This window comes from Planotetraspora mira (assembly GCF_016863275.1).
In the GTDB taxonomy this organism is placed as follows: domain Bacteria; phylum Actinomycetota; class Actinomycetes; order Streptosporangiales; family Streptosporangiaceae; genus Planotetraspora; species Planotetraspora mira.
This window is the reverse complement of the sequence record NZ_BOOO01000002.1, coordinates 1-111,997: the sequence shown is the minus strand read 5'-3', so window position 1 is coordinate 111,997 and position 111,997 is coordinate 1. Positions and strand designations below refer to the sequence as shown.

Sequence of the window (111,997 nt, the reverse complement as noted above, 5' to 3'; positions counted from 1 at the left end):
GACGGGCCGAGCAGCCACGTCTGGTCGCGCAACTGGCGGGCGGTGACGTCGGCCTTGGCGAGGGGATGGTCGGGGCTGGACACGACGATCACCTGGTAGTTGAGGAACGGCCGCCGGACCAGCGAGTCGTCGACGTTCCCGATGTGAGGGCCGATGGCCACGTCCACGGCCCGCGAGCTCAGCAGGGTGCCGAAGGTCCGCGGATCGTGCACGCTCAGCTCGACGTCGAGGTCGGCCGCCCGGCCGGCGAACAGCCCGATCAGCCCGGGCGCCGCGTGCTCGGCGAACAGGCTCGACGCGCCGATGCGCAGCAGTCGCCGGCCGCGTGCCGCCTGGCCGACCTCGATGATCGTGCGTTCCTGGAGGCTGAGCATCTCGGCGGCGCGGCTCGCGAGCCGCAGGCCGCCGGGGGTGAAGGCCAGCCCGGACGCCGTCCGCGTGAAGAGCTGGTCGCCCAGCTCCTTGCGTAACTGGCTGACGTGCAGGGAGACGGCGGCCTCCGACACCTCGAGCTCCGCCGCCGCGTGCTTGACCGATCCGAGTCTGACCACGGCGGCGAATGCGCGGAGCTGGGTGGGCGTCATGGGGGAAACGCTACGCGTGCGGAGGTGCGCTCTCCACTGGCTGATCGTTTCGAGCGCTTCCGCGGGAACTCAGGCGAGCTCGGCTCGGGCGGCGTCGAGGAAGGCGATCTTGGGGCCCCTCAGGTGATCCCCCATGGAGACGCCGGCGGACTCCCCCCACAGGACGTCGTCGATCGCGACGACGTAGGCGCGGGCGCGCTCGTGCATGACGGTGCCGAACAGGACGTGGATCAGGCGTTCGCAGACCCACAGTTCGTCCATGACGTCCCTGGCGGTCGTGAGCCATTCGGGCGTCGCGCGTCGTTCCTCCGCTCAAGGATCACGACGCCATGCCAGACCGGGACGGCGGATGTGCCGTCCGCCGTGCGCCGCCGTACGGCCATGCGGCCGTGCGTGCACGACCCTGATGCGGGTCAGGAGGCGGTGCGCCTGGCGAGTCCCCAGGCCGCCACGGCCACGGCCGCCGGCACGGCCACGTTGAGGAGGAAGACGGGGATCTCCTCGGCCACCGTGTAACCCGCGGCCAGCACCCCGATCGTCAGGTTGACGAGGCACAGCAGCACCCATAGCGGGACGAGGACGGCCGCCGCGGTCGCCGCGCTCCGCGCCGGGGACGGCTTGCGCGTCAGGAGCCCGGCGATGAGAAGAATGGCGCCCCACAGTGCCAGTCCCGCGGCGAACAGGGCCGGGGCCCGTCCGGTCTGGATGACCGGCCCGCCGTCCCAGAGTGTGGAGGACGCGAGCCAGCCGAGACCGGCGAGGACGGCGGGGACGCCGAACACGGGCAGCAGGACCAGTGCCTCCTCCGCCGGGCGGTAGCCCGCCGACACGACTCCGAGCCGGGCGTTGACCACCGAGATGACGCACCAGACAGGAAGGAAGACCGCGGCGGCCGTCACGCCCACCCCGTGAAAGGGGGGCTGGGCGAACAGTGAGGTCAGCAGGAAGACCGCGGCGAGCAGCAGGACTCCGGCCAGGAGGAATCGCGGGAGGCGCACGCCGGGTTCCGCTACGCCCGGATCGTCATGCGGGACACGCGGTCGCCCGCGACGCGGAAGGTGAAGTGACTCGGGCCGTTGAAGCCGTCGCCGCCGACCTGTGCGGCGACCACGGTGTCGTCGCCGAACCGCTTGACCCCCTCCACGGCCAGGGTGACCCGCTTGCCGATGAACTCGGCGTCGCTCCACGCCGTGATCCGGCTCGCGCCGCGGAACTCGCGGCCCCAGTCGTCGACGACGCCGTCGTCGGTGAACCCCGCGAGGAACGCGGCGAGGTCACCCGCGTTCGCGGCGTCCAGCAATGCCTGGACCGCCGGGTCGATCTCGTACGTCATGTCGGTTCCCCGTCTCTGTCGGATTGCCTGTCGGCGGCCGGCCTGGCCCCGTCCGGGCGCCCCGCCTCTCCGGCGATCACCGGCCAGCGCCGCCAGATCGCCACATGGAGGATGACTCCCGAGCCGATGGCGTTCAGCGCCGTGAACGTCACCCATTCGTCGGGCGTCGCGTGCAGCCAGACGACGCTCCGCGCGTAGGCGGACAGCGTCCAGTACAGCAGAGCCGCGACGGCCCCCATGAGAACCAGGGCGCAGGTGCGGCCGGGCACGGGCCGCAGCCGGGTCGCCGGCCACGCCTCGAAGAGCATCCCCACAATCAGGACAGCGGTGATCACCGTACCGCAGACCGCTGTTATCCGGTCGGTCTCCCAGCCGAGCGCGTGACGCAGGACCGCGTAGGTCGCCCAGCCGAGGACGATCACCGCCATGTTGCCGGCGGCCAGCCGATGCCCGCGCCGCCGGATGCCGGAGAACGGCCGGCCGCGCAGGGCGACGAAGAACACCATCTGCCAGACGCCGAGCGCCGCCAGCCAGGCGCCGTAGACCCCTGCGGGGAACGGCCCGCCGGGGTCGTGAAGGTGCGTCCCCGCCGCCGTGGCGTCGTCCACGTCGACGAGGAGCAGGTATCCGGCCGCGCCGGCCGCGTAGGAGAGCGCCACAGCCGCCAGCCCGGACCGGAAACGGCCGAGACCGCGAAGCGGCCAGCCCTCGGACACCAGGGTCAGCTGCAGGATCGCCGTGAACGCGCCGACGGCCAGCGGCATCGTGCTCGGGAACGTCGGGACGTGCCCGGTGCCCGGCTGGGCGTCGACGAGAGCCCGCAGATCGATCCGGCTCACGACGGCCTGGCCGGTGACGGCGAGCGCCACCCCGGCCGCCGCCACGATGAGCGTGTCGGTGAGCCCCGACCAGCCGGCGCGCAGCGCGCTGCCCGGCCAGTCCTCCCACCAGAACGCGATCATGGCGACGGCCGGCAGCGCGAACGTGGTCAGCGGCCCGAGCACACGCAGCGACGCCTCCGCTCCGCCCGCGCCGAAGGCGACAAGGAAGGCGAGCGGGATCACGAACGTCAGCCCCGCCAGGCCGAGCACCGGCTGGGCGCGGTCCGCCCCGGCCGCGCGGGCGGAACCCGTCTCCGGCGCACTCAGCGCTGGGTGCGCGGGCAGCGGAGCGGTGCCGCGGTATGCGGTGCGAGAAGGCACAACAGCAGGATGTCCGGTCGTGCCGGTCCGCTTCTTTCCGGAAGTTGCGCAACGAGCCCGGAAAATTGCCCTCTGCCGCCGGCGGGAGACGGTGATCTCGGCAGGACCCTCAAAGCAGGGAGACGCCCGGACCGTCCGCCTTCTGCCTGCCCGCCATTCCGGCGATCGATTTGGCGATGGTCGCGGATATGGCGTGCGCCGTTTTCCTGACCATCCCCGCGACCTCCGGCGTGACCGAGTTCGCCGAGGGGCCGGCCACGCCCACCGCCATGCAGATCCTGCCGTCGGGCCCGAAAACGGGGGCGGCGGCGCAGGCCACTCCTTCGGCGAACTCCTCCCGCGAATAGGCGAGGCCGTTGCGCCGGACCATCTGGAGCTCACGGTCGAGGGCGGCCGGCCCGGCGAGCGTCCTGCGGGTCATCTTCTGCATGGCGCCGGTCTCGCGGAAGCTCGCGTTGAGCTCGTTGTTGAACGCGAGGAGCACCTTGCCCGTGGCGGTGCAGTGGAGAGGCGCGCGGTCGACGTCGTCCGAGGGCGAGTTCACGCGGGTGTGGCCGTAGACGCGCTCGATGTAGGTCACCTCCAGTCCTCGGGAGACGGCTAAGTTGACCGTCTGACGTGTCAGCTCGTATAAGCGGATCATGTACGGCAAGACGATGCGCCGGGTGCCGGGAATGGTCCTCGGCCCGGGACCGGCCAGGCTGATCAGCTGGTCACCGATGGCGTAGTCGATGCCGATCCGCCTGGCGAACCCCTTCCTGCACAGCACGCCGAGCAGGCGATGAGCGGTCGTCTTCGGCAACCCGGTCCTCCTCGACAACTCCGCCAGGCTCATCGGCTGGAGGGCCGTGCTCAGTGAAGTGATGATCGTTATGGCCTTCTCCAGACTGCTCGGCTGGTCAGGCGTCAGATGTCGTGACAGTGGTGATTCCTCGTCGACTATGCTCCGCGGTCTTCGCTCGGCACCCATCCGGTGATGAGAAGTCATGCTCCCGGTGCGGATCAGTCCCATGGATCAGCAAAGCAAAGCATGACTACCCCCGGCAACGTAACACCACTCTCGGTAGTGGCGGGACGCCATGACACGTTCCGTTCTTCGGAATGGAACCTTCAACTTTCCGTAGCCAGTCAATAGCTTGCTGTGTGCATCGGATCTTCTTCGAGGGGGACGTGCCATGACGGTGGGTACCGAGCAGGCGTCGATCGTGCAGACCGCCGAGCGGGTGAGGGCGCTGGTCGACCACCACCTGGAGGGCTTCCTCGACGAGCATGCCGCCCCGGTCGCCGATCCGGAGGTGGCCCGGGCCTATCGGCTCCTGCGTCACTTCATCCTGGGCGGCGGCAAGAGGATCCGGCCTCTCCTGTGCTACTGGGGATGGCGGGGAGCCGGCGGGGAGGAGTGCGACGAGATCATCTCGGCGGCCTCCGCGCTGGAGTTGTGCCACGCGGGCCTGCTCATCCACGACGACATCATGGACGGCAGCGAGTTGCGCCGCGGCAGCCCCACGATGCACCGCAGCCTGGCGGGCATGCACGAGGGGCCGGGGGTCGCGTCGTTCGGGCGGGCGGCGGCCATCTTGATGGGCGTCCTCACGCTGGCGTGGTCCGACGAACTGCTGTCCGCCGGCGATGTCGAACCGGCTCGCCTGCGGACCGCCCGCGGGCTGTTCGACCGGCTGCGCACGGAGGTGATCACGGGGCAGTACCTCGACATCCTCGCCCAGGTCCGCGACCTGTCCACGGTCGAGCAGGCGCTGACGGTGATCCGCTACAAGACGGCCAAGTACACCGTGGAGCGCCCGCTGCAGATCGGCGGGGCGCTGGCCGGCGCGCGGCCGGATCTTCTCGAGACGTACTCCCAGATCGGCCTCCCGCTGGGCGAGGCCTTCCAGCTCCGCGACGACGTGCTCGGCATGTTCGGCGACCCGGCGGTGACCGGCAAGTCGGTCCTCGACGACCTGAGAGAGGGCAAGCACACGATTCTCATCGCCCATGCCTTCCAGCACGCGTCGCCGGGCGAGGCGGACCACCTCCGGGCCTGGCACGGCAACACCGAGTTGACCGAGCAACGGGCTGCGGAACTGCGGGAGATCGTGGTGACCACCGGAGCCCTGGCGCGGGTCGAGGCGATGATCGGCGAACGTGCCCGCGACGCCCTCGGCGTCCTCCACGCCGCGCCGATCGGCCCCGAGGCCAGAGGCGGGCTGGCGGTCCTGGCGGACGGTCTGATCAACCGCACCCGATGACCTTGAGAAGCGGAGATCCGTAAGACCGGTTAGCCCAGGTAAGCCCGATAAACCGGATAAAGGGGAAACCAGTTCATGGGGCGTGTACTGCTGGCCGCCCCGCGTGGATACTGCGCGGGCGTCGAACGAGCCATCGTCACCGTGGAGGAGGCCTTACGGCGGTACGGCCCGCCGGTCTACGTGCGACGGCAGATCGTGCACAACACCTTCGTCGTGGGCGACCTGACCCGTCGGGGCGCCGTGTTCGTCGAGGAACTCGGCGAGGTGCCCGACGGCGGGCTGGTCATCTTCTCCGCGCACGGCGTCTCCCCGGCCGTCAGGCAGGACGCCGAACGGCGAGGGCTGCGGGCCGTCGACGCCACCTGCCCGCTCGTCACCAAGGTGCACAAGGAGGCCGTCCGGTTCGCGGAGGCGGGCCATCGGATCCTGCTCATCGGCCACGCGGAGCACGAAGAGGTGGAGGGGACCCTCGGCGAGGCCCCCGGCCGCATCCACGTCGTCGATCCCGCGCGGCCCGACGACGTCCGCCTGCCCGAGGGCGTGCCGGTGAGCTGGTTGTCCCAGACGACCCTGTCGGTCGACGAGACGATGGGCGCGGTCGCCCGCCTGCGTGAACGGTTCCCCGGCCTGATAGACCCGCCCAGCGACGACATCTGTTACGCGAGCCAGAACCGGCAGGAGGCGGTGGCCGCCATCGCTCCCCGATGCGAGCTCGTCATCGTGGTCGGCTCGGCGAACTCCTCCAACTCCCAGCGGCTGGTCGACGTCGCCCTCGGCGCGGGCGCCGGCGCCGCCCACCTCGTCGACCGGGTCGGCGACGCCGACGAGCGCTGGCTCGACGGTGTGGAGACCGTCGGCGTCAGCTCCGGCGCCTCGGTCCCCGAGCACCTCGTCGGCGAGCTGCTCGACTGGCTCGCCGGCCACGGATACGCCGACACCACCCCGGTCACCCTCGCCGAGGAAACCCTGACGTTCTCCCTTCCCCCTGGGCTCCGCGACCGGAGCCGGTAGTTCACGCCGGGGCCACGCTCAGGCCCCCGGTAGTTCCAACCACGACAGAAAAGGTGATTTCGTCATGACCGAAACAGCTCCCACGAACGAGCAGTCGCAGCTGAGCCTGGGCACGGCCGCCGCGCGGAACCTGGCGACGACGACCAAGTCGGCGCCGCAGATGCAGGAGATCACCTCACGGCATCTGCTGCGCGTACTCCCCTGGGTGCAGGTGGTCGGCGGGGCGTACCGGGTGAACCGTCGGCTCAGCTACGACGTGGGGGACGGGCGGATCACGTTCGTCTCCACGGGTGCGGAGGTCAGGGTCATCCCGGCCGAGCTCTGCGAGTTGCCGGCCCTGCGGCGTTTCGACGACACCGACGCGCTGTCGGCGCTGGCCCGCCGGTTCGTCCAGCGGGAGATCGAGCCGGACGAGGTGATCGTCTCCGCCGGCGGCCCGGTGGACCAGGTCGTCCTGATCGCGCACGGGAAGGTGAACAAGCTGGGGGCGGGTGCGTACGGGCACGAGACGACCCTGGCGGTCCTGGCGGACGGCGACCACTTCGGCGAGCAACTCCTGACCGAGGAAGCGGAGGTCTGGGACTTCACCGCGAAGGCCATCACCCCGTGCACGGTGCTGATCATGACGCGTGAGGCGTTCCAGGACGTCGCCGCCCAGTCGCCCGAGCTGCGCGCCCATCTCGCGGATCTCCGTTCGGGCACGCACCGGGCCGCGAACGCCCACGGCGAGGCGGAGATCGAGTTGGCGGCGGGTCATGTGGGGGAGGTGACGTTGCCGGGGACGTTCGTGGATTACGAGGTGTCGCCTCGGGAGTATGAGCTGAGTGTGGCTCAGACGATTTTGCGGGTGCATTCGCGGGTGGCTGATCTGTACAACGAGCCGATGAATCAGACCGAGCAGCAGTTGCGGTTGACGATTGAGGCGTTGCGGGAGCGGCAGGAGCACGAGTTGGTGAACAACCGTGAGTTCGGTCTGTTGCACAACGCGGATCTGGGGCAGCGGATCCACACCCGGACCGGCCCGCCCACCCCCGACGACATGGACGGCCTGCTCGCCAAGGTCTGGAAGGAACCGGCCTTCATCCTCGCCCACCCCAAGGCGATCGCCGCCTTCGCACGGGAGTGCAACAGCAGGGGCCTGTACCCGCAGAGCACCGAGCTGCACGGGAACAGGGTCCCGGCCTGGCGGGGCGTGCCGATCCTGCCGTGCAACAAGATCCCCGTCAGCGACCGCGGGCTGAGCTCGATCATGGCGATGCGCGTGGGCGAGGCCGAGCAGGGCGTCATCGGCCTGCACCGCACGGGCCTGCCCGACGAGTACCAGCCCGGGTTGTCGGTCCGCTTCATGGGCATCAGCGACAAGGCGATCATCTCCTACCTGGTCACCACGTACTACTCGGCCGCGGTCCTGGTGCCGGACGCTCTCGGCATCCTCGAGAGCGTCGAGATCGGCTAGCGGATGCAACCCTTCACGCTTCCCGACTTCTACGTGCCGTATCCGGCCAGGCTGAATCCTCACCTGGAGACGGCTCGCGCGCACACGAAGCGATGGGCCGACGGCATGGGCATGCTCGACGCCGAGCTCGGCGTCTGGACGGAGGAGCAGCTCGACGCCATGGACTACGGGCTGATGTGCGCCTACACCCATCCGGACGCCCCGGCCTCCGAACTCGACCTCATCACCGACTGGTACGTGTGGGTGTTCTTCTTCGACGACCACTTCCTGGAGCTGTTCAAGCGCAGCGGGGACACCGACGGTGCGAAGGAGTACCTGGACAGGCTCCCGGCCTTCATGCCCGCCGACCCGGGGACGGACATGCCCGAGACGGTGAACCCCGTGGAGCGCGGCCTCGCCGATCTGTGGACCAGGACGGTCCCCGGCATGTCCGCGGACTGGCGGCTGCGGTTCGTCGAGAGCACGAAGAACCTGCTGGACGAGTCCCTGTGGGAGTTGTCCAACATCAACGCGGGGCGGGTCGCCAACCCGATGGAGTACATCGAGATGCGGCGGCGGGTCGGCGGGGCGCCCTGGTCGGCGAACCTCGTCGAGCACGCCGTCGGTGCCCAGATCCCGGCCCGCGTCGCGCGGACCCGGCCGCTGTGCGTGCTCAGAGACGCCTTCTCCGACGCGGTGCACCTGCGCAACGACCTGTTCTCCTACCAGCGGGAGGTCGAGGAGGAGGGTGAGCTGAGCAACGGCGTCCTGGTGTTCGAGCGGTTCCTCGGGCTCGACACGCAGCAGGCCGCCGACGCCGTCAACGACCTGCTCACCTCGCGACTGCACCAGTTCGAGAACACGACCCTCACCGAGCTGTCCCCGCTCTTCGACGAGCACGCGCTCGATCCCGCCGAGCGCATGGCCGTGCTCGCCTATGTCAAGGGACTGCAGGACTGGCAGTCCGGCGGCCACGAGTGGCACCTGCGCTCCAGCCGCTACATGAACGGCGCCGCGGAAGACGCCTCGGGGCCCGTGCTCGGCGGGCCCACAGGGCTGGGGACCTCGGCGGCCCGGATCAGCCTGGCGGCGGGCGTGACCGGAGCCGGCGGTCCCCGGAACCACACCCACGTCCCCTACCAGGACGTGGGTCCGTTGCCGCTGCCCGAGATCGTCATGCCGTACGGCGTCAGGCTGAACCCGCACCTGAACGCGGCGCGGCGTGAGAGCTGGGAGTGGGCGGGGCGGATGGGTTTCTACAATCCCGTGCCTGAGCTCCCGGGCGCCGGACTGTGGACCATCGGAAAGAACGAGGGGTTCGACTTCGCCCTGTGCGCCGCCGGGATAGATCCGGACGCGCCCGGTGAGGAGCTGACCCTGTCGGCCGAATGGCTCACCTGGGGGACCTACTCCGACGACTACTTCCCCGCGGTCTTCGGATCGTCCAGGGACATGGCGGGCGCGCGGGTGTTCAACGGACGGCTGTCGCTGTTCATGCCGCTGGACCTCGGCGTCACCCCCGAGCCGGTGAACCCCGTGGAGCGTGCCCTCGCGGACCTGTGGGGCCGCACCGCCTCGCCCATGACGTCCGAGGCGCGGAGCATGTTCCGCATCGCGATCGAGCGGATGACCGGGAGTTGGCTGTGGGAACTGGCCAACCACATCCAGAACAGGATCCCCGATCCGATCGACTACGTGGAGATGCGGCGCAGGACCTTCGGGTCGGACCTCACCAGGGCGCTGGCGCGCCTGGCGCACGGCCGGCACGTCCCCCGGGAGATCTACGAGACCCGCACGATCCTCGGGCTCGAGAACGCGACCGCCGACTACGCCTGCCTGCTGAACGACCTGTTCTCCTACCAGAAGGAGATCCAGTTCGAAGGTGAGCTGCACAACTGCGTCCTGGTCGTGCAGAGCTTCTTCGGCTGCGACGCGGGACGGGCGGCCGACATCGTGGCCGACCTGATGACGTCGCGGATACGGCAGTTCGAGCACCTCGTCACGGCCGAGTTGCCCGTCCTGTACGACGACTACGACCTGGACGGCGAGGCGAGACAGGTCATCACGGCGTACGCGGAGGAGTTGAAGGACTGGATGGCCGCGATCCTCCTGTGGCATCAGAAGACCAGCCGATACGTCGAGTCGGAGTTGGCGTACGGACCGGCGGCGCCGCGGCCGGTCGGGGTCCCGAGCGGGCTCGGGACGGCGACGGCGCGGCTGGCCTCCCTCATCGGCGCCGCGCGTTCCGTGGCCGGATCGGTGGTGTGCACATGAGCGTGCCCGACACGGAGAGTCCCGAGGCGAGCCCCGCCTTGAGTCTCGGCACCGCCGCCGCGCGCAATCTGGCCTCGACGGCCAAGTCGGCGCCGCAGATGCAGGAGATCACCTCACGGCATCTGCTGCGCGCGCTGCCCTGGGTGGAGGTGAGCGGCGGCGCCTACCGGGTCAACCGCCGGCTGACCCATCGGCCCGGATCCGGGCGTGTGGCGTTCTTCTCCACCGGGTCGCGGATCGACGTCGTCCCCGCGTCGCTGGGGGAGTTGCCCGCGCTGCGGGGGTTCCCCGACGACGGCGTCCTGGGCGATCTCGCGGAGCGGTTCGTCCAGCACGAGTTCCAGCCCGGCGAGCGGATCGTCTCCGCGGACACCCCGGTGGACGGGGTGGTCCTCCTCGCGCACGGCAGGGCCGACGCGACGGCGGCGGGGGAGTACGGGCGGAGCAGGGACCTGCGGGTCCTGGCCGACGGCGACCACCTCGGGCAGCAGGCGCTGACCGGGCCGGCCATGAGGTGGGGATTCACCGCGACGGCCATCACCCCCTGCACCGTCCTGATCCTCTCGCTGGGGGAGTTCCAGGAGGTGCGCGAACGGTCGGAGGCACTTCAGGCCCATCTCCGGCGGGCCGCGGCCGGCGCTCATGCACCCCAGAACAAGCACGGCGAGGCCGGGATCGAGTTGGCGGCGGGTCATGTGGGGGAGGTGACGTTGCCGGGGACGTTCGTGGATTACGAGGTGTCGCCTCGGGAGTATGAGCTGAGTGTGGCTCAGACGATTTTGCGGGTGCATTCGCGGGTGGCTGATCTGTACAACGAGCCGATGAATCAGACCGAGCAGCAGTTGCGGTTGACGATTGAGGCGTTGCGGGAGCGGCAGGAGCACGAGTTGGTGAACAACCGTGAGTTCGGTCTGTTGCACAACGCGGATCTGGGGCAGCGGATCCACACCCGGACCGGCCCGCCCACCCCCGACGACCTCGACGAGTTGCTCTGCCGGCGGAGAAAGTCGCAGTTCTTCGTGGCGCATCCGGCGGCCATCGCCGCCTTCGCCCGGCAGTGCAACTGCCGGGGCGTCTATCCCGACACCGTGGACTTCGGGGGCTCCAGGGTGATGGGCTGGCGCGGGGTGCCGATCCTGCCGTGCGACAAGATCCCGGTCAGCCGTGAGGGGCTCAGCTCGATCATGGTCATGCGCACGGGGGAGGACGACCAGGGCGTCGTCGGGCTGCGCCGCACGGGCCTGCCCGACGAGTACCAGCCGGGAGTCTCCGTCCGTTTCATGGGCATCGACGAGCGGGCGATCTCGGCCTACCTGGTCACCACGTACTACTCGGCCGCGGTCCTGGTGCCGGACGCCCTCGGCGTCCTCGAGAGCGTCGAGGTCGCCTAACCGGGGGACCGGAGACGCGGACCGGCGGCCCGCACGCCGCCGGTCCGTCGGTCGGCACTGAACCCTGCGATATTGATCGAATCGCTTCGCCGACCACCGCTACGATCGTCGCCATGTTGGACGATAAGTCGGCGAAGTCCCACTCGTTCCAGGTTGACCTGCGAGGTCTCGTCGATCTCCTTTCGCATCATCTGTACTCCAGCCCCCGGGTCTACGTGCGAGAGCTGCTGCAGAACGCGGTCGACGCGGTCACAGCGCGCCGGCGGATCGACCCCTCCGCGCCGACGGCCATCCGGATCGCCGTGGACCAGGCGGGACTGCGCATCGACGATCCGGGAATCGGCCTGACCGAGGCCGACGTGCACCGGTTCCTCGCGACCATCGGCCGCTCGTCCAAGCGCGACGACCTCGAGGGGGCCCGCAGGGAGTTCCTCGGGCAGTTCGGCATCGGCCTGCTCGCCTGCTTCACCGTCGCCGAGCGGATCCAGGTCCTGACGCGTTCGGCCACGGATCCGGAGGAGCCGGGCGTCGAATGGCTGGCCGCCTCCGACGGGACGTACTCGGTCCGCCGTCTCGAACCCGGCGAGCGTGCGGAGCCGGGGACGACGGTGCGCCTGACGCCGAGGGCCGGGGCGGGGCGCTGGTTCGCGCCCGACCTCGTGGCCGGCCTCGCCCGTGATTTCGGCTCGTTGCTGCCCTACGAGGTGACGGTGGAGGCGGACGGGCGGACCACCAGGACGACCGACAGCCCTTCGGTGTGGGACCGCACGTATTCCTCCGCCGGCGCCCGCAGGTCCGCGCTGATGGAGTACGGCGAGCGGGTGCTCGGCTTCACCGCGCTCGACGTCATCGAGTTCGACGTCGAGCTGGCGGGGGTTCGCGGCGCCGCCTACGTGCTCCCGCAGGCCGCCAATCCGGCGGGCAGCGGCCGCCATCGCGTGTACCTCAAGGGCATGCTGCTCAGCGACGTGACGACCGGCCTGCTGCCGGACTGGGCGTTCTTCGTCCGCTGTGTGATCGACACGGACACGCTCCGTCCGACCGCCTCACGCGAGGGACTGTACGAGGACGAGACGCTGGCGGCGGTCCGCGAGGCCCTCGGCGTCCGGGTGCGCGACTGGCTCACCGGGCTGGCCGCACAGGAGCCGGGACGCCTGGCCGCGTTCCTGTCCGTGCACAGTCTCGGGGTCAAGGCGCTGGCCAGGCACGACAGGGACCTGTTCCGGATCATGTTGCCGTATCTCGCGTTCGAGACGACCGACGGGCGGGTCACACTCGCGGAGTTCGCCAGGAAACACCCCGTCGTGCGGGTCACCTCCACCGTCGAGGAGTTCCGCCAGATCGCGACGATCGCGTCCGCCCAGGGCATCGGGGTCGTCAACGGCGGCTACACCTACGAGAGCGAGCTGGTCGCCCTTCTCCCGGAGGTCGTGCCCGGGGTGACCGTGGAGGAGCTCGGCACCGACGTGGTCACCGCCGCGCTCGACCCCGTTGAGGGTGCGGACGAGCTCGCGATGGCCGGATTCCTCGCCACGGCCCGCTCCACGCTCGACCCGCTGGGGTGCGACGTGATCCTGCGCGCCTTCTTCCCCGCGTCGGTGTCCGCCCTGCACCTGGACACCCGCGAGGCGCGCAACGAACGCACCCGGGAGGAGACGGCGGCGGAAGCGGACGACCTGTGGGCGGAGATCCTCGGCGCCCTCAAGTCCGCGGAGCCGCGCGCGCAGCTCGTGCTCAACCACCGCAGTCCGGTCGTCCGCCGGCTCGCCGCCATCGGTGACCAGGCGCTGCTCGTCTCCGCCGTCGAGGCCCTGTACGGCCAGGCCCTGCTGATGACCCACCGTCCGCTGCGGCCGGTCGACACCGCGCTGCTCAACCGGGCCTTCGACGAGCTGCTCGGCTGGGCCTCCCAGAACGTGACCGAACTCGCCGAAGAGGATGGCCAGGCATGAACGCCGCAGAGATCCGCGCCGGGCTCCACGAAAGCCACACGATCCCCAATGGACGGCTGAAAGCCGAACGCCTCGAGACGCTCGCCGCGGCGGCCAAGGCGGCCGAGGACCGGGGCCTCGAAGGCGAGGTGCTGCTCACCTTGATCGAGGCCTACGCCTACGGCGGCGAGCGGGACCGCATGCCGGTCGCCTTCGGACGGCTGCTGCGCATCTTCGACGACCACCCGGCGGAGCTGGGAAGGTTGTCGCAGTCCATCCACTGGGAGCTCAAGTGGATGACCCACAACCTGGTGAACAATCCCTCCGTGCCGCTGGCGACGACGTACCGCTGGCTCGACGAGCTCCACAGCCGCTACCGGCAACGGGGCTACAGCGCCCGCCCGGTGCTCGCGCTGCGCGCGGAGCTGGCGCACTTCGTCGGTGACGACGAGGCGGCCGCCGCCGCGATGGAGTCGTCCATCGCCGCTCCCCGTGACGAGATGGCCGACTGCGACGCCTGCGAGCGCAACACCTGGGGCTGGTGGCGGGAGACGGCCGGCGACGACGAGGGGGCGCTCGAGTTCTGGACGCCGCTGATCGGCGGCGAACTGGTCTGCGCGGAGGAGCCGCATCGGGCGTTGTCCCAGGCCCTGCTTCCCCTTGTGCGGACCGGGCGCCTCGAGGAGGCCCGCAGCGCCTTCCTCAAGGGGTATCAACTGGTCCGCCACAACGTGAGCCTGCGCGCGTCGGTCGGCAACCACATCGAGTTCTGCGCCCTGACCGGCAACGAGGCACGTGGGCTCGAGATTCTCACCGAGCACGCGTCATGGGTGGCCGAGCAGCCGCACGACCTGTCGCAGCGGGCCGATTTCCTGAGCGGGGTCATCGTCCTGCTGCGCCGCCTGAACGCGCTCGGTCATGGTGACCTGCCGGTCGGCGCCGGGACGGTCGAGACGACGCTCGCCGCGCTGGAACTGGAGGTCGGGGACCTGTGCGCCCGGTACGACGCCCGGCACGGCACCACCGCCTACAGCGAGCGCGTCGCCCGGCGGCTCGCCCGTGAACCGTTGCTCGATCGGCTGCCGCTCGGCGTGCCGGTGACGTTGCCGGCGGCGCCGCGGCCGTCGGACGTGCCCGCGCCCGCACGGCGAACCGGCGCGACGCTGGATGAGCTGATCGCCGAGGCGCGGCGGCTGACCACGGCCCGGCACCCTCTCGCGGAAGAGGCCTGGGCCCGGGTCGCGGAAAGCGGCGAGGCACTGCCGGAGTTCGTGGCCGCCGAGGTCGAGCGCAGCAGGGCGACCACACTGATGGACTCCGATCCCGGCCGGGCCCACGACCTGTTGTCGGCGACCGCGGAGCGGTTCGCGGAGCTCGGTGCGCCGGCCAAGGCGCTGGAGGCGCGGGCGGCCGCGACCGTGGCCCTGCTCCTGGCGAAGGGGCGGGCGGCCGTGGAGGCGCCACTGGCTGCCCTGCTCGCGGAGGCGGACCGCGAGTACGCGGGCGGCACGCTCACACCCGCCGAATATCTGGCCGTGCGCAAGGGCGCGCCGTTCTGCGCGATGAACGGTCTCGCACGGCAGGAGGACCCGCCCGCCGCCGAGGTCACGGCGGCGCGCGCGCTGCTGGAGACCGAGCTCGCCCTGGCCGGGGAACTCGGGGTCGTCGACCGCGCCGGCCAGTACCACGACATGCTCGTCCAGCTCTGTTTTCAGCTGGAGGACGTGAACGCCGCCCGCGCCCACCTGTCGTCCGCGCTGACGAATTACGTCGACGCCGGGCAGCCTTGGTACGCCGTGAACCCGGCGGCCATGCTGGCGCAGTTCGCCCTTGAGGACGGGGACGCGAAGGCGGCCGAGGACCTCGCCTCCCGGGCGCTCGAGTACGGCGGCGGCCTCATCGAGCGCGAGCGGGCGGCGCACCTCAGCTCCCTGCTCGTCGAGACCATCTCACGTCAGGAGGGCCGCGAACTCGGCCTCGTCACCGCGGCGCTCACCGCGGCCACCCGCTGGGACGGCCTGTCCGAGCCCGACACCCTCCACAACACCTTCGTGGCGGCGCGCGCCTACCACTTCCTCGACCGGCATGCCGAGGCCGCGGCGCTGTTCGAGGAGGCCATGCCGCGGGTGGAGATCCCCTACGACCCGCACGGCATCGCGATGACGCGTAAGCAGTACGGCGACTCGCTGGCGGAGATCGGACGGCCGAGGGAGGCCGCCGAGCAGTACCTCGAGGCCGCACGGCTGCTTCAGGACGACCCGGACAACCGGGTCCCGCATGCCCGGCTGGCCTGGGCGGCGGCGGAGGCGCTCAGGGACGCCGGGCAGAGCGACGAGGCCCTGGCGGCCTACCAGAAGGCGGCCCTGCTCTGGGGCGAGCTCGGCGAGGTGACGCCGCGCGTGCGCTGCCTGCGCTCCGCCGCGTGGTTGTTGCTGAACGCGATGGACGACGCGGACCCGGAAGACGCCGGAGCGACCTCGGACGCGGCGGAGTGGCCCGCGGTGGTCGCGATGCGCGCGGTGCTGACCGAACTGGAGTCGCTCGCGGAGGGCGGTCCGTCGGAGGAGGTCATGGCTGAACTCGCGGAGACCCGGAGGCAGCTCGACAGCATGCTCGGCGAGCCCGGCGAAGGCGAACACGTCGACGAGTGAAGGGGGATCGGCGACCTGGTCAGGAGCGTCGATCGGCGCTCCGGCCAGGTGATATGGCGCTCAACGTCTCCCGAAGATCCCCAGCGGCCTGTGATGCCGGACGGCATCAGAACGGAGCTGAGGATGCGCGGACTTCGATGTCAGGTCGTCGCCTCCGTCAGGCGTCGACGCTGTCAGGTCGTCGCCTTCTTCGTTCGCCGTCGACCCCGGTTCGAGCTTCTCCAAGCCGAAGCCGAGTTGGCTGTACAGCTCCAACTGGTCGAAGTATTCACGGTGTGTGACGATCTTGCCGTTCTCGGCGTGGGCGGCGCATGTGGCGCGGATGGTGATGCGGCGGCCCGTTCCTTGTATCTCCTGCCCATTCGGCAGAAGGAAGGGTCCCGTATGCGTGCCGGTATAGGTCCATTCCGTCACGGCCGGGTTGTCGCATTCGGCGATCTCGAACCAGGCGGTCCCGTGGAAGTCCGGGAATCCCCTGAAGAATTGCTCGTAGAGCCAGGCGATCTGCTCATGTCCTTCCGCCACGCCTGACGGTGCGACGTAGACGGCGTCCGGACTGTAGCAGTCGAGCACTCCCTGCAGGTCGTGCGCGTTGATCGCGTCGGTCAGCCGATGTTTGAGGTCCCAGTAAGTAAGCACGGACGCCCCCAGGCGAATCGGGCCTAATCGAACCAATATCTCCAAGTTACTCAGTGAGAAGTCGGTCGCCGGTCACGGTTGTATCGTGCGCGCACCATGGGGCGTGTCGTGGTCTCTCGTCCGCTCAAGCCGGGTGTCAACACCGGCAAAACGGTTGCCGCTGGACGATTGCCTCCGTGTGATCGAAACGCGGAGCCGGCCCGAAACAACGCCTGTCCCTTGGGCTCCACCAGCCACGCCACAAGGCGGCCCGGCATGGCTCCAGCCGGATGCCACCTATCATTCGCAGGCATGTCACGAGATCTCGTCAGCGAACTGCGTGAAGATGCGCGCAAGCGAAACGGTACCCGCCCGAAGGGGCCCGACCTGCCGCACGTCGAGGACCTGACCAGCCCTTCGGGGCTGCCGCTACGCCACTACCGCCCTTCCGCCGAGCCGCGCCCGCTGGTGGTGTTCCTGCACGGTGGCGGGTGGGTCTTCTGCGATCTGGAGACTCATGACAGGACCTGTCGCCGTCTTGCCCAGGAGTGCGACGTCGAGGTGCTGGCCGTCGACTACCGGCTGGCACCGGAGCATCCGTACCCGGCCGCGATCGACGACGCCGTCGAGGTGCTCCGGTGGGCCAGGCCGGTGGCCGTCGCGGGGGACAGTGCCGGCGGGTATCTCGCCACCATGGCCTGCCTGCGACTGCGGGACGAGGGCGGGCCGTCGCCTGCCGTACAGATCTTGATATGCCCCAACACCGACCTCACGCTGTCCCGGCCGAGCATCACCGAGAAGGGCACGGGCTACGGGCTCGACGCCGAGATGCTCGCCTGGTTCGCCGCCCAGTGGATGCCCGACTCGGCGGGGCGCCGTGCGGCGAGCCCGCTGCATCACCCCGACCTGTCCGGCCTGCCGACCGCCTTGGTGGTGACCGCCGAACACGACGCGCTGCGCGACGAGGGCGACGTCTACGCCCACCGCCTGGCCGAGGCCGGAGTCCAGGTCACCCACCGCTGTGAACCTGGCCTCGTCCATGGATTCATCCAGGGCATGGATCTGACCAGTTCCGACGCCGCGGCCGCGCACGAGCGGATCTTCACCGATGTCCGGCGACTGATCCCCGTCGCTACCGTCGGCACGGACTTCCGGAACCTCGCGTCAAAGCCGCGAAACCGGATGAACTAGATTTCCAATGATCGATACGGCCGGACGCTCTGGTCTGATCGGGCAGACCGAGAATGAGTGGAACGGAGTCGACCGTTGTTGTCCGACCGGCTGTTGCCCGCCGTGCCGGCGCTGTTCGGCGGCGCACTGCTCGCCGTCATCCTGTTCGTGCCGTTCGTCTTCCTCAGCTATCGGCGGCGCGGGGAGATGGGGCTCGGGGCGGCACTGCTCGCGTTCGGCCTCCTCGTTTACGGGCTCGCGCTCGTCGCCTACACGCTGTTCCCCGTGCCGCGGATCGACGGCACCTGGTGTGCGGCGAACACGGCGATGAGTCATCCGCAACTCGACCCGCTGCGTTTCCTCGACGACATCGCGCGGGAGCGGCGGACGCCGGGACTGCGGGGGCTGCCGGCGAATCCGGCGGTGCAGCAGGTCGTGTTCAATGTGGCGTTGTTCGTCCCGCTCGGCGCGTACGTCCGCCACTACTTCCGGCGCGGTGTGGTCACCGCGGTGGTGGCGGGGGCCGCGGTGTCGCTGCTGATCGAGGTCACCCAGTTCACCGGGAACTGGTTCCTCTTCTCGTGCCCCTACCGGCTGTTCGACGTGGACGACCTGGTCGCCAACAGCCTCGGCGCGGCGGTCGGCGTCATGTTCGCGCCGCTGCTGCACCTGGTCTACGGACGGCATGCCGTCCTTCCCGCGAACGCCGCCCGTCCGCTCACCGCGAGGCGGCGACTGCTGGGGATGCTGGTGGACCTCGTCGCGGTCTTCCTGCTCGGTGGAGTCCTCGCCACCGCCCTCCATCTGGCCGTCCGGTACGGCCTCGGCGCCCAGTTGGCAGCGCAGCCGTGGGGCGCTCTGGCGGACTCCGCGCTGAACCCCTGGTTGCCTGCGGTGCTCCTGCTCGCCCTCCCCTCGCTCGGCGCGGACGGCGCCACGCTGGGGCAGCATGCCGTACGGCTGCGCCGGACCCGCGCGGACGGAACCCGGGCCGGTGCCCGGATCGTCCCTGCGCTGCTGTTCGGAGGTTTCGGCTATTTCGTTCTCGTCGGGCTCGACCCCTTCGTCCCGGCGGCGGGAGGGTTGTCGAATCTGCTGCTGCCGGCCTGTCTGTTGCTCGCCCTGCCGAGGTCGCACCGGGGGTTGTCCGGGCTGGTTTCCGGGCTGACCGTCACCGACTCACGCCGCCGTGGAAAGAGGCCGGCACTATCGCAGGCGACCGAAGACCTGGTGGACTCACGCCATGACGACACTGTCGCCCCGCATCCTTCGAGCACTTGACCGGTTCCATGCCGCCCACCCCTGGGACCACAACGCCCACTACCACCGGTGGATCCTGCGGCAGCTCCCCAGAAGCTTCGACAGCGCTCTGGACGTCGGATGCGGCAGCGGTGACCTGGCCAGACTCCTGACCTCGCGGGCCAGGGCAGTGCACGGCATCGACGTGGACCCCGCAATCGTCGCCCGGGCACGGGAACTCACGCCCCCGGCTGTCCCGGTGACCTTCACCGTCGCGGACGCGCTGCGCGAGATGCCGCCCGGCCCCCACGACGTCATCACCTGTGTCGCCACCATCCACCACCTGCCGTTCAGCGACGCTCTCACCAGATTCCGTCAGCACCTGGCGCCGGGTGGGACCCTGGTCGTCGTCGGCCTCGCCCGCGCTCAGTCTCCCGGCGATCACCTGCTCGGCGCCGCCGCCATTCCGTCGAATGTCGCCATGGCCTGGATCAAGAACAAGGGCCGCAACGCGCCGTGGCCGGCCTCGATGACCGCCCCGACCCGGCCGGCGACCATGATCTTCCCCGACATCGTTCGCGAGTCTCGCCGTGTACTGCCCGGCGCACGGCTGCGCCGACGGCTGTTCTGGCGCTACACACTGGTCTGGCGCCGGCGCTGAAGTGATCCGCGACCTGGTCTGCATCGTGAACACCACCCTGAACCTGCTGGAGGCGGCGCTACATCGAGCGCGACGTTCAAAGGGAAGACGTGGGCAGCGCCAGAAATCACCCATGTTCATCCGCCTTCCGGCTGATGGGCGTGGGCTGAACCTGGAGTACCGCGTTAGCCTGGTTGTCATATGAGCTGGTGACGCTCGCATCGGGGGGAGCGAAGATGATGATCACCGCTCGAGAATTGAAAGATCGAGTGATCGGCGCTCTAAACGATCACGATCTCGAAGCAACCAAGCAGTGCTTCGCCCCGGACGCTGTCTACGTCGGCCCGGTGGGCACGGCTGAAGGGCGCGAACAGATCGGCTGGTATTTCGAGCATCTGCTCGAAGCCTTTCCAGATCTACAGCTCACACCGTGGTGCAAAGTTCCCGTTTGCGATCCGGCTGTTTCGGCTGTCTCGGAGTACGTCATGACGGGGACGCATCTCGGGCCGTTCCTGCTGCCCGGAGGGTCGGCGCTGAAGGCGACTGGGCGTCGCATCGCGGTTCGCGCAGCCGGGATGTGCACCATCGAGAACGGGCTGATCATCAGCGACCGGGAATACTACGATCAGCTGGAGCTGCTGAGTCAGCTTGGCCTACGCGTGCCGGAGGTCGTCGCCTGACCGGCCTCAACCTCGACTGGCCGGCTGAGACCTGTCCGAATGAAGGGTGACCGGGGGGACTCGAACCCACTTGAACCGGGATCACGACCCGGCCCCTCGTCCACTTCGGGATCGGTCACAATGCCTCTGGCTGGACTCGAACCGGCGACCTCCTGCAAAGCAGTTGGCGACATGCGGCCTCTCGACTTTCTCTGGTGCATTCAGTAGCCTCCGGCGGGATGATCAAGCTGCGTATGCATGTGGAAGAGCCGAGCAAGGGGCGGCGACGTTGGTGGGGCGCAATGGCAGTCCTGCTGGCTCTGTGCCTGGCCGGTGCGGCTACGTCGGCCTGCGCCGCGGCTACGGGATCAGGGCAAGCGGGCATGACCCCGCTCTCGCCAGGCACCCCTGCGACGCCTTCACCTGCAGGCTCATCGCCCCGCGTGTGGCCGAGCGACTTCGAGATCCACGCGACGATCCCGATAGCCCCGCAGCCCTCCGCATGGGACTGGCCTGCGGGAAGCCGGGGCGACCTCGTTCGGCGGGCCCTGCTGAGGCGATTCCACGACGCGGGGGTCCTGGACGGGGTGCCAGCCGAGGCGCTGCCGTACACCAGCGAGCGGATCGCGGACATGGGCCAGACGCAGATCGGCGCCCCGCCTGTCGACCACCCGGAGTGCCGGCAGTGGACCCAGGGCGTTTGGAGCACCGTCACCTCGCTGAAGAAAGAGCCCGACGGAGTGCTTGGCGCTGCCTTCCTCGTCGACTCCACCAAGGGCGCCTTCGGTGGGCCGGTGCTGAGCGAGTCGATCGTGTACGCCTCCGGACCCGCCCTGGATCACCTGGCGGCCGGCCCACCCGATTCATGTGCAACCGTGCGCTTGACCGACGGGCAGAAGTCGTGGACGCACCGCTACGAGCAGGTCGCGCTACCGCGCCCTGCGGGCGCGAAGGCGTACCGGTTGTGGGACCCATCCGGAGCCAATCCGACGACTTGGGCTGCCCTGGTCCGTCACGGTGACTACCTCATCGAGGTGCGCCTCATCGTGCTCCCCTTTTCAGCAGACGATCCCGACGACCTCGCCGGCGAGCGGGCCATGCTTACCGACCTAGCCAGTCAGGCATACGCAAGGGCCGCGTCGATCCTGGACTGACAACGGCTGGCCGCCGTACCCGAGGCACGCAAGGCACATGTGCAATGCACGGATGTGCACTGCACTGCACTGTGCTGCTGGGCTGGGCAACCCGGAAGTCACTCAGTTCGACACTCAGGTGGCCTCATCCAACTGTTCGGCCAGCCGGTCCAGGCCACCTCTGATGAGCTGCCCATACTCGTCGTCGCCAAGTGCGCCGATCTGGGCCCGCGCCTGCCGGAGGTGCTCACGGGCGCGGCCGAGATCGCCCAGCTTGCGATAGCACTCGCTCACATTGAGGTGCAGCGACGGATATAAGCCAGCCACTGAAAGCGTCACCCCAGCTTGGCCCACCCGCTCATCGGTGACCAGATCGGCGGCGGCGAGCGCGCGCAGATCCCACATCAACTCCTGGTGCATGTCGTCCTGCACGTCGGCCATCGAATGGGCAAGGACGCAAACATGCAACGGGTCGCCTTGCTCGCCACCGATGTCATCCCAGATCTGCTCAAACAAGTCGCGAGCGGCTTCACGCTGACCTCGGTGGTGATGCAACTCCACACCCTGGCCGATCCGGGCCATCGTTGGATCGGTGACCATGAACTGCTCCTTCACCGGCGCGGCAGTCGCGGCCAGCCTACTTGCCTTACGTGGCTTAACGACCTTCAAGTGGCTGACCAGCTAGCAGTGGAATGCGCATGAACGGATCGTCGGGGACGGTGTCGACCTGGGGGAGTGGACGCCGCGAGACCTGCGCCTCCGTCACCAATTGCAACCAGCTCTGCTGCTGATCAGGTGAACCGCAAGCTCCGGCCGCCGCCGTCAGCAGCCAGAGCTGTCGGCATCATCGGACCGTCGCACTAGCACGCCGGTTGAATAAAGGGTGACCGGTGGGACTCGAACCCACTTGAACCGGGATCACGACCCGGCCCCTCGTCCACTTCGGGATCGGTCACAGTGCCTCTGGCTGGAATCGAACCAGCGACCTCCTGCTCCGCAAGCAGGCGCGCTTTCCACTGCGCCACAGAGGCGTGAAAGGAGTAGCGGGTGCGGGAATCGAACCCGCCCGGAGCGGCTTATGAAACCGCCGGGCACACCAGCGCCCTCACCCGCCGGGAACCCGCCGGGTGATCGAGGAGCCGCTCAGGACCGGGTGGTCCGAGCCGGCCTCGCCGCGGCGGGCATCACATGTGGGTGTCGAAGCGCATGCGCATTCGGCGATGGACGCGGTGACCACGGCGACGGCAGTGATGGTGGCGCAGCATGACCCGCTCCTTCCGAAGGCTCAGGCGGTGTCGAGTTCGAGCATGCCGCCCCGCCACCGGCGGCGGCAACGGGTTTTCCACGGAGATCGCGAGGCCCTCGCCGCAGCGGACGTCGCCGCCCGAACTCGGTTGAATCGGGCGGCGACGGTTCGGCATGCTCGGCGTCATGACGGAGTCGCGGCAGCTCGCACCGAAGATCATGGACTACTACCTCCAGGGCAAGGAGGACGGCCGGCTGCGGTCGGGGCGCGGCCGGCTGGAGTTCTGGCGAACCCAGGACGTGCTGCGCCGCCTGCTGCCGGCCGTACCGGCGCGCATCCTGGACGTCGGCGGCGGCAGCGGTGTGCACGCCGAGTGGCTGGCCGCCGACGGGCACCGGGTGGAGCTCGTCGACCCGGTGCCCGCGCACGTCGAGCAGGCGTCAGGTCTGCCCGGCGTGATCGCCCGCGTGGGCGACGCGCGGCACCTGGACGAGCCGGACGGCTCCGCCGACGCAGTCCTGCTTCTCGGCCCGCTCTACCACCTGACCGAGCGGGCGGACCGGGTTCGGGCGCTGGCGCAGGCGCGCCGTGTCACCAGGCCCGGCGGGCTGGTCGTGGCGGCGACGATCGCCCGGTGGGCCGCGGTGCACGACATGATCCGCCTGGGTCGGTATGCGGAGGAGCATGTGCGGAGCGCGGTCGACGAGTCCGCCCGCACCGGGACGCTCGACGGAGACGCGAGCGTGGGCTTCACCACCGCCTATTTACACGACCCCGGCGAGGTCCTCACGGAGTTCGCCGACGCCGGTCTGCCCGGAGCCGAGCGATACGCGCTGGAAGGCGTGTTCGCCCTCTACGCGGAGGAGTGGCTGGACGATCCCGGACGCAGGGCCCTGCTGCTCGACGTCGCCCGCCGTACGGAGAACGAGCCGGAGCTTCTCGGATTCGGGCACATGCTCACCGTCGCGAGGGTGAGCTGAAGATCACCCGGCGATGGCGACCCGGCTCTTCAGCCTGGTCAGGGCTTCCTCTGAGGGGCTGCCCGGCTCCGCCTGGAAGATGAACAGGTCCTGGCCGGGGCAGCTGTTCACGGTGAAGGCCTCGTAGGAGAGGGTCAGGTCGCCGGCCAGGTAGTGATGGAAACGCACGGAGTCGGTCGTCTTGGCCCGAACGTCGTGGCGGGCCCACATGCGCCGGAAATCCGAGCTCTCGCGGGAGAGTTCCTCGATGAGCTCGATCAGGAGGGGATCGTCGTGGTCGGCCGCCGCGGCGGCGTGCAACTGGGCCGTCTTCGAGGCGGCGTCCTTCTCCCAGTCCCGGTAGAAGACGCGTGCGTCGGGATTGAGGAAGGTCAGCCGCAGCAGGTTGTCCCTGTAATCGAGCCCTTCGTAGAGGGCTTCGCCCAGGGAGTTGCCGCCGAGCACGTCCAGCCTGCGGTTCACCACGACCGCGGGCGTGTTCCGCCAGCCCAGCATCAGCCGTTCCAGGGTCGGGCTCACCCGGTCCGTCCGCCCCTCCGTCGTGCGCTTGATCACCTTCGGGCGCGCGAGTTCGTGGAGATGGTCGGTGGCCCAGGCGTCGAGCTGGAGCACCTGCGCGAGGGCGTCGAGCACCTGATCCGACGGGTGGCGCTCTCTGCCCTGTTCCAGCCGGATGTAGTAGTCCGTGCTGACGCCGGCCAGCATGGCCACCTCTTCACGGCGCAATCCCGGTGTCCGGCGACGATGATCGCCGTGTGAGAGACCTACTTGATCGAGGGTGGTGGTCTGACGTCGAGCACGGAGGAAGTCTCCAAGGAGCCTGTCCGTGTCCACCTTGACCAGGGTACGCGGCGGCCGGTTCGTGAAAGTGGCCCTGATACTCCTATGCAGGCTGTCATCCCGGACTCGTCCCAGGCATCCACAGTGCTGTGGCTCAGCCTGTGGACAACGTTGTGGGCAACGTCTGGGGACCTCCCAATAAATAGGCGGACATGCTGGGGATATCTCTGTGGAAAATATTCTTTGCAGTCGACCCGGCGAGCGCGCGGGATGCCTGCAATATGCCTCTGACCAGGATCTTTACCGCTATGTCACATTCTGGTCTCGCTGATCGGGGTCAGCCGGTCCGGATGTGCTCCAGCAGCTTGAGGTGCGACTCGACGACCGGCTCGGCGTCGCGGGCGAGTTGCATGACCTTGTCCGAGGAGCCGTCGGTCTGCTCCTTCGCGATGGCCGCCAGGTCCTCCTTGTGTTCGGTGATCTCGGCGGCCACCCAGGCCGTGTCGAGTTGGGTGCCCCTCATGGCGGAGAACCTCCGGAGGTCCGCCCGCTGGGTGTCGCCGGGTTCGCCGGGCAATCGGACCCCCACCTCGTCCGCGACCCTCCGTACGTGCTCGTCGAGCTTGGTGTGGTCGTCGACGAGCGTCGTCCCGGCGTCGCGGACGGCCTTGCCGGCCGCCTGCGTCTCGACATGACGTCCCGACTGGATCTCCGCGAGGTTCCCCTCGTGCACCGCGACGAGGAACGACCTGTCCTGGTCGTTGACGTCGGGAGCGGCGGCGAGGCCTGCGGTCCCGCCCGCGAGCGCGATCGCCAGGGCTGCCGGCAGGACGATGATTCGTCTCATTCTGGATCCCCCCCCAGGGCTAGTAGCGGGTCCTGGCGCGCATGCACCGCTTGACGAACTGGTGCTTGCCGACGGCGTACGTGCAGCACCGGTAGGGGCCTGTCCACCAGCAGCGTCGCGCGGTGGCGGAGGTGCCCGTCGGAGCGCTCACCGCGGCCGCGGCCCCGGAGCAGGGCACGGAAGCCGGCGACGCCTCGACGGGCGTGAGCGTGAGGGCCGTGAGCAATGCCGTGCCGAGAAGCAGGAATCGAGGCTTGCTGCGCATGGGCGCCTCCTCCCGATCGGGGCCACGTCTTCGCCGACGGCGCGGTCAACCCGAAACGGTCAAATGGGATATTCCCGTCTCGTTGCGCGTGGACTCGAAACGCCGGCGAAGAGGATGGGGCCCCAGCTTCACGGGGTGTGGCCTGGTCGGGACGCCCGCCTGTCACCATTCCCGATTCGCTCGGATCGGTGATGTGGATCAGGCATCGCATGATCGCGAAGTCTCCCTAAGATGCTGATCTACCTGACAGATCATCAAATAGGGGGTTAAGGGTGGTATTGCTCAGCCGAAGGAGCCTGCTCAAAGCGGCTGCGGGGACGGTGCCCGTCCTCGTGGCCGGCACCCTTCCCGACCGGTCGGCCGACGTGCTGGTCACCGGCGTCGTCCCCACGGCTCTCGCCGGACTCGACACCGTGGTGAAGACGTACATCGCCGAACGCGGCATCACCTGTGCACAACTCGCGGTCGCCAAGAACGGCAAGCTCGTGCTGGCCCGCGGGTACGGCACCTACACCACGCCCGCGCCGCCCGGTGAACAGCAGTTCCTCGCGCGCGTCCAGCCGACCAGCCTGTTCCGGATCGCCAGCCTGAGCAAGCACATCACTGCGACCGCGATCCTGCGGCTCGTCCAGGAAGGCAAGCTCAGCCTCTCGGCCCCGGTCACCACGCTGCTGGGCCTGTCCACGGCCGGCGACTCCCGGTTGAAGGACGTGACCGTGCTCCGCCTGATGCAGCACCTCGGGGGCTGGGACAGGAACGTGAGCGGCGACCAACTCTGGCTGGACCACACGATCTCGGCCGTGCTGGGCGTCCCGCTTCCGATCAGCCAGTCCGACATCGTCGCGTACGCCACGCCGCGACCCCTCGACTTCGCGCCCGGCTCGAAGATGGTCTACAGCAATTACGGCTACCTCCTGCTCGGCCAGATCATCGAGAAGGTGTCGGGCATGAGCTACGAGTCGTACGTGAAGCAGAAGCTTCTGACGCCCGTCGGCATCAGCCGTATGAGCATCGGACACAGCCTGAGAGCGGAGGCCTCGGCGAGCGAGGTGGGCTACTACTCCCAGTACACGAACACCACCGTCATGGACGATTCCCGGACCGTGGTGCCGTACCCGTACGGCGGGTTCAACATGCCCAACCAGGGTGCCAACGGCGGCTGGCTCGCGTCCGCCGTCGACCTGGTGAAGTTCTCCGGCGTCTTCGACGCGGCGGGGCCGGTGCTCAACTCCGCGTCGATCGCGACGATGGTCGCCAAGCCGGAGATCGGGATGAGCGCCGACGGTTCGTGGTACGGCTGCGGCTGGTACGTGCGCCAGGTGACCGGCCACCTCAACACCTGGCACAGCGGCTCGATGCCGGGGACCTACACCTATCTGGCGAGGCTCCAGAACGGCATCACCTACGCCGCGCTCTTCAACCGGCGCGAGGAGACCGGCACTCTCGACTACGACGTGCTGAGCGCACGCATGAACGAGGCCTTCGGGAAGGTCACCACCTGGCCGACGACCGACCTCACCTCGCAGTACTTCTGACACCGGTTCCCGGTGATCACCGGCCCGAGCAGCCGGACCCGTGGCGTATGCGCGTGGTCAGGCTGCTCGGAGGCTCTTTCTGCCAGATAGGCAGATGATAAGAAGATTTCGTGGAGTTACCGATTTTGTGCGCCCGCTGTGGGACACATTTCCAGTCAGGAACGGATATACCGCCCACCTCTTCGCTTTTCGAGTTCGATCCTCGCAAGATGCCATTGGGTGGCATTCCCAGGGCGGGCGAACCGTGCCCGATCTGTGGATTCCTGAACGGTTCAGAAGCGATACGGGACACCCTTGCGATCATCTACACCGTCCGCACCGCCGCTCTGCGGCGTGAGGAGACCGCGAGGCTCGCGGCGGCGATCGACGCGCTTCGAGAGAGCCAGGCCGGCGTGGAGGAGGCGGTCGCGGCGCTGGCCGACAGAGAACCGAAGGTGTCGGGGCTTCGCCGAGTGATTCCGCGGGGTCAGGGAAACACCGTGGCCTTTCTGGCGCTGCTGGTCTCCTGCCTCACCCTGGCGGAGAACATCCTGGGGGATCTGCCGGCGCTCAAAGAGGTGTTCAGGGAGGATGGCAGCTCACTCGACGTCCTCGCCTATCCCCGGCTGTACATCGCCACACAGGGTGAGATGACCAAGGTGACCTTCACCGGAAGAGCGAGACTGCGGGACGGATTCTCGCTGTTCGCCATTCCCCTTTCCAATACTCGTGTCGGCATGGGTGCCCGAGGGCCGATGAGGGGCCAGATCGCCTGTCACCACATCCCCGTCGTGGCGTCCATGTGGCACTGGCGTTTTCCACGGCCCTTCCCGGGGCTTCAACTGACCAGAGTCGACCTCGTTCTCCTGCGAGCGGGAAGTGAATCAGAACGCCGCGTCAAACGAACGTGCGCGCGTACCCGAAACGCCACCCTTACGCACGAGGAACTGGCTCTCGACTCGATCTCGTTGACAGGTCCGGCCTTCCGGTGGTCGAACACTCCCGGAGAGGAGCACCGGACGATGTCCGTGCCGCCAGGCCGCCCTTTTTCGCTGCTCAGATTCAACTGAGTGCCCCGTGTCACCTACGACACGGGGCCGCGGAAGCCGACCGGATCAGGCGGCGGCGACTTGCTGCGCCGCGATGCTCCGACGCGCCTCTTGGAAACGGCTGATCTGCAGGACGACCATGGCGGCCAGGACGGCCGCGATGACGAACAGGGCGTCGGTGACGACGCCGACCAGCACCGCCTGCCTGATCGACTCGAGGTCGTCAGGATTATGGAAACCGTTGGACACCACCTTCGACGCCCAGACCGCCCCCAACCAGGCCAGCCACCACGCCCAGATGAGGCCCGAGCGCCGCGCTGCCGCGAAGCTGGGCGCCAGGTGCAGGCCGCCCGGCCTGGACGAGGCCCAGATGTCATCCATGATCTGCTTCGGGAACCAGAAGCTGACCACCGGGACGACCCAGCCGAAGAACAGCCACGGTGTAGACAGCCGGTGCGGCCACAGGGCCAGCGGTTCGGCGTTCTTCCTCGCGCGGTAGAGCCAGACCAGGAACGCGGAAATGGCGAGGATGTAGGCGACGTACTGGACCATCGCCACTGCTTCGGCGATCGAGTCCCCGGCCTCGATATCGGCGATGTCCACCGATTCCGGGTCGGCGGAGTATTCGCTGATGAGGGCGACGCGCTGCACGCCCACGACAGATGCCGTCAATGCGACAAGGGCGTTCAGGGCCAGGGCGACGGAGGCCGCGACGGCTCGCCCATGAATGGGGCGCAGAGCGATGGGGGGTGGTGCGGGGTACACGAGATACTCCTCTATCAGGACAGAACGGGCGTAAATATCCCGTACCTTCAGGTTTCCTGACAATGGGTTTCTGGTGCGCGGCCCTTTCGTGATCACCTCGGCCCGGCTGCTCACTCGGTGTTGTGCTCTGCCGAGAGGGACTGAGGCAGTGCCTGCTGGATCGCGACGACCAGCTTCCGGCTGTTGTCGAGAGCGGCCTGGAGCCCTTCCGCGGGGGTGGTGTTCGCGCGCTGGTGGAGGACGACGCCGAGGATCAGCCGGGTCCTGCCGCCGGCCTCGGTCTCCGCCGCCCACATCAGGGCGCCGCCCGCCGGGGTGCTTGAGCCGGTCTTGAGGCCGATCACGCCGGACGTGCCCAGCAGCGTGTTGGTATTGATGATCGTGCCCGGAACTCCGGGGACCGTGATGCTGGGCTTGGCGACGATCGAGCGGAAGACCTGGTCCTTCATCACCTGCCGGGCCAGCTTCAACTGGTCCACGGCGGTGCTCGTGGTCGTCGGCTCGATGCCGCTCGCGCCGGTGTAGGTGGTGTGAGTCATGCCGAGGCTGACGGCGGCCCGATTCATCTTCGCCACGAAGGCTTCCTGGCTGCCGGCGTCCCATCGAGCCAGCAACCGGGCGATGTTGTTGCCCGAGGGGATCAGCATCAGTTCGAGCAACTGCCGCTCGGTGAGCTCCAGACCTTCCCTGACCGGCGCGCTGGATTCCTCGAGCGAAAGCGACTCCTCGGCGGCGGCTTCGTCGACCTTGATGACCGGGCCGGATTGGGTTCCCCGCAGCGGGTGGTTCTTCAGGATCACGTACGCGGTCATCACCTTGGTGACGCTCGCGATGGGCACCGGCTCCCGCTCGCCTTGCCTGCCGAGGCTGCCGAGGCCTTCGACCTCCACACTCGACTGCCCCTCCGCCGGCCACGGCAGTGACATCGCGACGACCGCGCCCTCCACCTCGCTGGAGCCCTGGCCGACGCAGCCGGAAACGGCGACGGCGAGCGCGGCGACGGCCAAGACCCGTGCCGTGGTGCGCATGGCGGTACGGAGCCGGCGACCCTCCCGGCCGGGCGAACTGGATCCGCCGAGCGGACGGGTAGAGCACATGGCAAAGCACCTCCAGGAGACCGGTGCGCCGAAATCGCGCACGTCAGCCACCCTGTGCGGTGCAGGTGTCCATGCCGTCGAGGGCGTGCGTTCGCGAACGCTCGGCCGCGTATCAGCCGTGTATCAGCTCTCGAACCGGTCCACGCCCTCTAGATGGAGCATGGCGAGCACGCCGGTTCCACACAGTTCGATGCAGGTCTGGCACTGCGAACGAGCCGGTCACGGCCTGGACGTGATGCTCCGGGGTCTACGCCGCGTGCATCGGACGCAGGAGCGCCTCAACGACGGAGCGACCGGCTGATCCTGAAAGATTTCCGAGTGACCAGAGCAGCGGACGAGGCTTCGGCGCGTCTCTGTCATGTGGAAGTCGAACTGCTCTCCCACGGAGAGCCTTCAGCCCGGGATCGGGTCGACGTCGCGGTGTTGTTCGCCGATCACCATCTGGGCCTGGTGCGGCTGGCGCTCCTCATGGTCGGGGACCTGTCGACGGCGGAAGACGTGGTGCAGGACGCGTTCGCCCGGACCCACGCCGGACGGCGGCGATTACGTGATCCCGATCGGGCTCTCGCCTACGTGCGGTCGGCAGTGCTGAACGGCTGCCGATCGGTGTTGCGCCGAAGATCCGTCGCGTTCCGGCGGCCTCTGCCGTACGAAGCGCCGATCTGGTCCGCCGAGAGCGCCGCGATGCTGAGCGAAGACCGGCGCGAGGTGTTGCTCGCGCTCAGCGGCCTTCCCCGCAGGCAGCGCGAGGCGATCGTGTTGCGCTACTACTTCGACCTCTCTCATCAGGAGATCGCCGCCGCGATGGGTGTCGGTGACAGCTCCGTGCGCTCAGCCATCACCCGTGGGCTTGCCGCCCTCGGCCGTCAACTCGGTGAGGACACATGATCGACCAGCGGCTACGCGAGGCCCTCTCAGAGGCGGCCCAGACGGCCCGCCTCCACTCGATCCAGCCACTCCGCACCCCGTCGAAGCGCCCCAGGCCGAGGGTCTTTCTCCTGGTCGCCGTCCCCACGGCGATCGCGATCGGCGTCCTTGTTCTCGTACGGCTCACGCCTCCCCCGATGGAAGCGGCGACGAGCGGCCCACCCCCTCGGCTCTCGGCCTTCCTGTGCCTGAAGAACGACGCCTTTCCCCGGTGTAAGGGACGTAGGGAGGCAACCATCGACGAGCGCCGGAGGATCGAGCAGGTCCTGAGGTCGCTCCCTCAGGTCGCATCGTTCAAATTCGAGGATCAGGGGGAGGCCTACCGAAACTTCCGCGCCAAAATCGTGGCCTCGGCCGATCCGCAGGAGCGGGAATTCCTGGCCTCGGTGAGACCCGAGGAGGTGCCTGCGTCTTTCCGGGTCAAGGTCAAGTCCGCGGCCGGCCTGGCAGCCGTCGCCAGGGCCGTAGAGGGTCTGCCCGGAGTCGCGAACGTTGTCTCGGGACCGTGAACATCTGGCAGCCGGGAAGCGCAGCGCTTTCCCGGCAACGGGTTCTTCGAGCGTTTAGTGCTTGTGAACCGCTGGTCGCGGGCGGGGGCGAGCGCAGCGAGCCCTTGAACCAGTAAAGATGGGATCAGAGTGCTCTTTGGGCTGCTCGACCAATTTCTCGCAGAGCGAGAGGTCGCCGCACAATCCTGATGGCGGGACGAGAGGCGCCGGAACCCCGTGATACGACCTGCGGAAACGCGACCAACATCATCCCCCGTATGTGCCGGGAGCAGGGGCATACGGCGGGGTTTCTGCTGCATGCCCTTGCGATGGTGATCAGGAGAGCTTCGCAGTTCAGGCGGTGTTTCCCTGATCAAACTTGGTAGGGCGGGTGGGACTTGAACCCCGACCCACGGGTTATGAGTGGAATGGATCTTGTTAGGGGAAGGGGCGGCTGACCTGCAGTGCGACACGGCTTCGATCCCGTCTTGTCGACGGCGTTCCGCATATGTTCCGGATCTTGAATACTGGCCCTCGTACTAATGCGGACCGGAATGATCCGCCGGCCCGAACCGCTGGAAGCGGGCCAGGGAGCGCCACGGCGATCGGCTCACCGCAGCGCCGCAAACCAAACCGCATTAGCAGCTCGGATCATGACCGTCCAGATCAGTCGCACCTGGACCAACACCGCTCGGCGCTCGTCCTGGAACGGGGTGGTACGGCGGCGAACTGCAAGTAGAACTGCAACTACGGAGCAGAGGCCACAGGAGGGATGACCTCGATGATGAGCGCCGTGCCGACGAGAGGCACTCCCTCGTGCATGGTGACCTCGTCGCCCGGCTTGAAGAGCTGCCAGTGCTCGAAAGTGAACGGTGCCAGTCTCACCGACGCACACCCACCCGGCTGCAGAGGATCACGTCCTTCGACCCAGAGCCCAGCGACGCAGAACAGAGGATCTCCTTCGGGTGTGCGAAGGCCGACGTCCCACAACGGCTTGAGGACGTGGCCGGGAGGCACGGACAGCGCACGACCTCCATCCTCCCTGCGCGCCAGGCAGAGCTCCGCCAGAACGGCACCAACGCGGGCCTCACTCGCCCGCCATTCGCACCAGGCGACATCTCTCTGCAGCCACATCAGGCGAGCGGCCTCGGCCAGCAGACTCCAGAACTCGGGCGGCTGAGGATGCGCATCCCCCAGGTCTTCGAGAAGCAGGAGAGCCATCTCCCACTCGTCATACTTCAGGTAATCCAGCACGTCGGCCACGCTGAGGCCGGCCTCCTCGGTCCTAACGTCGGCGGGACACATCCGGGCGGCCTGGAGGAGAAGGGAATCCTGGGAATCCACCATCTGATTGTGGTCGATCCTGGCTCGTGTGCATCAGGCCATCGAGCCAGGACTTTCTATTTACAAGGTTCCCAAACGATCTCCGAGCGCGTCCAAATCAGTTCGCGGTGCTGGTCGTCGACACCGCGGCTGTTCAGACCAGTACGGCTCGATTCGGCATTGTCCGTTCCGGTGGCTCCCAGGGTGGGTCCCAAGAACCGGACGATGGTGCCGCCGACCCGTACCATCGTGGAATGTTGATCTGGGAAGGATGCACCGACATGGATATCAATGCCATCCTCCAGACCCACGAGGTAAGTCATCTACCGCATGCCTATCAGGACTGGCTTCGGCGGTACGGCCGCGGCCCAGGGCACGACCCGGTCTTTCACAGGCAAGGTGGTGTCGCATACATGCCCGAGGCTCTCGAAAATCGTCTGGCGGCAAGAACCATCGTGTCCAGCATGCCCACCTCCTACGAGTTGCCGGCGGATGCTCTGGTGGTGTCCACGTGGCAGGGCTACATGTTCGAGTTCGTCATGGTCGACGAGGGCGACGACCCTCCGCTTCTCGTCTACATCGAGGGCGACGCTGAGGCTCAGCAGCGCGAGAGTCAGATGCTGTCGGGCTGGCTGGCGAGCCTTATCCGTACGGAGAACAGCCAAGACGCTCCGTGATCAACCAGTTTGGAAGATTTCGGCGCGCGACTGGCTGACATGCTCCGCAGCAGCTCAGATCGGGTGAAACTTTGCTCCGGAGTCACCGTGACTCCTCTCGATTCACTACCCTGACGGGCACGCAGCGGGCACGTCGGAGAATCGTCAATACCTGTGGATCAAATGAGCCTGGCTATTGCTGTCGTTGAGCGATCCGGTGGCTGGCAGCGGCGCGAACGCGTCGTGTCCTTCCCTCGCTAGCTAGCAGGGTGAGGGCGGCGGGTGAGGTCAGGGTCTCCACAGCGTTGCGCTGGAACCAATCGGAGGAAGTGGCGAGATCCTCCGGAGTCCATGGATCGCCCATGGTGATCGACCTCAGTAGGGTCCATTCGCGCAGGCGGCGGATGAGGAACTCCCGCTCTCCGATCACCGTCGCCATGCCCTGGGCCCAGTCGGGGAACCCCGCGTAGGTAAGCAACCGTGCTGCCCGGTTATCCAGGTGGCGGACCACCGCGGACTGCGCCATCGTCGCATCCGGATCGCGGAGGACGACACTCACTAGGTCGGCCTCGTTCTCCTCGCGAACCTGTGCCAGGTCCTGCAGATAACGAGCAAATCGCTGATGCTCGTCGTCGGCCGGCAGCCCTCCGGTGTCGTTCCGGCCGGTCACGCGGCGGCTCCTTTGGGTCGTTCGTGCTGCCAGATCAGTGCATGTAGCTTTGCGCGGTCAGCATGTCGAGTGGAACAGGCCCCCCACTGGGGTGGTCTCAGCTAAAGCGTTGTAGCGCTCAACCGCTGCCCTCGTCTCCTCTACGAAGACCTCGATGCCCTTCTGCTTCAGCAAGTCCAGGGTTTCCGGGCACGTCTGAAGGACCAAGTCCATCCCTTGGGAGAGGACGACCACCTGGCTGCCGTGGTCGAGTAGTTCGCTAACGTCGGCGGGCTGGATGCCTGGAGCGTGACGCGTACCCGTCTCGTTCCAGTCCCAGGCTCGACCACCGCCGGGGTACAGCTTGAAGTCCTTTCCTTCACCCACCCCCTCGACGACCATGCGGCCCCAAGAGATGTGAGTGATCAGTGGAGATCGCTTCATAGCCGGGAGACTAGCCCCGTAGGTGCACTTGTGCGAGCCTTCCTTAGCTCTGGCCTGCACGGATGGGGTCCTTGAACGACGACGACGGGACTCCGAATCCGGGCTGTCAGCTTGGGAAGCGTATGGATCACGCCTTGTGGTGGCGCTGAGCTGGGCTTCGGGCCGGTCCTGAGTGACCGTGGTTGACCCCTCATCACCCTGGCTAATGGCCCGCTAATGGCCCGACGATCACGGTGCTGCGCTTGGCAACTAGCCAGTGGGCGGCGGCGTGGCGATCATCCCGGAGCCGAGTGCCCCATGTAGGGCTCTCCGTCAACGGACGGTCAGGCATGGGCAGGTGCCGTCGCGGTGCTTGTAGTCGTAGTAGCGGGGATGGCCGCAGTAGCAGATGCTTGTCCACATGCGTTCGGGGTCGCTGGACTGCTCGGGTCCAGCACCGCACGCCGGGCAGGCTGAGGACTCGTCTGTGCAGTGTGGGGCGTCATCCATGTCGGCGATTCACGTCCCGCACTACCATCCGCCCATCCAGCAGTAGAGCATCTGGTCGTTGTCCTTGGCTCGGCGGGCGAGGCCCACGAAATCTTCGATCAACAGCAACAGGTCCTGCGAATCCACACCGCGATATTGAGTGAACTGCTCGGTCTCCGACCATTGGATCGCCAGAGCGGAGAGACGTTCATCGTCGATCCCGGCGAGGGCATCCCGGACGTGCACCGCAAACTCAGCGATGCCTGGCCCTATCAAGTACGGGGAGTCTTCGGGGAGGGCGTCTGCCTCTTCAAGGCTCCGCGGAGCTCCTTCGGGCGGCGGATACAAGTAGGTAAGGCCGAGAAGACCCTGCGAGCGGGGGGCATCGAGGACGAGCGCGACCAGATCGCAGAACTCGCTCTCAGGGTCGATTTTCCCGGCGTCGACGGCATCGAAGCCGCGTGTGACCCCTGGCTCGATGACCCTTGGCGTCTCCGGGTCCACTAGCGCGGCATCGCTATCCGCAGCCCGGTAGTACTCGTAGCTGGTACCCACGTATCCGCTCCCTGCTGCGCAATGCCATGGTCGACTTCGCGCCAGCCAGGCTACGAGACGTACCGCTTGATCATAAGAGCTAGGTGAACCGGGCGCTCCGCTGCCCACCACCTACATGGCGCGTGGTCAGCGTGTTAAAGATCGCGATCAACGGACGCGTACGTGACGCGCATATCCTGTCTCCGTGTGTACCTATGCGGAGGTCGTCTACAAGGTCCACTACGTGTGCGTTCCCTGCCGCCAGAGTCACAAATTGCTATGGGACAGCGCAGGGCACCTTTGCACGCGCTGCCGGACTCCGATGGTCTTCGCCGGCCACGACTTCGCCGCACCACGCAAAACCGACGACAGCCAGTGGGCGGCAGTCGCGGCCGTTCTGGGGGCCGGCCTGCGCTATGAGGGATTCGAGACCTGTGGTTGCTCGAGAGACCCGAAATACCGCCCGCGCACGAGTGCGCAGGTTCGGGCACGGCTCCGGGTGGCAGCTCGCGAAGGACTGACCGACGCAGAAGCGCTCGGGCTACGCGACATCGCCAACTCGAAGTAGGCCTTCGCCGACTGATCGTCCCGTAGGCCTGACCCACCGCCGAGCGGCAGCGTGCCAGCCACGGTGTGGACGTCATGCTCAGGGTCAACGCCGAATGCATCGAAGGGCAACGCGAGATCGCGAATCGGCGAATAGAGGATGCTCAGGGTCTGTTTTGATGGTCCAGGTTGACCTGCGTGAACATGGGGAGGCGGAGTTACCGGTACGTGGGGCCTGCTGACCTGAGGGCCTTGGCCCGGCCAGGCAGTGAAGGCCGAATGATCGTTTCGATAGCCGACTTTGATGGCTGGGCTTCTGAGCTACCGTCGGCCGAACTGGCTGAACCATTTACCTTCGTCATCGACATGGACGGGGTGCTGCGGTTGGCGCCGCGTCGCAGCGAGCATGTGGCGTGCGCTGGCGGCGCCCGGGTCCTGAGCGCGGGCGAGATGAGTGTCAGTCGTGAGGCCGGTCGCTGGGTGGTTGGAGAGGTCAGCAACCAATCGACCGGCTATTGCCCGGACATCAGCTCGTGGTCGGTCGTCGCGGAGGCATTGGACAGAGCCGGGCTGAGGCACCCGTCTGGCTTCACACAGGCGGTGTTGTTCCGGTGCTGTCCCCACTGCCAGGAGCTCAACATCGTGCGCGAGGGTGACTTCGTGTGTGTCTTCTGCGGCGGCGATCTGCCGGAGGCATCGAATATAGACCCGGTTGATGAGGGTGGGGCGTCATAGCGATCCGGCCTGATCCGAGGTCCGCATCATTCCGTGAGGTCGTTGGAAATCTAGTGCTGCATCAGGCAGCGTTTTGCCGCGTCTGAGGTGAAGGCCAATATGTCCGCGTGAGTCAGGGCGCCTCAAGAGGGCTGGGGACTGCTCACCTTGGCCAAGACCCGGCCGGAGAGCAGCAAGCGATACACCGACTCGGGGGAGACCCACGACGAACGAGGGCTCAAGCATCGCGGGGCCAAGGAGACGCGAGCGGTACCTATCCCGCCGGAACTCGTGGCGATCCCGCGCGACCACATCGCGGGGCACGGCGTCGCCGATGACGGACGACTGTTCCGCACCGAGAGTGGTAAGGCGTTCTCCGGCTCGACCGTCTCGAAGATCTGGAAAGAGGTTCGGGGCTACGCACTGCCCCCCGAACTGGTCGCCTCGCCCTGGCGGCCCGGCCATACGATCAGCGACACGCGGCCGCCTCCCTGTGGCTCAACGCGGGAGTCCATGCACCGGAAGCCGCGGAACGGGCGGGGCATGGCGTCGACGTGATGCTGCGGGTCTACGCCAAGTGCATTGAAGGTCAACGCGAGCTGGCTAACCGCCGGATCTTGGAAGCGCTCGCCGTATGAGGCGCTGAAACCCATCCGACAGGACCTCGAGAGATCCCTTGGGGTCCCTCAGCGTATGGGCGAGAAATTGCCAAACGAGGCGCCGAAACCGCCATGCTCACCTGGGAAAACGGCTCCGCGAGCATTCCGCGTATGTTCCGCGACCACTGGCATACGGCTGCTTTTGGCGGCCTTCGGCTGCATGTCCCCGCGATGGCGATCATCGTAGTTTCCGCAGCTCAGGCCGCGAATCCCTGATCAAACTTGGTAGGGCGGGTGGGACTTGAACCCACGACCCACGGATTATGAGTCCGATGCTCTGACCGGCTGAGCTACCGCCCCGCAGTGAAGGAGTCTCTCACAACTTAGTCCGTGTGTGGATCGTCCCAACGGAGGAGTCGTGCTGATCGTTATCAGCCCGAGCCGAGGTCGAGGCCTGGGAAGACGTACGGCCTCGGGGGCGGTATGGGCAATCGGGCGGGAGATCGCCGGGAGCCGGACCCCGGACCGGTGGACACCGGGCTCCCGTCAGCCCTGACGCCCGCTGATCGTGGCGATCACCGGGATTCCCCCTCTCTCTGGCCGCCCCGATGCCGGGATTGCGCCGCGACTCGGGTGATCAGCGCCAAGAACAGCCCAGCGTGCGGCCCGCACGAGGTATACGTGGGCATCATGCGGCAAATGCTCGGGTACGGCCTGGGTTGATGGCTCTTGCGGCTACCTGGGGGTTTTGCTGTGGGGAGACAGGGTTTTCGCTTCGCGGTGGCCGGCGTCTTCCTCATCTCCCTCATCGGCCTCGCGGCATGTGGTGCTCCACGCCCGCTCGGCGCGGTCGGCACGGTCCGCGAAGGCTTCAGGATCGGCCTGTTGCTTCCGGAGAAGGGCGACAGCCGCTACGACAAGTACGACAGGCCGTCCATCACCAAGGCCCTGGCCGCTCTGTGCCCCCGGTGTGAGGTCGTCTACGCCAACGCTGAGCGTGACCACATCCGTCAGGAACGGCAGATGGACGCGATGTTGTCCGAGGGGATCAAGGTGTTCATCCTCGGCGCCGTGGACGTGAAGGCGATCGCGTCGGCGGTCGCCAGGGCCAAGTTCCACGGAGCCAAGGTCGTCGCGTACGACCGGCTGGCGAACGGGCCGATCGACGCCTACGTCTCCTACGACGACCACCAGATCGGCCGGATGCAGGGGCAGGCGCTGCTCGAGGCGATCAGGGCCGGAGGCGACCTCCGGCGCGGTCCGATCGTGATGATCAACGGGTCGCCGGCCGACCGAGCCGCGGCCGACGTCAAGGCGGGCGCGCACGCGGTCCTGGACGGCCAGGTGACCATCGGCAGGGAGTACGACATCCCGTCCCGCAGCCCGGAGACGGCCGCCGCGGCCGCCGCGAACGCGTTCACCGTCCTCGGCGCGCAGAAGGTCGTCGGTGTCTACGTGGCCGACGACCGCATGGCGGCCGGGGTGGCCGCGATCATGGTGCGTGCCCGTCTGAGCCCCGGAACCCCGCTGACCGGCGAGGGCGCCGAGGTCTCGGCCATCCAGCGAATCCTGAACGGCGCTCAGACGATGACCGTGTACAAGCCCGTCGCGCCGGAGGCGGGCAACGCGGCCAGGCTCGCCGTCGACCTCGGCTCAGGCCGGATCGTGTACGGCACGGCCACCGTGGTCAACGGGACCACGGTGGCGATCCCGGCGATGATCACGCCGCCGGTCGTGGTCACGAGCGCCAACGTCATCGCGACCGTGGTCAAGGACGGGCTCCTGACTCCCGGCGAAGTCGTCCGCCGTCCCGCAGGGCCGGCGAGGCCGTCCATGAGCGTCACGCATTGAGCGAGCCGTCCGGCTCCTCATCCGGGGAATCGGGCGTGTCGGCCGGGCGCAGCCGTTCCCAGACCAGGAAGGCGGCGGCCACCACGAGCATGGCGAGTCCCGTCCACAGATTGATGCGGACGCCCTCCGCCTTGTGGATGGCGGAGGAGCCGTCGAGGAAACCGGTCACCGTGAGGATCACTCCGTACACGGCGAACAGCCCGCCGATCACGCGGCGGATGTCGAAGAGCCGTCGTGGTGCGGCCATGGGGAAACCTCCTGAACGACGTCGGCGATTCTGACATGCACAGCCCCGCGTGTTTCCCTGAGCACCAGTCGAACTCTCACCTGCTACTCCGTCACCTGCGCCGATCACGTCGAGTAGTGCACTGACCAGGCAATACAGCTCTCAACGTCTCCCGTCGACTTCTGACGTTTTACGCCCTCGGACGGAACTGGAACGGAACTGGGGACCTGTTGGGACGTAGCCGCGAACCCGGGTGCTCGTCCCTCCGGGGCTGCGGCCTGGCGGGCTCAACGGTTGTGACTTCTTGCTCCGGGACTGTAAGACGAACGGTGTAACTCCTGATCAAGGAGACACCTGTGACGAGTACGTTGATCCAGGCATCCGAAGCGATGGACCTGGAGAACGCCGCGGTGACGCGGAAGAGCATGAAGCGTCGGACCGGGAGCTGGTGGCCAAGCTGGTCGACCAGGCCCGCGCCGAAGGGCTGGAGTTGGTCGGTTAGAACGGGCTGCTGGGCCGGCGGTTCATTTTTCCCCCATCAACGGCAGCCGGAGAACGAACCGGGCGCCGCGGGGGGAGTCCTCGATTCGCAGACTTCCGCGATGGGCATGGGCGATGTCGCGGGAGATCGCAAGGCCGAGCCCGCTACCGGTGGCGTCACGGCGGCGTCCGTCTTCCAGACGTACGAACCGCTCGAAAACTCGCTCACGGTCGGCCGGTTCGATGCCGGCTCCGTCATCGGTCACCGCCATGACCGCTTGGCCGTCAGCGGACGTGACGGATACCGTGACGCCGGTCTCGGCGTGCCGCCGCGCGTTGCTCACCAGGTTGTTCAGCAGCCGGATCAGCTGGGTTCGTGAGCCGTGCACCCACACATCCCCGGTCACCTGAGCATGCACCGGCATGGTGTGGGAGGGCGTCCCCGCCTCCGCCGTCACCAGCGCTCCGAGGTCGATCGGCTCGGACGGCGCCGGTTCACCGTCGCACAGTCGGGCCAGCAGCAACAGGTCCTCGACAATCGCCTCGAGCCGGTCGATGGTCGACAGGGCTCCCTGAATCGTGTCACGCGGATTGATCTGATCGGGGTAGAGCAGTGCCTCCTCCAGTTGCACCCGCAGGCCGGCGATCGGATTGCGGAGTTCGTGGGACGTAGTGGAGGCCAGTTGGCACTGCAGCTTCAGCGGGCGCAGTGAGCGGCCCGTCATCCGCCACGTCAGCCATCCCGACAGCACCGTCATCAGCAGCGTGGACGCCGCGATGGCGTACTCGAGGTCGTGCGTCGACAGAATCGACGGCTCCACCGCGCCGGCGTACACGACAGGGGAATCCGCATCCAGTGAGATCCTGTCGGCCACGAGCAGGACACACCGCTCGTCCGGGAGGCACTCGGTCCGCCGCTGCACGCGGTTGCCGGGCTCCGGTCTGAACATGCTGAGGGGCGCCCGGCCCGTCTGAGGGCTGGCGTTCACAATCCTGCCCCCGGCGTCCACCACTTGGATGAGATCGATGCCGGCGGAGGTGGGGATGGGGTGTGGCAATTGCCCGACCCGCACATGCGCGCTCCACCAGAGGGTGGTCTTCTCGGCGTTGAGGAACGCCTCGTCTCGAACCCGGTGGCGGACCGCCAGATCCATGCTCACGCCGATCATGACTGCGGTCACGAGGGCAAGCAGCGTGGCTACCGTCGTGTAGCGCACCTGAATGGGACACAGTGGCGGCATCGCTTCACCGTTTTCCTGGGTGTCCGACCAGTTCTTCTGAGCGGGCCACTGCCCGCAAGTCATTGGCGATCTCGGTTGGTTGTTTCATCGCTGCTGTGTCTTTCAAGCTGATCGCTGATCCACACGGACGTCGAGTGGCTCAGGAACAGCCTCAGCCATCCGCGATTTGCTTCTCGGGTGGCCGCCGTTCCCTTTCCTGGGCGGGCACCACCTGCGGGCCGCATAGCCCTGGAGTCTCAGTGCAGTGGGGCGGTGCCATGGTTCGAGGTTGGCATGATGACCGGCCACCGGCAGCGCTCGCGCGCCTGGTCGAGCAGTCGCCGCACTGACTTATATTGGACGATTTAGTCCATGTAACCCACAGTTGCCCGAGCTTGTCAACTCGCAATGTCAAGATCTCGAAGCTACTATGACTCGGCGCGATGCGGGCGAGACGGATCGCAGGCTGTCGCTGATCGTTTCTAGCGATCTTTCCTAATGTGACCTTTGACCCAGTTCAGCGCCATGTCGGGAGCGAACGCCAAGAGCTTTTCATCCTGCATCGCGGCCGGATCACGTCTGGGTTCGGCCGTTTCGGATCGTCGCGTCGGAAGGTCTTGACAACATCAACCCACAAGACCAAGCTGGACGAAATCGTCCATCTGACGGCAGCGGTGCCTGCGTGCCAGCATTCCAGGTGGAAGCTGGCCGCGACCTGATCGGCCCGAGAGGTCACCATCACTGTGGTGTTGTGCAGCCGAGCGTCGGTCGATCACCCGTCAGCCACGTAATCAACCTCTGTGCGTGGCGGAGGGGAGCGCGGACATGAGAAAGGTCTTTCGTGGCGGGCCCGAGGCCGGATGTATTGATGCCATCGCGGCCATTTGTGTCGAACTGGCGGCCATCGACGTCGGCGACTTGTCCCACCGCTTGCCGGAAGTGCATGGGAACGGCGAGATCGTTCGGCTCGCCCGGACGATCAACACGGTCCTTGGGCGACTGGAAGAGGCGGACAGGCGCGTGGAACGAGCGCTCGACCAGCAACGGCAATTCGCTCTGGACGCCTCACATGAATTGCGTACTCCTCTCGCAGGGCTGCGCGTGCGACTGGAAGACGCCCAGATGTATCCGGATGACATCGATCTGACGGATCTCCTCGATGAGGCACTCGGTGACCTTTGCCGGGTGCAGAGCATCATCGCCGATCTTCTTCTGCTGGCCAGGCTGGGTACGGGCAACGAGACGACGATGAAGGAGGTGGACCTCGCGGCATTGGTCCGTGAGGTGGTCGCCCGCGACGCGGGGCGGCAGGAGATACAGCTTCACCTCGACCCCGAGGTGACCGTGTATGCCGTCCCATCTCATATCAACCGAATGCTCACCAATCTGCTCGACAATGCCCACCGTCACGCTGCACAGACGATACGGATCAGCCTGCGCTCCGCAGGCGACGGCGCCGAACTGGCCATCGCCGACGACGGAGAAGGCATCGCCCAAGCCGACCGCGAGCGGATCTTCCATCGCTTCGTCCGGCTGGACTCGGCCCGCAGCCGTGACTGCGGAGGCACCGGCCTCGGCCTGGCCATCGCCCACGACATCGCCTCCGCCCACAATGGCAGCCTCCACGTCGAAGACTCCGCTTCGGGTGGCGCATGTTTCGTCCTCCGGATGCCCCTGGCCAGGGACCACTAGGAGGTGGGCGAAGAAGGGTGGCATACCCGGCGGCGGTGGCGGGGAACTGCTCGATGCCAGGACGCTCTGCCGGCATTCCGGGAGTTGGCATGAGAAGACTTGGCCGTGGATCGGATGCGGTGAGGGCAGCGGATCGGCTCCGCACGGTCACTTGCGGTTGAAGTAATCGACCCTCGCCGCGACCTGCCACAAGACCCTGAAGCACCGGGCTGACCTGCAACGGCCGTCTCGGTGGTTCTCGGCATTTCGCAGCTGATCACAGTGTCATGTGCCCTTGCTGTGCCCTCCGGCTCATGATCACATACTGAGCGGCCATGTCCCCCGCGAGCCTGATCTGCGCAGAGAGAACCTCATCGGCAGATCCGAAGACCTCAAAGGACAACTCACAACCGCCTACCGCCTGTGCCAGTCGCAATTCGAGTGTGGCCTTGCCACCCACCAAGGGGTAGCTGTACCAACGTCCCTCATTCTCATCATCCGTATCCGGCAGGGCGGCACCGATCGCCATCCAGTCAAGATCATCGAATGTATAGCCGACCAGCCACGCGAGAACTTCACAGAGAACTCTCGTGTTCTCCTCCCAGATCCACCCCGTATGGATCAGATCTGACCGATGCACATCCACACCTCAAGATATCGGCCGTTGACCGCCCCTACACGGGCGTAAAGGATCGGGTCTCATGGTGAGGCGGTTCACAGGTGAGCGCGTAAGGAGAATGTGTGAACGACGCTCTGTCGATTTCGGTGACGGTCGCGGCGTTGGTGGTTGCGATCGTCAGCGCTTTCATCGCGTGGTCGAGCGCGCGAACGGCCCGGCTCAGCAGTCGTGCCGGGCACATCCAGAATCTCTTCCTCGCCAACCAGGCGGCGTTGGATCACCCGGAGTTGTGGATGGATGTCCACGGAATCCCTCCGGAGACGTCCGAGCGGGAAGCACGCGCCCTGGTCTATCTGAGCGTCCTCCTCGACGGCTACCTCGTGGCTCATGACCTGCGAACGGGCGGCGACTTCGACCGCATGCTCCGCGAGATGAAACGCGACGGCGACTCGCTATGCCGGATGCTGGCCATCCCCGAGAACGCAGCCCGCTGGGAAATCGTCAAAAACCACTCCTACGGCGACTTCGAACCCGGTTTCATCGCGGCGGTCGAAGCCCTGATCGCCCACGAACAAGCCAAACGAAGGAACTGAGTCGCTCCGGCTTCGATGGAGGCTCGGTCCTTGATGCAGTAGTTGATGTATCGAGAACGCTTGGGACCTGACCAGCCGGACTCCCCTTGACGCAGGTCAAGTAGCGTTAGCAGGCCAGCCGCAAGATGATCGTGGTCCCCAAGACGCCGAAAGGGCCGACCCGATCAATCGGATCAGCCCTCTGAGCTGCGTCGGGACGACAGGATTTGAACCTGCGACCCCTTGACCCCCAGGAAGTGGGGGTAGGCGTTTTTGCAGCTCAACAGCCTTCAGGCAGTCATGCACGACGTTTGGTGACGTGCAGGTTGTTCGGCTACGCGCATGACGTGTGGTCACCAGATGGTCCCCAGTCCGCTACACGTGGCCTGCGGGCCGGCGCTCTCTCTGCGGCGGCGTGCGCCGTGCCGGCGGCGCGTGCGGCCCGGTTAGGGCCGCCTTGACCTTGTAGAGAAGGTTCTCGCCAATCATGCCCTGAGCGGCCGCTATGATCACGTGCCGTGCGCATCCTGGTCGGTGCGCCTGTCGGTGATTGGCCTGCTAGTGCCTGATCTGCGGACTGCCGATCTTCGTGCTGATGCCTTGTGCAAACCTCGTACGGCCTCACGCATAAGAGTTGCGTGAATGCATGTACTGGAGGTAGTTCATGATGTTGCTGAACCCGGCGGCGATGAACGCGGTGCCGATGCCTCCGAGCACGCCGCCTACGGTGGCCAGGCGGCCCAGCCGGACGTACCAGCCGTCGGGCCGGTCGCCCTGGATGTGCGACTTCCAGATGTCGTAGGTGAAGACCGTGTTGAAGCCGCTGATGTTGGCCGCCATCCCGGCCATGAACGAGGCGAGCAGGCCGGTCACGGCGATGCCGAGCACGCCGTTGGGCAGGAACTGGTCCATCAGCAGCGGGATGGCGTCGTTGTACTCGGGGCCGCCGTCCTTCCCGATGTCGCTGAACAGCACGAGCGCGATCAGGCCGGGGATCACCGTGACGATGGGGATGACCAGCTTCGGATAGGCCGCCACGATAGGGGTGAGCCGTGCCGCGTTGGTGTTGCGCGCGGACAGGGCGCGCTGGACCTCGGCGAAGTTCGTCGTCCAGTAGCCGAAGGAGAGCACGAGGCCGAAGACGATGCCGATCCAGTTCGCGCCGAGGGGGTTGCCGGATGTCGCCGTCTGCGCCCAGGTGTGCAGTCCGCCGTCGCCCAGCACGCTCTGCCGTACCTTCTCGCCGAGGCCGGAGAACCCGCCGACGCGGATCAGCCCGATGACCACGACGGGGACGAGCCCGGCGACGATGACGAAGAACTGCATGACCTCGTTGTAGATCGCCGAGGAGAGGCCGCCGAGTGTGATGTACGCCAGCACGATCGCCGCCGAGACGACGATCGACGACCAGAGCGGCCAGCCGAGCAGGGCGTCCATGACCAGCGCCAGGGCGTAGAGGTTGATGCCGGCGATGAGGATCTGCGCGATCGCGAACGTCGCCGCGTTGAACAGCTGCGTCGGCCCGTTGAACCGCCTGCGCAGGAACTCCGGGACGCTGTGCACCTTCGACCGGTAGTAGAACGGCATCATGACGACGCCGAGGAACACCATCGCGGGGACCGCGCCGATCCAGTAGTAGTGGACGGTCATCAGGCCGTACTGGGCGCCGTTGGCGGCCATGCCGAGGATCTCGATGGCGCCGAGTTGGCCGACATGAAGGCCAGACCGGTGATCCAGGCCGGGAGGGACCGGCCGGACAGAAAGAAGTCCAGGCTGGTGCGTACGGCACGGCGCGCGGCCAGGCCGATGCCGAGGACGACGAGGAAGTACAGCGCCAGGATCGCGTAGTCGAGGACGTTGACGTCCAGCCGCAGATCCTGCGCGGCGAGTAAGAGATGATCGGGCACGGGAGGTCGGCTACCCCTGACCGCCCTCCTCTCACACGCGTACCCCGTCGAATTACGGCGGGCAGGTACTCAACGGATCAGATCTCCGGAATCCTCTCCAGGGTGATCACGGGGATCTCACGTGGCGCGGCCGACTTCTCGTGATCGGAGAAGAAGGAGTAGTCCCGCTTGGCGGCCGTCCAGAGGCGCTCCCGCTCCGCGCCCGACGTGGCCGTGGCGATCGCGATGTACACCTCCGGCCCGATCTCGACGGTGACCTTGGGCTCGGCGAGGAGGTTGTGGTACCAGTCCGTGTGGGCGGCACCGCCCGCGTTGGAGGCGAACACCACGAGCGTGTCGCCGTCCCTCATGTACATCATCGGGGTGGTGTGCGGTTTGCCGGTCCTGCGGCCGCGCGTGGTCAGCAGGAGGATCGGCCGCCCCTCGAAGGGCCCGCCGCCCTCATGGGCGCGGAAGTCGTCGATCGTCTTCCGGTTGATCTCACGGATGTCGTCCATGAGGGCATACTGACCTGAATTCCTGCCGCCATGTGTCAGGTAGGGGCCTGTTTTACGCGTTCCACACCGCCGCGACGGACTCGGCGAGCGCGTCGGTCTGGGCCACTCCCGCCTTGTACGCCGGACCCCACAGGGCCGGGTCGAGGACGTTCTCGCCGAACACGGCCATCGTCGCCTCGTCCGGCCGGATCACCAGAGTCGAGGCCGTGCCGACGGCGAGCAACTCAGCCTCCAGCGTGGCGTGGGGAGACATGTGGCCCAGTGGCTCCAGCACCACCACGGGGTCGGCCCCTGAGGCCAGGTCCGCGGACGTGGGGGAACGCACTCCGCCGTCGATGTAGCGCTCACCCGCGATCTCGACGGGCGGGTAGACCATGGGGACCGCGCAACTGGACGCCACGGCGAGCACCAGCGGGACGCCGGAGTCCTTGTCCCAGACGACGAACTCGCCGGTCGCGGCGTTCACGGAGGTGATCAGGAGCTCACGGTCGGGCCACTCCTTGATCGGGAGCCGGTCGCCGATTCTCTCGATCCGGGCCGTGGCCGGACCGGTGGGAGCCGCGAGGGCCATCTGCCCCACCCTCCGCCGCGCCTCCTGAGGCTCGAGGTTCGGGTCGAACAGGATGCCGAAGGCCTCCATGACGGCCTCGGAGGCCACCGTCTGGACCGGGCCGGTGTCGGTGGACACCTGGCGGGTGACGGCGGCCTCGAGGTCGGCGCCCGTGGCGATGAGCGTGCCCGTGACCGAGCCCGCGGACGTCCCGATGATCCGGTCGGCCGTGCCGAGGTCGATTCCACGCTCGCGCAGGCCCGCGACGATCCCGGCTTCCCAGGCGATCCCGGCGACTCCTCCGCCGCCGAGCACCAATGCACTTGTCATATCCCGATTATGTGGGACGTGATCGCCGAAAACAGGAGGGCTCAACCTGTGAGTTCCCGGACGGCCGCCGTGAACAGCTCGGTGTGCAGGTCGACGTCCTCGGTGGTGGTCGACGGGCACATCAGGGCCATGTTGTGGAACGGCGTCATCAGCACACCGCGGTTGTGCATGAAGAGATGGAAGTAGTCGTCCAGATCGTCGTCCGACAGCGCCGCGGACTCGCCCCCGTTCGCCGGGGTGCCGAAGCGGTATTCCGTACGGGCGCCGAGTTGGGTGATCGACCACGGCAGGCCCTCGATCGCCTTGGCCACGCCGTCGGTGAAGCGGGACGCCAGCGTGGTCATGTACGCGAAGGCGTCGTCCGTGAGCACCTCCTCGAGGGTGGCGCGCGCGGCGGCGATCGACAGGGCGTTGCCCGCGAGCGTGCCGCCGACCCCGCCCACGTCGACGAGGTCGGCCCCCTCCTCGGCGAGGATCCGGTCGGCCACCTCCTGCGTGACGCCGTACGCGCCGATCGGGACGCCGCCGGCGATCGCCTTGCCGATGGTCACGATGTCCGGGTCGAGGTCCCAGGCCCGGGTGCACCCTCCGGGGCCGGCCGAGAAGGTGTGGGTCTCGTCGTTGATCAGCAGGGTCCCGTGCCGCCGGGTCAGTTCCCGTACGGCGGGCAGGAACCCGGGGGCCGGCAGCACGATGCCGATGTTGGTCAGCGCGGGCTCCATCAGCACACAGGCGACGTCGCCGTGGGAGAGCTCCCGCTCCAGCGCCTCCAGGTCGTTGAACTCGACCACCCGGGTGGTCTCCGCGGGGTCGACGGGAGGACCGACGTTGCCGGGGCGGGGCAGGGTGCCGTCCGGGCCGAGCGTGACCACGGTCTCGTCGACGGTGCCGTGATAGCAGTAGTTGAACACCAGGATCTTCGGCCTGCGGGTGATCTGGCGCGCCAGGCGGAGGGCCCACCGGTTGGCGTCGGTCGCGGTCAGGCTGAAGCTCCACAGGCCGACCTTGAACCGGCGGGTCAGCTCGGCGCCGACGAGTTGGGCGTCCTCGCTTGGGAGCATGGCGGTGAACCCCAGACGGTTCCGTACGGCACGCATGACGGGCTCGGGGGAGTGGCCGGCCATCGCGCCGGTGTCGCCGAGGCAGAAGTCGACGTACTCGAAGCCGTCGATGTCGCGGACGCGCGCGCCACGTGCCTCGTCGAGGTAGGCGGGGAACCGCCCGGCGGCCTTGTTCATCCAGGTCATCGGCACGCGACCGAGAAGGGATCCGGCGCCGTCGTAGGCCGCGCGGCTGCGCGGCAGTCGCGCTTCGTAGTTCCGGCGCTCGCGTTCGAGCAGGGCGTGGAGGCGTTTCCGGTCGAACATGTAAGGCATGCTGCCTCACCCGAATCCGACAAATCCACCCCCACCGCCAACCTTTGCGCAACCCCTCCGCCGTGATCATGCACAGGTTCGGGTCCGGCCCGTCCGACGTGCCCAAACCCCGGTCGTGATCATGCGCAGGTTCGGAGAAGTGGGCCCTGACCTGCGCAAACCCCGGTCGTGATCATGCGCAGGTTCGGACAAGTAAGCCCCGACCTGCGCGATCCCCCATCGTGATCATGCGCACCTTCGTGGACGGCCCGGCTGACCTGCGCATTCGATATGCGTGATCATGCAGCCGGGCCGTTGTGGTGTACCTGATGGGGAATGAACGAGTGAGACGTGGACGCCCGGCGTGCTTCTCGTGCATGATCACGACTGTTGTACGCCCAGGTCGGGTGAGTGGTTCACGAACTTGCGCATGATCACGGCGGGGATCGGTGCATGTCGGAGCCGGTTTCTCCGAATCCGTGCATGATCACGATGGGGGATTGCGCAGGTCAGGGCCTACTTCTCCGAACCTGTGCATGATCACGCGCAGGGGGTGGGGGTGGTCATTATTCTTATTTGTGGGGGGTGGGCCGTATGGCGACGACCGAGGAGCACGGCGACACGGGGAAGGTCGTTCTGGCGGAGGAGATGGGCTTTCTCGATCGCATTCGTGCCACTCCGGCCGGCCGGCTGACGCTCAAGATCGTCGTGGGAGTGCTCGGCACGGCCATCATCGTCACCGGGCTCATCATGGTGCCGTTCCCCGGACCGGGCTGGCTCGTGGTCTTCGCGGGCCTCGCCGTGCTCGCCACGGAGTTCGCCTGGGCGTCGAGGCTGCTGCAGATCGCCAAGGAGAAGGTGATGGCGGCCACCGACTGGCTGAAGCGGCAGAACTGGGTCGTCCGCATCGTGGCAGGGGTGCTGACCCTGATCGTGGCGGCCGCCATCGTGTGGGCGACGGTCAAGTTCACCCTGGGGATCGACCTGATCGAGAAGGCGCGCGACCTCCTCGGGCGAGGGTGAGGGTGAGGGCGAGCGCGAGCGCGAGGGTGAGGGCGACTCGCGGTGGCTGGCTTCAGCTACCGGCGAGAGCCAGGCGCCGTACGGCGAGTTCGGTGAACAGGGTGGCGCCGTCCGACAGGACGGAGTCGTCGAACATCGCGTCGGGGGAGTGGTTGGCGGGCGCCGACGACGGGTCGCGTTCGGGCGGGCAGGCGCCGACGAGCAGGAAGGCGCCCGGCACCTCCTGGAGCACGAAGGAGAAGTCCTCCGAGCCGGGCGTCGCGTGCGGCAGCGGGAAGTAACTGCCCTGGCCCAGCGTCTCCCGCACGGTCTCCGCCGCGAAGTCGGCTTCGGTGTGGTCGTTCACCGTCACGGGGTATCCGATGCCGAACTCGCACTCGACGGTCAGCCCGTGTGCCTCGCCGATGCCTCGCGCGAGCCGTACCAGGCCGTCTCTGATCCGGTCGCGGGAATCAGTGGAGAAGGTACGGATGGTCGTCGAGAACGTCGCCTCGTCGGGGATGACGTTGTCGGCCGTCCCGGCGTGGAAGCTGCCCACGGTGACCACCACGGGGTCGTACACGTCGAACGTCCGCGTCACGTGGGTCTGCATGGCCGTCACGATCTCGCAGGCCGCGGGGATGGGGTCGAGCGCGGCGTGCGGGCTCGAACCGTGGCCGCCCCGCCCCCGCACGGTGACGAAGAGGGTGTCGGCAGCCGCCATGATCGGCCCGCCCTTGGTGAGGATCAGCCCGCGGGGGATCGTCATGGAGAAGACGTGCATGCCGTACGCCGCGACGGGTCGTGACCCGGACGCGTCGAGCACGCCCTCCTCGATCATGAGCTTGGCGCCTTCCTGGCCCTCCTCGCCCGGCTGGAACATGAAGACCACGTCTCCGGCGAGGTCCGCGCGCCTCCCGGAGAGCAGGCGGGCCGCTCCGGTCAGCATCGTCATGTGCAGGTCGTGGCCGCACGCGTGCATGCGGCCGTCGTGCACCGACCGGTACGGCACATCGGCGTTCTCGTGCACGGGAAGCGCGTCCATGTCGGCCCTGAGCAGCACGGTCGGACCGGGGCGCGAGCCCCGCAACACGGCGGTCACCGACGACAGGCGCTCACCCGTGGTGATCTCCAGAGGAAGGCCGTCGAGCGCGGAAAGGATCTTCTCCTGGGTGCGCGGGAGGTCCAGGCCCACTTCGGGCTCACGGTGTAAAGCGTGGCGGAGCTCGACCAACTCATCCTGAAAAGTCATGGCACATCCTCATCCGGAGCGGGAGACGACCTTGTCGCCATCGTCACCCTAATGCGCCGTGTACCACGGAGAAATCGCACGTGGCCGCTCGGCGAAGGGCGGGCGACATCACCGTGTCGCCCGCCCTCCCGTAGCCGGCTCGGCGAAGGGCGGGCGACATCACCGTGTCGCCCGCCCTCCCGTAGCCGGCTCTCCCGTGCGCGGCCGCCGGCTCGCTCAGGTGACGCGCAGCGCCGTGCCGAGGCGCCGCCGCGTCAGCCGGAGCGATCGTCCCCGCCCCGTCACGGGTGCGAGGCCGAGCACCACCTTCTCGGCCGCGTCCGGCACGAGACGGAGGTCATGGGTGATGAGGATCGTGGTCCGCCCGGACATGAGCCGGCCCAGCGGCTCCATGATGCGGGCCGCCGTCACCTCGTCGAGCCCCGTCATCGGCTCGTCCAGGATCAGCACGGGAGTGTCGCGGAGGATGGCGCGCGCGATGGCGATCCGCTGCCGCTGGCCGCCGGACAGCAGCCGTCCCTTCTGGCCGACGGGTGTGTCGTACCCCTCCGGGAGCCTGCGGATGAAGTCGTGCGCGCCGGCCGCGACCGCGGCCCGCACGATGTCGGACTGGTCCGATCCCGGCCTGCCGTACGCGATGTTGTCGCGCACGGTCCCCGAGAACAACATGTTCTCCTGGGTGAGCAGGGTGACGCGATCGCGCAGGTCCCGGTGCGGCAGGTCGCGGATGTCCACTCCGTCGAGCAGGATGCGCCCGCCCGAGGGGTCGTAGAACCGCAGCAGCAGCTTGGCGACCGTCGACTTCCCCGCACCGCTCGGGCCGGTGCACACGATCAGGTCGCCGGGCCGGGCGGTGAACGACAGGCCGGCCAGTGTCGGCCGGGTCCGGTTGGGATAGGTGAAGTGCACGCCGGTGAACTCGATGCGGCCACCGCCCCGGGCCGCGGCGACCTGCCGGGTCCTCTCGGCGACCGATCCGTGCCGACCGGCGACGGCGCCGGTCGCGATGGTCCCGGTAGCGATGGTCCCGGTAGCGATGGTGTCGGTGTCGGTGTCGGTGTCGGTGTCGGTGTCGGCGTTGGTGGCCGCGCCCGAACTGTCGGTGACGGCCGGCCGGGCGTCGAGCACCTCGAGGATGCGGTCGGAGCCCGCGGCCGCCTCTGAGACGGTGAGCGCGGTCTCCCCGAGCCCGCGCACCTGCGGATAGAGGTAGGCCAGGTAGGCGGCGAAGGCGAGCAGGCCGCCCAGCGTGAGCCGTCCCGAGGCGATCTCCCACGCGCCCACCCCGATGATGGTGAGCAGGCAGCCGGTCTCGATGACCTGTACGGCGGGGCCGTACAGAGCGGACAGCCGCGCCTGGGAGAGGTTGGCACGCAGCCAGCCCTGCCCCGCGGCGTGCAGCCGCTCGGCCTCCGTCTCCTGCCGGTTGTACGCCTGGACCAGCGTCTGGTTGGACAGCGCCTCCTCGATTGCGCTGTTCATGGCGCCGTTGTTGAGGCGCTCGCGCGCGGCGGCATGCCGGAAGCGCCCGGCGAAGCCCTTGGACACCAGGACGAACGCCGGAATGAGCGCGAACGTCACCAGCGCCAGGTCCCACCGGATGAAGACGGCGGCCGTCGCGAAGAAGACCACGCTTATCAGCGCCGTGATCAGCTTGATCAATCCGGAGACCACCAGTTCCTCGATGGCCTCGATGTCGTCGGTCAGCCTCGCCATGAGGTCGCCGAGCTTGCGGTTCTCGAAATAGTCGGGCGTCAGCGTCTGCAAATGCTCGAACACGCCGTCACGCACGCGTAGCAGGAAACGTTCTCCGCCGAGGGCCGCGGTGTAGGCGCTGGCGAACGCCGCGCCGGCGGCGAGCGCGGTCAGGCCGATCCAGGCCGCCGCGGGCGTCCAGAACGCGGACAGGTTCCCACTGCTGAGGACCTCGTCCGTGATTCGGCCGAACAACGCGATGGCCGCGACCTCGCATGCCGTGCCCACCATCGCCGCGACCACGCCCACGGCGAACAGCCGGCGCAGGCCCCGGGTGTAGGGCCAGAAGCGCCGGAAGCTCGACCTGATGGAGACGAACGGCGCGACATCGGCCGATGCGCTCGTCCGCCCCGAGGCTGGGAAGTGGGGGAGCCGGCGGGTGACCCGCCGGCTCCCATCCTCTTGTGGCAGGGAACTCACCACCAGCACCGGCGCCGCCTGCAGCGCCAGCGTCGCCGGCACCCGCACCGTCGCCAGCCGCCGCCCCAGCTGCCCCAACTACTGGGGGTGCGAGCCCCCGACGGGAAGACGTTGCTTATGCTCATCGATCCCTCCCTGTGGCAGTTTCTCTAACTGTGACGATTCGGACAATACCCCCAATAACGGCGCAAATCGCCGGATGAACGCCACTTGACGGCTGTTTTTATCCGTTCATTCCTTAAGGCGCTTCCGGTCGGCCGGAGAAACCGCCGGGCCTGTACCCGATGGCAGGTTTAGCGGCGGTGCAACAAAGCGAGCATCAAAAGGTGTCCACAACAAGCTCGGTAATTTCGTGCCGGGTATTCGCGGGAGCCGGGGTCCGAAGGCCTGAAACCCCCGTCTGAGCAGGGGTTCGTGGTCGTCGCAGGTCGCGAGGGCACTCTCCGGATATCCCACGCGGTTGTGATGCACGGGCCGGTCCTCGTCATTGAAGAGGGAGGGGCCTGCTCATTCGAGCTGTGTTACTGGCGAGTAGCCCGACATCCGATATGCGCCGGCAATACCCGCGTGATCCACGGGTCCGGGTGCGAAAAGGCCTATGAATACGGGAAAGCGCTATACCGGAGCCCTGGTGCGGCACGCGTCGGCAGTCTAGAAACAGATTCGAATTCCACTTGGAAAACAGTCCAGGACAGACAGTGGGCAGGCAGGCGGAGGAGCGCACAGGCGGGTGACATCGGCGCGCGCCCGACCCGCGAACGGCCGCGACCGTGGGTGAAGTGAACCCCAGGTGTGTACGGCCCGGCGAACGCGGGGCCGGGTTGTGTGGACCCCAGGTGTGTACGGCCCGGCGAACGCGGGGCTGAGCTGTGCGGGTCCCCAGGTGTGTACGGCCCGGCGGACGCGTCTACAGGTAGAGACCGGTGCCGTGGTCGGTCTGCTGAGTGGCGACGGCGTGCAGGTCGCGCTCGCGCATCACGAGGTAGAGCCGGCCTTGCACCTCAACCTCGAACTGCTCCTCGGGGTTGAACAGGACCTTGTCGCCGGCCTTGACGGCCCGGACGCTCGAACCGGCGCCGCAGACCTCACCCCAGACGAGCCGGTTGGCCAGTTTGACGGTGGCGGGGATGACGATGCCCGCGCTGCTGCGCCGCTCCTCGGTCTCCGGCTCCACCATGACCATCACGCGGTCGTGCAGCATCTGGATTTCGAACTTCGGGTCGGCCACGGTGGAAGTGTACGCGCGACGGGCAGGCCGTCCGTCATGGCGGCGCGGCCGCCGGGGAGTCGCCGCGGCAGGGTGTCAGCCGCGCCCCATGGCCAGGTCGTAGCCGGTGCCGGCGCTGCGGAAGACGCGGCCGGTTCCCCAACTGAGCACCTGGAACCGGATGTGCACGCTGTTGGAGCGCACGCCGGTGAGGCCCGCCATCATCTCCTCGGACAGGTCGACGATGGCCGGGATGTCGTGCTGCGCGACGGCCCATTCCGCCGGGCCGAAGTCCTCGACGACCCCGACCGCGCTCCTGCCTCCGTAGGTGATCTTGACGGTGGTGCCGAGCGGCCAGTACGGGCTCGCGATCGTCTGGTACCGCATCGGCTTGCCGGACGCGGTCACGCCGTCCCAGAACGAGGTGGCGGTCGCCGTACCGGACGGCAGCGCGGCGGGTGTCGCGGTGGCGGCGCGGGGCGAGGACGCCGTCGGCGCCTGGGGAGTCGCGGCGTGTGCGGCCGAGGCCGTGCCGGCGGTGAGGGCCGCGCAGCACGTGATCGTGGCGATCGCCTGAGAGGTTCGCTTCTGCATCGGGGGGCCTTTCGCTTCGATCGCAGGAGCCCGCGGGGGAGCGGGCGACCGTCGAGGAAGGCCTCCGGGAGGATCGGCGAGTGTTCGGCGAGCGCTGCGTACGCCTGGGTCGGCGAACGGCCCCGCGCGGGCGGGGTTCTTGCGGGGGCGGACACGTTCCCGTGGGGCCAGGAACACGACAGCTTTGCGATATGGGGGATTTGCGTTACCGAAGCATGACTTCTGCCTCAACTATAATCAAAGAGACAGTAAAGAGGGCAAAATGCTCAAATGGGATGGTAGATCTTATTTGGCCCTTTGCCCCGGTCTGGCATTGCCGGGCCGCCCCGTGACAAGATCGCAGAATGTCATTCGACGCCTACAAGTGGATCAACGAACCTCGTGAGTGGGCCGCGGAGGACGGGTTGCGCGTGGTCGCGGATCCCGACACCGACCTGTGGCAGAAGGCCCACTACGGCTACTCCTTCGACAACGCCCCCATGTTCGTCCGCGAGGTCGAGGGGGACACGCGCATCAGGGCGACGTTCTCCGCCGACTACGCCGACCAGTACGACCAGGCCGGCGCCATCCTGCGGATCGACGAGGAGAACTGGGTCAAGGCCGGCGTCGAGTTCGTCGACGGGGCCTACCAGCTCAGCGTGGTCGTCACCCGGGGCTACTCCGACTGGTCGGTCGTCCCCGCGCCGGGCACGCCGGAGTCGGTGACCATCGACATCGCGCGCGAGGGCGACACCGTCATCGTCCGGTACGGCCTCGACGGGGCCGAGCCGGTGCACATGCTCCGCCTGGCCTACTTCCCCCCAGAGGTCCGGGCGCTCGCGGGAGCGATGTGCGCCGCGCCGAGAGGCGGCGGATTCGAGGTCCGGTTCACCCGCCTGTCCGTCGTCTGACCGCGGCTCCGCGACGCTGAGGCGAAAGCCGTACAGTCACGACATGAACGACAACGCACCCGGAAGCCCGACGAGCGTCGAGGCGGCGGTCCTGGACGCCGTCGACGAGGCGGGCACCGTCCGCCTGCTCGCCGATCTGGTGCGGGTGCCGAGCGTGACCGGCACCGACGCCGAGTCCGACCTCCAGGACCGGTTCGCCCGCATGCTCACCGAATGCGACCTCGACGTCGACATGTGGAAGCTCGATCTCGGCGACCTCAAGTCCAGGGAGGGATTCCCCGGCACCGAGGCGGAGCGGACCGAGGGGTACGGCGTCGTCGGCGTCACCGAGGGCGAGGGCGAGCCCGGCCTGATCCTCCAGGGACACGCCGACGTCGTGCCGATCGGTGACCCGGCCAAATGGGAGGGGCAGGACCCGTTCGGCGCCCGCCTCACGGGCACCACCCTGCACGGCCGGGGCGCCTGCGACATGAAGGCGGGCCTCGCGGCCAACCTCGCCGTCGTCCGGGCGATCCGCCGGGCCGGTGTACGGCTCGCGCGGCCGCTCGCCCTGCACTGCGTGGTGAGCGAGGAGGACGGCGGGCTCGGCGCGTTCGCCACACTCGCCCGCGGGCACGGCGGCGAGGCGGCCGTGATCACCGAGCCCACGAGCGGAAAGATCATCACGGCCAACGCCGGGGCGCTCACCTTCCGCCTCGAAGTGGCCGGCCGGGCCGCCCACGGCGCGACCCGATACGAGGGCGTCAACGCGATCGAGGCGTTCTGGCCGGTCTTCCAGGCGGTCCGCCGTCTGGAGGCGGACCGCAACCGCGACGTCGATCCGCTGTTCGCCGGGAACCCCCTGCCCTATCCGATCGAGATCGGCACCATGCGGGCGGGTGACTGGGCGAGCAGCGTGCCCGACCTGCTGGTGGCGGAAGGCCGTCTCGGCGTCCGGCTCGACGAGGACCCCGCCGACGCCCGAGCCGCGCTGGAGGGCGCGCTGGCCGACCTCGACGACCCGTGGTTGCGGGCCAACCCCGTCGCGGTCACCTGGCCGGGCGGGCAGTTCGCGAGCGGCCGGCTTCCCGAGGGGCACCCCCTGCTCGGTGAACTCGGCCGGGCGGTCGCCGACGTGACGGGGGACAGGCCGGGGACCACGGCCGCGCCGTACGGGAGCGACCTGCGGCTGTACGTGGCGGGCGGCGTCCCCACGCTTCACTACGGCCCGGGCGACGTGCGTTTCGCCCACGCGCCGCGCGAGCAGGTCGACCTGCGCGAGATGCACGAGGTCACGCGGGCGCTCGCCCTGCTGGTGCTGCGCCGCTGCGGCACGTTGTGAGGCCGTCCACGGGAGTGCCGGTGAGCGACGCGGCACGCTGTGAGGCGTCGCGCGCGTGACGGTCAGTATGTGCTGGTGACGGAGGCGATCTCGTTGAGGGGGAACTCGAGGTAGTCGCCCGCCTCCTCACACCACGCGTCCAGCACGCCGCTGCGCAGCTCGCCATGGCTGATCGTCGCGGTGACGCCGTCGGACAACGTGATCAGCGCGCGGACGTCGCGGTCCACCACGAAACCGAGCAGCGACTGCTGCGCGGTCGGCAGCCGCGTCGCCATCCGGCCGATGACGGCCCAGGTCTGGCCGCCGGGTCCGGCGGAACCGCCGTTCACGAGCAGGCGCCTGGCATGCTCGCGCGGATCGGGCGGCGGCTCGAGCAGCGAGGGGGGAGGATCGAGCTCGGCCACCCGGCCGCCGGGGAGCAGCGTCAACCGGCCCGCGTTGGGCGCACGCCGGATCGTGATCTCCGCGCCGTCGTCGACGGGCACCGGGGCGTAGCCCGCCTCGCGCAGCGTCGCCAGCGCCGTCGCCGCGGGCGCGGATCCGGCGAGCACGGTCGGCGCGAGCAACCTCAGCCCGAGCTTGGCCAGCCTCCGGTGCGCGACGAGCTCCGCCAGCAGCGCCGGATCGGATCCCTGGATGATGCAGCCGACCGACGACACCGTGACCTCGCCGTGCCGCCTGGCCACGTCGTGGACCAGATACGTGAGCGGCTGGGGAAGCGTTCCTGCCATGGACAGGTCGGACAGCAGGGAGTCGGCGGTGCCCCCGGAGTCCAGCGCCCGCCGTACGCTCGCGGGGCTGAACCGCCACACCGACGCCGCGCCCCGGGACTCGCGGTCGGCGGCCCGGTCGAGCAGCGACGCCAGCTCCACCGACGGCGGCCCGGTGACCACGGCCGTCAGATCGGCGCCGAAGAGCGCGGTGCGCTGCGCTCCGGCGAGGGCCGTCACCGAGCACTTCGCGAGGACCGGATCGTGCTCGATCTGGGGCGCGGTCTCGTCGCCCTCGTTCCCGGCGATCGTGCCGAGGGCGGCCAGTGCCCGGCCGAGGTCGGTGAGCGTGTCGTGCGCGCACAGGCCGAGCAGCCGGGACTCCTCGATGATCGCCGGTGCGCAGTCGGCGAGGAGTTGCCTGTCGAGCAGCGGCGCCCGCCAGTGGACCGACTGCACGAGCTCGGGGAGCGTGGCGAACCCCCTGCCCTCGGGGACCATCGCGAGCGCGCCGAGCACGGCCCACCGGATTCGCGCGATCGTCTCTCCTGCGGGGTCGTCGCCGAGGACGGTCGGGTAGCGGTTCTCCGTCCGCCGCAGTGACGAGCGCTCCATGCGCCACCACGCCGCGAGCAGCACCCGTAACCGGACCGGGGCGTCCTCCAGCCGCCATGCGTCGAACCTGTCGGTGGGCACCAAACCGCCGGCGCCTTCGTCGAGGGCGATCAGCCGGGCCACGGCGGAGATCTCCAGCAGCAGCCGGGTCTCCTCCTCGGTGCAGCCCGTCTCGCGGGCCACCCGCTTCACCTCGCGCACGCCGACGCCGCCGTTCTTCAGCAGCGGCAGCGGGGTCTTGTCGGTGTTCTCCAGCAACGCGGTGACGCGATCGACGATGTGCGGAGCGGCGAGGCACATCGCGTGCTCGACGGCCTCGGGGTCGATCCGCGTGGTGCCCAGATCGGGCGGGTCGGGCGTGAAGGGACCGCGGTAGTCGGGCCCGCGCAGGGCGAGCGCCACCTCGCGCGGCATCTCCGCCACGTCCCACTGGGTACGGAACAGCAGGCCGTGTTCGGCCGCCCACTTCTCTGGCGTCCCCGGAGTGACGAAGCGGTTGCCGTCGACGCTCCGGACCGGCCCGTCCCACGCGAAGTCGTCGAGCATCTCCATCGTGCCGTCCGGCGCCTGCCGGACCAGCTCGGCGAGCCGTTCCGAGTCGCTCAGCAGCCCGATGATCCGCACGGCCACCTGCCGCTTGCCGCCCTGGTACGGCAGGTCGAGGATGCGGCACAGCCGGCGCAGCGCCTCGGTGTTGAGCATCCAGGAGTCCAGGTAGGCGGCCAGCGGTTCGCCCAGCCCGCACGGCGCCGTCCACCACTGTGCGACGGCCTCCGCGAGGTCGATCCTGCCGTCGGGGGCCGGCCAGGCGAGGACGTGGTCGTAGAGGCGGTCCAGCCACGGGATGACCTCGGAGGTGCTCACCCCGAGGAAACGGGCCAGTTCGTCCTCCGTGGGACGCCCGCCGATGACCAGGCACCCCTGCAGGATCTCCAGGGGCGGCAGGGGAAGGCCGCGCATGACCTCCATGAGGGCGAAGCCGTTCGTCAGCCGGTGCGCGAGCGCGTCGATCCTGCGGGGCCACGGCGCGGCGATGGCGTCCGGGCGGTTGGCCAGGACGCGGGCGAGCCGGTCTTCATCGAGAGCGGTCAGCCAGCCGACTAGGTGATCGTCCATCACAGATCTCTCGGAAGTCTCAGGAAGCCACCGTAATGCGGATCACACTCTTGACGGGGGTCGCGAGCCAGGATACAGCGCGCGGTCACGAGCCCCGAGATCACGACATTTCTCCATCGATCGCTGCGAAACGGCCATGCCGTTCGCCTATTACGGTTCGATCTCAGCACATCTGGTGCTGCCGTGCCGAGCATTCGTGCCATCGGGCCGTCGGCCGGGGGGCGCTCCCGTACATTCCGGGCTGCACGGGAGCGCTCCGCGGCCGGCGGACCGCGTCCGGCGCCACTGAGGTGTGACTGTCAGGACAGGCGCCGGGTTCGCTGCCGGGACAGTTCGCAGGGCTCCGCGGAGTGTGAATCGAAGCCGGACGATCATCGGAGAGGGTCGGGAACGGGGGTCAGCCGGACAGGACGGCCCAGACCGCCTTGCCCTGCGGGGCGAGGGGGCACCAGCCCCAGCGCACGCTCAGCGATTCGACGATGTGCAACCCCAGGCCGCCCGGTTCGAAGGGGGCCGGGTCCCGCATCACCGGGGCCTCGGCTCCCGGGTCGGTGATCGCGCAGGTCACCAGGGCGCCCCTGCGGATCAGCGACAGCCGGATGACCTCCCTGTCACGGGCCGCGCTGAGGATCAGCCCGTGCCGCAGGGCGTTCGTCGCCAGTTCGGAGACGACCAGTTCCATGCTGTCGTGCAACTGGCCCATGTTCCAGCCGGAGAGGGTCCCCGCGGCGAAACTGCGCGCCGAATGGACCGACTCCGCCTTCGGGGGAAGGGCGAAGGTGGCGCTTGTGGTGGTCGATCCGGGTTCGAGGAGATCGCGTGCGGGCTCCGGCCACCAGCCGATCGGAGGCCACCAATCGAGGCCCGACCACTGATTTCGGCCACGAGACACGTTCGTGGACTGCACGAGATCATGATGGTGGACACTCCTGTGCATGTGCAAGAGCGAATGCACGTGCAAGTGGCTGTTGCACCCGCTACGGTTACCCGAAACAATCTCGGGACGAAGGGGGCGATCTTTGACAGACTGTGAACCAGTCCACAAAGCGGAGGAATAGCACGTGTCGATAGATCCGCCGGGATCAGGATCCACCGTTCGGCGAATCATGCTCGGTGCCAGCCTTCGCCGGTTGCGCGAGGCGCAGGGGCTCACGCGCGAGGTCGCCGGATTCCACATCCGCGCCTCGGAATCGAAGATCAGCAGGATGGAGCTCGGCCGGGTCGGGTTCAAGACACGTGATGTCGAGGACCTCCTCACGCTGTACGGCGTCAGCGACGACGCGGAACGGCGCGGGCTGCTGGAGATGGTCCGCGAGGCGAACACGCCGGGTTGGTGGCACAAGTACGGCGAGGTACTGCCGAACTGGTTCATCACCTACGTCGGTCTCGAAGAGGCGGCCAGCGTGATCCGCACCTACGAGGTGCAGTTCGTGCCGGGTCTGCTGCAGACGGCGGCGTACGCGCGGGCGGTGATCCAGCTGGGCTACCCCGACGCTCCGGACGGAGAGATCGAACAGCGCGTGCATCTGCGCATGCAGCGACAGGAACGGCTGACGCGCCCCGACGGTCCTCGGCTCTGGGCCGTTGTGGACGAGGCGGCGCTCAAACGTCCCATCGGAGGCGGAGGGATCATGCGTGAGCAGCTTCAGCACCTGCTGGAGGTCGCCACGCTGCCCAACATCACCCTGCAGGTGATGCCCTTCCGGTTCGGCATGCACGCGGCCGAGGGGGGAGCGTTCACGATCCTTCGTTTCCCGGAGTCCGACCTGTCCGACGTCGTCTACGTCGAACAGTTGTGGGGCGCCCTATACCTGGACAAGCGTGAGGACATCGATCCTTACCTCACGGCCATGGAGCAGTTGTGCGTGGAGAGCACCACGCCCGGGGGCACCGCCGAGATTCTCGGCGAATTTCTCAGAGAGACATGATGCAGACTTATAACGGGATGCCCGCAAACAGCCTGACCGGGGTCACCTGGCGGAAGAGCGTCCACAGCAACTCGACCGGCAACTGCGTGGAGTTGGCCGAGCTCCCCGACGGGGGCGTGGCCGTCCGCAACTCGCGTTTCCCCGACGGGCCGGCCCTCATCTACACGCGCGATGAGATCCGGGCCCTCGTGCTGGGAGTCAAGGACGGCGAGTTCGACGGCCTGCTGGTTTAACCCCTTGTTTACACGCCGCGCACGCGCGTAACAGTCGCGCGCAGGCGGCGTAACAACGGTGCGGCAGATTTGGACCCTGAGAAAGTTGAAGTATCGAGGGGGACCCGCCGTGCTGGACCAGATGAATCTCTACCCGGTGGCCGACGACGTGCTGTTCGCACCTGGCGGCCGCGTGGTGATCCGCACGTACGGCGTCGCCTCCCCGGCCGGCTCCGAGGACGGGGAGACACGGAGCGTGGCCTATCGGACGTGGGTCACCGGAGTCCGCGACCAGCCTAGGTGCTGGCGGTGGGGCCACTTCGAGGACGCCAGGCGAGGCCACCACAGGGTCCTGGAGTGGCTGACCGGCCGAGGCCCGCAGCCCCAGCCCGTCGCCGTCTGACCCTAGGGGGCCTGAGGGTCCGACGGCCTGACTCCGCGTCGCGCCCGTCTCAGGCGGGGTCCTGAACGGGCGCGTTCCAGTGGAGCAGGACGGGCTCCTCGTGCTCGTAGCCCAGAACCGAGTACGTGCCGGTGTCGAGCCGCAGATGCCGGCCCTCGTCGGCCGGCAGCCCCAGCCAGCGGGCGGCGAGCACGCGCAGGAAGTGTCCGTGCGCGACGATCAGCACGTCGCCCTCAGCCTGCCGGACGCGGGCGATGACCCGGTCCGCGCGCTCCCCGACATGGCCGACAGCCTCGCCCGGGTGGTCCGCGTCTCCGGGGATGATCCCGTCTCGCCACAGGTACCAGCCGGGACGGCTCTCGCGGATCTGCGGGGTGGTGATCCCCTCGTAGCCGCCGTAGTCCCATTCCCACAGGTCCGGGTCCACGTCGTAGGAGGCGGCCCCGGCGAGCTCCGCCGTACGGCGTGCCCGCTGCGCGGGGCTGACGAGGACCAGCGCGAACTGCCTGCCCTTGATCACCCTGGCCAGGGCGCGGGCCTGCTCCTCGCCCCGGTCGGTCAACGGCAGGTCGGTCCGGCCCGTGTGCCGTCCCGCCCTGCTCCACTCGGTCTCGCCGTGCCTCAGCAGAATGACGTCCATAGGACGACCATCATGCCGGTAAGGCTTTCGCGGGGTGGCCCGGGTCCCGCGTCGACCCGGGGCCCGCACGCTGCAGTAGGGTCACCGCGGAGGGTGAGATGGAGCCGGTTTCAGTAGGTTTGGTCGGTGCGGGACCGTGGGCGGAGATGGTGCACGCCCCGACACTCGCTGCCGGGCCGCACACGAGGCTCGCGGGTGTGTGGGCGCGCAGGCCCCAGGCGGCCGACGAGCTCGCGGGCAGGCACCGCGTTCCCTCGTTCGAGCGGCTGGAGGACCTGTTCGACCTGTGTGAGGCGGTCGCGTTCTGCGTGCCGCCGGCGGTGCAGGCCGAACTCGGCGTCCTCGCGGCGAAGGCGGGCAAGGCCCTGCTGCTGGAAAAGCCCCTCGCGGCCGACCTCGACGGCGCCAGGCGTCTCGCCGACGCGATCGGCGAGGCCGGGGTCGCCTCCCAGATGGTCTTCACCTTCCGCTACTCGCCGGCGACGACGGCCTTCCTGGACAGGGCCCGCGCGCTGCGGCCGTACGGCGGCCACGCCTCCAACGTCTCGGGAGTGCTGCACGGCGGGTCGTTCGCCACGCCGTGGCGGCTGGAACGAGGGGCCGTCCTCGACATCGGGCCGCACGTGATCGACCTCATGGACGCCGCGCTCGGGCCGATCGGCTCCATCAGGGCGCACGGCGACCCGCTCGGCTGGGTGGGCCTGCTGCTCGAGCACACGGGCGGGGCGGTGAGCGAGGTCTCGCTCACCATGGCCGCGGGCGGCGACCTGCCCCCCGCCCGGGCGGACGTCTACGGGGCCGAAGGAAGCGCGACGCTGCTCGGATCCGAGATCGGCGACGACGTCTTCCCCGCCGTGGCCAGGGAGTTCGCCAGGACCGTCCGCCGTGGCGGCGGGCATCCGCTCGACGCCCGTCACGGGCTCAGGATCCAGGAGATCATCACGGACATCGAGGGGCAGCTCGGCTGACGGCCTGGGCTGGCACCGGCACGGCAACGAGGCCTGCCAGGTCGCCGCGCTGGTCATCGTCTTCCACACGGTCGGGGCCCACCTGCCGGTCAGGCGCGGGGCGGCGTGGGCGCTCGCCGGCATCCTGGCCTTCGACTTCGGAGCCGTCGACCACCGTTTCCTGCCGTTCGACGAGGTATCTTCCTCACGGTGACCTTCGGCCTGGCCTAGGTGACCGGGATCGCCCTGTACGGATACCTGGTCCGGGTCCGCCGGATGGCCGAACAGGCCGCGCGCATGGAGCTGGAGCGCGAACGGCGGGCCGCCGAGGTTGCCGAGGCCGTCGCCGCGGAGCGGAACCGGATCGCCAGGGAGCTGCTCCCGGGAGGCGTCCTGCTGACCGATGCGGCGCCTCGATGGTGATCCGCGTCGTCATCGCGGACGACGAGGCGATGGCCCGGGCGGGGTTGCGGCTCCTCGACGCCCCGCGGCCCCCCGAAGATCATCATGCTGACCACGTTCGGCGCCGACGAGAGCCTCTACGCCGCGCTGCGGGCCGGGACGAGCGGGTTCCTGCTCAAGGTCTCGCCGCCTGAGCGGCTCGTCGGTGCGATCAAGACGGACTCGCGGTCGTCCCCCCAGGTGCCGGGGTCGACGAGGGTGGCGGTGAGCTGGAAGAGCGGCGAGACGATCAGCGCCGCGCCGATCGCCGCCCGCCGGAAGGCGCGGGCATCGGACAGTTTCAACATCGGGGTCTCCTCGGGTCGGATCTGACAGCCGAGGACGGTAGGCGAGGGGCGGGCCGCGGCACGTCCACCGTGGGGGTGACGGGGCTCACTCTCACGGGTGACTTATCGGTGCACGCGTAGTCTTTGTGTATATTTTTGTGCAGATGGCGCAAAGTTCAGGAGATCTTACATGAGGGCATTCCCGTCGGTCCTGTTCGATGAGGCGCACAGCGAGGCATGGAGCATCCGGCGGGAGGTCGCCGAAGCCATGAATCCCGCGCATCCCGACGACAGCGGCTATTCGACGGCCGCCGGCATCCTGCGGCGGCTCGGCCAGACGGTCGCCGCGCACACCCAGGGCCCGCTGGACGCGTCCGTACTGGACCCCCACGACGTGTTCGTGATCGCGCACCCCTCAGGGGATCACTGGGAGCGGACGACCGGCGCGGGCAGCCCCGTCTTCACGGCCGCCGAACTCGACGCCATCGAGGCCTACGTCGCCGCCGGGGGCGGGCTCATCGTGCTCGCCGAGTGTGAGCAGGACAAGTACGGAAGCAACCTCGCCGACCTGCTCGGCCGCTTCGGCGTCGGCATCGAGCACACCACCGTCCAGGACCCCTCCGGATCCCACAACAAGGTCGCCACGTGGGTCCTCGGCGTACGCGGTGCGAGCCCGGCCGACGCGCCGGGCGTGCGGCAGGACCTGCTCGCCGGTGTCCGCCAGGCATGCTTCTACCGGGCCGGCACGCTCGTGGCCCCCAAGGGCGCGACCGTCCTGTTCGAGACGTCGGGGACCGCCGACCCCGCCCGCCGTCCGCTGGCCCTGGCCGTACGGCATGGGCGTGGGCGGGTCGTGGCGCTCGCCGACTCGGACCTGTTCGGCGACGACTCGATCAGCGACTTCGACCACGCGCAACTCTGGACCAATCTCGTCACCTGGGCCGCCCGGATCCCGGACGGCGGCGCGGACGGCTCGGAGGTCGCCGGAGACCTGGGCGACGCCTGGGCCGGGCTCAAGGAGGCCGTCGAGGCGCTGCGGCCGCTCCAGGCCAAGGACGGCTCCATCGCCGGCGACCGCGACCGGGCCGTGGAGCTGATCGCCGAGATCAGCGACCAGGTCGTACGGCTCGCGCCCCGCTTCCCGCACGACCGCGACTATCTCGACGCGGTCGTGGCCGACTTCCGCAAGTGGGTGGCCGACGGGCTGGGCGTGCCCGACTTCCTCGACTCGCTGAACGCCTTCCACCCGGACGCCCAGCGGGTGGACGGGCTGGAGCACCTGGTCGTCTTCCCGATGTACACGCAGAACGGGAACCCGAACCGGAACGTCGAGGCGGTCTGGATCCGCGTCGTCTGGCCCGCCTGGCTGGCCGAACTGGAGCAGAACGGCTACGACAACCCGATGTTCGTGCCGATCGCCTTCAAGGACTTCACCTCCGGCTACGACACCAACTCGGCCGTGCTGTTCCCCGAGACCGTCGCCGTCCGCGAGACGCCGCCGCGGTTCACCTGGGGCGGCATCTTCTGCGACCGGGAGGCCGCGAGGTTCCGGGCCGTCAGTGAGGCGGCCGCCGCCACGCTCAAGCTGGCCCTGCCGCCGGACGCTGCCCGCCTGCTCGCGTCGCAGGAACTGGCCCAGGACACCTTCGTCCTGTGGGACCTGGTCCACGACCGCACCCACAGCCACGGCGACCTGCCGTTCGACCCATTCATGATCAAGCAGCGCATGCCGTACTGGCTCTACACGCTCGAAGAGCTGCGCTGCGACCTGACCGCCTTCGGGGAGGCGGTGAAGCTCGAGGTGGACGGCGTGCCGCACGCGCGGTACGTGCAGTTCGCGATCCTGTTCGACCGGCTGTTCCGCTTCCCGATCACCGGCGAGCGGGTGCGCAACTACGACGGGCTCGGCGGGCAGCTCCTGTTCGCCTACCTGCACCGGCGCGGCATCGTCCGCTGGACGGACAACCGGCTGTTCGTCGACTGGGCCCGTGTCGCCGACGGCGTGGCCGACCTGCGCGGAGAGGTCGAGAAGCTCTACCGGGACGGCATCGACAGGTCCAAGCTGGCCCACTGGCTCGCCGCCCACCAGCTCGTGGCCGCCTACGTCGAGCCGCATCCGGCCTCGGTGTGGAACCAGGGCGTCCAGGCGCTGCCGGAGGAGCAGAAGGCCATGGTCAACGCCGTCCTGCCCGATGAGTTCCCCCTGAGCATGTTCTACGAGGCGCTGCGCCGTAAGCTCACCGACGTGGTCGAGTCCACGCGGGGCATCAGGGCGTGAGCCCCTGGCCCGGTCGAAAGGTGGGGCATCGTTGAGCAGGGTCATTCTGGTCGCGGGCACGGGCAGCCCGGCGGGGCGGGCCGTCGTCCGGCGGTTCACCGAGCTCGGTGACACCGTCGTCGCCGTGAGCAGGTCGGGAGGCGACGGGGCCCTGGCCGTCGACCTCCAGGACGCGACAGCCGTACGGGAACTGGCCGAGCGGGTCGGCGCCGAGCACGGCCGCGTCGACGGGATCGTGCACCTCGTCGGCGGGTGGCGCGGGTCCAAGACCTTCGCCGAGACCTCGCTGGAGGACTGGGAACTGCTGCACGGCCTGCTGGTCAGGACTCTGCAGAACGTCTCGCTGGCGTTCGAGCCGCTGCTGCGGGCCAGCGAGAACGGCCGGTTCGTCATCGTCTCCGCGAAGGCGGCCCAGGCGCCCACCCGGACGAATGCGGCCTACGCGGCGGCCAAGGCGGCCGCGGAGGCGTGGACGTTGTCCCTGGCCGACGCCCTGAAGGGCACGTCGTCCGCGGCCGCGATCCTGGTGATCACCGCGTTGGTGCACGATGGGATGAGGGCGGCGAACCCCGACAAGCAGTACAAGGGGTTCACCGATGTGGACGATCTCGCGCGTGCCGTCACCGCGCTCTGGGACGAGGATCCCGCCGCGGTCAACGGGCAGCGGATCGACCTCACCGCCTGAAGTTTTCCTTTAACGATTAGACGGAGATATTTCGTGACAACGGATGCCGTGCGGCGGCACGAGCCGGAGATCAAGACCTTCGCCAGCGACAACTACGCCGGAGTGCACCCGGAGGTGCTCGAGGCCATCGCCCTGGCGAACGGCGGGCACCAGGTCAGCTACGGAGACGACGCCTACACCGGAGCCCTGCAGGGCATCTTCCGGCGGCACTTCGGCGACCAGGCCGAAGCCCTGCCGGTGTTCAACGGCACCGCCGCGAACGTGCTCTCGTTGCGTTCGATGTGCGCCCCGTGGGAGGCGGTGGTCTGCCCCGACACCGCGCACATCAACACCGACGAGGGCGGCGCCCCGGAGATCACCGGAAGCCTGAAGCTGCTTCCGGTGGCGACCCCGGACGGCAAGCTCACGCCCGACCTGATCGACCAGCAGGCATGGGGTTTCGGGGACGTGCACCGTGCCCAGCCCCGGGTGGTCTCGATCTCCAACGCCACAGAGCTCGGCACGCTGTACACCCCGGCCGAGATCAAGGCCGTCTGCGACCACGCCCACGAGCTGGGCATGTTCGTCCACCTGGACGGCTCGCGGATCACCAACGCGGCGGCGGCCCTCGACGTGCCCCTCCGCGCGATGACCACGGACGCGGGCGTCGACGTGCTGTCCTTCGGCGGCACCAAGATCGGGCTCATGCTGGGCGAGGTCGTGGTGGTCCTCAACCCCGCGGCCGCGAAGGGCCTGCCGTACCTGCGAAAGACCGGCATGCAGCTCGCCTCGAAGATGCGGTTCGTGTCCGTGCAGTTCGAGGCGCTGCTCGGCGGCGACCTGTGGCTGCGCAACGCCCGTCAGGCGAACGGCATGGCCAGGCGGCTGGCGGCAGCCGTACGGGACATCCCCGGGGTCAGGGTGGCGCGCGAAGTGGAGGCCAACGCGGTCTTCGCGATCCTGCCGGGAGACGTGGCCGACCGGCTGCGCAAGCGGTTCCGGTTCTACAACTGGAACGACCGGATCGGCGGCGGCGAGGTCGAGGTCCGCTGGATGTGCGCCTTCGACACCACAGAAGCCGACGTCGACGCCTTCGTCACCGCCCTAACCCAAGAACTCCAAGCCTGACCCCTTTCCCCCGCGTGACCATCCCGCGTGATCATGCACAGGTTCGGCGATGTGCCACGTGACCAGCACCAATGCTCGGCGTGATCATGCACGGGTTCGGTGAAATGGCCCGTGACCAGCGCCGATCCCTGGCGTGATCATGCACAGGTTCGCCCGTGCATCCTCTGACGTGCTCGAACACGCTTCGTGATCATGCGTGGGTTCGGGGGTGTACGGCCTGAGCAGGTGCGACCCGCTGCGTGATCATGCAGTTGTGGCAGACGTGCATGATCGCTAGGCGTGTACCCCGAGGTCGCGGAGCGTGTGACGGAAAGTGTGCATGATCACCGATCGTGAAAGGCCTGATCAGCTAGGCATTCACCGAATCCGTGCATGATCACGCCGGGTATTGGTGCTGGTCACGCGGCACATCGCCGAACCTGTGCATGATCACGATCGGTGTCGTGGCAGGTCACACGGCACGTCGCCGAACTTGTGCATGATCACGCACAAGGGGGGATCACGCGCATAAGAGGGGGCGCGTGCACGAGGGGGTCAGACTTTTTGGCCGGTTTCTTTCTCGTAGGCGGTGAGCTGCTGTTCCAGGGCCTTCATCAGCTCGAAGACCTGGGCCGGAGGGAGCCGCACTCGGCTGACGATCCGGGTCGGCACGCTGACGTAACTGTCCCCTGAAAGAGGATCGTCGGCGAGCGCCGGCGGCCGCGTGATCACGGCGAAGTCCAGGACGAATCCATCTTGGGTGTGCCAGACCGAGGTGAAGTCGGCGTACTGCCCCGCCTCGACCTCCGGTGTGATGCTCACCTCGAGGCGGCTTTCCGGCTCGTCGTTCAATCTCTTCTCTCCTCTGGCCACGGCACCTCCATCGTGCCCCGGCCGGGGACCTTGTGCGCGCCTATCCCGCCGGACTCTGGAGGATGGTCGGCAACGGCTGGGCCCCGCGCTCCGCCAGCAGGCCCTTCATCAGCCTGATCTCCGCCGTCTGCCCGTCGACGATGTGCTGGGCCAGCGATCGCACCTCGGGGCGGTCCGACACCTTGAGCAAGCCCTGCGCCATCTCCACGCCGCCCTCGTGATGGCGGATCATGAGCTGGAGGAAGAGGATCTCGGCGTCCCTGCCCTGCGCCGCCCGCAGCCGGTTCAGCTCCTCTGTCGAGGCCATGCCCGGCATGACGCCGGGGGTCAGTCCGGGGGTCGCGCCACCGTGGCTGTGGCCGGACATCCACGCCATCGGCGGCTGGGACGAGGACTGGTCGAGGTCCCACTGCTGGAGCCACCCCATGAACATTCCACGCTGGGCCGTCTGGGTGGTGATGATGTCGTACGACAACGTCCGCAGCGGTCCGTCGGTCGTCTTGTCCCGCACGACGAAGGCCATCTCGACCGCCTGAGAGTGGTGGACCGCCATGTCCCTGGCGAAGCCCGCCTCGGGCGAGGTGTCTCCCGGAGCTCCTGATCTGGTCGCGAACAGCACCAGTACGGCTGCCGCGACGATGAGGGCGACCAGCCCCACGAGGGGAAACCGCCTCTTGGGCTGCGGCGTGGTGTCGAGCATGACGCTCGTCTCGGTGGTCATCGCCCCACAGGCTACCTCTGCTGTCCGACCGGGCCGAGCCAAAGGCGCATCTCACCCACTATCCTCCATACCGCAGCGGGGATGTCAGCGACCGGTTGGTGGAGGGCTTGATGGCGAAGGGCAAGACGCAGTCGAGACGTGAGCATCTCGAGCGCATGCGTGCCGAGCAGAGGCGCAAGGAGCGGCGTACTGCCCTGCTCATGTGGGGGGTCGGCGGCCTGGTCGTCCTCGCGGTGGTGGGCCTGGTGGGCTTCTACGTCGTCAACGACCGGTCTGAGAAGTCGCTGTCCGCGGTGAAGACCTACGACTACAAGGGTTCCGACCACGCCTGGACCAAGATCTCCTACAAGGAGAACCCCCCGGTGGGCGGCCAGCACAACTACTACTGGCAGAACTGCGGGATCTACGACAAGCCGATCCACAACGAACACGGCGTCCACTCGCTGGAGCACGGCGCCGTTTGGATCACCTACAGCCCCGATCTGCCCGCCGCCGACGTCGACAAGCTGAAGACGCTGGCCTCCTCCGACTACATGCTGCTCAGCCCCTACCCGGGGCTCCCGGGCAAGGTGGTCGCCAGTTCCTGGAACCACCAGATCGTCCTCGACGGGGCGTCCGACCCCCGGCTTCCCGAGTTCATCAAGAAGTACAAGCAGAACCCCACCTACACCCCGGAGTTCGGCGCGGCCTGCGACCAGGGCGTCAGCACGACGGCCGACCAGCCGCTGCCGTCCGAGCCGACCCCCACGGCCAGCCCCAGCGCCGGCGCCTCCACGGAGCCGACCCCGACTCCGGCGGCCTCCTGACCCGGCGACCGACCTAGGACGGCGTACGGCCCGGCGGTGCGACAGCGCCCGCCGGGCCGTACCGTCTCCTGCGGGTTCTCGAGGACCTCAGGGGACGAGCACCCGCGTGACCGGCACCGCCTCCAGCCCGTGGGCCTCGGCGACGGGCCGGCTGGTCAGATGGCCCTCATGGGTGTTGAGCCCGAGCGCGAGCGCGGGATCGGCCGTGAGGGCCTCCCGCCAGCCACGATCGGCGATGGCCAGGGCGTACGGCAGGGTCACGTTCGTCAACGCGTACGTCGAGGTGTGCGGCACGGCCCCCGGCATGTTGGCGACGCAGTAGAACACCGAGTCGTGCACGCGGTAGACCGGGTCGGCGTGGGTCGTCGGACGTGAGTCCTCGAAGCAGCCGCCCTGGTCGATCGAGATGTCGACCAGCACCGAGCCCGTCTTCATCCGCGCGACGAGCGCGTTGCTGACGAGCGTCGGCGCCTTCGCGCCCGGCACGAGCACCGCGCCGACCACGAGGTCGGCGTCCGTGACGGCCCGCTCGATCTCGTACGCGTTGGACGCCACGGTCCCGACCTTCCCCTGATAGACCATGTCCGCCTGGCGGAGCCGGTCGACGTTCAGGTCGAGCAGCAGCACCTGTGCCTGCATGCCGGCGGCGATCGCCGCGGCGTTCATCCCGGACACGCCCGCGCCGATGACCACCACCTTCGCGGGATAGACCCCGGGCACGCCGCCCATCAGGACTCCGCGGCCGCCGCCCTGTCGCATCAGGTGGTACGCCCCGACCTGTGGGGCCAACCGGCCCGCGACCTCGGACATGGGCGCCAGCAGGGGCAGGGCCCCGTCGGCCGTCTGCACGGTCTCGTAGGCGATTCCGGTGACCCCTGAGTCCAGCAACGCCCTCGTGCACGCCTCCGACGCCGCCAGGTGTAGGTAGGTGAACAGCACCTGGCCCTTGCGCATGCGGTGATACTCGGCGGGCACGGGCTCCTTGACCTTCAGGATCAGGTCGCCTTCCGCCCATACGTCGTCGGCCGAGTCGATGATCGTGGCGCCCGCGGCGGCGAAGTCGTCGTCGGGTACGGAAGACCCCTTGCCGGCGTCGTGCTCGACGAGGACCTGGTGGCCTTTACGCGCGAACTCGTGAACCCCCGCCGGTGTGAGCGCGACCCGGTACTCGTGGGTCTTGATCTCGCGGGGAACTCCGACCTTCATTCCTTCACTCTGGTTGTCCGCAAACGTCTACGTCAGGCGGCAACGCGCAAGCATTTGGCGGACATTCACGACAAATTGTCAATCGGGTCTCCAGCTTGCCTGCGCATGGTTGTCCGATTACCTGGCATTGGCATAGGTGGGTAGGCTCTGCGATCGATGGCTGGGATCGAGGTAGGGATGCAGAACGCGGCCGTACCGGATGACGGGCGGGCCGGTCCGCCGGCAGGCGGCGCCGGATCGTTCGAGGCGCCGGGCGGATCCGGATCCCCGCCCTCCGGGTCCACATCGCCCGCCGGGTCCGGCGGTCGAGGAGGCGGGGCCGAGGAGTCGGTGCGCCACGGCCGGAACGGCGTGGCGCAAGGAAAGACGGCGGCGGCCTCCGCTTCGGACGGGCCTGATGCCGGACGCCCTGAGGGCGCGAATTCCCGCGAGACGGCTCGCGAAGGGGTGAAGGACGACACCACCCCCGATGACGGTCGCCCCGGCGCAAATGGTGAGCCCCGCGCAAGCGGTGAGCCCGGCGCAAATGGTGAACCCCGGGTAAGCGGTGAGCCCGGCGTGAGCGGTGAATCCGGCGCCAGTCGCGAACTCGGCGCGGGTGATGGCGCCGGCGGGAATGGTGAACCGGCCGGGGGAGAGAGCGGTGGCAGGAGGCGCGGCAGGTGGCGTGGCCGCCGCGGATCCGGTCTCGATAAATCCGGCGATAACGGCTCAATTCCGGACAAATTAGATAAGAAGAAATCGAAGCGGCGCAGGTCAAAGGACTCTTCGTCTGGTGCCGAACCCGGGACACCCGCAGCCGCGGCCGCCGGAGCTGCGACCTCAGGTGCCGGAGCTGCGGTATCGGGTGCCGTGACCCCCGCAGCCGTGCCCGGTGAGATCGCGACGGGCGAGGCGGCCACCGCCTCTCCCGCGCCGACCAGTCCGATGGCGCCGGTGCCCATGCCGCCGGGCCTCATGCATCCGGTGCCCGTCCAGCCGCCGCAGCCGCCCCCCCACGCGACCCGCCGGACGACGGTCATCCTCGTCGCCGCCCTCATCGTGGTCCTCGCGCTGAGCACCGTTCTGGGTGCGATCGCGGTCCTGAGCACGCAGAACCCCGACGCCCCGCCGTTGTCCGACACGCCCGTGAAGAGCCTGCGGTCCCCGATGCACTTCGCCCCGGTCACCGGAGTGCACGCGGCGCCCTGCGAGGGCCTGGAGGCCGTGCCCGACAACAGCGGCACTACGTGTTACCAACTCGACCCCGGCGTGACCGTCACGACGGTGCAGAAGATCGAGTCCGTGACGGAGAAGGACGGCACCTACTCGATCCGCCTGGTGCTGTCCCCGGCCAGCCGTCAGCAGATCGCCGAGCTCACCCGCGAGACCGTGAGGCAGCAACTGGCGATCGTCGTGGGGGATCAGGTGATCGCGGCTCCCCGCGTCGCGCAGGCGATCACCCAGGACAGCCTCAGCATCGCCGGCTTCGACAAGGCGCAGGCCGACGCGATCATGGCGCTGTTGTCGGGACCCGCGTCCGGCCAGGGATCCGGCGCCCCATCTCCGTCCCCGCCGCCGGGCCAGCCGGGTCAGACGGGCCAACCAGGTCAGCCGGTTCAGCCGGGCCTGGCGACCCCCGGAGCGCCGTTCCCCGGCCAGACGGGCACCTTCCCGCCCGCGACCCCGACCAGCTTCGCCACGCCGCCGGGGACCCCGCAGAGCTTCACCACGCAGCCGGCGTTCGGGACGTCGGGCGGCGGCACGCCCACGGCGGGGGCCCCGCGCTTCGCGGACTGCAAGCAGGCCAACGACAACGGCTACGGCCCGTACACCAAGGGCGTCCACCCGGAGTACTACTGGTACGTCGACGCCGACAACGACGGCGTCGCCTGCGACCCGGGCGACCTCGGCTGAATCGAGGCCGGACCCGGCTGAACCGAGGCTGATCCCGGCCGGACCCGGCTGAACCGAGGCCGGACCGGGCCGGACCCCTGGCCGGCGGATCCTCAGCCGGCCGTGGGAACGAGCGCGATGTCCTCCGGCCGGATCGGGACGCGGGGGAGGTCCAGCCCTGTCGCCGCCCGTACGGCCGCCGCCACCGCCGGCGTCGAGGACAACGTCGGCGGCTCGCCGGCCCCGCGCAGACCGTAGGGAGCGTGCGGGTCGGCGTTCTCCAGGATCGACAAGCGCATCGGGGGCATGTCAAGAATGGTCGGGATCAGGTAGTCGGTGAACGAGGGGTTGAGCACCTTGCCATCCCTGACCTGGATCTCCTCCATGAGCGCCAGGCCGAGGCCCTGTGCGGTGCCGCCGTGGATCTGGCCCTCGAGGGCCAGGGGGTTGAGGATCCTCCCGACGTCCTGGACGGCCGCGAGCTCGACGACCTTGACCAGGCCCAGCTCCACGTCCACGTCGACGACGGCGCGGTGGACGCACAGCGCGAGCTGCACGTGTGAGTTCCCCTGCCCGGTGAGCGGGTCCATCGGGGTGGTGGGCCGGTGGCGGTACTCCCGTGTCTCCTCGACCGGGCCGTACAGCTCCAGGAGCTCCTCGAGGGACAGGCCGGGGTCGCCCGCCCGCATCCGGTCGAGCCGCTCCCGTACGGCTTCGCAGGTGACCTTGACCGCGCCGCCCGTGACGTAGGACTGCCGGGACGCCGACGAGGAGCCCGCCGATCCCACGGAGGTGTCGGCAGGGGCGATGGTGACCTTGTCGATGCCGAGCTCGGTCCTGGCGATCTGCGCCTTGATCGTGATGAGGCCCTGGCCCACCTCGGCGGCCGCGGTGTGCACGAGCACGTGGGGCTCACCGCCGAGGAGTTCCACGCGCACCCGGGCCGTGGAGTAGTCGTCGAAGCCCTCGGAGAAGCAGATGTTCTTGATTCCGACGCCGTAGCCCACGCCGCGGCGCACGCCCTCGCCGTGCGTGGTCTGGGCGACGCCGCCGGGGAGCGACCGCAGGTCCCTGGCCGCCGAGGGCTCCCCAGGGACCGGCATGGCCTCGAGTTCCTTCAGCATGTCGGCCAGGGGCGCGGGGGTGTCGACGATCTGGCCGGTGGCCAGCGTCGATCCCTGCGACACGGCGTTGCGGATCCTGACCTCGACGGGGGACAGGCCGCAGGCCTCGGCCAGCCGGTCCATCTGGGATTCGTAGGCGTAGCAGGCCTGCACGGCGCCGAACCCGCGCATCGCGCCGCAGGGCGGGTTGTTCGTGTACACGCCGTACGCGTCGATCCAGACGTTGCCGACCTCGTACGGTCCCACCCCCAAGGAGGCGGCGTTGCCGACGACGGCGGGAGACGACGAGCAGTACGCGCCGCCGTCGAGGACGATCTCGGCCCTGACGTAGACGAGCCGGCCGTCGGCCGTCGCGCCGTGCTCGTACCGCATCCGCGCGGGATGGCGGTGCACGTGCCCGAAGAACGACTCCTCGCGGCCATAAACGATCTTGACGGGCTTTCCGGTCCTGAGCGCCAGCATCGACGCGTGGATCTGCATCGACAGGTCCTCGCGGGCGCCGAACGCGCCGCCGACCCCGGCGAGCGAGAGGCGCACCTTCTCCTTGGGCAGCGCGAGGCAGGGGGCGACCTGGCCCTGGTCGACGTGCAGCCACTGGGTGGCGACGTAGAGGTCCACACCGCCGTCCTCGGCGGGCACGGCCAGACCGGACTCGGGGCCCAGGAAGGCCTGGTCCTGCATGCCCACCTCGTACTCGCCCGTCACGACGACCGGAGCGTCGAAGGTCGACCCGACTCTGACGGGCTGGTGCCGGACGAGATTGCCGTGGGCGTGGACGGGCGGGCAGGAGGGGTCGAAGGCGGCCCTGCGGGCGTCGACGACCGCCTCCCGGACCTCGTAGTCGACGACGATGGCCGCGGCCGCGCGGCGGGCGGTCTCCGGATGGTCGGCCGCGACGAGTGCCACCGCCTCGCCCTGGTAGCGGACCTGGTCGATCGCCAGCACGGGCTGGTCCTTGTGCTCCAGGCCGTAGAACTTCTCGCCCGGCACGTCCTCATGGGTCAGCACCGCGAACACCCCCGGCATGGCCAGGGCGGGGCCCACGTCGACGGAGCGGATCCACGCCGACGGATGCGGGCTGCGGAGGGTCGCTCCCCAGAGCATGCCGTCCAGCCAGAGGTCCGAGGAGTACGCGAACTCCCCGGTCACCTTGAGCGTCCCATCGGGCCGCAGCACGCTCTCGCCGACTCCCGAGCGAGATCCTGTCCTGATGCCGGTCACAAAAGGAAGTACATCAACCCAGGTCAACGCATCCAAGGGGCGGTGAGATGAAACCGGAGGGCTACAGGTGACGATGATTGTAGGTTTCTCCAAATACGCTGTTTCGCATGCTGCTGAGGGATCTGCTCGCCATGCCAGAGCTCCGGCTCGGCCTCCTTGCGGGCGAGTCGAGTCTCGACAGGGAGATCTCGGGCGCCCTCGTCACCGACCTGCCCGATCCGGGCCGGTATCTGGACGGCGGCGAACTCGTGCTCACCGGCCTGATGTGGCGCCAGGACCCCGCGGACTCCCAGGGGTTCGTCGACGCCCTGGTGAGAGCGGAGGTCTCCGCCCTGGGCGCGGGTGACGCCCGTCTCGGCCACATTCCGGATGATCTCGTGACCGCCTGCCGTGACAGGGGACTTCCCCTGTTCAAGGTGCCGGTGGAGGTGTCCTTCGGAGCGGTGATGGAGATCGTGGGCAGGGGCCTGGCCGCCGCCCAGGCGCGGGACCTGCGCGGAGCGCTCGGCCGCCGCCGCCGCATCGTGGCCGCCGTCGCCGAGGGGGCGGGCCTGGACGAGTTGCTCGCCCTCACCTCGGCAGAGCTGGGCATCTCGGCCGCCGTGATCAACGCCGCCGGGTCCGTCGTCGCCGGCGACCTCGCCGAGGCCCATGCCGTACGGCTCGCGCGCGAGTATCTCGGCGCCGTCCGGCTGCCCACGCTGGTCACGGAACCGGGGGAGGAGGTCTTCACGATCTTCACGGTGGACCGCTCCCACCGCGCGTCCGGCTGGGCCCTGGTGTGCCGTGGGGAGATCGAGGCCGAGACCGGCTTCGAGCTGGCCTCGTGCGTCGCCATGGAGCGAACCCGGGCGGAGGGGGGACGCCGGGTCGAGCGGCGACTGGCCGAGCAGCTCGTCGCCCTCGCCTGCTCGGGGGGAGCGGACCCGTCCGAGCTGTCGGCACGCCTGCGGACCTGCGGGATCGACACCGCCGAGCCGTACACCGTGGTGACGGCGACGGCGGCGAGACGGGGGGCCGCCGACGGCCCGGACCTTGCCGCACTCGGCGGCCAGGTGCTGGAGGAGCTGCTCGACCGCCGCGTGGTCGCCGCCGCGGGCGCGGACGGGGCGGTGTCCCTGGTCCCGCTCCGTGAGGAGACGGCCGATGCCGTCGCCGCGCGGCTGAGGGCTCGGACGGAACTGCTCGCGGCGGGCCTGCCGGGCACCCGGGTCTCCATCGGCGTGAGCGGGGCGCTCACCGGCGCCACGGCCATACGCGGCGGCGTGGAGGAGGCGGGACATGCGCGGCGGATGGCCGACGCTCGTGGTGGGGGGGTGGTCACCAGCGACGAGATCTACACTCACGCGCTCGTGCTGGCGACGGTGCCAGGAGATGTCCGCAGGTCCTTCGCCGACCGGCTGCTCGGGCCGCTGTCCGACTACGACCGTGAGCACCAGGCCGAACTGGTGCGGACGCTGGGGACCTTCCTGGATTGCGCGGGTTCGTGGAACGGCTGCGCCGAGCGCCTGCACGTCCACGTGAACACTGTCCGTTACCGGATCCGCCGGATCGAAGAGCTGACCGGTAAGGACCTGTCATCCATGGCCGACCGAGTCGACCTCTTCCTTGCGCTGCGCGCCGGCTGATTCAGATCTCAGACCGGCGGCCGAGCCCGAGCCCCCTGGGCCCGGACGCGGACGCGGACGGGCACGGGCGGCGGTCGGAGATCAGCAGCATCCGGACGCAAACTCGTAAGAGCGCATAGGAGACGAACTAGCAGTGGTCGTCGTACCATTGCCGACTACGACCACTGTGGTCGAAATGATTACGGCAAGTACGGATAGGGCAAGGCGGCGGCGTCGCACGGGGGTTCTCCGTTCGGTTCGGCTGTAGGCCCACATTGTCTCAAGAGGTGCCCATGGTTGCGCAAGATCTCGTTGGTCAGCGAATCAAGGCGATACGCCGTCAGCGTGGTCTTTCCCAGGCACAACTAGCACACCCGGAACTTTCGGATAGCTACGTGTCCCTGATCGAGAGCGGCAAGCGGACGCCGACCCCGGCCGTCCTGGAGCTGCTCGCGCAGAAGCTGGACTGCTCGCTGACCTATCTCGTCAACGGCGTGACCGCCGAGCAGATGCAGGAGCTCGAGGTCGGCCTGAGCTTCGCACGCATGGCTCTCGAGAACGGCGAGGTCGCCGAGGCCAGACGGCGTTACGCGGAGCTCCTGGCCGACAACAGCCTCGCCGGACTCGCGTCGCTCCGCCAGGACGCCCAGTACGGCTACGCCCTGGCCCTCGAGGCCTGTGGCGAGCTGGGTGAGGCGATCGCCGTGCTGTCCGAGCTCAGCGAGTCCGAGGCCGTGACGGCCGAGCGGAAGATCGCCGTGGCGCTCGCGATGTGCCGGTGTCACCGAGAGCGGGGCGACTTCTCCGCCGCGGTGGAGGTCGGTGAGGCCGTGCTCGCCAACGTCGGCACCGGTGCCTGGACCGACGGCCTGGTCGAACTCGGCGCCACTCTTCTGCTGGCCTACCTGGTACGCGGCGACCTGCTGCGGGCCGGGCACTTCGCGAACGAGCTGCTCGTCGCCGCCGAGGGGCTGGGCAGCCCGCGGGCGACCGTCGCCTCGTGCTGGAACGCCGCGCTCGTGGCGGAGAAGGCGGGCCGCGGAGAAGAGGCCATGTCGCTGATCGAGCGGGCGCTGGCCATTCATTCCGAGACCGGCGACCAGCGCAACCTGGCCCGCTTGCACCAGGCCTACGCCTTCACGATGCTCCGGGTGCGCCCGAGCGATGTGGAGAAGGCCCGGGACCTCCTGCTCCGTGCCGCGCGTGACTCCGACGAGACCGCCACCAGCACGTCGGACAGGGCCCGCTGCTCCCTGGCGCTCGCCTATGCGGAGCTGACCATGGATCACCCGGAGGACGCGGCCGAGCACGCGGGCGCGGCGCGGGACCTGATCGGCGAGAGCAGCGGCGGCCTGCACATGGACGCCTACCTGCTGCTCAGCCAGGCCCACCACCTCCTCCACCGGGACGAGGAGTCGGGCGCGGAGCTGAGCAAGGTGAGCTCCTGGCTTGAGAGCGCTCCGCAGACGAGGAAGCTGGCGGACAAGTGGATGGCCGTCGCCGAACTCCGTGACCGCGCGGGCGATCAGGATCTGAGCGTGGACGCCTACAAGCGGGCGCTCGCCTGCGCCGGCCTCTGACACGACGGGGCGCCGGGCTCCGGCCCGGCGGCCGCCTTGGTGGAGCGGGGTGTGGACCGGCACCCCGCGTCGGTAGCCTTGGTGTTGCCATGAAAAAATCCCCGATCGCCGGAATGGCCGCGCTGCTCGTGACCTTCGTGCTGGGTCTGGGCCTCGCCGCTCCCGCTCAGGCGCACACCACACTGAAGAGCAGCACACCGGAGAAGAACGCCAAGGTCGAGAGCCTCCGTAAGGTGACCCTCGAGTTCTCCGAGTCGGTGCGGTTCCCGACCTTGCTGGTGCGCGGCGCGGACGGCAAGCGCTATGAGAACGGTCAGCCCGTGGTCAACGGGCTGAAGGTGAGCGTGGCCGTCGACGCGGCGATCCCCACCGGCGGCTACACCGTCGCCTGGCGGGTCGTCTCCGAGGACGGCCACCCGCTGACCGGGGAGATCCCCTTCACCGTGATCGACAAGCCGTCCCCGACCCCCACGGGCGACGCGCCCACCACACAGGCCGCGACGCCGACCGCCGCCGCGCCCGCCACCGCGACCCCGTCCGCCACCCCCACGGCCGTCGCCGCCACCCCCGCCGCAGACACCCAGCAGGACGAGCCGAAGATCCCCGGCTGGCTCTGGGTCGTGGTCTTCGGCGTCGGAGGGATCGGCATCGGCATGGTCATCAGCATGCGGAAGAAGCCGTGAACAGGACACTGCGCCTGACCGTCGCCGCCCTCTGCGCGGCGGCCGGAGCCCTCGTCATCGGGATGGTCGCCGGAGGCGCGGCCACCCCCCGTCTCATCCCGGGCCTGCCCGACCAGGGCACGCTGACGCGCTGGATGCTCCCCTTCTCGAAGCTGGGGATGGACGTCGCCGGCGTGCTGACCGTGGGCCTGCTGGCCATCGGCGCGGCCCTCCTGCCCAGTGACAAGGGGCTGCTCGGCAAGTCCGCGCAGGGATATGTGAAGGCCGCCTCCTGGTCCGCCCTCGCCTGGGCCGTCGCCGCGGCCTCCGCGCTGATCTTCAGCCTGTCGGAGACGCTGGGCGCGCCGGTGAGCGAGATCCTCGGCGGCAACGAGCTGACCAGTTACGCGAGCCAGGTGCCCCAGGGCATCGCGCTGACGCTGGTGGTGCTCTTCGCCGTCGCGATCGCCCTTTTCGCCCGTGGCGCGATCACCTCGGGAACCGCGGCGGGGCTCCTGGTCTTCTCCCTGGCGACGCTGCTGCCGCCCGCTCTGACCGGCCACTCCTCCTCCTCGCCCAACCACGGCCTGGCGACGACCTCGGTGGCCTTCCACCTGCTCTTCCTGGCCTTGTGGGTCGGCGGGCTCGGCATGCTCTGCGTCCACGCCGTGCGCGGCGAGCGCCAGCTCGACGTCGCCGCCGCACGGTTCTCCCGTATGGCGGTGTGGTGCTTCGTCGGAGTGGGGATCTCGGGCGTCGCGAGCGTGCTGGCCCGCCTGTCGTCCGTCGACGAGCTGTACACCTCGGCCTACGGGCTCATGCTGCTCGCCAAGACCGCCGCCTTCGTCGTTCTCGGCGTGATCGGCTGGCGCCACCGCGAGCGCACGCTGCCCAGGCTCGCCTCGGGGGAGTCGCGCTCGTTCCTGCGCCTGGCCCTCGGCGAGATCGTCCTCATGTCGGCGACCGTCGGGATCGCCGTCGCGCTGTCCCGCACGGCGCCGCCGCCGGCGAACGTCCCGGTCGACCGGGCCTTCGACCTGCTCGGCTATCTGATGCCGCCCCCGGTCTCGCTGGCGAATCTGCTCACGCTGTGGTGGTTCGACCTGTTCTTCGCCGCGATCGCCGTCACGCTGGCCGGGCTCTACGCCGTCGGCGTGGTCCGTCTGCGCCGCCGCGGCGACTCGTGGCCGTGGGGGCGCACGGTCCTGTGGTTCACGGGCATCGTGATCCTGGTCCTGGCGACGCAGAGCGGGGTCGCGCGGTACGCGCCGGTCCTGTTCAGCGTCCACATGACCGAGCACATGATCCTCTCCATGCTGGTGCCGATCTTCCTGGTGCTGGGCGCCCCGGTCACGCTCGCGCTGCGCGCGCTCAAGCCGGCCGTACGGCGAGGTGACCGCGGGCCGCGTGAGTGGATCACGGTGATCCTGCACAGCCGGGTCATGAAGGTCGTCGCCCACCCGGCGATCGCCACGGCGATCTTCATCGCGTCGACGTACGCCCTGTACTTCACGCCCCTGTTCGCCTCCGCGATGGAGGAGCACATCGGGCACATCGCGATGACGCTGCACTTCCTGCTCAGCGGCTGCCTGTTCTTCTACGTGATCATCGGGGTCGATCCCGGGCCGCACCGGCTGCCCTATGTCGCGCGCCTGGTGCTGCTCCTGGTGACCATGCCGTTCCACGCCTTCTTCGGGGTCGCGCTGATGAGCATGGGCACGGTGCTCGCCTCCGAGTGGTACGACCAGCTGGGCCGTACGTGGGGGGCGTCGTCGCTCGCCGACCAGGTGACCGGCGGAGGGATCGCCTGGTCCTTCGGCGAGGTCCCGACGCTCATCGTGCTGCTCGCGCTTGCGATCCAGTGGTGGCGGGACGACGACCGCAAGGCCCGCCGCGACGACAGGCGGGCCGATGTCGCCGCGGCGAAGACCGGCGGCACCGGCAACGCCGAACTGGACGCCTACAACGACTACCTCGCCAAGCTGAACAAGCGGGACGCGGCCGCCGAGTAGCCGTTCCGGGGACGGGTCAGGGGAGCGTGAGGATCTCGTGGCCCGAGTCGGTGACCACGATCGTGTGCTCGAACTGAGCGGTCCGCTTGCGGTCCTTGGTCACCGCGGTCCAGCCGTCGGGCCAGATGTCGTAGTCGATCGTGCCGAGGGTGAGCATCGGCTCGATCGTGAACGTCATGCCGGGCACCAGGGTGACCGACAGCGACGGGTCGTCGTAGTGGGGGACGATCAGGCCCGAGTGGAACGACGTCGAGATGCCGTGGCCTGTGAAGTCGCGGACCACGCCGTAGCCGAATCGACGGGCGTAGGCCTCGATCACGCGGCCGACGATGTTGAGCTGCCTGCCGGGGGCGACCGCCTTGATGGCCCGCATGGTGGCCTCGTGGGTGCGCTCGACCAGCAGACGGGACTCCTCGTCGACGTCGCCCACCAGGTACGTCGCGTCGGTGTCCCCGTGCACCCCGCCGATGAAGGCGGTGATGTCGACGTTGACGATGTCGCCGTCCCGCAGGAGCGTGTCGTCGGGGATGCCGTGGCAGATGACCTCGTTGATCGAGGTGCACAACGACTTGGGGTAACCCCGGTAGCCGAGGGTGGACGGGTAGGCGTCGTGGTCGCAGAGGAACTCGTGGCCGATGCGGTCCAGTTCGTCGGTGGTCACGCCGGGCGCGACGTGCTTGCCGACCTCTTCCAGGGCCTGGGCGGCGATCCGCCCCGCGATCCGCATCTTCTCGATGGTCTCGGGGGTCTGGACGTCGGAGCCGCCCTTCTTGGGCTCGGATCTTCCCACGTACTCCGGGCGCTTGATGTGGGCGGGAACCTTGCGCGTGGGCGAGATACGCCCGGGCCGGAGCAGCGTCGTCATGGCGGCAAGTCTAGTTGCGCTTCGACGGGGCACCATTAGCGGCGTGAGCGATCAATGGTGGTTCTGTCTCAAGCACATGCGCGTCGAGGGGGAGAAGGGCTGTCCGAACAAGGACCGGCTCGGCCCCTACGAGTCCAAGGAGGCCGCTGAGCACGCCCTCCAGACCGCGTCCGACCGGAACGAGGCCTGGAGGAAGCAGGACAAGGAGTGGGAGGACGACTGACCCGCCGGGCCGACCGCGGTCAGGGCGCCGGCTCCAGCAGCGGGCGCCCGGGCTCCGCGGCCGGCTCAGCTTCGGCGGACCCCTTCCGGCGGGCCACCGCCCGGGCGGCGACGAGCCGGCCGAGTGTCACGACGCCGATGCCGCTCCAGACCATGTTGAGAATGGCGGACGGCCACGCCGAGTGGAAGCCGCTGTTGATCATCAAGGTCGCGGCGCCGCCGAAGTTCAGGGCCTGGTACGGCAGGCCGTCGCCGGACATCTTCCCGGCCGACACCATGGCATAGCCGTACAACAGGGCGACGGCACCGATGGTGCCGATGATGGTGATGAAGGTGGACATATCGTGCTACTCGCCATCAGCAAGGTGGTTCATGCGTCAATAATCCCGTTTGTGGGCAATGAAGTTCAAGTGAAGAAATCTTAAGTGGGGCGTAAGCTCTGCTGTATGGAAATCGACCCCCGGCGTCTGCGGATCCTGCATGAGGTGTCCCGCAGAGGGGGTGTCATGAAGGCGGCGGAGGCGCTCCACCTCACGCCTTCCGCGGTCTCCCAGCAACTCGCCCAGCTCGAGCGGGAGGTCGGCCTCGCGCTCGTCGACCGGTCACAGCGCCGGGTGACGCTGACCCCGGCGGGCCGGGTGCTCGCGGCCTACGCCGAGCGGATCGAGGAGCAGCTCGTCGAGGCCAGGCAGGAGCTCAACCGCTTCACCGAACGCCTGTCGGGTCCCGTGACGATCGCCGCCTTCCCCACGGTGATCCGCCACCTGCTCATCTCCGCCCTGCGCACGCTGGCCGTACGGCATCCGCGCATCACCCCGATCATCCATGAGCTGTTCGGGCCGGTCGCCGTGCAGGAGCTCCGCCTGGGCGGCGTCGACCTCGTCGTCACCGAGCGGGACATGAGCCAGCCGGCCGCGTCGCTGCCCTCGATGTCACGGCACCGGCTGTACGACGACGAGTACCGGATCGTCGCCCCGCCCGGCTGGTCCGCGATACCGGAGACCGTCGACGACCTGGCCGGCCTGCCCTGGGTCGCGGGCGTGCCGGACCAGGCCTGCGGGCAGGCGCTGGAGCGGCTGGCCCAGCTGCACGGGTTCGAGCCCCGCCGGGTCCACGTCATCGCCGAGTTCCCCCCGACCCTCGGGCTCGTGTCGGCCGGGCACGGGGTGGCGATTGTGCCGTCCCTCGCCCTGCTCGACGTGCCTCCCGGCGAGGTCGTGGTCACCGAGATCCACGGGGTGGGGTCACGCCGGATCGAGGCGCTCACCCGCGTGAGCCGTACGACGTCGGGAGAGCCCGACCCGGTGCAGGGCGCCGTCATCGAGGTCCTGCGCGAGGCCGCAGGCGAGGTGGCCCAGCGCGTCGGAGAGCTCAGCCGGAGCCAGGAGCCGCACGCGGGTCAGGCGCTCAGCTAGTCGCCGACCCGGGCCGGTCGCTCACCCGGAGGCGGACGGTCGCACAGTCAGTCGCTCACCCGGGGGCCGGTCACCCGCTCGGCGAAGCGGGCGAGCCGCTCCCGCAGCCCGGGGCGCCGGATGTCGCCGGCCGCCGCGCTCACCAGATGTTGCGCCGCGTCGAAGCTGACGAGCGCGTCATCGGGCCGTACGGCTATCGCGTCGTGGGCCAGCGACTCGAGTTCGGGGTCGCCGCCGTCGACGGCGAGGATGGTGACACCGGTGCGCCGGGCGTCGTCGACGCGTTCCAGCAACGTGTCGGGCGCCCGCTGCTCCGCGACGACGAACAGGGTCTCGCCGCGGCCCGCCTCGAGGAGCCGGTCCATCCCCACCCGCAGATGGGCGGGCGCGGTCTCCGGAGGAGCCCAGCGGAGCAGGGTGGGGGCCAGCTGGGCGAGCCCCGACTGCCGCGCCTCATCGGACAGATGGGCCGTCACGTGCCACGGCTCGTCGTCGGGGGTGCCGACGACGAGCAGCCCGCCGGGGGAGCGGGTGGTCCTGAGGGCCATGCCGAGCTGCCGGGTCTGCTCGAGCCACCCCGTCGAGGCGAGCATCTCGCGGAGCAGGCCCACCGACGCGCTGTCCATTCCGCAATGGTGCCTGACACCCGCCGGTGAAGTCCCGTGATTCAGGTCCTTGACAGTCCGTTACTCGCGGGTAACGATCTGCCCACGGCGCCGTTCTTGGAAACTGATCCAATAGGCGAAGGGCGGCTCAATGAACTTGCGTGTTCGTGCCACCATGTCCGTGATCGGGGCTCTTCTCCTGCTGCCCGTGCTGGGCGGGACCGCCCGGTCGACCGCGGCCGGTGAGGTCGTCGAGGCGAGTCCGACGACGGTCTACCTCGCACCGGGCAAGCTCCTGAAAGTGCCGGTCAAGGCGTGGCACCTCCGCTACCGGTCGACGTCGGCCACGGGCGCGGCCAACGTGGTGTCGGGGACGTTGCTCGTCCCCAGGACCCCCTATCTGCTCGGCAGGCGGCCCATCGCCGGATACGCCGTGGGCTCCCATGGCATGGGCGACCAGTGCGCCCCCTCGAACGCGATGGCCAAGGGCACCGAGGCCGAGTTGGCGATCATGAGCCTGATGTTGCTCAAGGGCTGGGCCGTCGCCGTGACGGACTACGAGGGCCTCGGCACGCCGGGCGACCACACGTACATGGCCGGCATCTCGCAGGGCCATGCCGTACTGGACTCGATCAGGGCCGCCACGCGCGTGGGCGAGGCGGGACTGTCCGGCGACGCGCCCGTCGTGGTGATGGGTTACTCACAGGGCGGCTCGTCGGCCGCCTGGGCGGCGCAACTCCAGCCGTCGTACGCGCCCGAACTCCGGCTCAAGGGGGTCGCGGCCGGCGGCGTGCCCGCCGACCTGCAGGCGGTCGCCGACAACCTCGACGGGACCCCCGACTTCGGTCTGGCGGCGGCCGCGGGGCTGGGCCTGGACGCGGCCTACCCGGAGTTGTCGCTGGCGAGCTATCTGACGCCCGAGGGCGCGGCGCTGTTCGCCGGCGCCCGTGACGACTGCGTCGCGGAGTTGCGGTCCGCGCTCGCCGGAAGACGCCTGAGCGAGCTCACCACGACCGACGTGATGCACCGGCCGGACTGGCAGGCCCGGCTCCAGGAGAACCGCCTCGGCGGGACCGCGCCCCGGGTGCCGATGTTCCTGTATCACGCGAAGGGCGACGAGATCATCCCGTACGGCGTCGGCGGCACGCTCAGGAAGGAGTACTGCGCACGAGGCGTCCGGGTGCTCTGGACCGGGCTTCCCGCGGGCAGCCACGTCGTCGGCGCGGTCGAGGGCGGCCCACTCGCCGTCGCGTGGCTGGCCGGCCGCGTCGTCGGACTCCCCGTCGTGACCAACTGCTGAGCCGCGTCCGGTGCCGTGCGCGTCCCGTACGGCACCGGCCCGGGGACACGGACCCGGGGGATCCGGCGGGATCGGCGGGCTGGCATGATCTGTCTCATGGCTGAGCACACCGATTCTCCGCAGGTTCTCGAGGTCTCCGCGCTGTCCATCGGCATCCTGGGCGGCACGGGAGACCAGGGCAGAGGCCTGGCCCGCCGGTTCGCCCTCGCCGGGCACACCGTGCTGATCGGCTCCCGCAGCGCCCAGCGCGCGCAGGAGGCCGCCGAGGACATCGGCGTGCGGGGCGCGGAGAACGCCGTGGTCGCCGCGGAGGCCGACATCGTGATCGTCGCGGTGCCGTGGGAGGGTCACAAGGATCTGCTCGAGTCGCTCAAGGAGCACCTCGACGGCAAGATCGTCGTGGACTGCGTGAACCCGCTCGGCTTCGACAAGCAGGGCGCCTACGCCCTGCCGGTGGAGGAGGGGAGCGCCGCCCAGCAGGCGGCGGCCGTCCTCACGGGGAGCCGCGTCGTCGCCGCCTTCCACCACGTGTCGGCTGTGCTCCTGCTCGACCCTTCGGTGGAGTCGATCGACCTCGACGTGTTCGTGCTCGGTGACGACCGCGAGGCCACCGACGTCGTCCAGGCGCTGGCCTCCCGCATCTCCGGCGCACGGGGCGTCTACGCGGGCCGGCTCCGCAACGCGGGCCAGGTCGAGTCGCTGACGGCCAACCTGATCTCGATCAACCGCCGTTACAAGTCCCACGCCGGGCTGCGGGTCACGGACGTGTAGCCCGCGCGAGATGCCCCCCGGCGGGGCATCCGGCATTCACCCGATCTTCACCGGGGAGACGTCGGCGTTCATTACTTTCAGGCCCTGTTGCCCAGTCTGAAAGGCATCCAGTGCTACGTCACGTATCTGCCGGTCTGGCCCTCGCCGCGGCACTCGTCATCCCCGCCACCGGGGCGGCCGCCTCGGCGTATCACCACCCCCCGAAGGGCCCCAAGGGTCCGGTCGTCGTCTCCGACGTGACGATCCCCGCTCCCGCTCTCAAGCAGGTCCAGCGCTCCATCGCCGACGACCACGGCATCAGGCTCGGCGGCGTCGGCAGCGGGCTGTTCCCCGGTGACCGGCCCGGCGAGTTCTGGATGGTCACCGACCGCGGCCCGAACGGCCAGCCGACCGTCAACGGAGTGAAGGTCCGCACGTTCCCGGCGCCCGAGTTCGACCCGGCGATCCTGAACGTCACCGTCAAGCACGGCAAGGCCTCGATCAAGAGCTACATCCCGATCGTGGGCACGCACGGCAAGCCCGTGACGGGGATGTCCAACCAGAACGTCCACGACGAGACCCCGTTCACCTGGGACGGCCTGACGCAACTGCCGTTCAACCCCAGCGGGCTCGACACCGAGGACCTGGTCCGCACTCGTGGCGGCGACTTCTGGCTCGTCGACGAGTACAGCCCCTCGCTGCTGCGGGTGTCGCGGACCGGCCGGGTCCTGGAGCGTTACGTCCCCAAGGGCCTCGGCCTCAAGGGGGCGGACTACCCCGTCAAGGACACGCTGCCCGCGATCCTGGCCTCGCGCCAGCAGAACCGCGGCTTCGAGGGCCTCGCCATGTCCTCCGACGAGCGCACGCTGTACCTCGCCGTGCAGAGCCCGCTCGCCAACCCGCAGGCGGTGGCCAAGACCTCGCGGATCTCCCGCATCCTCACCTTCGACCTGCGCTCCCGCACGGTGACGGGCGAGTACGCCTACAAGTTCGAGGACGTCACCACCTTCGACCCGAAGGTGAACGGCGACCAGAGCCAGATGAAGATCTCCGGTCTGGCCTACGCGGGACGTGACCGCCTGCTGGTCGACGAGCGTACGGACAACGTCACGCGGATCTACCAGATCGACCTGTCCCGGGCGAGCAACCTGCTCAAGGGCCGGTTCGACGACCCGAAGACCACGCCCTCGCTCGAGGCGCTGACCGACCTGTCCGCCGTCAGGCTCCCGGCCAAGTCGCTCGTCCTGGAGCCGAACGCGCTGATCCCGTCGCTCCCCGGCAAGCTCGAGGGCCTCGCGGTGCTCGACCGGTGGACCGTCGCGCTGGCCAACGACAACGACTTCGGCCTGGGCGACTTCGGCCCCGACGGCAAGCTGATCGACACGGGCGTGCCCAGCAGGCTCGTCACCGTCAAGCTCGCCAAGCCGCTCGACCTGCACTGATCCGCGGTCGGCCGCCGGGTACCGGACGGGCCCGGCGGCCGCCCGCGTTCCTCATCCGGCGGAGGCCACCAGCCAGTCCGCCACGGCGTCGGGGGCGCACACCTGGTGCAGGTGCTCGCCGGGGATGCGGGCGACCTGCCAGCCGCGTTCTCCGGCCTCGTCCGACGTGGCGGCGTAGGCCTCCGCGAACCACAGGTAGGCGCCTCCGGCGTGGTCCCAGCCCTCGGGCACCGGGATCTCCTCCTGGTAGTAGGCGAGCGGCAGCCGGGCCTGTTCGGCCACGACGACCCGCCGGGTGGCGTCGTCGGGGAAGAGCGCGGCCACGTCGTCCTCGTCCCACCAGTCCGTCCAGCGGGGGAGGACGCCCGATTCGTCGGCGATCGACCGCAGGAACGGGAGGAACTCCGGCTCGGCCGCCGTGGTCGATCCCCGCCGTGGCGGCAGGGCGGCGTCGACGAACAGGCAGCGGGAGACCCGCACGCCCAGCGCCTGCGCGATGAGCGGCACGAACAGCCCCGCGTTGCTGTGCGCGACGACCGCGACGGGCCCGTCGGGCGGCGCCGCGGCGGTCACCCGGTCCACCACGCGCGGCCAGTACGGCCCCGGCCCGGCGGTGACGTCGACGAGTGAGGGCACGACGGCCCTGTGGCCCCGCGAGCGCAGCACCCCGGCCACGGGCATCCATGTCGAAGGGCCGACGGAGGGGCTGTGCACGAGCAGGAAGGTGATGTCCATCACCTCATCCTCGCCACCGTCGCCGGTGCGCGGCCCCCGCTGTGCTGCGGGCGTAATCCTTGATCCAGAGCCGTGATCAGCCCGCGGCCCGCGGTCCGGGCGCCCTCGGGAGGGCTGAGGGGCGCGCGGCCCGGCCATGCCGGCGGGCGTCTCCACGTGGCCGATCCCACCGGGTTGGATCTGACAATTTCCTCCCTCCTGGGTCATTCTGGTCGCTATGAGCTCACTTCACCCGGAAACGCGAGTGGTCCACCTTCCCCAGCCGGAACTGAACGGCAGCAGGCCGATCGCTGTGCCGATCTACCAGACCTCCGGGTTCGTCTTCGACGACCCTGCCGTCTTCGCCGATGGGATGGGCCGCCCCGACGGTGCCTTCGTGTACGGGCGGCTGTCGAACCCGACCGTCCGCTCGCTCGAGGAGGCCGTCGCCGGGCTCGAGGGCGGTGTGGGCGCGGTGGCGACCGGCTCCGGGATGGGCGCCATCAACACGGTGCTGCTGGGGCTGCTCCGGTCGGGTGACCACGTGATCGCCCAGACGGCTCTGTACGGCGGCACCGCCACCGTGTTCAAGGACCTGGAGGAGAGGTACGGCATCGCGGTCACCTATGTGCCCGAAGCCGACCCCGCCGCGGTGCGCGCGGCGGTGCGGCCCGAGACGAAGCTGCTCTATCTGGAGACGATCGCCAACCCGATGACGCAGGTCGCCGACCTTCCGGGGATGAGCGCGGCCGCGCGCGAGGCCGGGCTGGTCACCGTCGTGGACAACACCTTCGCCTCGCCCGTGTTGTGCCGCCCGATCGAGCTCGGCGCGGACGTCGTCGTGCACTCCACCACCAAGTACCTGTCCGGCCACACCGACGTGCTGGGCGGGATCGCCGTCTCCGCCACCGACGAACTGCACCGCAGGATCTGGACGTACGCGATCGAACTGGGCGCGACCGCCGACCCGTTCGCCGCGTGGCTGACGCTGCGCGGCATCCAGACGCTGCCGCTGCGGATGGAGCGCCACTGCTCCAACACCCGGCTGCTCGCGACCAGGCTCGCCGAGCACCCCGCCGTAGCCGCCGTGCACTGGCCGGGGCTGCCGTCGCACCCCTCCTACGACGTCGCGGCCAAGCTGATGCCCGAGTTCGGCGGCGTCTTCTCCTTCGACCTGAAGGGGGGCCGCCCCGCCGGAGAGACCTTCATGAAGGCCGTGAAGCTGGCGCTGCTCGCGCCGTCGCTCGGGGGCGTGGAGACGCTGATCCTGCACCCGGCCACCACCTCGCACCGGGGCCTCGACGCGGCGGGGCTGGCCGCGGCCGGCATCGGCGAGGGCACCGTCCGGGTGGCGGTCGGCATCGAGCACCACGAGGACCTGTGGGCCGACTTCGAGCAGGCTCTCGACGGCCTGCCGCAGTGACCTGAGGGGACGTCGGGCACCGCCACCCGGCCGGGGCCGGGTGGCGGTGCCCGTCGGCCTGATGCTTCACTGACAGGCCTACCGGGGAGCGCACCGCGGTGCCCGCACTCCGCCGGGGGATCGTGAGAGGTGAGGAGACACCGATGGTCGTCGCGCGAGAGGACGTCGAGAAGGCCGCCGTGCGGATCGCTCCGTACATCCGCAGGACGCCCCTCCTCCCGGCGCAGCCCCGCCTCGTCCTGAAGCTCGAGGCGCTGCAGCACTCGGGCTCCTTCAAGGCGCGTGGCGGCTTCAACCGCATCCTCACGGCCAGGGAGGCCGGTCCCCTTCCCGCCGCCGGCGTCATCGCGGCGAGCGGAGGCAACCACGGCCTGGCCGTGGCGTACGCCGCCCGCGCGCTCGGTGTGCGGGCGGACATCTTCGTGCCGGAGGTGTGCGCCCCGGTGAAGGTGGAGGGTCTGCGCCTGCTGGGCGCCCACGTCACCCAGGTGGGGGAGATCTACTCCGAGGCGTACGAGGCGTCGCGGGAGCGTGCGGCCGAGACCGGCGCGCTGGAGATCCACGCGTACGACCAGCCTGAGGTGGTGGCCGGGCAGGGCACCGTCGCCGTGGAACTGCTCGAGCAGGCCGACGTCGACACCGTCCTCGTGGCGGTCGGCGGGGGAGGCCTGGTCGCGGGAGTCGTGGCGGCGCTGGACGGCCGGGCCGGGGTCGTGGCGGTCGAGCCCGAGCGCATCCCCACGCTGCACGCCGCACTGGAGGCGGGTGAGCCGGTCCGCGTGGGCGTGAGCGGTGTGGGCGCCGACGCCCTCGGGGCGAGCCGGATCGGGCAGGTGGCCTTCGACACCGTGGCCGGGCGGGTCTCCAGCGTGCTGGTGTCCGACGACGCCATCGTCGAGGCGCGCCACGCGCTGTGGCGGGAGTTCCGGGTCGCCGCAGAACACGCCGGAGCAGCGGCGCTCGCCGCGCTGAGGTCCGGTGTGTACGTGCCGGCGGCGGACGAGAGGGTCGCGGTCATCGTGTGCGGAGCCAACACCGATCCGGCGACGCTGGCCGGCTGACCGCGCCCCGGGCGGGATGCCCGGGGGCGGGGGAGCGGCCCGTGCCGCGGGTCAGACGTGCGACCGCGGCACGGATGTGGTTCAGCGGTAGCTGTGCTCGGGCGCGGGGAAGACTCCTGCGGCCACCTCGTCGGCGAAGCTGCGCACCGCGCGGTCCATCTCACCGGCCAGGTCGAAGTACTTCTTGACGAACTTGGCCGGGTGGGGCGTGAGGCCCATGAGGTCCTGCCAGACGAGGACCTGCGCGTCGGTGTCGGGGCCGGCCCCGATGCCGATCGTCGGAACGCTCAGTGAGGCGGTGACCCGCTGGGCCAGCTCGCTCGGCACGCACTCCAGCACCACAGAGAACGCTCCCGCGTGCTCCAGCGCCTTGGCGTCGGCCATCAGTTCGTCGCCCGACTGGCCGCGGCCCTGGACGCGGTAGCCGCCGAGCACGTTGACCGACTGCGGCGTCAGGCCGAGGTGGGCCATGACCGGGATCCCGGCCGACACGAGCATCTCCACCTGGGGGAGCACCCGGTGGCCGCCCTCGAGCTTCACGGCGTGCGCCCCCGCCTCCTTCATGAAGCGGGCGGCCGTCTCCAGGGCCTGCTGCGGCGAGGCCTGATAGGAGCCGAACGGGAGATCGGCGACCACCATCGCCCGCGACGACCCGCGGACCACGGCGGCGGTGAGCGGGAGCAGGTCGTCGACCGTGACGGGCAACGTCGAGTCGTAGCCGTACACGACCATGGCGGCCGAGTCGCCGACGAGCATCACCGGGATGCCCGCCTCGTCGAAGACCCGGGCGGTCATCGCGTCGTACGCGGTGACCATCGGCCACTTCTCGTGCCGCTCCTTGGCGGCCGCGATGTCGCGGACGGTGACTCTTCTGCCGGACGCGCCGCCGTAGAGCATGGCGGCCGAGCCGGACGTGGATGGGTTGGGTACAGCGGAAACAGAGGACATGGCTACCTCCAAGGCCTCGTGGCGCCCCTATGGCGTCCCCGGACAGTCAGATCATCGCATGTCGCCATTGCCTGGAACACCCCCGGCAGTGCCCTGTAATCCCGGCCGTTCCGGTTCGGTCCGGGACGGGTGGGGGGCCGCCTGCGAGTCCGGTGGCCGCCCGGGTGTCCGGTCAGGGATCCGGTGTCGGAAATGTCGGAGGCGCAGTGCACAATGCCATCCGGAGGTAAGTAACCAAGATGGCCATTGAACCTTACCGGCGGGTGCTCGCACTGCCGGGCGTGCGCGCGTTGATGCTGGTGGGCCTGGTGGCCAGGATCCCGTTGACCGGCACGGGAATCACGCTGACGCTGCACGTGGTCAACAGCCTGAAGCTCGGTTTCCTCGAGGCGGGACTCGTTGGCGCGGCCAGCATGGTCGGGGCCGCGCTCGGCTCCCCGCTCGCGGGGCGGATCGTCGACAGGCGGGGGCTGCGGCCGGTCATCGCCGTCACCACCGTCATCCAGTTGTGCTTTTGGTGCGTCGCCCCCTCGTTGCCCTATCACGCGCTGCTCGCGGGAGCGGCGATCGCGGGGGTGTTCAGCCAGCCGGTCTTCGGGGCGATCCGGCAGTGCGTGGCGGCGATGGTCCCGGCGGAGGACCACAGGACCGGTTTCGCCCTGGACTCGATGGCCGTGGAGTTGTCCTTCATGGTGGGCCCCGCCGTCGCGGCGGCCGCGGTGACGGCCTTCTCCAGCACCGCCACGATGTACGCGGTGGGCGTCGGGCTGGTCGGCTCCGGGGTCGCGCTGTTCCTGCTCGATCCGCCGACGCGGTCGCCCGAGGAAGCGGACCGGGAGACGAGGGAGTCGGTCCCCTACCGGCAGTGGGTCGGACCCGGCCTGATCACGCTGCTGGTCATGGTGTCCGCGCTGACCTTCGTCCTCACCTCGACCGAGTTGTCGCTGGTCGCGACGATGCAGGAAAGCGACGCCACGTCGTGGACCGGGCTCGTGATCGCCCTGTGGTGCGCCTACTCCCTGGTCGGCGGCTTCGTCTACGGCGGGCTCTCACGGGGGTTCTCGCCACTGGGGCTGATCGGCGGCCTGTGCGCGCTGACCGCGCCCCTCGGGCTCGTGGGCGGCGGTTGGTGGTGGTTGTGCCTCGCGCTGGTCCCGGCCGGGTTCCTGTGCGCGCCGGCCCTGTCCGCCAGCGTCGACGCGGTCAACCAGCGCGTGCCCGCCGCGGCCCGAGGCGAGGCGATGGGCCTCCACAGCACCGCGCTGACCATCGGCGTCGCCTGCGCGGGGCCGATCGCGGGAGCCATCGTCGACTCCTACGGCCCGGGCTGGGCCTTCGCCGCCTCCGGCGTGGTGGGAGTCGTGCTGGTCCTGGCCGCTCTGCCGTTCTGGCGTGATTCCGGCCACACCGCCACGGAGCCGATGCCCGCCTGATCAGGGGATCCCGAGAGGGCCGGCCCTTCTGGGGTCATATTATGAAACGCGACCGTTGCGTATCGAAATAAACAACGCTACGCTGCCGTTGCGAAACACTAGCGTATCGAAACCTAATTGGGGGATCAGTGGACGCACACGCGGGCCATCCACGCCGCTGGCAGATCCTCGGCGTGATGGTCTTCAGCCTTCTGGCCGTGGTTCTGGACAACACCATTCTCAACGTGGCGATCAAGACGATCGCCGACCCGGTCCAGGGCCTGGGCGCGACCCAGAGCCAGCTGGAATGGGCGATGAACTCCTACACCCTGGTCTTCGCCGGGCTGCTGTTCACCTTCGGGGTGCTCGGTGACCGGTTCGGCCGCAAGAAGATGTTGCTGATCGGCATGGTGCTGTTCGGCCTGGCGTCGCTCGCCAGCGCGTACTCGCAGGACCCGACGCAGCTGATCGCCGCGAGGGCGCTGATGGGTCTCGGCGGCGCCGCGATCATGCCGGCGACCTTGGCGATCATCTCGAACGTCTTCCCCATCCATGAGCGCGGCAAGGCGATCGGCATCTGGGCGGGCGGCGTCGGCATCGCCGTCGCGATCGGCCCGATCACCGGCGGCATCCTCCTCGCGCACTTCTGGTGGGGCTCGGTCTTCCTGGTCAACGTCCCGATCGTGTTGATCGCCCTGGTGCTCAACACCATGCTCGTCCCGGACTCCAAGGACCCGAACAGGAGCGGCCTCGACCCCGTCGGCGTCCTGCTGTCGATCGTGGGCCTCATCGCCCTCGTCTACGGCATCGTCAGGATCAGCGACCTCGGCACCGTCGCCGACGTCTCGGTCATCGTGCCGACCCTGGTGGGCGTCGCGATCCTCGCCGGCTTCGTCTGGTACGAGAAGAAGATCACCCACCCCGCCTTCGACGTGCGGAACTTCCGGAACGCGGGCTTCTCCACCGCGATCGCCAGTGTCGGCCTGGTCTTCTTCGCCGCCATGGGCGTGATGTTCTTCCTCGCCTTCTACTGGCAGATCGTCCGGGGATACACCCCGCTGCAGTCCGGCGCGCTGGTGCTGCCGTTCGCGGCCGCGCAGCTGATCTTCGCCCCGCAGAGCGCGAAGATGGTGCAGAAGTACGGCTCCAAGGCGGTCGGGACCACGGCGATGCTCGTCATCGCCGCCGCGCTCGCCTGCTACGCGCTGGTCGACGTGGACACCCCGGTCTGGCTCATCCTCATCCTCGGCTTCGTCCAGGGCGCCGCGATGGCGAACATCCTTCCTCCGGCGACCACCGCGATCATGAACTCCCTCCCCAGGGAGAAGGCCGGCGTCGGCTCCTCGATGAGCAACGTCGTGCGGCAGGTCGGCGGCACGCTGGGCATCGCCGTCCTCGGCGCGGCCCTGTCGGCCAGCTACCGCGGCGACATGGAGGACAAGGTCTCGGCCCTGCCCGAGCAGCTCCGCGGCCCGGTCAGCGAGTCGATCTCCGGCGCGGCCGGTGTGGCCGAGCACCTGGGCGCGCAGGGCGCGGGCCTCATGAAGGCGGCCGACGCCGCCTTCGTCACCGGCATGCACTGGGCGGCTCTCGGGTCGGCAGTGGTGGCGCTCGTGGGGGTGATCGTTGTAGGACTGTGGATGCCAGGCCGCTCCGCTGAGGCCGCTCCGGTTACGGCGGGCGAGCCGGAGAAGAAGGAAGCGGCAGTAGTGTGAGCGGGCGATGACGATGCAGCAGATGGAAGGGGCGGCCCGTCCGGCAGGCCGCCCCCGCAGCGAGAAGGCGGAGAAGGCGATCATCGAGGCCGCCCTCGACATCCTCGGTGAGGGCAGCGGCGTGTCCGAGCTCTCCATCGAGGCGATCGCCGCCAGGGCGGGCGTCGGCAAGACGACGATCTACCGGCGCTGGACCAACAAGGAGGATCTGGTGGTCGACGCGCTGGCGTCGCTCAAGCCGCCGATCCCTCCGCTCAAGGGCGCGTCCGTGCGCGACGACCTGGTCGCCTATCTGCAGGTGGTCCGGTCGGAGTCCATCCACGTACGCACCCGCTGCATCATGAACATCGCGATGAGCCAGTCGGACCGGCACCCCCGTGTGGCCGAGAGGTTCCACGAGATCGCCATCAAGCCACGCCAGGCCGCCGTGCGCGCCGTCCTGGAGCGGGGCATGGCGAACGGCGAACTGCGCGCCGATCTCGACGTCGAGATGGCGATGGCCATCCTGTCCGGCACGATGATGTGGCGGACGAAGTGGTCGTCGGACGACGACCTGCCGGCGGACCTCGCCGAGCGGATCGTCGACGAGGCCCTCCGCGGCTTCCGCCCTGGCTGAGGCCCGGCTGATGTGAGCGCCACCTGATGTGAGGCTCGACGCCTGACACGACTCTCCGGGCCCGGTCCGCTCCACGCGGCCGGGCCCGCGGCGTACGCCGGGCCGGAGGCTTCTGGCCCGGGTTCAGCCCAGGGTCTCGCGCCAGCGGTTGGTGATCGGGAGACGGCGGTCGCGCCCGAAGTTCTTGGGCGTGATCTTCGGGCCCGGCGGATACTGCCTGCGCTTGTACTCGGCCAGGTCGACCAGCCGGATGATCCGCGTGACCAGTTCGGGGTCGTGTCCGGCGGCGATCAGCTCGTCCCGGCCCATGTCCTTCTCCACGTAGTCGCTCAGCAGCCGGTCGAGCACGTCGTACTCCGGAAGCGAGTCGGTGTCCCGCTGGTCCGGGCGCAGCTCGGCGCTGGGTTCCTTGGTGATGGAGTTCTCCGGGATCGGCGGCGGCCCCGGCTGGGCGTTGCGCCACTCCGACAGCCTCCACACCATCGTCTTGAGCAGGTCCTTGATCGGCGCGTACCCGCCGGCGGAGTCGCCGTAGAGCGTGGAGTAGCCGGTGGCCAGTTCGCTCTTGTTGCCGGTCGTCAGCACCAGATGGCCGTGCTCGTTCGACAGGCTCATCAGCAACATGCCGCGCACGCGCGCCTGCAGGTTCTCCGCCGCGAGGCCATGGAGCTCGACCTCCTTCTCGAAGGCGGTGACGACGTCGGCGATGGGCACGACCTGCGCGTTCAGTCCCTGGCGGCGCACCAGTTCCTCGGCGTCGGTGATCGAGTGGTCCGAGGAGTAGCGCGAGGGCATCAGCACCACGTGCACGCGCGAGGCGCCGATGGCGTCGGCGGCGATCGTCGCCGTCAGCGCGGAGTCGATGCCGCCGGACAGGCCGAGGATGACCGACCGGAACCCGTTCTTCGTGACGTAGTCGCGCACGCCGAGGACGAGTGCGTTGTAGACCTCGGCCAGGTCGTCCAGCCGCTCCGCGATCATCGGCGGCTCCGGCTCGTACGGCTCGACGGGCGTGTCCGACAGCAGCAGGCGGTCCACGGTGATGATCGTGCCGTCGTGGGCGTCGACCCGCAGCTCGCCGAGCTCGGCGGTGGCGGCGGGGAGCTCGAGGTCGGTCACCAGGAGTTCCTCGGTGAACTGCGCGGCGCGGGCGACGAGCTCGCCCGAGGCGTCCACGATGAGGGAGTCGCCGTCGAAGACCAGCTCGTCCTGCCCGCCGACCATGTTGACGTAGGCGAGGGCGCAACCGGCCTCGCGGGCGCGGCGCGCGCACAGTTCCAGCCGCACGTCGTCCTTGTCCATCTCGTACGGCGAGCCGTTGGGGACCACGAGCAGCCCCGCGCCCGTCTCGGCCACGACCGACACCGGGCCGCCCTCCTGCCAGAGGTCCTCGCAGATGGCGATGGCGACGTCGACTCCGTGCAGCCGGATGACGGGCATGCGGTCGCCGCGCACGAAGTAGCGGTACTCGTCGAAGACGCCGTAGTTGGGCAGGTGGTGCTTGGCGGACTTGATGACGACCCTGCCCTGGTACAGCACGGCCGCGGCGTCGAGCGGCGCGCCCTTGGGCTGGCCCGCCCGGGGGGCGACGCCGGCCCGGTCGAGGTAGCCCACCACCACGGGAAGCTCGCCGAGGCCCTCGCCGGCGAGCCGCTCCGCCACCGAGGACAACGTCGCGACCGACGCCTCGACGAACGACGAGCGCAACGTCAGGTCCTCCGCCGGATACCCGGTCACGAACAGCTCCGTGAAGACCACGAGATGGGCGCCCCGATCGGAGGCCCGCCGGGTCCACTCGAGGAGCTTGTCCGCGTTGCCGGAGAGATCGCCGACAACGGGGTTGGTCTGGGCGAGGGCGATACGGAGTTGAGCCACGGTGACCAGCCTAGAACGTCCCGTTTATTGTCGTCAAAGCGACGATAAGTGGATTTATCCGCCGATGCGAGGGTCACCCCGCCGGGGCGGTCTCCTGGGTGCGGGACCGGCGCCGGATGGCCGGGCCGAGCGCGAGCTGACCCACCGCGGCGAGCAGCCCCAGCCCCCCGATGACCAGCCAGAGGAGCGTCGGACTCACCGCGAGCAGACGGGTTCCGGCGAGCGGCGCCAGCATGCCCCCGGCCGACCAGGCCAGGCCGTACAGGCCCGAGTAGCGGCCGCGCAGGTGAGCGGGGGCGAGCGAGGCGACGATCGAGCCGGCCACGCCCGCGGTGATGACCTCGCCCAGCGTCCAGACCGCGACGGTCACGGCATAGCCGAGCGTGGAGGAGACGACCGCGGTGAGCGCGAGGCCGACCCCGACGACGGCGAACCCGGAGGCCAGCACGGCGCTGGGGTCCCGCCGCGACATCCATCGGTTCGTCAGCGGCTGGACGACGACGATCAGCGCCCCGTTGACCGCCATCGCCATGCCGTACGCGCTGGTGGGCAGGCCCACGCCGGTCATGGCGAGCGGCAGGGTCGTGTAGGCCTGCAGGTAGACGAACGTGAAGGTCAGCGAGATGACGACGTAGGTCACCATCACGCGGTCGCGCAGCACGTCGGCGAACCGGCCGGGCGTGTCCTCCGACCGGTCGGGCCGCGTCTCGGGGATCGCGCGCCACACCAGCACCCCGAAGATCAGGCAGGTGACGGCGTCGATCCAGAAGAGCGTGGTGAACCCCGTCTGGGCGAGCCAGCCACCCGCGATCATCGCGATCGAGAAGCCGAGGTTGACGGCCCAGAACAGCAGCCCGAACGCGCGCGGCCGGTCCTCCGGGGAGACGAGGTCGGCGACCAGGGCCTGCGACGCGGGCCGGTAGGCGTCGACGACGAGGCCGAGCACCAGCATCGCCGCCGTGATGCCCTGGAGGCTGGTGGTGTACCCGAGGGCGATGAACGTGACGGCAGTGGCGATCATGGAGCCGCTCAGCGTCACCCGCCGGCCGAAGTGGTCGGCCAGCCAGCCCGCGAAGGGCTGCGACAGCAGCGACCCGACGCCGAACACCGTCATCACCAGGCCGGCGGCGGCGAGCGACATGCCGCGGGCCTGCGTCAGGTAGATGCCGATGAACGGCTCCACCATCGTGCCGAGACGGTTCACGAGCGTCCCGGCGAAGAGCACCCAGAACGGCCGCGGCAGTCCGCCCGTCGCGGACTGGAGGAACCCGGGTCTTCCGGTAACAGTAGTCACAGGTCAAGCCTTTGCCATCGGCCCGGGGACATGCCAATCTTTTAGCGCTGGCTAAAAGGTCCGATGGGGTGGGGGTCGGTCGTGGTGATCGAGTGGCGGTTCGCGCCGGATGACGTGGCCCGGCTGCGGTTCGCGTTCTCCCCGATGTGGGAGCTGGTCACGAGCCTGCGCGTGCTGCGGGCCCCCGCGCGCCACTCGCTGCACCTGCCGTGGCTGCGGGCCGTCCTGCCCCGCCTGCGCCGAGTGGACCTGTCGGAGCTGTTCGCGCTGGTGCCGCTCACCGGCTACATGCCCGATTTCCTCACGCCGCCGCCGGACACGCCGCTGCCGGACTTCATGGCCGAACTCGGCCGCGTCAGGGCCACCCCTCCGGACATGGCGGCCGACGAGGTGGCCTGGGTGCAGAGCCCCGATCCGGAGGCTGCCGCCCGGTTCCGGGAGGATCCCGCCGCAGGCGTCCAGCGGGTGGCGGACCGGCTGCACGAGTACTGGAAGGTCGCGTTCGAAGAGTTCTGGCCGGCGATCCACGGCGTGCTGGAGGGCGACGTGATGTGGCGGTCGCGCAGGCTTGCCGTAGGGGGAGTGCGCGAGCTGTTCGAGGACCTCCACCCGTCGGTCGTCTGGCACGGTGATCGGCTGGTCACCGACAACCGCAACCACGACTACTCGGAAGACATCACCGGAGACGGCCTGGTGCTCGTCCCCAGCGCGTTCAACTGGCGGGCCGTCTCGATCATGTACGAGCCGTACCAGCCGATGCTGAGCTATCCGGCGCGGGGGGTCGGCACGCTCTGGTCGGCCGGCGCCCCCTGCACGCCGAACGCGTTGTCCGCCCTCATCGGCCGGTCCCGGGCCCGGGTGCTGGTGGCGCTGGAGGATCCGGCCTCCACCACCGCCCTCGCCCGGCGGCTCGACCTCACCCCCGGCGCCGTGAGCCAGCACCTGACCGTCCTGTCCGACGGCGGCCTGGTGACCCGGCAGCGGCTGGGGCGCGAGGTGCTCTACCGCCGCACGCCCGTGGGCGACACCCTCGCGTACGGCCCGTAGCTCCTCGCCGTACTCGGGGGCCCGGTCCGCCCGCCCCGAATGAGGACGGCCTGCCGTGCCCGGCGCACTTGGACGGAAGGCCCGCTCACAATCCCGCGTAACGCCTGTGAAACACACAAGAGGCACACTGGTAGTCGACCCGACCTGTGTTTCGAGAGGTATGCCTTGGACCGCCAGCAGGAGTTCGTCCTCCGCACGCTCGAAGAGCGCGATATCCGATTCATTCGGCTGTGGTTCTCGGATGTGCTCGGCTTCCTGAAATCGGTCGCGATCGCTCCGGCCGAACTCGAGGGCGCCTTCGCCGAGGGCATCGGGTTCGACGGCTCGTCGATCGAGGGCTTCTCCCGGGTCTACGAGTCGGACATGCTGGCCAAGCCCGATCCGTCGACGTTCCAGGTCCTGCCGTGGCGGAGCGAGTCGCCGGGCACGGCGCGGATGTTCTGCGACATCCTCATGCCGGACGGCTCGCCGTCGCACGCCGACCCCCGCTGGGTGCTCAAGCGCACGCTGGCCAAGGCGGCGGACATGGGCTTCACCTTCTACACGCACCCCGAGGTGGAGTTCTTCCTCCTCCGTCAGCGGCCGGAGAAGGGCGACAAGCCGCAGCCGATCGACGAGGGCGGCTACTTCGACCACACACCGCACAGCGCCGGGCACGACTTCCGCCGCCACGCGATCATGATGCTGGAGTCGATGGGGATCTCGGTGGAGTTCAGCCACCACGAGGGCGCCCCCGGCCAGCAGGAGATCGACCTCCGCTATGCCGACGCGCTGACGACCGCCGACAACATCATGACCTTCCGTCTGGTCATGAAGGAGGTCGCGCTGGAGCAGGGCGTGTGGGCCTCGTTCATGCCCAAGCCGTTCACGGAGTTCCCCGGCTCCGGCATGCACACGCACATGTCGCTGTTCGAAGGCGACCGCAACGCCTTCTACGAGCCGGGTGCCGACTACCAGCTCTCCAAGATCGGCCGCTCCTTCATCGGAGGGCTGCTGAGGCACGCCCCCGAGGTCACGGCCGTCTGCAACCAGTGGGTCAACTCCTACAAGAGGCTCTGGGGCGGCGCGGAGGCCATCGCGGGAGCGGGCGGCGAGGCCCCCTCATACGTCTGCTGGGGACACAACAACCGCTCGGCGCTGGTCCGGGTGCCGATGTACAAGCCCCACAAGGGGGGCTCGACCCGGATCGAGTTCCGCTCGCTCGACTCCTCGTGCAACCCCTACCTGGCGTTCGCCGTGATCCTGGCGGCCGGGCTGAAGGGCATCGAGGAGGGCTATGAGATGCCTCCCGGAGCCGAGGACGACGTCTGGGCGCTGACCAGCGGAGAGCGGCGCGCCCTGGGCATCCAGCCGCTGCCGCAGTCGCTCGACGAGGCGATCTCGGTGATGGAGCACAGCGAACTGGTCGCCGAGACGCTGGGGGAGCACGTCTTCGACTTCTTCCTCCGCAACAAGCGGGCCGAGTGGTCGGAGTACCGCCGTCAGGTGACCGAGTTCGAGCTCGGCCGCTACCTGCCGGTGCTCTGAGCCGCCGAAACGCGTTGTCGGCGAGCGTTCCCCGGTGACCGGGGAAGGCTCGCCGGAAGGGGCGATCCCCCAGGTGTCGAAGATCAAGGCACATCCAGGGCACACGCGCCGTCGTTGAAGCAGGCGTGCATACGCCCTCCTGCATGATCACGCACAGCCAAGGCGCCCCTTATGTATCGATCCAAATACTTCATCCCGGTCATCCCAATCGTCAGTGGTTGGCTGTGATCGTTGCCCGTAGCATGCCGATGCGAAATTTCACTGCCACCGCCGATCCGGCGGACTCGGCCGCCACGGAAGAACATATGAAGCAGAAGCTGCACGATGCCCTGATCACTGTCGCCACCCCATTGCTCACCCTCGGTGAGACGCCGGCCGCGACCGGTAGGGCCCGGGTGGGCAAGGTCTCGATTGCCCGCAACGCCGCCCTGGCCGCCGCCTCGATGGTGCTCTCCGGCGGCACGATCGGCATGTATGCCGTGAATAAGGCTTACTACGTCCTGTTGACCAGCGAGCGGCTGTTGCTGCTCGAGCCGCACTGGCTGACCTCCCGCCCCACCGCAAAGGTCCTCGGCGACATCCCCCGGCCGCTCTTGTCGATCGAGGACGTCAAGCGTGCCGTCACGACGTCGGTGACGCTGTCCATCAGTGGTGAGGACAAGGGGCTGCTGCTCAAGTATCCGACGTTCGACAAGGAAGGTGCCGAGTTGCTGATCAAGGCGTTCGGGGTGGCCCCCAGCCTGACCAACTAACCGTGGCGAGGGTCGTGCCGGGAGATCGCAGGGCACGCACGGCCGTTCTCCGGGCGTTCCGCCGCGCTGTCGTTCCGCGCCGCGGCCGGCCCGTGGTGCCGAACTGTCATCGGGGCGTCACAGCCCGCTAACGGCTGTGACATTCGTGGCTGTTTCGATGTCTTCGGGTGGAAGAGTAAAACGTGGTCGTTTGTTATGCGTGATACGGATGGACCGTAATGAGACTTACGTGGGGAGAGTGCGGCTAAATGACGGCAGCTGCGGGGCTGCGGACAGTGTTGTCCGTGCCGGAGCGCTTCCGAGGACCCGAGGGCACCGCCAACGGCGGATGGATCGCGGGGACGCTGGCGAGTTCGCTCACGGGTGGTGGGCATGACTCGGCGGTGGAGGTCACCCTGCACAAACCGGTCCCCCTGGGGACCGACGTCACGATCGAGCATGTCGGCAACGCCGTCACGCTGAACCTCGGTGACCAGCATCTGGCGGAGGCCATACCGGTCGCGCTGCATCGGCAGGTGGGGGACGGCTCGGCCGAGGCGCTGACGCCGCCGCCGTTCGTGCCCTTCAACGACGCCGCGAGGGCGGAGGACGGGTTCCTCGGACGGCACCGGCACCCCATCGCGGGGTGCTTCGCGTGCGGCCTGCGCGAGCCAGGTGACGGGCTGCGGATCTTCCCGGGCCCGGTGGAGGGCACGGATCTCGTGGCGGCCGGATGGCGTGTCCCCGTGGGGGTGACCGACGAGCACGGGATCGTTCCCGACTCGATCATCTGGGCGGCTCTCGACTGCGCCACGGGCTGGGTCCAGTACGGATCCTCCGAGGAGCCCGGGGCCGGTTCCGTGCAGCCGGTGGGTTCGGCGCTGCTCGGCAGGTTGACCGGGCAGGTGTTCCGCCGGGTGTATCCCCTCGGCAGCTACTCCGTCGTGGCGCGGGCGATCGGCCGCGAGGGCCGCAAGCTCCACGGGGTGAGCGCGGTGTACGAGGTCGACGGCACCTTGGTCGCCGCCGCCAAGGCCACCTGGATCACCCCCCGCCCCGCCTGAAAAACCCCCGCGTGATCATGCACACCTTCGGGCGCAGGCCATCCGGCCTGCGCCCTTCTGGTTCGTGATCATGCACAGGTTCGGCCGCACGTGGTGTGACCTGCGCCTCCGCTCACCGTGATCATGCACGGGTTCGGTCACGGGGTGTGCGACCTGCGCCTTAGCTGTGCGTGATCATGCACGGATTCAGGCACAGGCCGTCCGACCTGCGCCTTCGCTGTGCGTGATCATGCAGGAGGGTGCGGCTCAGCCGGCGGTGAGGTGGCCGGCCACCACCGCCGCGCACCGCTGCTCGAAGACGATCGTGTAGTGGTTGCAGTCCTCGATCAGCTCATGCCGCATCTCGGGCAGCCGGGCGAGCCACGTGGCGGTGACGTCGCCGGGAAGCAGTCCGACCTCCTCGTTCAGCAGGCCGCGGGGTGCGCGCAGGAGGGACAGCGGCGACTTGATCTCCTCCAGGGCAGCCCCGATCGCCTCGGTCTCGACCCGGAGCCAGCGCCCGTCCTGCCGCACCGCCTCCTCACGCGCCCGCGATCGGACGGCGCCGCCGAGTCCTTCGCCGTCGGCGTCATAGCGGACGTACTCCTCCACGTCAGGCGTCCAGTGGCCGACAAAGGCGGGATGGGCGCGGAAGAAGTCCAGATAGGCGTCGACACTCGGGTAGGTCTGGCTGAGCCGCGCGAGCGCCGGGCCAAGGGTGGCCTCCAGCACCGCGTCAGGATCCGCACCCGGGGGAAAGGGCAGCGGCAGCCCTCCGTCGACCAGCACGACCCGGGCGTAGCGGCGCTTCGCGCCATGCAGAGCCGCGATGTACGCCCCCATCGAGTGGCCGGTGAGCACGCTCGTCTCGTCCGCCCCCACGTGCCGGGCGATCAGTTCGAGGTCCTCGGCGTGCCTGGGCAGGCCGTACGGGCCGGAGACGTCCGCGCTGTGACCACGCCCGCGCAGGTCGGGAGCGATGAGGGACCAGCCGGGGGGGAGCGCGTCGGCCACCGTGCGCCAGGCCATGAGGGATGCGGTGATGCCGTGCGCGGCGATGATCAGGCGCGGTCCCGCGCCGAACCTGGCGATCCGCAGGTGACCCCCCGGAACGGCTACATCATCAAATTCCATGATTCGGACTTTACGGTACGCCGTTCCCGGAGTGTCGTGCCGTGAGCCGTGTCTCTAAGCTCTCCTCATGCGGGAACGAGTCACTGTCATCGAACACGAGGCCGAGGCCGGCCTCGGTTTCTTCGCCGGGTGGTTGCGGGACGCGGGAGTCGACTGCGCGGTGGTCCGGCCGTACAAGGGGGACCCCGTTCCGGAGACCGCCGAGCGCGGGCTGGTGGTCCTCGGCGGCGAGGCGTCAGCGTGGGACGACGAGGGGTACGGCTGGCTGCCGGCGACGAGGGCTCTGCTCGCCCGGTCGGTCGCGGACGGCGTGCCGACGCTCGGCATCTGCCTGGGCGCCCAGCTCATGACCATCGCCTGCGGCGGCACGGTCGAGCGCGGCGGCGCCGGCCTCGAGATCGGCCTGTGCGACGTGGTGCCGCTTCCCGAGGCCGCGGACGATCCCCTGTTCTCCGCGCTGCCCGCCCGGCCCCTGCGCGCGGTGCAGTACCACTACGACGCGATGACCGCCCTGCCCCCCGGCGCCGTACGGCTGGCGACCGGCGGACGGTACGCCAACCAGGCCTACCGGCTGGGGGCGAGCGCGTGGGCAGTGCAGTTCCACCCCGAGGCCACGGCCGCCATATTCGAATCCTGGACCAACGGCGGCGGCCTGCCGCCGTCCCAGGTTGCCGAGCTGAACGACCAGGTGGGAGAGGGCGAGGAGGAGTTGCGCGCGACCTGGCGCCCACTCGCCGAAGCGTTCGCCGCGCGGGTGCTCCGGCGCTCAGCCGCGGGGGAGCGCGCCGCCGCCGCCATCTCCTCGCCATGAGCTCAGTGCGTCGACGCGGACACGCTCCGAGTGCGCGTGCAATCCGCGTGATGGGCTGATTACGCTGAGAAACCGCTAAGGACGACGCACAAGCTCACGGGTTACCGTGTGCGCGGTGCCAGTGCGGCTGATCCAGGCGGGAGGCCTTCGTCCCATGTGTACCGTTACGGGAAAGGCCCACCGCGGGAGGCCGACGTGATCGACGTCGGTGTCGAGGAAGGAACGGTGAACACGGCGCCCCGGATCCAGACCACAGCCGGCCGCCTGGCCGCCCTCGGCTTCGCCGACGGTGCGCGCGCCGAGCGGCTGCTCGACGCGCTCGGTCCCGAGGTCGTCGGCGACTTCGACCTGCTCGACGACCTCGCCGCCGCGGCCGACCCCGATCTCGCGCTGAGTTCGCTGTCCCGTCTCGTCGAGCGCGACCCCAGTGTGCTCGGCGCGTTCAGGGACGACCCTGTGCTGCGCCGCAGACTGTTCGGCGTGTTCGGGCTGAGCGCCGCCCTCGGCGACCATGTCGTCCGGCATCCCGGCTGCCTGCCGTTCATCCAGGCGCAGGGACGGCCGACCGACCAGGAGCTCAGGGAGGAACTGCTGCTCGCCGTCGGCGCCGACCCGGATGCCGCGGAACCGATCGCCGACGGCCCGGTTCCCTGGGCCTCCGGGGCCGGCCCCGGTGACAGGGGAGCGGCCCTGGACGCGCTGCGCGTGGCCTATCGGAGCAGGCTTCTGCACATCGCCGGACGGGACGTGGCGGGGGACGCGACGCTCGCGGAGACCGCCGCCGCGCTGGCCGACCTGGCGGGTGCGGCCCTCGACGCGGCCCTCGCCATCGCGAGGGCGGAGACGCCGGAGTCCGGCGACGTACGGCTGGCCGTGGTCGGGATGGGCAAGTGCGGCGCGCGTGAGCTGAACTACATCTCCGACGTGGACGTCGTCTTCGTGGCGGAGCCCAGGGAGGGCGTCGACGAGACCAAGGCGCTGCAGACCGCCACCCGGCTGGCTCAGGCGATGATGAAGGCCTGTTCGACCAGCACGCCGGAGGGATCCCTCTGGGAGGTGGACGCGGGTCTGCGCCCCGAGGGGAAGCTGGGTCCCCTCGTGCGCACCCTCGACAGCCACCTCGTGTACTACCGCCGATGGGCCAAGACCTGGGAGTTCCAGGCTCTGCTGAAGGCCAGGCCGATCGCGGGTGATCTGGAGCTCGGACAGGAGTACGTCGCGGCCGTCAACGAGATGGTGTGGCAGGCCGCAGCCCGTCCCCACTTCGTCGAGGACGTCCAGGCGATGCGCCGACGTGTCGAGGCCCACGTCCGGGCGAGCGAGGCGGAGCGGCAGATCAAGCTCGGGCCGGGAGGCCTGCGGGACATCGAGTTCGCCGTGCAGCTGCTCCAGCTCGTGCACGGCCGTTCCGAGCCCCTGCTCCGGCGCCGTGCGACGCTCTCCGCCCTGGCCGCCCTGTCCAGAGGCGGATTCGTCGGACGCGACGACGCCAAGGCCCTGGCCGAGGCGTACACCTTCCTCCGCCAGGTCGAGCACATGATCCAGCTCTATCGGCTGCGCCGTACACACGTGGTGCCCTCCGACACCGCCGACCTCCGCAGAATCGGCCGGGGCCTCGGCATGACCACCGACCCGGTCGGGGAGTTCACCACGACCTGGAAGCGGCACGCGCTCGAGGTGCGGCGGCTGCACGAGAAGCTGTTCTACCGGCCGCTGCTTCAGGCCGTCGCCCGCCTGCCCGAATCCGAGGCCCGCCTGTCGACCACGGCGGCGAAGGCCCGGCTCGAAGCCCTCGGCTACGCCGATCCGGACGGCGCGCTGCGCCACATCGCCGGCCTGACCAGCGGCGTCTCACGGCGAGCGGCAATCCAGCGCACGTTGTTGCCGGTCATGCTCGGCTGGTTCGCCGACGCCCCCGACCCGGACGCCGGCCTCCTCGGCTTCCGTCAGGTCAGCGACAAGCTCGGGAGCACGCCCTGGTACCTGCGGCTGCTCCGGGACGAGACCGCCGTGGCGGAGCGGCTCGCCCGGGTCCTCGGGACCAGCCGCTACGTCACCGGGCTGCTGCTCCACGCCCCCGAAGCGGTCGGGATGCTCGGCGAGACGAGCGAGCTCGCCGTACGGCCCGCGTCGACGCTGGCGGGGGAGGCGGCGGCCGCGGTCAACCGCCACGGCGCCGAGGCCGAGACCGCCGTCACCGCCATCCGCGCGCTGCGCCGCAAGGAACTGTTGCGTACGGCGTGCGCCGACCTGTTCGGGCTGATCGACATCGAGGAGGTCGGCCGGGCGCTGTCGTCCCTGAACGACGTGACCGTGCAGGCCGCCCTGGACGCGACCATCAACAAGATCTGCCGGGGGAGGCGGGAAGACTTCCCCACCCGGCTCTCGGTGATCGCGATGGGCCGGCTGGGCGGGATGGAGAGCTCGTACGCCAGCGACGCCGACGTGATGTTCGTCCACGCGCCGCGACCGGGGGTCTCGGAACGCGACGCCACGATCGCGGCCCAGACGGTGGCCGAGGAGATGCGCAGGCTGCTCGCCCAGCCCGCCCCCGATCCGCCGCTCCAGATCGACGCGGGCCTCCGGCCGGAGGGACGGCAGGGGCCGCTGGTCCGCACGATCGCCTCCTACCGGGCCTACTACGAGCGCTGGTCGTCCCATTGGGAGGCGCAGGCCCTCATGCGGGCCAGGTTCTGCGCCGGGGACGCCGACCTCGGAGCCGAGTTCATGGATCTCATCGACCCGCTGCGGTACTCGCCGGAGGGCATCTCCCCGGAGGCGGTCAGGGAGATGCGCAAGCTCAAGGCCCGGATGGAGGCCGAGCGGCTGCCCAGGGGCGCCGACCCGACCCTCCACACCAAGCTCGGCAGGGGCGGGCTCACCGATGTCGAGTGGGTGGCCCAGCTCATCCAGCTCAGGCACGCGGGAGCCGTACCGGCCCTGCGGACGACACGGACCGTCGGCGCGCTGCGGGCGGCGGTCGCGGAGGGCCTGCTGGAGCAGGCGGACGAGGCCGTGCTCGGCGAGGCGTGGCGCTTCGCCTCGCGCGTCCGCGACGCCATCATGCTGGTGCGCGGGCGGGCGGCCGACAGCATCCCCGGGCTGGTCAAGGAGCGTGCCCTGATCTCCCGGGCGCTCGGATACCCGCCGGACGGATCCGAGGACTTCATCGACGACTATCGCCGCGTCACCCGCAGGGCGAGGGCCGTCGCCGAACGCCTGCTGTACGAGGACTGATTAGCCGCGATCCGCCACATAAGTCTTTCTTCAATACGCATTTTTCGGGAAATTGTCACGAGGCGTTCGCGCGCCCGCCGGACGAATCGTCATATGTGCGGCGAACCCCTGTGGCCGTAGGGCTTCATGGGCCAGATCGTGATTATCTGAAGCGTTGCGCCCAGCGGTTGCCACGGTGTATCAACGGTGCGGGTGATCTCATTGATCTCGTATTACGTAGACCTGGCAATCGGTCTCATTCTCGCCTTCCTGTTGTTGTCGCTACTGGTCAGCGGACTCAACGAGGGCATCGTCAGGCTGCTCGGAATTCGCAGCAAGTTCTTATGGGCCTACCTTCGCGACACGCTCGACGGTGCCGAGACCGGGGAGAAGGCCTCGCTCTTCATCCGGATGCTGGAGCGGCTGCTCGACATGCTGAAGGGCCTCGGGCGCAGGCTGCGGGCCCCGCTGATCGACCTGCTGCCGCCGTCGAGCGAGGGACGTTCCCGGCTGCCCGCGACGGTGCTCGGCGTGTTCGCCAAGCTGCCCTTCGGCGCGGACCCGAGGCCCGCCTTCAGCCCGTTGCCCGCCCCTTCCGTGAGTCCGCCGCTCGCCGCCGCCCCTGACTCGGTCGCCGCCGAGCAGGCCGCTCCCGCCGCGGACGCCGGTCAGGCCGTCCAGCCGGATCCCGCTCCCGCGGGCGCACCGGCGGGTGCGGCCCCGCCCGCGGCCGGCCCCGCGCAGGCCGTGCCGGCGGACGGTGTGGGCGACGGCGGCGTCACCGCCGAGATCGACCCGGCGGATCCTGCGCACGGGGCCGACCAGGCCGACGACGAGGAGCGGGCGTCGGTGACGGAGCCGGGGCAGGAGGACGTCGCCGCGACCGCCGAGGCGATCTCCGAGGTGGCGCCACCCGGCGAGGGCAAGTCGATGGCCGAGTTGCTCCACGAGCGGCTCCAGGAGATCGACCACTCCAGGCGTGGCAAGACCAGCATCGCCGACATCCCGCCGGCGCGCTTCGCCGTGGCGCTCATGGAGATCGCCACAGAGCACGGCGGCGTCGAGCCGCTGATGCGCGACCTCGACCAGCTCAAGAGCCCCCTCTACCGGCCGCTCAAGGCCGTGTGGGACAAGGCGAACGAGGACATGGAGGCCTTCCGCCGCGGCGTCGAGGAGTGGTTCGACGGCGAGATGCAGCGGCTCTCCATGCTCTACAAGCGTTACGTCCGCTGGGTCGTCGCGCTGCTCTCGCTGATCGTGACGCTCGTGTTCAGCATGGACGCCCTCGAGTACGGCAAGACGCTGCTCAACGACAACGCCTACCGGAGCGCGGTGACGGCCTTCGGCCAGTCGGGTGAGGATGCCCTCAAGCCCTTCCAGGACCAGTGCGCGCCGGGCCAGGACACCTACACGTGCGTGACCGATGTGCTGAGCACCCCGGCCTTCGTCAAGATCTTCACGAACGCTCCGGTGAGCGTGACCATGAGCAGCGGCGACGCCGGCCCGCAGTGGGAGTGGCACGGCGGCGGCTGGTGGGACCGTCTCTCGTCGCCGGGTCACTGGCCCGGGTTCCTCCTCACCCTGGTGGCCGTGTTGTTCGGAGCCCCCTTCTGGTGGGACATGTTCCGGCGCGTCACCGGCCTCAAGTCCCGCGTCACCGGCTCCACCAAGCAGTAGGTCATGCCGCCTGACGGCCGTCTTCCCTCGAGAGGGGGAGGGCGGCCGTTTCGCCGTGCCGTACGGGACCCCGCTGTGATGTTCACCCCGCGGTTGATCATTTTTCATTGGATGTATGTACAGTCAACGTCGTAACGAGACACCCTCTGACTTTCCGTCAGCGCGGCGAACGAAGGTACATGCGCGATCACAAGCCACCGAGCCGCCGACAGGGCGGCTCGCGCGAGAATGGCTTCGGGGCGGCCACCGCCTCAGATGAGCCATGACGCGAGCCAGTGAGGTGGACAAGGGTGTCGCCACGATCGGCACAGGCCAACGAAGAGATGCGCGAGCAATCGCGGGAAAGGATCCTCGCCGCCGCACTGGAGGTCTTCACCGAGAAGGGCTACCACAACGCCACGATCTCGGACATCACCGCCCGTGCCGGGGTCTCACGTGGCCTGATCACCTACTACTTCCCAGGCAAGCAGAATCTCGTGGACAATCTCCTCGACCGTTACATCGACAGTGTGACCGCCATCCTGGATGTGACGGGCACGCCCGACGAGCGTCTGGCGGCGATCATCGACGGTGTCCTGCTCACCGTCGCCCAGACCCTCCCCATACAGCGGATGACACTCAGTCTGGTGATCCACCCTTCCACGCATCCGCTCTTCGCCCGCGCGGAGGCCAGGAAGGAAGACCAGGTCGCCGGCCTGGAGGACGGCCTGCGCGGAATCTTCGCCGCCCGGGGTGCGGACGACCCGGCCCTGGAGGAAGTGCTGTTCCGCAGCGTCCTGGAAGGCGTGATCTTCAAAGCCGCCGTCTACCAGGACCAGTACCCCCTGGAACGCGTGCGCCGCCGCGTGCATGACATGTACGGGCTCCCCGCTCCGGAGTCCGCGCTCATCCAGGATGACCCGCCGCCCGTCGGCCGCATGCGAGCCGCCGAAGCCGGGGGGTGACCCGCCGCGGTGCCACGTGGCGGGCGCCGCCCGCCAGTGCGGCGGGGG

At 69.1% G+C, this 111,997-nt stretch carries 106 protein-coding genes and 4 tRNA genes (1 of these 110 cut by a window edge); 61 read left to right on the top strand and 49 right to left on the bottom strand.

The annotated features are described in order from the left end of the window. The 6 genes from Pmi06nite_RS02300 to Pmi06nite_RS02275 all read right to left on the bottom strand — a co-directional run. Window positions 1–584, bottom strand: the 5' portion of a protein-coding gene (locus tag Pmi06nite_RS02300; protein WP_203951119.1) for a LysR family transcriptional regulator. 373 nt of this gene lie to the left of the window's left edge; only the first 584 of its 957 coding nucleotides appear in the window; its start codon is at window positions 582–584; its stop codon lies off the left edge, out of view. A 69-nt stretch (window positions 585–653) separates the two neighbouring features. After that, entirely contained in the window at window positions 654–845 is a 192-nt protein-coding gene (locus tag Pmi06nite_RS02295) for a hypothetical protein (RefSeq protein ID WP_203951118.1), read from the bottom strand. A 152-nt stretch (window positions 846–997) separates the two neighbouring features. Next, on the bottom strand, window positions 998–1,582 hold the full coding sequence (locus tag Pmi06nite_RS02290; protein ID WP_203951117.1) for a hypothetical protein: 585 nt from the start codon (window positions 1,580–1,582) through the stop codon (window positions 998–1,000). A gap of 11 nt (window positions 1,583–1,593) precedes the next feature. Then, window positions 1,594–1,917 carry a nuclear transport factor 2 family protein gene (locus Pmi06nite_RS02285; protein ID WP_203951116.1) on the bottom strand — a complete coding sequence of 108 codons (324 nt, stop codon included), beginning with the start codon at window positions 1,915–1,917 and terminating at the stop codon, window positions 1,594–1,596. Beyond that, window positions 1,914–3,119, bottom strand: a complete 1,206-nt coding sequence (locus tag Pmi06nite_RS02280) for a hypothetical protein (RefSeq protein ID WP_203951115.1) — start codon at window positions 3,117–3,119, stop codon at window positions 1,914–1,916. The genes Pmi06nite_RS02285 and Pmi06nite_RS02280 overlap by 4 nt, the downstream gene beginning before the upstream one ends. 109 nt (window positions 3,120–3,228) lie before the next feature. Then, complete coding sequence (locus Pmi06nite_RS02275) at window positions 3,229–4,089, bottom strand: IclR family transcriptional regulator (RefSeq protein WP_203951114.1); 861 nt, start codon at window positions 4,087–4,089, stop codon at window positions 3,229–3,231. 205 nt (window positions 4,090–4,294) lie between these two features. Between Pmi06nite_RS02275 and Pmi06nite_RS02270 the strand changes: the two genes are divergently transcribed. The 7 genes from Pmi06nite_RS02270 to Pmi06nite_RS42485 all read left to right on the top strand — a co-directional run bounded on the left by Pmi06nite_RS02270 (window position 4,295) and on the right by Pmi06nite_RS42485 (window position 16,058). Further along, window positions 4,295–5,365: a polyprenyl synthetase family protein gene (locus Pmi06nite_RS02270; protein WP_203951113.1), complete on the top strand. Its 1,071-nt coding sequence runs from the start codon at window positions 4,295–4,297 to the stop codon at window positions 5,363–5,365. 75 nt (window positions 5,366–5,440) lie between these two features. Next, entirely contained in the window at window positions 5,441–6,376 is a 936-nt protein-coding gene (locus tag Pmi06nite_RS02265; RefSeq protein WP_203951112.1) for a 4-hydroxy-3-methylbut-2-enyl diphosphate reductase, read from the top strand. A gap of 64 nt (window positions 6,377–6,440) precedes the next feature. Then, a complete protein-coding gene (locus tag Pmi06nite_RS02260) occupies window positions 6,441–7,832 on the top strand; it encodes a family 2B encapsulin nanocompartment shell protein (RefSeq protein WP_203951111.1) in 1,392 nt (463 codons plus the stop codon). Window positions 7,833–7,835: 3 nt separating this feature from the next. After that, window positions 7,836–10,085, top strand: a complete 2,250-nt coding sequence (locus Pmi06nite_RS02255) for a family 2 encapsulin nanocompartment cargo protein terpene cyclase (protein ID WP_203951110.1) — start codon at window positions 7,836–7,838, stop codon at window positions 10,083–10,085. After that, on the top strand, window positions 10,082–11,476 hold the full coding sequence (locus Pmi06nite_RS02250) for a family 2B encapsulin nanocompartment shell protein (protein ID WP_203951109.1): 1,395 nt from the start codon (window positions 10,082–10,084) through the stop codon (window positions 11,474–11,476). The genes Pmi06nite_RS02255 and Pmi06nite_RS02250 overlap by 4 nt, the downstream gene beginning before the upstream one ends. A 113-nt stretch (window positions 11,477–11,589) precedes the next feature. Then, window positions 11,590–13,428 (top strand): HSP90 family protein, encoded by a 1,839-nt coding sequence (locus tag Pmi06nite_RS02245; protein WP_203951108.1) that lies wholly within the window; start codon window positions 11,590–11,592, stop codon window positions 13,426–13,428. Further along, on the top strand, window positions 13,425–16,058 hold the full coding sequence (locus tag Pmi06nite_RS42485; protein ID WP_203951107.1) for a hypothetical protein: 2,634 nt from the start codon (window positions 13,425–13,427) through the stop codon (window positions 16,056–16,058). Before Pmi06nite_RS02245 ends, Pmi06nite_RS42485 begins: the two co-directional genes overlap by 4 nt. A 60-nt stretch (window positions 16,059–16,118) precedes the next feature. Here Pmi06nite_RS42485 and Pmi06nite_RS02235 read toward each other — a convergent pair whose 3' ends face one another. Beyond that, the gene (locus Pmi06nite_RS02235; RefSeq protein WP_203951106.1) at window positions 16,119–16,697 is read right to left on the bottom strand and encodes an ester cyclase; all 579 of its coding nucleotides are present in this window, start codon (window positions 16,695–16,697) and stop codon (window positions 16,119–16,121) included. 291 nt (window positions 16,698–16,988) lie between these two features. Here Pmi06nite_RS02235 and Pmi06nite_RS02230 point away from each other — a divergent pair, with 291 nt between their 5' ends. From Pmi06nite_RS02230 to Pmi06nite_RS02210, 5 genes are all read left to right on the top strand, one after another. Next, the gene (locus Pmi06nite_RS02230; RefSeq protein WP_203951105.1) at window positions 16,989–17,867 is read left to right on the top strand and encodes an alpha/beta hydrolase; all 879 of its coding nucleotides are present in this window, start codon (window positions 16,989–16,991) and stop codon (window positions 17,865–17,867) included. Window positions 17,868–17,924: 57 nt separating this feature from the next. Then, window positions 17,925–19,127 carry a VanZ family protein gene (locus Pmi06nite_RS02225; RefSeq protein WP_203951104.1) on the top strand — a complete coding sequence of 401 codons (1,203 nt, stop codon included), beginning with the start codon at window positions 17,925–17,927 and terminating at the stop codon, window positions 19,125–19,127. Further along, window positions 19,090–19,746, top strand: coding sequence for a class I SAM-dependent methyltransferase (locus tag Pmi06nite_RS02220; RefSeq protein WP_203951103.1), 657 nt, complete (start codon window positions 19,090–19,092; stop codon window positions 19,744–19,746). Before Pmi06nite_RS02225 ends, Pmi06nite_RS02220 begins: the two co-directional genes overlap by 38 nt. A 188-nt stretch (window positions 19,747–19,934) precedes the next feature. After that, window positions 19,935–20,405, top strand: a complete 471-nt coding sequence (locus Pmi06nite_RS02215) for an ester cyclase (protein WP_203951102.1) — start codon at window positions 19,935–19,937, stop codon at window positions 20,403–20,405. Between the two features lie 566 nt (window positions 20,406–20,971). Continuing rightward, window positions 20,972–21,538: a hypothetical protein gene (locus tag Pmi06nite_RS02210; protein WP_203951101.1), complete on the top strand. Its 567-nt coding sequence runs from the start codon at window positions 20,972–20,974 to the stop codon at window positions 21,536–21,538. 114 nt (window positions 21,539–21,652) lie between these two features. Here Pmi06nite_RS02210 and Pmi06nite_RS02205 read toward each other — a convergent pair whose 3' ends face one another. The 4 genes from Pmi06nite_RS02205 to Pmi06nite_RS02190 all read right to left on the bottom strand — a co-directional run bounded on the left by Pmi06nite_RS02205 (window position 21,653) and on the right by Pmi06nite_RS02190 (window position 22,631). Next, entirely contained in the window at window positions 21,653–22,117 is a 465-nt protein-coding gene (locus Pmi06nite_RS02205) for a hypothetical protein (protein WP_203951100.1), read from the bottom strand. 282 nt (window positions 22,118–22,399) lie between these two features. Next, window positions 22,400–22,473 (bottom strand) — tRNA-His (locus Pmi06nite_RS02200). A 2-nt stretch (window positions 22,474–22,475) separates the two neighbouring features. Beyond that, a tRNA-Arg gene (locus Pmi06nite_RS02195) sits at window positions 22,476–22,548 on the bottom strand. A 10-nt stretch (window positions 22,549–22,558) separates the two neighbouring features. Further along, window positions 22,559–22,631, bottom strand: a tRNA-Met gene (locus Pmi06nite_RS02190). A gap of 317 nt (window positions 22,632–22,948) precedes the next feature. Between Pmi06nite_RS02190 and Pmi06nite_RS02185 the strand changes: the two genes are divergently transcribed. Beyond that, window positions 22,949–23,743, top strand: a complete 795-nt coding sequence (locus Pmi06nite_RS02185) for a class I SAM-dependent methyltransferase (protein WP_203951099.1) — start codon at window positions 22,949–22,951, stop codon at window positions 23,741–23,743. 3 nt (window positions 23,744–23,746) lie between these two features. Here Pmi06nite_RS02185 and Pmi06nite_RS02180 read toward each other — a convergent pair whose 3' ends face one another. The 3 genes from Pmi06nite_RS02180 to Pmi06nite_RS02170 all read right to left on the bottom strand — a co-directional run bounded on the left by Pmi06nite_RS02180 (window position 23,747) and on the right by Pmi06nite_RS02170 (window position 25,635). Then, window positions 23,747–24,577, bottom strand: coding sequence for a helix-turn-helix domain-containing protein (locus Pmi06nite_RS02180; RefSeq protein ID WP_203951098.1), 831 nt, complete (start codon window positions 24,575–24,577; stop codon window positions 23,747–23,749). A gap of 283 nt (window positions 24,578–24,860) precedes the next feature. Continuing rightward, a complete protein-coding gene (locus tag Pmi06nite_RS02175; protein WP_203951097.1) occupies window positions 24,861–25,370 on the bottom strand; it encodes a DUF4142 domain-containing protein in 510 nt (169 codons plus the stop codon). Between the two features lie 19 nt (window positions 25,371–25,389). Beyond that, complete coding sequence (locus tag Pmi06nite_RS02170; RefSeq protein WP_203951096.1) at window positions 25,390–25,635, bottom strand: hypothetical protein; 246 nt, start codon at window positions 25,633–25,635, stop codon at window positions 25,390–25,392. A 272-nt stretch (window positions 25,636–25,907) separates the two neighbouring features. Between Pmi06nite_RS02170 and Pmi06nite_RS02165 the strand changes: the two genes are divergently transcribed. Both Pmi06nite_RS02165 and Pmi06nite_RS02160 read left to right on the top strand, forming a co-directional pair. Then, entirely contained in the window at window positions 25,908–27,170 is a 1,263-nt protein-coding gene (locus tag Pmi06nite_RS02165; protein ID WP_203951095.1) for a serine hydrolase domain-containing protein, read from the top strand. A 209-nt stretch (window positions 27,171–27,379) separates the two neighbouring features. Continuing rightward, a complete protein-coding gene (locus tag Pmi06nite_RS02160; protein WP_203951094.1) occupies window positions 27,380–28,219 on the top strand; it encodes a hypothetical protein in 840 nt (279 codons plus the stop codon). Window positions 28,220–28,264: 45 nt separating this feature from the next. On the opposite strand, the gene Pmi06nite_RS02155 is transcribed toward Pmi06nite_RS02160, so the two are convergent. Further along, window positions 28,265–28,963 carry a DUF4328 domain-containing protein gene (locus Pmi06nite_RS02155; protein WP_203951093.1) on the bottom strand — a complete coding sequence of 233 codons (699 nt, stop codon included), beginning with the start codon at window positions 28,961–28,963 and terminating at the stop codon, window positions 28,265–28,267. A 110-nt stretch (window positions 28,964–29,073) separates the two neighbouring features. Continuing rightward, window positions 29,074–30,060, bottom strand: coding sequence for a D-alanyl-D-alanine carboxypeptidase family protein (locus Pmi06nite_RS02150; RefSeq protein ID WP_203951092.1), 987 nt, complete (start codon window positions 30,058–30,060; stop codon window positions 29,074–29,076). A 372-nt stretch (window positions 30,061–30,432) separates the two neighbouring features. Here Pmi06nite_RS02150 and Pmi06nite_RS02145 point away from each other — a divergent pair, with 372 nt between their 5' ends. Both Pmi06nite_RS02145 and Pmi06nite_RS02140 read left to right on the top strand, forming a co-directional pair. Further along, the gene (locus Pmi06nite_RS02145; protein WP_373317240.1) at window positions 30,433–30,948 is read left to right on the top strand and encodes a SigE family RNA polymerase sigma factor; all 516 of its coding nucleotides are present in this window, start codon (window positions 30,433–30,435) and stop codon (window positions 30,946–30,948) included. After that, the gene (locus Pmi06nite_RS02140; RefSeq protein ID WP_203951090.1) at window positions 30,945–31,496 is read left to right on the top strand and encodes a permease-like cell division protein FtsX; all 552 of its coding nucleotides are present in this window, start codon (window positions 30,945–30,947) and stop codon (window positions 31,494–31,496) included. Before Pmi06nite_RS02145 ends, Pmi06nite_RS02140 begins: the two co-directional genes overlap by 4 nt. 726 nt (window positions 31,497–32,222) lie before the next feature. Here the strand turns inward: Pmi06nite_RS02140 and Pmi06nite_RS02135 are convergent. Together Pmi06nite_RS02135 and Pmi06nite_RS02130 are read right to left on the bottom strand one after the other, a co-directional pair. Continuing rightward, window positions 32,223–32,822 (bottom strand): hypothetical protein, encoded by a 600-nt coding sequence (locus Pmi06nite_RS02135; RefSeq protein WP_239113511.1) that lies wholly within the window; start codon window positions 32,820–32,822, stop codon window positions 32,223–32,225. Window positions 32,823–32,875: 53 nt separating this feature from the next. Next, on the bottom strand, window positions 32,876–33,121 hold the full coding sequence (locus Pmi06nite_RS02130) for a hypothetical protein (RefSeq protein WP_203951088.1): 246 nt from the start codon (window positions 33,119–33,121) through the stop codon (window positions 32,876–32,878). Window positions 33,122–33,262: 141 nt separating this feature from the next. Here Pmi06nite_RS02130 and Pmi06nite_RS02125 point away from each other — a divergent pair, with 141 nt between their 5' ends. Further along, window positions 33,263–33,475, top strand: a complete 213-nt coding sequence (locus Pmi06nite_RS02125; protein ID WP_203951087.1) for a hypothetical protein — start codon at window positions 33,263–33,265, stop codon at window positions 33,473–33,475. Window positions 33,476–33,647: 172 nt separating this feature from the next. Here the strand turns inward: Pmi06nite_RS02125 and Pmi06nite_RS02120 are convergent, their stop codons facing one another. The 3 genes from Pmi06nite_RS02120 to Pmi06nite_RS02110 all read right to left on the bottom strand — a co-directional run bounded on the left by Pmi06nite_RS02120 (window position 33,648) and on the right by Pmi06nite_RS02110 (window position 35,570). Next, window positions 33,648–34,124, bottom strand: coding sequence for a hypothetical protein (locus Pmi06nite_RS02120; protein ID WP_239113509.1), 477 nt, complete (start codon window positions 34,122–34,124; stop codon window positions 33,648–33,650). A 57-nt stretch (window positions 34,125–34,181) separates the two neighbouring features. Continuing rightward, window positions 34,182–34,547 (bottom strand): Mth938-like domain-containing protein, encoded by a 366-nt coding sequence (locus tag Pmi06nite_RS02115; protein WP_203951086.1) that lies wholly within the window; start codon window positions 34,545–34,547, stop codon window positions 34,182–34,184. Window positions 34,548–35,057: 510 nt separating this feature from the next. Further along, the gene (locus Pmi06nite_RS02110) at window positions 35,058–35,570 is read right to left on the bottom strand and encodes a hypothetical protein (RefSeq protein WP_203951085.1); all 513 of its coding nucleotides are present in this window, start codon (window positions 35,568–35,570) and stop codon (window positions 35,058–35,060) included. A 184-nt stretch (window positions 35,571–35,754) separates the two neighbouring features. Here Pmi06nite_RS02110 and Pmi06nite_RS02105 point away from each other — a divergent pair, with 184 nt between their 5' ends. From Pmi06nite_RS02105 to Pmi06nite_RS41735, 3 genes are all read left to right on the top strand, one after another. Further along, window positions 35,755–36,117, top strand: coding sequence for a hypothetical protein (locus Pmi06nite_RS02105; protein WP_203951084.1), 363 nt, complete (start codon window positions 35,755–35,757; stop codon window positions 36,115–36,117). Between the two features lie 257 nt (window positions 36,118–36,374). Then, the gene (locus tag Pmi06nite_RS02100; RefSeq protein WP_239113507.1) at window positions 36,375–36,830 is read left to right on the top strand and encodes a hypothetical protein; all 456 of its coding nucleotides are present in this window, start codon (window positions 36,375–36,377) and stop codon (window positions 36,828–36,830) included. Window positions 36,831–36,977: 147 nt separating this feature from the next. Then, window positions 36,978–37,367, top strand: coding sequence for a hypothetical protein (locus Pmi06nite_RS41735; protein WP_239113505.1), 390 nt, complete (start codon window positions 36,978–36,980; stop codon window positions 37,365–37,367). 324 nt (window positions 37,368–37,691) lie between these two features. On the opposite strand, the gene Pmi06nite_RS02090 is transcribed toward Pmi06nite_RS41735, so the two are convergent. Then, window positions 37,692–37,768, bottom strand: a tRNA-Ile gene (locus tag Pmi06nite_RS02090). Between the two features lie 393 nt (window positions 37,769–38,161). Here Pmi06nite_RS02090 and Pmi06nite_RS02085 point away from each other — a divergent pair. Then, window positions 38,162–39,259 carry a substrate-binding domain-containing protein gene (locus Pmi06nite_RS02085; RefSeq protein WP_239113503.1) on the top strand — a complete coding sequence of 366 codons (1,098 nt, stop codon included), beginning with the start codon at window positions 38,162–38,164 and terminating at the stop codon, window positions 39,257–39,259. Here Pmi06nite_RS02085 and Pmi06nite_RS02080 read toward each other — a convergent pair. Together Pmi06nite_RS02080 and Pmi06nite_RS02075 are read right to left on the bottom strand one after the other, a co-directional pair. Beyond that, window positions 39,249–39,506, bottom strand: a complete 258-nt coding sequence (locus tag Pmi06nite_RS02080) for a hypothetical protein (RefSeq protein WP_203951082.1) — start codon at window positions 39,504–39,506, stop codon at window positions 39,249–39,251. The genes Pmi06nite_RS02085 and Pmi06nite_RS02080 overlap by 11 nt on opposite strands. A 503-nt stretch (window positions 39,507–40,009) precedes the next feature. After that, window positions 40,010–41,146 carry a sensor histidine kinase gene (locus tag Pmi06nite_RS02075; RefSeq protein ID WP_203951081.1) on the bottom strand — a complete coding sequence of 379 codons (1,137 nt, stop codon included), beginning with the start codon at window positions 41,144–41,146 and terminating at the stop codon, window positions 40,010–40,012. 843 nt (window positions 41,147–41,989) lie between these two features. Between Pmi06nite_RS02075 and Pmi06nite_RS02070 the strand changes: the two genes are divergently transcribed. Continuing rightward, entirely contained in the window at window positions 41,990–42,877 is an 888-nt protein-coding gene (locus Pmi06nite_RS02070; RefSeq protein WP_203951080.1) for a sensor histidine kinase, read from the top strand. A 256-nt stretch (window positions 42,878–43,133) separates the two neighbouring features. Here the strand turns inward: Pmi06nite_RS02070 and Pmi06nite_RS02065 are convergent, their stop codons facing one another. Then, window positions 43,134–43,502, bottom strand: a complete 369-nt coding sequence (locus tag Pmi06nite_RS02065) for a hypothetical protein (protein WP_203951079.1) — start codon at window positions 43,500–43,502, stop codon at window positions 43,134–43,136. A 95-nt stretch (window positions 43,503–43,597) separates the two neighbouring features. On the opposite strand from Pmi06nite_RS02065, the gene Pmi06nite_RS02060 reads away from it, so the two are divergent. Further along, a complete protein-coding gene (locus tag Pmi06nite_RS02060) occupies window positions 43,598–44,068 on the top strand; it encodes a hypothetical protein (RefSeq protein ID WP_203951078.1) in 471 nt (156 codons plus the stop codon). A gap of 600 nt (window positions 44,069–44,668) precedes the next feature. Here the strand turns inward: Pmi06nite_RS02060 and Pmi06nite_RS02055 are convergent. The 5 genes from Pmi06nite_RS02055 to Pmi06nite_RS02040 form a co-directional block, all read right to left on the bottom strand. Beyond that, the gene (locus tag Pmi06nite_RS02055) at window positions 44,669–45,727 is read right to left on the bottom strand and encodes a sodium:solute symporter family transporter (RefSeq protein ID WP_239113500.1); all 1,059 of its coding nucleotides are present in this window, start codon (window positions 45,725–45,727) and stop codon (window positions 44,669–44,671) included. Next, on the bottom strand, window positions 45,697–45,954 hold the full coding sequence (locus Pmi06nite_RS41730) for a hypothetical protein (protein WP_239113498.1): 258 nt from the start codon (window positions 45,952–45,954) through the stop codon (window positions 45,697–45,699). The genes Pmi06nite_RS02055 and Pmi06nite_RS41730 overlap by 31 nt, the downstream gene beginning before the upstream one ends. A 77-nt stretch (window positions 45,955–46,031) precedes the next feature. Then, window positions 46,032–46,451 (bottom strand): nitroreductase/quinone reductase family protein, encoded by a 420-nt coding sequence (locus tag Pmi06nite_RS02050; RefSeq protein ID WP_203951077.1) that lies wholly within the window; start codon window positions 46,449–46,451, stop codon window positions 46,032–46,034. Window positions 46,452–46,503: 52 nt separating this feature from the next. After that, window positions 46,504–47,331 (bottom strand): patatin-like phospholipase family protein, encoded by an 828-nt coding sequence (locus Pmi06nite_RS02045; protein ID WP_203951076.1) that lies wholly within the window; start codon window positions 47,329–47,331, stop codon window positions 46,504–46,506. A gap of 41 nt (window positions 47,332–47,372) precedes the next feature. Then, window positions 47,373–48,698 carry a transaminase gene (locus tag Pmi06nite_RS02040; protein ID WP_203951075.1) on the bottom strand — a complete coding sequence of 442 codons (1,326 nt, stop codon included), beginning with the start codon at window positions 48,696–48,698 and terminating at the stop codon, window positions 47,373–47,375. 582 nt (window positions 48,699–49,280) lie between these two features. Here Pmi06nite_RS02040 and Pmi06nite_RS02035 point away from each other — a divergent pair. Further along, window positions 49,281–49,709 (top strand): TIGR02611 family protein, encoded by a 429-nt coding sequence (locus tag Pmi06nite_RS02035; protein ID WP_203951074.1) that lies wholly within the window; start codon window positions 49,281–49,283, stop codon window positions 49,707–49,709. Window positions 49,710–49,761: 52 nt separating this feature from the next. On the opposite strand, the gene Pmi06nite_RS02030 is transcribed toward Pmi06nite_RS02035, so the two are convergent. The 4 genes from Pmi06nite_RS02030 to Pmi06nite_RS02015 all read right to left on the bottom strand — a co-directional run bounded on the left by Pmi06nite_RS02030 (window position 49,762) and on the right by Pmi06nite_RS02015 (window position 54,916). Further along, window positions 49,762–50,940, bottom strand: coding sequence for a M20 metallopeptidase family protein (locus Pmi06nite_RS02030; RefSeq protein ID WP_203951073.1), 1,179 nt, complete (start codon window positions 50,938–50,940; stop codon window positions 49,762–49,764). Window positions 50,941–51,156: 216 nt separating this feature from the next. Further along, a complete protein-coding gene (locus Pmi06nite_RS41725) occupies window positions 51,157–53,193 on the bottom strand; it encodes an ABC transporter ATP-binding protein (protein ID WP_239113496.1) in 2,037 nt (678 codons plus the stop codon). 829 nt (window positions 53,194–54,022) lie between these two features. Then, window positions 54,023–54,343, bottom strand: coding sequence for a GroES family chaperonin (locus tag Pmi06nite_RS02020; RefSeq protein ID WP_203951072.1), 321 nt, complete (start codon window positions 54,341–54,343; stop codon window positions 54,023–54,025). 75 nt (window positions 54,344–54,418) lie between these two features. Further along, on the bottom strand, window positions 54,419–54,916 hold the full coding sequence (locus tag Pmi06nite_RS02015; RefSeq protein WP_203951071.1) for an RlpA-like double-psi beta-barrel domain-containing protein: 498 nt from the start codon (window positions 54,914–54,916) through the stop codon (window positions 54,419–54,421). 344 nt (window positions 54,917–55,260) lie between these two features. Between Pmi06nite_RS02015 and Pmi06nite_RS02010 the strand changes: the two genes are divergently transcribed. Together Pmi06nite_RS02010 and Pmi06nite_RS02005 are read left to right on the top strand one after the other, a co-directional pair. After that, complete coding sequence (locus tag Pmi06nite_RS02010; protein WP_203951070.1) at window positions 55,261–55,806, top strand: DUF1349 domain-containing protein; 546 nt, start codon at window positions 55,261–55,263, stop codon at window positions 55,804–55,806. A gap of 43 nt (window positions 55,807–55,849) precedes the next feature. Continuing rightward, window positions 55,850–57,127, top strand: a complete 1,278-nt coding sequence (locus tag Pmi06nite_RS02005; RefSeq protein WP_203951069.1) for an ArgE/DapE family deacylase — start codon at window positions 55,850–55,852, stop codon at window positions 57,125–57,127. Between the two features lie 62 nt (window positions 57,128–57,189). Here the strand turns inward: Pmi06nite_RS02005 and Pmi06nite_RS02000 are convergent, their stop codons facing one another. Then, window positions 57,190–59,568, bottom strand: a complete 2,379-nt coding sequence (locus Pmi06nite_RS02000; protein ID WP_203951068.1) for a helicase-associated domain-containing protein — start codon at window positions 59,566–59,568, stop codon at window positions 57,190–57,192. 397 nt (window positions 59,569–59,965) lie between these two features. Continuing rightward, window positions 59,966–60,475, bottom strand: a complete 510-nt coding sequence (locus Pmi06nite_RS01995; protein WP_239113494.1) for an ATP-binding protein — start codon at window positions 60,473–60,475, stop codon at window positions 59,966–59,968. A gap of 199 nt (window positions 60,476–60,674) precedes the next feature. Between Pmi06nite_RS01995 and Pmi06nite_RS01990 the strand changes: the two genes are divergently transcribed. The 3 genes from Pmi06nite_RS01990 (at window position 60,675) to Pmi06nite_RS01980 (ending at window position 62,111) form a co-directional block, all read left to right on the top strand. Continuing rightward, complete coding sequence (locus Pmi06nite_RS01990; RefSeq protein ID WP_203951066.1) at window positions 60,675–61,496, top strand: Sco1979 family transcriptional regulator; 822 nt, start codon at window positions 60,675–60,677, stop codon at window positions 61,494–61,496. Further along, window positions 61,496–61,729, top strand: coding sequence for a DUF397 domain-containing protein (locus tag Pmi06nite_RS01985; RefSeq protein WP_239094529.1), 234 nt, complete (start codon window positions 61,496–61,498; stop codon window positions 61,727–61,729). The genes Pmi06nite_RS01990 and Pmi06nite_RS01985 overlap by 1 nt, the downstream gene beginning before the upstream one ends. A 109-nt stretch (window positions 61,730–61,838) precedes the next feature. After that, the gene (locus Pmi06nite_RS01980) at window positions 61,839–62,111 is read left to right on the top strand and encodes a hypothetical protein (RefSeq protein WP_203951065.1); all 273 of its coding nucleotides are present in this window, start codon (window positions 61,839–61,841) and stop codon (window positions 62,109–62,111) included. Between the two features lie 49 nt (window positions 62,112–62,160). Here Pmi06nite_RS01980 and Pmi06nite_RS01975 read toward each other — a convergent pair whose 3' ends face one another. Next, window positions 62,161–62,751 (bottom strand): histidine phosphatase family protein, encoded by a 591-nt coding sequence (locus tag Pmi06nite_RS01975; RefSeq protein ID WP_203951064.1) that lies wholly within the window; start codon window positions 62,749–62,751, stop codon window positions 62,161–62,163. Window positions 62,752–62,849: 98 nt separating this feature from the next. Here Pmi06nite_RS01975 and Pmi06nite_RS01970 point away from each other — a divergent pair, with 98 nt between their 5' ends. The 7 genes from Pmi06nite_RS01970 (at window position 62,850) to Pmi06nite_RS01940 (ending at window position 68,496) form a co-directional block, all read left to right on the top strand. Next, window positions 62,850–63,719 carry a Gfo/Idh/MocA family protein gene (locus Pmi06nite_RS01970; protein WP_203951063.1) on the top strand — a complete coding sequence of 290 codons (870 nt, stop codon included), beginning with the start codon at window positions 62,850–62,852 and terminating at the stop codon, window positions 63,717–63,719. Beyond that, window positions 63,637–63,912, top strand: coding sequence for a hypothetical protein (locus tag Pmi06nite_RS01965; protein ID WP_203951309.1), 276 nt, complete (start codon window positions 63,637–63,639; stop codon window positions 63,910–63,912). Before Pmi06nite_RS01970 ends, Pmi06nite_RS01965 begins: the two co-directional genes overlap by 83 nt. A 17-nt stretch (window positions 63,913–63,929) precedes the next feature. Further along, window positions 63,930–64,121 carry a hypothetical protein gene (locus Pmi06nite_RS01960; RefSeq protein WP_203951062.1) on the top strand — a complete coding sequence of 64 codons (192 nt, stop codon included), beginning with the start codon at window positions 63,930–63,932 and terminating at the stop codon, window positions 64,119–64,121. A gap of 84 nt (window positions 64,122–64,205) precedes the next feature. After that, window positions 64,206–64,472, top strand: a complete 267-nt coding sequence (locus Pmi06nite_RS41720; protein WP_239113490.1) for a response regulator — start codon at window positions 64,206–64,208, stop codon at window positions 64,470–64,472. Between the two features lie 144 nt (window positions 64,473–64,616). Beyond that, on the top strand, window positions 64,617–66,704 hold the full coding sequence (locus Pmi06nite_RS01950) for a DUF6421 family protein (protein WP_203951061.1): 2,088 nt from the start codon (window positions 64,617–64,619) through the stop codon (window positions 66,702–66,704). 31 nt (window positions 66,705–66,735) lie between these two features. Continuing rightward, window positions 66,736–67,389 carry an SDR family NAD(P)-dependent oxidoreductase gene (locus tag Pmi06nite_RS01945; RefSeq protein ID WP_203951060.1) on the top strand — a complete coding sequence of 218 codons (654 nt, stop codon included), beginning with the start codon at window positions 66,736–66,738 and terminating at the stop codon, window positions 67,387–67,389. Between the two features lie 33 nt (window positions 67,390–67,422). Continuing rightward, on the top strand, window positions 67,423–68,496 hold the full coding sequence (locus Pmi06nite_RS01940; RefSeq protein WP_203951059.1) for a threonine aldolase family protein: 1,074 nt from the start codon (window positions 67,423–67,425) through the stop codon (window positions 68,494–68,496). Between the two features lie 534 nt (window positions 68,497–69,030). Here Pmi06nite_RS01940 and Pmi06nite_RS01935 read toward each other — a convergent pair. Further along, on the bottom strand, window positions 69,031–69,348 hold the full coding sequence (locus Pmi06nite_RS01935; RefSeq protein ID WP_203951058.1) for a DUF3467 domain-containing protein: 318 nt from the start codon (window positions 69,346–69,348) through the stop codon (window positions 69,031–69,033). A gap of 40 nt (window positions 69,349–69,388) precedes the next feature. Then, window positions 69,389–70,069, bottom strand: a complete 681-nt coding sequence (locus tag Pmi06nite_RS01930) for a DUF305 domain-containing protein (RefSeq protein ID WP_239113489.1) — start codon at window positions 70,067–70,069, stop codon at window positions 69,389–69,391. Window positions 70,070–70,179: 110 nt separating this feature from the next. Between Pmi06nite_RS01930 and Pmi06nite_RS01925 the strand changes: the two genes are divergently transcribed. Further along, the gene (locus Pmi06nite_RS01925) at window positions 70,180–70,875 is read left to right on the top strand and encodes a thioredoxin-like domain-containing protein (protein WP_203951057.1); all 696 of its coding nucleotides are present in this window, start codon (window positions 70,180–70,182) and stop codon (window positions 70,873–70,875) included. 87 nt (window positions 70,876–70,962) lie between these two features. On the opposite strand, the gene ald is transcribed toward Pmi06nite_RS01925, so the two are convergent. Continuing rightward, complete coding sequence (gene ald, locus Pmi06nite_RS01920; protein WP_203951056.1) at window positions 70,963–72,081, bottom strand: alanine dehydrogenase; 1,119 nt, start codon at window positions 72,079–72,081, stop codon at window positions 70,963–70,965. Between the two features lie 852 nt (window positions 72,082–72,933). Between ald and Pmi06nite_RS01915 the strand changes: the two genes are divergently transcribed. After that, the gene (locus Pmi06nite_RS01915; RefSeq protein ID WP_203951055.1) at window positions 72,934–73,977 is read left to right on the top strand and encodes an excalibur calcium-binding domain-containing protein; all 1,044 of its coding nucleotides are present in this window, start codon (window positions 72,934–72,936) and stop codon (window positions 73,975–73,977) included. A 92-nt stretch (window positions 73,978–74,069) separates the two neighbouring features. On the opposite strand, the gene Pmi06nite_RS01910 is transcribed toward Pmi06nite_RS01915, so the two are convergent. Then, a complete protein-coding gene (locus tag Pmi06nite_RS01910) occupies window positions 74,070–76,301 on the bottom strand; it encodes a molybdopterin cofactor-binding domain-containing protein (protein WP_203951054.1) in 2,232 nt (743 codons plus the stop codon). Between the two features lie 107 nt (window positions 76,302–76,408). Between Pmi06nite_RS01910 and Pmi06nite_RS01905 the strand changes: the two genes are divergently transcribed. The 4 genes from Pmi06nite_RS01905 to Pmi06nite_RS01890 all read left to right on the top strand — a co-directional run bounded on the left by Pmi06nite_RS01905 (window position 76,409) and on the right by Pmi06nite_RS01890 (window position 82,162). After that, window positions 76,409–77,929 (top strand): PucR family transcriptional regulator, encoded by a 1,521-nt coding sequence (locus Pmi06nite_RS01905; protein WP_203951053.1) that lies wholly within the window; start codon window positions 76,409–76,411, stop codon window positions 77,927–77,929. Between the two features lie 272 nt (window positions 77,930–78,201). After that, entirely contained in the window at window positions 78,202–79,488 is a 1,287-nt protein-coding gene (locus Pmi06nite_RS01900) for a helix-turn-helix domain-containing protein (protein ID WP_203951052.1), read from the top strand. A gap of 89 nt (window positions 79,489–79,577) precedes the next feature. Continuing rightward, on the top strand, window positions 79,578–80,171 hold the full coding sequence (locus Pmi06nite_RS01895) for a copper resistance CopC family protein (protein ID WP_203951051.1): 594 nt from the start codon (window positions 79,578–79,580) through the stop codon (window positions 80,169–80,171). Next, a complete protein-coding gene (locus Pmi06nite_RS01890; protein ID WP_239113487.1) occupies window positions 80,168–82,162 on the top strand; it encodes a bifunctional copper resistance protein CopD/cytochrome c oxidase assembly protein in 1,995 nt (664 codons plus the stop codon). Before Pmi06nite_RS01895 ends, Pmi06nite_RS01890 begins: the two co-directional genes overlap by 4 nt. Before the next feature lie 16 nt (window positions 82,163–82,178). Here Pmi06nite_RS01890 and map read toward each other — a convergent pair whose 3' ends face one another. Continuing rightward, the gene (map, locus tag Pmi06nite_RS01885) at window positions 82,179–83,027 is read right to left on the bottom strand and encodes a type I methionyl aminopeptidase (RefSeq protein WP_203951050.1); all 849 of its coding nucleotides are present in this window, start codon (window positions 83,025–83,027) and stop codon (window positions 82,179–82,181) included. A 43-nt stretch (window positions 83,028–83,070) separates the two neighbouring features. Here map and Pmi06nite_RS01880 point away from each other — a divergent pair, with 43 nt between their 5' ends. Further along, on the top strand, window positions 83,071–83,250 hold the full coding sequence (locus Pmi06nite_RS01880) for a hypothetical protein (RefSeq protein ID WP_239113485.1): 180 nt from the start codon (window positions 83,071–83,073) through the stop codon (window positions 83,248–83,250). Between the two features lie 19 nt (window positions 83,251–83,269). Here Pmi06nite_RS01880 and Pmi06nite_RS01875 read toward each other — a convergent pair whose 3' ends face one another. Next, window positions 83,270–83,590 carry a CBU_0592 family membrane protein gene (locus Pmi06nite_RS01875; protein WP_203951048.1) on the bottom strand — a complete coding sequence of 107 codons (321 nt, stop codon included), beginning with the start codon at window positions 83,588–83,590 and terminating at the stop codon, window positions 83,270–83,272. A 105-nt stretch (window positions 83,591–83,695) separates the two neighbouring features. On the opposite strand from Pmi06nite_RS01875, the gene Pmi06nite_RS01870 reads away from it, so the two are divergent. After that, a complete protein-coding gene (locus Pmi06nite_RS01870; RefSeq protein WP_203951047.1) occupies window positions 83,696–84,664 on the top strand; it encodes a LysR family transcriptional regulator in 969 nt (322 codons plus the stop codon). A gap of 47 nt (window positions 84,665–84,711) precedes the next feature. Here Pmi06nite_RS01870 and Pmi06nite_RS01865 read toward each other — a convergent pair whose 3' ends face one another. Continuing rightward, entirely contained in the window at window positions 84,712–85,290 is a 579-nt protein-coding gene (locus Pmi06nite_RS01865) for an NUDIX hydrolase (protein ID WP_203951046.1), read from the bottom strand. Window positions 85,291–85,420: 130 nt separating this feature from the next. On the opposite strand from Pmi06nite_RS01865, the gene Pmi06nite_RS01860 reads away from it, so the two are divergent. The 3 genes from Pmi06nite_RS01860 to Pmi06nite_RS01850 all read left to right on the top strand — a co-directional run bounded on the left by Pmi06nite_RS01860 (window position 85,421) and on the right by Pmi06nite_RS01850 (window position 88,761). Then, on the top strand, window positions 85,421–86,569 hold the full coding sequence (locus Pmi06nite_RS01860) for a lipase family protein (protein ID WP_203951045.1): 1,149 nt from the start codon (window positions 85,421–85,423) through the stop codon (window positions 86,567–86,569). Between the two features lie 96 nt (window positions 86,570–86,665). Continuing rightward, a complete protein-coding gene (npdG, locus tag Pmi06nite_RS01855; RefSeq protein WP_203951044.1) occupies window positions 86,666–87,340 on the top strand; it encodes an NADPH-dependent F420 reductase in 675 nt (224 codons plus the stop codon). Between the two features lie 110 nt (window positions 87,341–87,450). Then, the gene (locus tag Pmi06nite_RS01850; RefSeq protein ID WP_203951043.1) at window positions 87,451–88,761 is read left to right on the top strand and encodes an esterase-like activity of phytase family protein; all 1,311 of its coding nucleotides are present in this window, start codon (window positions 87,451–87,453) and stop codon (window positions 88,759–88,761) included. A gap of 51 nt (window positions 88,762–88,812) precedes the next feature. On the opposite strand, the gene Pmi06nite_RS01845 is transcribed toward Pmi06nite_RS01850, so the two are convergent. Next, window positions 88,813–89,496 carry an alpha/beta hydrolase gene (locus Pmi06nite_RS01845; RefSeq protein WP_203951042.1) on the bottom strand — a complete coding sequence of 228 codons (684 nt, stop codon included), beginning with the start codon at window positions 89,494–89,496 and terminating at the stop codon, window positions 88,813–88,815. Between the two features lie 217 nt (window positions 89,497–89,713). Here Pmi06nite_RS01845 and Pmi06nite_RS01840 point away from each other — a divergent pair, with 217 nt between their 5' ends. Continuing rightward, a complete protein-coding gene (locus Pmi06nite_RS01840) occupies window positions 89,714–90,898 on the top strand; it encodes a trans-sulfuration enzyme family protein (protein ID WP_203951041.1) in 1,185 nt (394 codons plus the stop codon). Between the two features lie 143 nt (window positions 90,899–91,041). Beyond that, window positions 91,042–91,959, top strand: coding sequence for a threonine/serine dehydratase (locus tag Pmi06nite_RS01835; protein WP_203951040.1), 918 nt, complete (start codon window positions 91,042–91,044; stop codon window positions 91,957–91,959). Window positions 91,960–92,040: 81 nt separating this feature from the next. Here the strand turns inward: Pmi06nite_RS01835 and panB are convergent, their stop codons facing one another. Beyond that, window positions 92,041–92,907 (bottom strand): 3-methyl-2-oxobutanoate hydroxymethyltransferase, encoded by an 867-nt coding sequence (panB, locus tag Pmi06nite_RS01830; RefSeq protein ID WP_239113483.1) that lies wholly within the window; start codon window positions 92,905–92,907, stop codon window positions 92,041–92,043. 239 nt (window positions 92,908–93,146) lie between these two features. Here panB and Pmi06nite_RS01825 point away from each other — a divergent pair, with 239 nt between their 5' ends. From Pmi06nite_RS01825 to Pmi06nite_RS01815, 3 genes are all read left to right on the top strand, one after another. After that, window positions 93,147–94,340, top strand: a complete 1,194-nt coding sequence (locus Pmi06nite_RS01825) for an MFS transporter (protein WP_203951039.1) — start codon at window positions 93,147–93,149, stop codon at window positions 94,338–94,340. A 128-nt stretch (window positions 94,341–94,468) separates the two neighbouring features. Further along, the gene (locus tag Pmi06nite_RS01820) at window positions 94,469–96,034 is read left to right on the top strand and encodes an MFS transporter (RefSeq protein WP_203951038.1); all 1,566 of its coding nucleotides are present in this window, start codon (window positions 94,469–94,471) and stop codon (window positions 96,032–96,034) included. A 7-nt stretch (window positions 96,035–96,041) separates the two neighbouring features. After that, entirely contained in the window at window positions 96,042–96,650 is a 609-nt protein-coding gene (locus tag Pmi06nite_RS01815) for a TetR/AcrR family transcriptional regulator (protein WP_203951037.1), read from the top strand. Between the two features lie 123 nt (window positions 96,651–96,773). On the opposite strand, the gene Pmi06nite_RS01810 is transcribed toward Pmi06nite_RS01815, so the two are convergent. Continuing rightward, on the bottom strand, window positions 96,774–98,525 hold the full coding sequence (locus tag Pmi06nite_RS01810) for an NAD+ synthase (RefSeq protein ID WP_203951036.1): 1,752 nt from the start codon (window positions 98,523–98,525) through the stop codon (window positions 96,774–96,776). A gap of 73 nt (window positions 98,526–98,598) precedes the next feature. Then, the gene (locus tag Pmi06nite_RS01805) at window positions 98,599–99,819 is read right to left on the bottom strand and encodes an MDR family MFS transporter (protein WP_203951035.1); all 1,221 of its coding nucleotides are present in this window, start codon (window positions 99,817–99,819) and stop codon (window positions 98,599–98,601) included. Window positions 99,820–99,882: 63 nt separating this feature from the next. On the opposite strand from Pmi06nite_RS01805, the gene Pmi06nite_RS01800 reads away from it, so the two are divergent. The 4 genes from Pmi06nite_RS01800 to Pmi06nite_RS01785 all read left to right on the top strand — a co-directional run bounded on the left by Pmi06nite_RS01800 (window position 99,883) and on the right by Pmi06nite_RS01785 (window position 104,188). Next, entirely contained in the window at window positions 99,883–100,866 is a 984-nt protein-coding gene (locus Pmi06nite_RS01800; protein ID WP_203951034.1) for an ArsR/SmtB family transcription factor, read from the top strand. 165 nt (window positions 100,867–101,031) lie between these two features. Next, window positions 101,032–102,393 (top strand): gamma-glutamylpolyamine synthetase GlnA2, encoded by a 1,362-nt coding sequence (gene glnA2, locus Pmi06nite_RS01795; RefSeq protein ID WP_203951033.1) that lies wholly within the window; start codon window positions 101,032–101,034, stop codon window positions 102,391–102,393. A gap of 143 nt (window positions 102,394–102,536) precedes the next feature. After that, complete coding sequence (locus Pmi06nite_RS01790) at window positions 102,537–103,145, top strand: hypothetical protein (protein WP_203951032.1); 609 nt, start codon at window positions 102,537–102,539, stop codon at window positions 103,143–103,145. A 248-nt stretch (window positions 103,146–103,393) separates the two neighbouring features. Then, a complete protein-coding gene (locus Pmi06nite_RS01785) occupies window positions 103,394–104,188 on the top strand; it encodes a hypothetical protein (RefSeq protein ID WP_203951031.1) in 795 nt (264 codons plus the stop codon). A 246-nt stretch (window positions 104,189–104,434) separates the two neighbouring features. On the opposite strand, the gene Pmi06nite_RS01780 is transcribed toward Pmi06nite_RS01785, so the two are convergent. Beyond that, window positions 104,435–105,301 carry an alpha/beta hydrolase gene (locus Pmi06nite_RS01780; RefSeq protein WP_203951030.1) on the bottom strand — a complete coding sequence of 289 codons (867 nt, stop codon included), beginning with the start codon at window positions 105,299–105,301 and terminating at the stop codon, window positions 104,435–104,437. A 67-nt stretch (window positions 105,302–105,368) separates the two neighbouring features. Between Pmi06nite_RS01780 and Pmi06nite_RS01775 the strand changes: the two genes are divergently transcribed. The 4 genes from Pmi06nite_RS01775 (at window position 105,369) to Pmi06nite_RS01760 (ending at window position 111,949) form a co-directional block, all read left to right on the top strand. Then, on the top strand, window positions 105,369–106,112 hold the full coding sequence (locus tag Pmi06nite_RS01775) for a type 1 glutamine amidotransferase (protein ID WP_203951029.1): 744 nt from the start codon (window positions 105,369–105,371) through the stop codon (window positions 106,110–106,112). A 195-nt stretch (window positions 106,113–106,307) separates the two neighbouring features. Continuing rightward, window positions 106,308–109,349, top strand: coding sequence for a bifunctional [glutamine synthetase] adenylyltransferase/[glutamine synthetase]-adenylyl-L-tyrosine phosphorylase (locus Pmi06nite_RS01770; RefSeq protein WP_373317237.1), 3,042 nt, complete (start codon window positions 106,308–106,310; stop codon window positions 109,347–109,349). A 192-nt stretch (window positions 109,350–109,541) separates the two neighbouring features. Further along, entirely contained in the window at window positions 109,542–111,005 is a 1,464-nt protein-coding gene (locus tag Pmi06nite_RS01765; RefSeq protein WP_203951308.1) for a hypothetical protein, read from the top strand. 290 nt (window positions 111,006–111,295) lie between these two features. Beyond that, the gene (locus Pmi06nite_RS01760; protein ID WP_203951028.1) at window positions 111,296–111,949 is read left to right on the top strand and encodes a TetR/AcrR family transcriptional regulator; all 654 of its coding nucleotides are present in this window, start codon (window positions 111,296–111,298) and stop codon (window positions 111,947–111,949) included. The last annotated feature ends 48 nt before the right edge of the window (window positions 111,950–111,997 follow it).

What these genes read in the sequence shown, in the direction of transcription:
- Pmi06nite_RS02295 (WP_203951118.1), bottom strand. Translation starts at nt 845, where the DNA reads ATGGACGAACTGTGGGTCTGCGAACGCCTGATCCACGTCCTGTTCGGC.
- Pmi06nite_RS02285 (WP_203951116.1), bottom strand. Translation starts at nt 1,917, where the DNA reads ATGACGTACGAGATCGACCCGGCGGTCCAGGCATTGCTGGACGCCGCG.
- Pmi06nite_RS02275 (WP_203951114.1), bottom strand. Translation starts at nt 4,089, where the DNA reads ATGGGTGCCGAGCGAAGACCGCGGAGCATAGTCGACGAGGAATCACCA.
- Pmi06nite_RS02270 (WP_203951113.1), top strand. Translation starts at nt 4,295, where the DNA reads ATGACGGTGGGTACCGAGCAGGCGTCGATCGTGCAGACCGCCGAGCGG.
- Pmi06nite_RS02265 (WP_203951112.1), top strand. Translation starts at nt 5,441, where the DNA reads ATGGGGCGTGTACTGCTGGCCGCCCCGCGTGGATACTGCGCGGGCGTC.
- Pmi06nite_RS02260 (WP_203951111.1), top strand. Translation starts at nt 6,441, where the DNA reads ATGACCGAAACAGCTCCCACGAACGAGCAGTCGCAGCTGAGCCTGGGC.
- Pmi06nite_RS02255 (WP_203951110.1), top strand. Translation starts at nt 7,836, where the DNA reads ATGCAACCCTTCACGCTTCCCGACTTCTACGTGCCGTATCCGGCCAGG.
- Pmi06nite_RS02250 (WP_203951109.1), top strand. Translation starts at nt 10,082, where the DNA reads ATGAGCGTGCCCGACACGGAGAGTCCCGAGGCGAGCCCCGCCTTGAGT.
- Pmi06nite_RS02245 (WP_203951108.1), top strand. Translation starts at nt 11,590, where the DNA reads ATGTTGGACGATAAGTCGGCGAAGTCCCACTCGTTCCAGGTTGACCTG.
- Pmi06nite_RS42485 (WP_203951107.1), top strand. Translation starts at nt 13,425, where the DNA reads ATGAACGCCGCAGAGATCCGCGCCGGGCTCCACGAAAGCCACACGATC.
- Pmi06nite_RS02230 (WP_203951105.1), top strand. Translation starts at nt 16,989, where the DNA reads ATGTCACGAGATCTCGTCAGCGAACTGCGTGAAGATGCGCGCAAGCGA.
- Pmi06nite_RS02220 (WP_203951103.1), top strand. Translation starts at nt 19,090, where the DNA reads ATGACGACACTGTCGCCCCGCATCCTTCGAGCACTTGACCGGTTCCAT.
- Pmi06nite_RS02205 (WP_203951100.1), bottom strand. Translation starts at nt 22,117, where the DNA reads ATGGTCACCGATCCAACGATGGCCCGGATCGGCCAGGGTGTGGAGTTG.
- Pmi06nite_RS02185 (WP_203951099.1), top strand. Translation starts at nt 22,949, where the DNA reads ATGACGGAGTCGCGGCAGCTCGCACCGAAGATCATGGACTACTACCTC.
- Pmi06nite_RS02175 (WP_203951097.1), bottom strand. Translation starts at nt 25,370, where the DNA reads ATGAGACGAATCATCGTCCTGCCGGCAGCCCTGGCGATCGCGCTCGCG.
- Pmi06nite_RS02170 (WP_203951096.1), bottom strand. Translation starts at nt 25,635, where the DNA reads ATGCGCAGCAAGCCTCGATTCCTGCTTCTCGGCACGGCATTGCTCACG.
- Pmi06nite_RS02160 (WP_203951094.1), top strand. Translation starts at nt 27,380, where the DNA reads ATGCCATTGGGTGGCATTCCCAGGGCGGGCGAACCGTGCCCGATCTGT.
- Pmi06nite_RS02150 (WP_203951092.1), bottom strand. Translation starts at nt 30,060, where the DNA reads ATGTGCTCTACCCGTCCGCTCGGCGGATCCAGTTCGCCCGGCCGGGAG.
- Pmi06nite_RS02140 (WP_203951090.1), top strand. Translation starts at nt 30,945, where the DNA reads ATGATCGACCAGCGGCTACGCGAGGCCCTCTCAGAGGCGGCCCAGACG.
- Pmi06nite_RS02135 (WP_239113511.1), bottom strand. Translation starts at nt 32,822, where the DNA reads ATGGTGGATTCCCAGGATTCCCTTCTCCTCCAGGCCGCCCGGATGTGT.
- Pmi06nite_RS02130 (WP_203951088.1), bottom strand. Translation starts at nt 33,121, where the DNA reads ATGACTTACCTCGTGGGTCTGGAGGATGGCATTGATATCCATGTCGGT.
- Pmi06nite_RS02125 (WP_203951087.1), top strand. Translation starts at nt 33,263, where the DNA reads ATGCCCACCTCCTACGAGTTGCCGGCGGATGCTCTGGTGGTGTCCACG.
- Pmi06nite_RS02115 (WP_203951086.1), bottom strand. Translation starts at nt 34,547, where the DNA reads ATGAAGCGATCTCCACTGATCACTCACATCTCTTGGGGCCGCATGGTC.
- Pmi06nite_RS02100 (WP_239113507.1), top strand. Translation starts at nt 36,375, where the DNA reads ATGATCGTTTCGATAGCCGACTTTGATGGCTGGGCTTCTGAGCTACCG.
- Pmi06nite_RS02080 (WP_203951082.1), bottom strand. Translation starts at nt 39,506, where the DNA reads ATGGCCGCACCACGACGGCTCTTCGACATCCGCCGCGTGATCGGCGGG.
- Pmi06nite_RS02055 (WP_239113500.1), bottom strand. Translation starts at nt 45,727, where the DNA reads ATGGCCGCCAACGGCGCCCAGTACGGCCTGATGACCGTCCACTACTAC.
- Pmi06nite_RS02050 (WP_203951077.1), bottom strand. Translation starts at nt 46,451, where the DNA reads ATGGACGACATCCGTGAGATCAACCGGAAGACGATCGACGACTTCCGC.
- Pmi06nite_RS02045 (WP_203951076.1), bottom strand. Translation starts at nt 47,331, where the DNA reads ATGACAAGTGCATTGGTGCTCGGCGGCGGAGGAGTCGCCGGGATCGCC.
- Pmi06nite_RS02040 (WP_203951075.1), bottom strand. Translation starts at nt 48,698, where the DNA reads ATGTTCGACCGGAAACGCCTCCACGCCCTGCTCGAACGCGAGCGCCGG.
- Pmi06nite_RS02035 (WP_203951074.1), top strand. Translation starts at nt 49,281, where the DNA reads ATGGCGACGACCGAGGAGCACGGCGACACGGGGAAGGTCGTTCTGGCG.
- Pmi06nite_RS02030 (WP_203951073.1), bottom strand. Translation starts at nt 50,940, where the DNA reads ATGACTTTTCAGGATGAGTTGGTCGAGCTCCGCCACGCTTTACACCGT.
- Pmi06nite_RS02015 (WP_203951071.1), bottom strand. Translation starts at nt 54,916, where the DNA reads ATGCAGAAGCGAACCTCTCAGGCGATCGCCACGATCACGTGCTGCGCG.
- Pmi06nite_RS02010 (WP_203951070.1), top strand. Translation starts at nt 55,261, where the DNA reads ATGTCATTCGACGCCTACAAGTGGATCAACGAACCTCGTGAGTGGGCC.
- Pmi06nite_RS02005 (WP_203951069.1), top strand. Translation starts at nt 55,850, where the DNA reads ATGAACGACAACGCACCCGGAAGCCCGACGAGCGTCGAGGCGGCGGTC.
- Pmi06nite_RS02000 (WP_203951068.1), bottom strand. Translation starts at nt 59,568, where the DNA reads ATGGACGATCACCTAGTCGGCTGGCTGACCGCTCTCGATGAAGACCGG.
- Pmi06nite_RS01990 (WP_203951066.1), top strand. Translation starts at nt 60,675, where the DNA reads ATGCTCGGTGCCAGCCTTCGCCGGTTGCGCGAGGCGCAGGGGCTCACG.
- Pmi06nite_RS01985 (WP_239094529.1), top strand. Translation starts at nt 61,496, where the DNA reads ATGCAGACTTATAACGGGATGCCCGCAAACAGCCTGACCGGGGTCACC.
- Pmi06nite_RS01975 (WP_203951064.1), bottom strand. Translation starts at nt 62,751, where the DNA reads ATGGACGTCATTCTGCTGAGGCACGGCGAGACCGAGTGGAGCAGGGCG.
- Pmi06nite_RS01970 (WP_203951063.1), top strand. Translation starts at nt 62,850, where the DNA reads ATGGAGCCGGTTTCAGTAGGTTTGGTCGGTGCGGGACCGTGGGCGGAG.
- Pmi06nite_RS41720 (WP_239113490.1), top strand. Translation starts at nt 64,206, where the DNA reads ATGCTGACCACGTTCGGCGCCGACGAGAGCCTCTACGCCGCGCTGCGG.
- Pmi06nite_RS01950 (WP_203951061.1), top strand. Translation starts at nt 64,617, where the DNA reads ATGAGGGCATTCCCGTCGGTCCTGTTCGATGAGGCGCACAGCGAGGCA.
- Pmi06nite_RS01930 (WP_239113489.1), bottom strand. Translation starts at nt 70,069, where the DNA reads ATGACCACCGAGACGAGCGTCATGCTCGACACCACGCCGCAGCCCAAG.
- Pmi06nite_RS01925 (WP_203951057.1), top strand. Translation starts at nt 70,180, where the DNA reads ATGGCGAAGGGCAAGACGCAGTCGAGACGTGAGCATCTCGAGCGCATG.
- ald (WP_203951056.1), bottom strand. Translation starts at nt 72,081, where the DNA reads ATGAAGGTCGGAGTTCCCCGCGAGATCAAGACCCACGAGTACCGGGTC.
- Pmi06nite_RS01905 (WP_203951053.1), top strand. Translation starts at nt 76,409, where the DNA reads ATGCTGCTGAGGGATCTGCTCGCCATGCCAGAGCTCCGGCTCGGCCTC.
- Pmi06nite_RS01900 (WP_203951052.1), top strand. Translation starts at nt 78,202, where the DNA reads ATGGTTGCGCAAGATCTCGTTGGTCAGCGAATCAAGGCGATACGCCGT.
- Pmi06nite_RS01895 (WP_203951051.1), top strand. Translation starts at nt 79,578, where the DNA reads ATGAAAAAATCCCCGATCGCCGGAATGGCCGCGCTGCTCGTGACCTTC.
- map (WP_203951050.1), bottom strand. Translation starts at nt 83,027, where the DNA reads ATGACGACGCTGCTCCGGCCCGGGCGTATCTCGCCCACGCGCAAGGTT.
- Pmi06nite_RS01875 (WP_203951048.1), bottom strand. Translation starts at nt 83,590, where the DNA reads ATGTCCACCTTCATCACCATCATCGGCACCATCGGTGCCGTCGCCCTG.
- Pmi06nite_RS01870 (WP_203951047.1), top strand. Translation starts at nt 83,696, where the DNA reads ATGGAAATCGACCCCCGGCGTCTGCGGATCCTGCATGAGGTGTCCCGC.
- Pmi06nite_RS01865 (WP_203951046.1), bottom strand. Translation starts at nt 85,290, where the DNA reads ATGGACAGCGCGTCGGTGGGCCTGCTCCGCGAGATGCTCGCCTCGACG.
- Pmi06nite_RS01860 (WP_203951045.1), top strand. Translation starts at nt 85,421, where the DNA reads ATGAACTTGCGTGTTCGTGCCACCATGTCCGTGATCGGGGCTCTTCTC.
- npdG (WP_203951044.1), top strand. Translation starts at nt 86,666, where the DNA reads ATGGCTGAGCACACCGATTCTCCGCAGGTTCTCGAGGTCTCCGCGCTG.
- Pmi06nite_RS01845 (WP_203951042.1), bottom strand. Translation starts at nt 89,496, where the DNA reads ATGGACATCACCTTCCTGCTCGTGCACAGCCCCTCCGTCGGCCCTTCG.
- Pmi06nite_RS01840 (WP_203951041.1), top strand. Translation starts at nt 89,714, where the DNA reads ATGAGCTCACTTCACCCGGAAACGCGAGTGGTCCACCTTCCCCAGCCG.
- Pmi06nite_RS01835 (WP_203951040.1), top strand. Translation starts at nt 91,042, where the DNA reads ATGGTCGTCGCGCGAGAGGACGTCGAGAAGGCCGCCGTGCGGATCGCT.
- panB (WP_239113483.1), bottom strand. Translation starts at nt 92,907, where the DNA reads ATGTCCTCTGTTTCCGCTGTACCCAACCCATCCACGTCCGGCTCGGCC.
- Pmi06nite_RS01825 (WP_203951039.1), top strand. Translation starts at nt 93,147, where the DNA reads ATGGCCATTGAACCTTACCGGCGGGTGCTCGCACTGCCGGGCGTGCGC.
- Pmi06nite_RS01815 (WP_203951037.1), top strand. Translation starts at nt 96,042, where the DNA reads ATGACGATGCAGCAGATGGAAGGGGCGGCCCGTCCGGCAGGCCGCCCC.
- Pmi06nite_RS01800 (WP_203951034.1), top strand. Translation starts at nt 99,883, where the DNA reads ATGGGGTGGGGGTCGGTCGTGGTGATCGAGTGGCGGTTCGCGCCGGAT.
- Pmi06nite_RS01790 (WP_203951032.1), top strand. Translation starts at nt 102,537, where the DNA reads ATGATCACGCACAGCCAAGGCGCCCCTTATGTATCGATCCAAATACTT.
- Pmi06nite_RS01785 (WP_203951031.1), top strand. Translation starts at nt 103,394, where the DNA reads ATGACGGCAGCTGCGGGGCTGCGGACAGTGTTGTCCGTGCCGGAGCGC.
- Pmi06nite_RS01780 (WP_203951030.1), bottom strand. Translation starts at nt 105,301, where the DNA reads ATGGAATTTGATGATGTAGCCGTTCCGGGGGGTCACCTGCGGATCGCC.
- Pmi06nite_RS01775 (WP_203951029.1), top strand. Translation starts at nt 105,369, where the DNA reads ATGCGGGAACGAGTCACTGTCATCGAACACGAGGCCGAGGCCGGCCTC.